The organism is Thalassospira xiamenensis M-5 = DSM 17429 (assembly GCF_000300235.2).
Classification (GTDB): Bacteria; Pseudomonadota; Alphaproteobacteria; order Rhodospirillales; family Thalassospiraceae; genus Thalassospira; species Thalassospira xiamenensis.
Map to the genome: position 1 here is coordinate 2,172,852 of NZ_CP004388.1, position 115,343 is coordinate 2,288,194.

109 protein-coding genes and 3 tRNA genes (2 of these 112 cut by a window edge) are annotated in these 115,343 nt (G+C 54.8%); 23 read left to right on the top strand and 89 right to left on the bottom strand.

From position 1 onward, the window contains the following. The 4 genes from motA to TH3_RS10255 form a co-directional block, all read left to right on the top strand. Positions 1-31: the final stretch of a flagellar motor stator protein MotA gene (gene motA / locus TH3_RS10240; protein WP_007089504.1), read on the top strand. It extends 824 nt beyond the left edge of the window; the window shows 31 of its 855 coding nt (coding positions 825-855); its start codon lies beyond the left edge, outside the window; its stop codon occupies positions 29-31. 42 nt (positions 32-73) lie between these two features. Further along, complete coding sequence (locus tag TH3_RS10245; protein ID WP_007089503.1) at positions 74-1,030, top strand: flagellar motor protein MotB; 957 nt, start codon at positions 74-76, stop codon at positions 1,028-1,030. A gap of 111 nt (positions 1,031-1,141) precedes the next feature. Beyond that, positions 1,142-1,882, top strand: coding sequence for an arginyltransferase (locus TH3_RS10250; protein ID WP_040059830.1), 741 nt, complete (start codon positions 1,142-1,144; stop codon positions 1,880-1,882). A 165-nt stretch (positions 1,883-2,047) separates the two neighbouring features. Continuing rightward, a complete protein-coding gene (locus tag TH3_RS10255; protein ID WP_007089501.1) occupies positions 2,048-3,142 on the top strand; it encodes a TRAP transporter substrate-binding protein in 1,095 nt (364 codons plus the stop codon). A gap of 76 nt (positions 3,143-3,218) precedes the next feature. Here the strand turns inward: TH3_RS10255 and TH3_RS10260 are convergent, their stop codons facing one another. The 15 genes from TH3_RS10260 to folK all read right to left on the bottom strand — a co-directional run bounded on the left by TH3_RS10260 (position 3,219) and on the right by folK (position 16,624). Continuing rightward, entirely contained in the window at positions 3,219-4,595 is a 1,377-nt protein-coding gene (locus tag TH3_RS10260) for a TRAP transporter large permease (protein WP_007089500.1), read from the bottom strand. Then, positions 4,595-5,140, bottom strand: coding sequence for a TRAP transporter small permease subunit (locus TH3_RS10265; protein ID WP_007089499.1), 546 nt, complete (start codon positions 5,138-5,140; stop codon positions 4,595-4,597). Before TH3_RS10265 ends, TH3_RS10260 begins: the two co-directional genes overlap by 1 nt. Before the next feature lie 251 nt (positions 5,141-5,391). Continuing rightward, positions 5,392-7,635 carry a DNA topoisomerase IV subunit A gene (gene parC, locus TH3_RS10270; RefSeq protein WP_007089498.1) on the bottom strand — a complete coding sequence of 748 codons (2,244 nt, stop codon included), beginning with the start codon at positions 7,633-7,635 and terminating at the stop codon, positions 5,392-5,394. A gap of 139 nt (positions 7,636-7,774) precedes the next feature. After that, positions 7,775-8,530, bottom strand: coding sequence for a DNA repair protein RecO (recO, locus tag TH3_RS10275; RefSeq protein ID WP_007089497.1), 756 nt, complete (start codon positions 8,528-8,530; stop codon positions 7,775-7,777). Positions 8,531-8,539: 9 nt separating this feature from the next. Beyond that, complete coding sequence (locus TH3_RS23065) at positions 8,540-8,707, bottom strand: hypothetical protein (RefSeq protein ID WP_167710567.1); 168 nt, start codon at positions 8,705-8,707, stop codon at positions 8,540-8,542. After that, positions 8,707-8,910: a hypothetical protein gene (locus tag TH3_RS10280; RefSeq protein ID WP_007089496.1), complete on the bottom strand. Its 204-nt coding sequence runs from the start codon at positions 8,908-8,910 to the stop codon at positions 8,707-8,709. Before TH3_RS10280 ends, TH3_RS23065 begins: the two co-directional genes overlap by 1 nt. A 77-nt stretch (positions 8,911-8,987) precedes the next feature. Then, the gene (gene era / locus TH3_RS10285) at positions 8,988-9,926 is read right to left on the bottom strand and encodes a GTPase Era (RefSeq protein ID WP_007089495.1); all 939 of its coding nucleotides are present in this window, start codon (positions 9,924-9,926) and stop codon (positions 8,988-8,990) included. Beyond that, a complete protein-coding gene (gene rnc, locus TH3_RS10290) occupies positions 9,919-10,602 on the bottom strand; it encodes a ribonuclease III (RefSeq protein WP_007089494.1) in 684 nt (227 codons plus the stop codon). Before rnc ends, era begins: the two co-directional genes overlap by 8 nt. After that, positions 10,602-11,336 carry a signal peptidase I gene (gene lepB, locus TH3_RS10295; RefSeq protein ID WP_007089493.1) on the bottom strand — a complete coding sequence of 245 codons (735 nt, stop codon included), beginning with the start codon at positions 11,334-11,336 and terminating at the stop codon, positions 10,602-10,604. The genes rnc and lepB overlap by 1 nt, the downstream gene beginning before the upstream one ends. A gap of 42 nt (positions 11,337-11,378) precedes the next feature. Continuing rightward, a complete protein-coding gene (gene acpS / locus TH3_RS10300; protein WP_007089492.1) occupies positions 11,379-11,774 on the bottom strand; it encodes a holo-ACP synthase in 396 nt (131 codons plus the stop codon). Then, positions 11,774-12,520 (bottom strand): pyridoxine 5'-phosphate synthase, encoded by a 747-nt coding sequence (locus tag TH3_RS10305; protein ID WP_007089491.1) that lies wholly within the window; start codon positions 12,518-12,520, stop codon positions 11,774-11,776. Before TH3_RS10305 ends, acpS begins: the two co-directional genes overlap by 1 nt. Then, positions 12,517-13,179 carry a DUF2062 domain-containing protein gene (locus TH3_RS10310; protein WP_223305105.1) on the bottom strand — a complete coding sequence of 221 codons (663 nt, stop codon included), beginning with the start codon at positions 13,177-13,179 and terminating at the stop codon, positions 12,517-12,519. The genes TH3_RS10305 and TH3_RS10310 overlap by 4 nt, the downstream gene beginning before the upstream one ends. Before the next feature lie 179 nt (positions 13,180-13,358). Then, positions 13,359-15,500, bottom strand: a complete 2,142-nt coding sequence (locus TH3_RS10315) for a RelA/SpoT family protein (RefSeq protein ID WP_007089489.1) — start codon at positions 15,498-15,500, stop codon at positions 13,359-13,361. Positions 15,501-15,641: 141 nt separating this feature from the next. Next, a complete protein-coding gene (gene rpoZ, locus TH3_RS10320) occupies positions 15,642-15,980 on the bottom strand; it encodes a DNA-directed RNA polymerase subunit omega (RefSeq protein WP_007089488.1) in 339 nt (112 codons plus the stop codon). Positions 15,981-16,096: 116 nt separating this feature from the next. Continuing rightward, positions 16,097-16,624: a 2-amino-4-hydroxy-6-hydroxymethyldihydropteridine diphosphokinase gene (gene folK, locus TH3_RS10325; protein ID WP_007089487.1), complete on the bottom strand. Its 528-nt coding sequence runs from the start codon at positions 16,622-16,624 to the stop codon at positions 16,097-16,099. A 191-nt stretch (positions 16,625-16,815) separates the two neighbouring features. Between folK and TH3_RS10330 the strand changes: the two genes are divergently transcribed. The 3 genes from TH3_RS10330 to recQ all read left to right on the top strand — a co-directional run bounded on the left by TH3_RS10330 (position 16,816) and on the right by recQ (position 19,983). Continuing rightward, positions 16,816-17,424 (top strand): LabA-like NYN domain-containing protein, encoded by a 609-nt coding sequence (locus TH3_RS10330; RefSeq protein WP_007089486.1) that lies wholly within the window; start codon positions 16,816-16,818, stop codon positions 17,422-17,424. A 65-nt stretch (positions 17,425-17,489) separates the two neighbouring features. After that, on the top strand, positions 17,490-18,131 hold the full coding sequence (locus TH3_RS10335) for a uracil-DNA glycosylase (RefSeq protein WP_007089485.1): 642 nt from the start codon (positions 17,490-17,492) through the stop codon (positions 18,129-18,131). A 1-nt stretch (position 18,132) separates the two neighbouring features. Next, positions 18,133-19,983: a DNA helicase RecQ gene (recQ, locus tag TH3_RS10340; RefSeq protein ID WP_007089484.1), complete on the top strand. Its 1,851-nt coding sequence runs from the start codon at positions 18,133-18,135 to the stop codon at positions 19,981-19,983. A 12-nt stretch (positions 19,984-19,995) separates the two neighbouring features. On the opposite strand, the gene TH3_RS10345 is transcribed toward recQ, so the two are convergent. The 4 genes from TH3_RS10345 to dapA all read right to left on the bottom strand — a co-directional run bounded on the left by TH3_RS10345 (position 19,996) and on the right by dapA (position 22,749). Next, positions 19,996-20,496, bottom strand: coding sequence for a glutathione peroxidase (locus TH3_RS10345; RefSeq protein ID WP_139328143.1), 501 nt, complete (start codon positions 20,494-20,496; stop codon positions 19,996-19,998). A gap of 88 nt (positions 20,497-20,584) precedes the next feature. Next, a complete protein-coding gene (locus TH3_RS10350; RefSeq protein WP_007089482.1) occupies positions 20,585-21,244 on the bottom strand; it encodes a sulfite oxidase-like oxidoreductase in 660 nt (219 codons plus the stop codon). Between the two features lie 119 nt (positions 21,245-21,363). Beyond that, positions 21,364-21,840 (bottom strand): SsrA-binding protein SmpB, encoded by a 477-nt coding sequence (gene smpB / locus TH3_RS10355; RefSeq protein WP_007089481.1) that lies wholly within the window; start codon positions 21,838-21,840, stop codon positions 21,364-21,366. 30 nt (positions 21,841-21,870) lie between these two features. Beyond that, positions 21,871-22,749, bottom strand: coding sequence for a 4-hydroxy-tetrahydrodipicolinate synthase (dapA, locus tag TH3_RS10360; RefSeq protein ID WP_007089480.1), 879 nt, complete (start codon positions 22,747-22,749; stop codon positions 21,871-21,873). A gap of 209 nt (positions 22,750-22,958) precedes the next feature. Between dapA and TH3_RS10365 the strand changes: the two genes are divergently transcribed. Continuing rightward, a complete protein-coding gene (locus TH3_RS10365) occupies positions 22,959-25,001 on the top strand; it encodes a lytic transglycosylase domain-containing protein (protein WP_007089479.1) in 2,043 nt (680 codons plus the stop codon). A 107-nt stretch (positions 25,002-25,108) separates the two neighbouring features. Continuing rightward, the gene (locus TH3_RS10370) at positions 25,109-25,807 is read left to right on the top strand and encodes a haloacid dehalogenase type II (RefSeq protein WP_007089478.1); all 699 of its coding nucleotides are present in this window, start codon (positions 25,109-25,111) and stop codon (positions 25,805-25,807) included. A 128-nt stretch (positions 25,808-25,935) separates the two neighbouring features. Here TH3_RS10370 and TH3_RS10375 read toward each other — a convergent pair whose 3' ends face one another. Both TH3_RS10375 and TH3_RS10380 read right to left on the bottom strand, forming a co-directional pair. Further along, positions 25,936-26,394 (bottom strand): bactofilin family protein, encoded by a 459-nt coding sequence (locus TH3_RS10375; protein ID WP_007089477.1) that lies wholly within the window; start codon positions 26,392-26,394, stop codon positions 25,936-25,938. Beyond that, on the bottom strand, positions 26,354-27,700 hold the full coding sequence (locus tag TH3_RS10380) for a M23 family metallopeptidase (RefSeq protein WP_007089476.1): 1,347 nt from the start codon (positions 27,698-27,700) through the stop codon (positions 26,354-26,356). The genes TH3_RS10375 and TH3_RS10380 overlap by 41 nt, the downstream gene beginning before the upstream one ends. Positions 27,701-27,925: 225 nt before the next feature. Between TH3_RS10380 and TH3_RS10385 the strand changes: the two genes are divergently transcribed. Together TH3_RS10385 and TH3_RS10390 are read left to right on the top strand one after the other, a co-directional pair. Then, complete coding sequence (locus TH3_RS10385) at positions 27,926-28,408, top strand: phosphatidylglycerophosphatase A family protein (RefSeq protein ID WP_007089475.1); 483 nt, start codon at positions 27,926-27,928, stop codon at positions 28,406-28,408. 6 nt (positions 28,409-28,414) lie between these two features. After that, positions 28,415-28,918: a CinA family protein gene (locus tag TH3_RS10390; RefSeq protein ID WP_007089474.1), complete on the top strand. Its 504-nt coding sequence runs from the start codon at positions 28,415-28,417 to the stop codon at positions 28,916-28,918. A 46-nt stretch (positions 28,919-28,964) separates the two neighbouring features. Here TH3_RS10390 and TH3_RS10395 read toward each other — a convergent pair whose 3' ends face one another. The 12 genes from TH3_RS10395 to tpiA all read right to left on the bottom strand — a co-directional run bounded on the left by TH3_RS10395 (position 28,965) and on the right by tpiA (position 42,358). Continuing rightward, the gene (locus TH3_RS10395; protein WP_007089473.1) at positions 28,965-29,423 is read right to left on the bottom strand and encodes a type II toxin-antitoxin system RatA family toxin; all 459 of its coding nucleotides are present in this window, start codon (positions 29,421-29,423) and stop codon (positions 28,965-28,967) included. Positions 29,424-29,470: 47 nt separating this feature from the next. Next, positions 29,471-30,466 (bottom strand): lipoyl synthase, encoded by a 996-nt coding sequence (gene lipA, locus TH3_RS10400; protein WP_007089472.1) that lies wholly within the window; start codon positions 30,464-30,466, stop codon positions 29,471-29,473. 118 nt (positions 30,467-30,584) lie between these two features. Then, positions 30,585-31,982 carry a dihydrolipoyl dehydrogenase gene (gene lpdA / locus TH3_RS10405; protein ID WP_007089471.1) on the bottom strand — a complete coding sequence of 466 codons (1,398 nt, stop codon included), beginning with the start codon at positions 31,980-31,982 and terminating at the stop codon, positions 30,585-30,587. 95 nt (positions 31,983-32,077) lie between these two features. Continuing rightward, the gene (locus tag TH3_RS10410) at positions 32,078-33,409 is read right to left on the bottom strand and encodes a pyruvate dehydrogenase complex dihydrolipoamide acetyltransferase (protein ID WP_007089470.1); all 1,332 of its coding nucleotides are present in this window, start codon (positions 33,407-33,409) and stop codon (positions 32,078-32,080) included. A 63-nt stretch (positions 33,410-33,472) separates the two neighbouring features. Further along, positions 33,473-34,906, bottom strand: coding sequence for a pyruvate dehydrogenase complex E1 component subunit beta (locus TH3_RS10415; RefSeq protein WP_007089469.1), 1,434 nt, complete (start codon positions 34,904-34,906; stop codon positions 33,473-33,475). A 53-nt stretch (positions 34,907-34,959) separates the two neighbouring features. After that, complete coding sequence (pdhA, locus tag TH3_RS10420; protein WP_007089468.1) at positions 34,960-35,970, bottom strand: pyruvate dehydrogenase (acetyl-transferring) E1 component subunit alpha; 1,011 nt, start codon at positions 35,968-35,970, stop codon at positions 34,960-34,962. Positions 35,971-36,514: 544 nt separating this feature from the next. Next, entirely contained in the window at positions 36,515-36,865 is a 351-nt protein-coding gene (locus TH3_RS10425) for an FtsB family cell division protein (RefSeq protein WP_051682326.1), read from the bottom strand. 288 nt (positions 36,866-37,153) lie between these two features. Beyond that, positions 37,154-38,425, bottom strand: coding sequence for a phosphopyruvate hydratase (gene eno, locus TH3_RS10430; protein ID WP_007089466.1), 1,272 nt, complete (start codon positions 38,423-38,425; stop codon positions 37,154-37,156). Positions 38,426-38,529: 104 nt separating this feature from the next. Next, positions 38,530-39,387 carry a 3-deoxy-8-phosphooctulonate synthase gene (gene kdsA, locus TH3_RS10435; RefSeq protein ID WP_040060843.1) on the bottom strand — a complete coding sequence of 286 codons (858 nt, stop codon included), beginning with the start codon at positions 39,385-39,387 and terminating at the stop codon, positions 38,530-38,532. Between the two features lie 28 nt (positions 39,388-39,415). Further along, entirely contained in the window at positions 39,416-41,044 is a 1,629-nt protein-coding gene (locus TH3_RS10440) for a CTP synthase (RefSeq protein ID WP_007089464.1), read from the bottom strand. Between the two features lie 124 nt (positions 41,045-41,168). Next, positions 41,169-41,504, bottom strand: a complete 336-nt coding sequence (gene secG / locus TH3_RS10445; protein WP_007089463.1) for a preprotein translocase subunit SecG — start codon at positions 41,502-41,504, stop codon at positions 41,169-41,171. A 98-nt stretch (positions 41,505-41,602) separates the two neighbouring features. Further along, positions 41,603-42,358, bottom strand: coding sequence for a triose-phosphate isomerase (gene tpiA, locus TH3_RS10450; protein ID WP_007089462.1), 756 nt, complete (start codon positions 42,356-42,358; stop codon positions 41,603-41,605). A 327-nt stretch (positions 42,359-42,685) separates the two neighbouring features. Between tpiA and TH3_RS10455 the strand changes: the two genes are divergently transcribed. Both TH3_RS10455 and trpE read left to right on the top strand, forming a co-directional pair. Then, on the top strand, positions 42,686-44,578 hold the full coding sequence (locus TH3_RS10455; RefSeq protein WP_007089461.1) for a peptidyl-prolyl cis-trans isomerase: 1,893 nt from the start codon (positions 42,686-42,688) through the stop codon (positions 44,576-44,578). A 103-nt stretch (positions 44,579-44,681) separates the two neighbouring features. Then, positions 44,682-46,178 carry an anthranilate synthase component I gene (gene trpE / locus TH3_RS10460; protein ID WP_007089460.1) on the top strand — a complete coding sequence of 499 codons (1,497 nt, stop codon included), beginning with the start codon at positions 44,682-44,684 and terminating at the stop codon, positions 46,176-46,178. Between the two features lie 79 nt (positions 46,179-46,257). Here trpE and TH3_RS10465 read toward each other — a convergent pair whose 3' ends face one another. From TH3_RS10465 to TH3_RS10480, 5 genes are all read right to left on the bottom strand, one after another. Then, positions 46,258-46,677: a hypothetical protein gene (locus tag TH3_RS10465; RefSeq protein WP_040059836.1), complete on the bottom strand. Its 420-nt coding sequence runs from the start codon at positions 46,675-46,677 to the stop codon at positions 46,258-46,260. 49 nt (positions 46,678-46,726) lie between these two features. After that, positions 46,727-47,320 carry a J domain-containing protein gene (locus TH3_RS10470; protein WP_007089458.1) on the bottom strand — a complete coding sequence of 198 codons (594 nt, stop codon included), beginning with the start codon at positions 47,318-47,320 and terminating at the stop codon, positions 46,727-46,729. After that, entirely contained in the window at positions 47,310-48,701 is a 1,392-nt protein-coding gene (locus TH3_RS10475; RefSeq protein ID WP_082242480.1) for an Hsp70 family protein, read from the bottom strand. Before TH3_RS10475 ends, TH3_RS10470 begins: the two co-directional genes overlap by 11 nt. Further along, positions 48,626-49,012, bottom strand: coding sequence for an Hsp70 family protein (locus TH3_RS23440; protein WP_007089456.1), 387 nt, complete (start codon positions 49,010-49,012; stop codon positions 48,626-48,628). The genes TH3_RS10475 and TH3_RS23440 overlap by 76 nt, the downstream gene beginning before the upstream one ends. Before the next feature lie 172 nt (positions 49,013-49,184). After that, entirely contained in the window at positions 49,185-50,363 is a 1,179-nt protein-coding gene (locus TH3_RS10480) for a divergent polysaccharide deacetylase family protein (protein WP_007089455.1), read from the bottom strand. A 229-nt stretch (positions 50,364-50,592) separates the two neighbouring features. Here TH3_RS10480 and TH3_RS10485 point away from each other — a divergent pair, with 229 nt between their 5' ends. The 5 genes from TH3_RS10485 to lexA all read left to right on the top strand — a co-directional run bounded on the left by TH3_RS10485 (position 50,593) and on the right by lexA (position 54,382). Beyond that, positions 50,593-51,165, top strand: coding sequence for an anthranilate synthase component II (locus TH3_RS10485; protein ID WP_007089454.1), 573 nt, complete (start codon positions 50,593-50,595; stop codon positions 51,163-51,165). A 33-nt stretch (positions 51,166-51,198) separates the two neighbouring features. Further along, positions 51,199-52,233 carry an anthranilate phosphoribosyltransferase gene (gene trpD / locus TH3_RS10490; RefSeq protein ID WP_007089453.1) on the top strand — a complete coding sequence of 345 codons (1,035 nt, stop codon included), beginning with the start codon at positions 51,199-51,201 and terminating at the stop codon, positions 52,231-52,233. Continuing rightward, positions 52,230-53,027, top strand: coding sequence for an indole-3-glycerol phosphate synthase TrpC (trpC, locus tag TH3_RS10495; RefSeq protein WP_007089452.1), 798 nt, complete (start codon positions 52,230-52,232; stop codon positions 53,025-53,027). The genes trpD and trpC overlap by 4 nt, the downstream gene beginning before the upstream one ends. Next, positions 53,027-53,527 (top strand): cyclic pyranopterin monophosphate synthase MoaC, encoded by a 501-nt coding sequence (moaC, locus tag TH3_RS10500; RefSeq protein WP_420823192.1) that lies wholly within the window; start codon positions 53,027-53,029, stop codon positions 53,525-53,527. The genes trpC and moaC overlap by 1 nt, the downstream gene beginning before the upstream one ends. A gap of 147 nt (positions 53,528-53,674) precedes the next feature. After that, on the top strand, positions 53,675-54,382 hold the full coding sequence (gene lexA, locus TH3_RS10505; RefSeq protein ID WP_007089450.1) for a transcriptional repressor LexA: 708 nt from the start codon (positions 53,675-53,677) through the stop codon (positions 54,380-54,382). 63 nt (positions 54,383-54,445) lie between these two features. On the opposite strand, the gene TH3_RS10510 is transcribed toward lexA, so the two are convergent. Beyond that, positions 54,446-56,383: a ComEC/Rec2 family competence protein gene (locus TH3_RS10510; RefSeq protein WP_233421872.1), complete on the bottom strand. Its 1,938-nt coding sequence runs from the start codon at positions 56,381-56,383 to the stop codon at positions 54,446-54,448. 321 nt (positions 56,384-56,704) lie between these two features. Between TH3_RS10510 and gltX the strand changes: the two genes are divergently transcribed. Both gltX and TH3_RS10520 read left to right on the top strand, forming a co-directional pair. Then, on the top strand, positions 56,705-58,114 hold the full coding sequence (gene gltX, locus TH3_RS10515; RefSeq protein ID WP_007089448.1) for a glutamate--tRNA ligase: 1,410 nt from the start codon (positions 56,705-56,707) through the stop codon (positions 58,112-58,114). 110 nt (positions 58,115-58,224) lie between these two features. Further along, positions 58,225-59,532 carry a citrate synthase gene (locus TH3_RS10520; RefSeq protein ID WP_007089447.1) on the top strand — a complete coding sequence of 436 codons (1,308 nt, stop codon included), beginning with the start codon at positions 58,225-58,227 and terminating at the stop codon, positions 59,530-59,532. A 75-nt stretch (positions 59,533-59,607) separates the two neighbouring features. On the opposite strand, the gene TH3_RS10525 is transcribed toward TH3_RS10520, so the two are convergent. From TH3_RS10525 to TH3_RS10730, 41 genes are all read right to left on the bottom strand, one after another. Further along, positions 59,608-60,048, bottom strand: coding sequence for a VOC family protein (locus TH3_RS10525; protein ID WP_007089446.1), 441 nt, complete (start codon positions 60,046-60,048; stop codon positions 59,608-59,610). A 46-nt stretch (positions 60,049-60,094) separates the two neighbouring features. After that, positions 60,095-61,288, bottom strand: a complete 1,194-nt coding sequence (gene lpxB, locus TH3_RS10530; RefSeq protein ID WP_007089445.1) for a lipid-A-disaccharide synthase — start codon at positions 61,286-61,288, stop codon at positions 60,095-60,097. After that, entirely contained in the window at positions 61,281-62,138 is an 858-nt protein-coding gene (locus TH3_RS10535; RefSeq protein ID WP_007089444.1) for an LpxI family protein, read from the bottom strand. The genes lpxB and TH3_RS10535 overlap by 8 nt, the downstream gene beginning before the upstream one ends. After that, positions 62,119-62,922, bottom strand: a complete 804-nt coding sequence (gene lpxA / locus TH3_RS10540; protein ID WP_007089443.1) for an acyl-ACP--UDP-N-acetylglucosamine O-acyltransferase — start codon at positions 62,920-62,922, stop codon at positions 62,119-62,121. The genes TH3_RS10535 and lpxA overlap by 20 nt, the downstream gene beginning before the upstream one ends. A 2-nt stretch (positions 62,923-62,924) precedes the next feature. Continuing rightward, positions 62,925-63,374 carry a 3-hydroxyacyl-ACP dehydratase FabZ gene (fabZ, locus tag TH3_RS10545; RefSeq protein ID WP_007089442.1) on the bottom strand — a complete coding sequence of 150 codons (450 nt, stop codon included), beginning with the start codon at positions 63,372-63,374 and terminating at the stop codon, positions 62,925-62,927. Positions 63,375-63,385: 11 nt separating this feature from the next. Continuing rightward, the gene (gene lpxD / locus TH3_RS10550) at positions 63,386-64,405 is read right to left on the bottom strand and encodes a UDP-3-O-(3-hydroxymyristoyl)glucosamine N-acyltransferase (protein ID WP_007089441.1); all 1,020 of its coding nucleotides are present in this window, start codon (positions 64,403-64,405) and stop codon (positions 63,386-63,388) included. Next, on the bottom strand, positions 64,405-64,980 hold the full coding sequence (locus tag TH3_RS10555; protein WP_007089440.1) for an OmpH/Skp family outer membrane protein: 576 nt from the start codon (positions 64,978-64,980) through the stop codon (positions 64,405-64,407). Before TH3_RS10555 ends, lpxD begins: the two co-directional genes overlap by 1 nt. Beyond that, positions 64,980-67,274: an outer membrane protein assembly factor BamA gene (bamA, locus tag TH3_RS10560; protein WP_233421873.1), complete on the bottom strand. Its 2,295-nt coding sequence runs from the start codon at positions 67,272-67,274 to the stop codon at positions 64,980-64,982. The genes TH3_RS10555 and bamA overlap by 1 nt, the downstream gene beginning before the upstream one ends. A gap of 26 nt (positions 67,275-67,300) precedes the next feature. Beyond that, positions 67,301-68,404, bottom strand: a complete 1,104-nt coding sequence (gene rseP / locus TH3_RS10565; RefSeq protein ID WP_007089438.1) for an RIP metalloprotease RseP — start codon at positions 68,402-68,404, stop codon at positions 67,301-67,303. Between the two features lie 43 nt (positions 68,405-68,447). After that, positions 68,448-69,611 carry a 1-deoxy-D-xylulose-5-phosphate reductoisomerase gene (locus TH3_RS10570; protein ID WP_037991289.1) on the bottom strand — a complete coding sequence of 388 codons (1,164 nt, stop codon included), beginning with the start codon at positions 69,609-69,611 and terminating at the stop codon, positions 68,448-68,450. 42 nt (positions 69,612-69,653) lie between these two features. Next, entirely contained in the window at positions 69,654-70,472 is an 819-nt protein-coding gene (locus TH3_RS10575) for a phosphatidate cytidylyltransferase (RefSeq protein WP_233421874.1), read from the bottom strand. Further along, positions 70,459-71,199 (bottom strand): isoprenyl transferase, encoded by a 741-nt coding sequence (locus tag TH3_RS10580; RefSeq protein ID WP_007089435.1) that lies wholly within the window; start codon positions 71,197-71,199, stop codon positions 70,459-70,461. The genes TH3_RS10575 and TH3_RS10580 overlap by 14 nt, the downstream gene beginning before the upstream one ends. A gap of 2 nt (positions 71,200-71,201) precedes the next feature. Next, complete coding sequence (frr, locus tag TH3_RS10585; RefSeq protein ID WP_007089434.1) at positions 71,202-71,765, bottom strand: ribosome recycling factor; 564 nt, start codon at positions 71,763-71,765, stop codon at positions 71,202-71,204. Between the two features lie 2 nt (positions 71,766-71,767). Next, entirely contained in the window at positions 71,768-72,499 is a 732-nt protein-coding gene (pyrH, locus tag TH3_RS10590; protein WP_007089433.1) for a UMP kinase, read from the bottom strand. Positions 72,500-72,665: 166 nt separating this feature from the next. Then, complete coding sequence (gene tsf, locus TH3_RS10595) at positions 72,666-73,589, bottom strand: translation elongation factor Ts (protein WP_007089432.1); 924 nt, start codon at positions 73,587-73,589, stop codon at positions 72,666-72,668. 85 nt (positions 73,590-73,674) lie between these two features. Beyond that, positions 73,675-74,457, bottom strand: coding sequence for a 30S ribosomal protein S2 (rpsB, locus tag TH3_RS10600; protein ID WP_007089431.1), 783 nt, complete (start codon positions 74,455-74,457; stop codon positions 73,675-73,677). 235 nt (positions 74,458-74,692) lie between these two features. Further along, a complete protein-coding gene (dnaE, locus tag TH3_RS10610; protein ID WP_007089429.1) occupies positions 74,693-78,178 on the bottom strand; it encodes a DNA polymerase III subunit alpha in 3,486 nt (1,161 codons plus the stop codon). Positions 78,179-78,277: 99 nt separating this feature from the next. Beyond that, positions 78,278-79,012, bottom strand: a complete 735-nt coding sequence (locus TH3_RS10615; protein WP_007089428.1) for an ABC transporter ATP-binding protein — start codon at positions 79,010-79,012, stop codon at positions 78,278-78,280. Next, positions 79,005-80,255, bottom strand: coding sequence for a lipoprotein-releasing ABC transporter permease subunit (locus tag TH3_RS10620; RefSeq protein WP_007089427.1), 1,251 nt, complete (start codon positions 80,253-80,255; stop codon positions 79,005-79,007). Before TH3_RS10620 ends, TH3_RS10615 begins: the two co-directional genes overlap by 8 nt. A gap of 88 nt (positions 80,256-80,343) precedes the next feature. Further along, entirely contained in the window at positions 80,344-81,663 is a 1,320-nt protein-coding gene (proS, locus tag TH3_RS10625; RefSeq protein WP_007089426.1) for a proline--tRNA ligase, read from the bottom strand. A gap of 176 nt (positions 81,664-81,839) precedes the next feature. Continuing rightward, on the bottom strand, positions 81,840-82,334 hold the full coding sequence (locus TH3_RS10630) for a hypothetical protein (RefSeq protein ID WP_233421884.1): 495 nt from the start codon (positions 82,332-82,334) through the stop codon (positions 81,840-81,842). Between the two features lie 494 nt (positions 82,335-82,828). Then, positions 82,829-83,068 (bottom strand): DUF1467 family protein, encoded by a 240-nt coding sequence (locus TH3_RS10635; protein ID WP_007089424.1) that lies wholly within the window; start codon positions 83,066-83,068, stop codon positions 82,829-82,831. A gap of 54 nt (positions 83,069-83,122) precedes the next feature. Further along, the gene (gene mce / locus TH3_RS10640; protein ID WP_007089423.1) at positions 83,123-83,527 is read right to left on the bottom strand and encodes a methylmalonyl-CoA epimerase; all 405 of its coding nucleotides are present in this window, start codon (positions 83,525-83,527) and stop codon (positions 83,123-83,125) included. 103 nt (positions 83,528-83,630) lie between these two features. Then, positions 83,631-85,307 (bottom strand): ribonuclease J, encoded by a 1,677-nt coding sequence (locus TH3_RS10645; protein ID WP_007089422.1) that lies wholly within the window; start codon positions 85,305-85,307, stop codon positions 83,631-83,633. A gap of 85 nt (positions 85,308-85,392) precedes the next feature. Next, a complete protein-coding gene (locus tag TH3_RS10650) occupies positions 85,393-86,175 on the bottom strand; it encodes a type III pantothenate kinase (protein ID WP_007089421.1) in 783 nt (260 codons plus the stop codon). Positions 86,176-86,209: 34 nt separating this feature from the next. Next, positions 86,210-86,968 (bottom strand): biotin--[acetyl-CoA-carboxylase] ligase, encoded by a 759-nt coding sequence (locus TH3_RS10655; RefSeq protein ID WP_007089420.1) that lies wholly within the window; start codon positions 86,966-86,968, stop codon positions 86,210-86,212. A 2-nt stretch (positions 86,969-86,970) separates the two neighbouring features. Then, positions 86,971-88,410, bottom strand: a complete 1,440-nt coding sequence (gene nuoN / locus TH3_RS10660) for an NADH-quinone oxidoreductase subunit NuoN (protein ID WP_040059846.1) — start codon at positions 88,408-88,410, stop codon at positions 86,971-86,973. Between the two features lie 11 nt (positions 88,411-88,421). Continuing rightward, on the bottom strand, positions 88,422-89,939 hold the full coding sequence (locus TH3_RS10665) for an NADH-quinone oxidoreductase subunit M (RefSeq protein WP_007089418.1): 1,518 nt from the start codon (positions 89,937-89,939) through the stop codon (positions 88,422-88,424). A 6-nt stretch (positions 89,940-89,945) separates the two neighbouring features. Further along, the gene (gene nuoL, locus TH3_RS10670; protein WP_007089417.1) at positions 89,946-91,943 is read right to left on the bottom strand and encodes an NADH-quinone oxidoreductase subunit L; all 1,998 of its coding nucleotides are present in this window, start codon (positions 91,941-91,943) and stop codon (positions 89,946-89,948) included. Positions 91,944-91,950: 7 nt separating this feature from the next. Continuing rightward, entirely contained in the window at positions 91,951-92,259 is a 309-nt protein-coding gene (nuoK, locus tag TH3_RS10675; RefSeq protein WP_007089416.1) for an NADH-quinone oxidoreductase subunit NuoK, read from the bottom strand. Further along, complete coding sequence (locus tag TH3_RS10680; RefSeq protein WP_007089415.1) at positions 92,259-92,867, bottom strand: NADH-quinone oxidoreductase subunit J; 609 nt, start codon at positions 92,865-92,867, stop codon at positions 92,259-92,261. The genes nuoK and TH3_RS10680 overlap by 1 nt, the downstream gene beginning before the upstream one ends. Positions 92,868-92,948: 81 nt before the next feature. Continuing rightward, positions 92,949-93,437 carry an NADH-quinone oxidoreductase subunit NuoI gene (nuoI, locus tag TH3_RS10685; RefSeq protein ID WP_007089414.1) on the bottom strand — a complete coding sequence of 163 codons (489 nt, stop codon included), beginning with the start codon at positions 93,435-93,437 and terminating at the stop codon, positions 92,949-92,951. Positions 93,438-93,468: 31 nt separating this feature from the next. Beyond that, complete coding sequence (gene nuoH, locus TH3_RS10690; RefSeq protein ID WP_007089413.1) at positions 93,469-94,482, bottom strand: NADH-quinone oxidoreductase subunit NuoH; 1,014 nt, start codon at positions 94,480-94,482, stop codon at positions 93,469-93,471. A gap of 87 nt (positions 94,483-94,569) precedes the next feature. Next, a complete protein-coding gene (nuoG, locus tag TH3_RS10695) occupies positions 94,570-96,630 on the bottom strand; it encodes an NADH-quinone oxidoreductase subunit NuoG (RefSeq protein WP_007089412.1) in 2,061 nt (686 codons plus the stop codon). 27 nt (positions 96,631-96,657) lie between these two features. Continuing rightward, positions 96,658-97,938: an NADH-quinone oxidoreductase subunit NuoF gene (gene nuoF / locus TH3_RS10700; protein ID WP_007089411.1), complete on the bottom strand. Its 1,281-nt coding sequence runs from the start codon at positions 97,936-97,938 to the stop codon at positions 96,658-96,660. 1 nt (position 97,939) lies between these two features. Then, positions 97,940-98,602, bottom strand: coding sequence for an NADH-quinone oxidoreductase subunit NuoE (gene nuoE, locus TH3_RS10705; protein ID WP_052268365.1), 663 nt, complete (start codon positions 98,600-98,602; stop codon positions 97,940-97,942). Next, positions 98,599-99,777 carry an NADH-quinone oxidoreductase subunit D gene (locus tag TH3_RS10710; RefSeq protein WP_007089409.1) on the bottom strand — a complete coding sequence of 393 codons (1,179 nt, stop codon included), beginning with the start codon at positions 99,775-99,777 and terminating at the stop codon, positions 98,599-98,601. The genes nuoE and TH3_RS10710 overlap by 4 nt, the downstream gene beginning before the upstream one ends. After that, positions 99,777-100,406, bottom strand: coding sequence for an NADH-quinone oxidoreductase subunit C (locus TH3_RS10715; protein ID WP_007089408.1), 630 nt, complete (start codon positions 100,404-100,406; stop codon positions 99,777-99,779). Before TH3_RS10715 ends, TH3_RS10710 begins: the two co-directional genes overlap by 1 nt. 18 nt (positions 100,407-100,424) lie before the next feature. After that, positions 100,425-100,967, bottom strand: a complete 543-nt coding sequence (locus tag TH3_RS10720; protein ID WP_007089407.1) for a NuoB/complex I 20 kDa subunit family protein — start codon at positions 100,965-100,967, stop codon at positions 100,425-100,427. Continuing rightward, positions 100,958-101,323, bottom strand: coding sequence for an NADH-quinone oxidoreductase subunit A (locus TH3_RS10725; protein WP_007089406.1), 366 nt, complete (start codon positions 101,321-101,323; stop codon positions 100,958-100,960). Before TH3_RS10725 ends, TH3_RS10720 begins: the two co-directional genes overlap by 10 nt. Positions 101,324-101,610: 287 nt before the next feature. Further along, a tRNA-Asp gene (locus TH3_RS10730) sits at positions 101,611-101,687 on the bottom strand. Positions 101,688-102,003: 316 nt separating this feature from the next. On the opposite strand from TH3_RS10730, the gene fliG reads away from it, so the two are divergent. Beyond that, positions 102,004-103,023, top strand: a complete 1,020-nt coding sequence (fliG, locus tag TH3_RS10735) for a flagellar motor switch protein FliG (RefSeq protein WP_007089405.1) — start codon at positions 102,004-102,006, stop codon at positions 103,021-103,023. Positions 103,024-103,781: 758 nt separating this feature from the next. Here the strand turns inward: fliG and TH3_RS10745 are convergent. The 9 genes from TH3_RS10745 to TH3_RS10785 form a co-directional block, all read right to left on the bottom strand. After that, the gene (locus TH3_RS10745; protein ID WP_007089404.1) at positions 103,782-104,450 is read right to left on the bottom strand and encodes a hypothetical protein; all 669 of its coding nucleotides are present in this window, start codon (positions 104,448-104,450) and stop codon (positions 103,782-103,784) included. A 189-nt stretch (positions 104,451-104,639) separates the two neighbouring features. Then, positions 104,640-104,716: transfer RNA gene (locus TH3_RS10750), tRNA-Val, on the bottom strand. Between the two features lie 110 nt (positions 104,717-104,826). Next, entirely contained in the window at positions 104,827-105,099 is a 273-nt protein-coding gene (locus tag TH3_RS10755) for an HU family DNA-binding protein (protein ID WP_007089403.1), read from the bottom strand. A 263-nt stretch (positions 105,100-105,362) separates the two neighbouring features. After that, positions 105,363-107,774 carry an endopeptidase La gene (gene lon / locus TH3_RS10760; protein WP_007089402.1) on the bottom strand — a complete coding sequence of 804 codons (2,412 nt, stop codon included), beginning with the start codon at positions 107,772-107,774 and terminating at the stop codon, positions 105,363-105,365. Positions 107,775-107,904: 130 nt separating this feature from the next. After that, positions 107,905-109,170: an ATP-dependent Clp protease ATP-binding subunit ClpX gene (gene clpX, locus TH3_RS10765; RefSeq protein WP_007089401.1), complete on the bottom strand. Its 1,266-nt coding sequence runs from the start codon at positions 109,168-109,170 to the stop codon at positions 107,905-107,907. Positions 109,171-109,472: 302 nt separating this feature from the next. Further along, positions 109,473-110,102, bottom strand: coding sequence for an ATP-dependent Clp endopeptidase proteolytic subunit ClpP (gene clpP / locus TH3_RS10770; protein ID WP_007089400.1), 630 nt, complete (start codon positions 110,100-110,102; stop codon positions 109,473-109,475). Positions 110,103-110,148: 46 nt separating this feature from the next. Next, the gene (gene tig, locus TH3_RS10775) at positions 110,149-111,606 is read right to left on the bottom strand and encodes a trigger factor (protein WP_007089399.1); all 1,458 of its coding nucleotides are present in this window, start codon (positions 111,604-111,606) and stop codon (positions 110,149-110,151) included. A 114-nt stretch (positions 111,607-111,720) separates the two neighbouring features. Next, a tRNA-Leu gene (locus TH3_RS10780) sits at positions 111,721-111,805 on the bottom strand. Between the two features lie 259 nt (positions 111,806-112,064). Next, positions 112,065-113,525, bottom strand: coding sequence for a bifunctional ADP-dependent NAD(P)H-hydrate dehydratase/NAD(P)H-hydrate epimerase (locus tag TH3_RS10785; RefSeq protein ID WP_040059851.1), 1,461 nt, complete (start codon positions 113,523-113,525; stop codon positions 112,065-112,067). 159 nt (positions 113,526-113,684) lie between these two features. Between TH3_RS10785 and TH3_RS10790 the strand changes: the two genes are divergently transcribed. After that, positions 113,685-114,935 (top strand): D-amino acid dehydrogenase, encoded by a 1,251-nt coding sequence (locus TH3_RS10790; protein ID WP_007089397.1) that lies wholly within the window; start codon positions 113,685-113,687, stop codon positions 114,933-114,935. A 39-nt stretch (positions 114,936-114,974) separates the two neighbouring features. Next, positions 114,975-115,343, top strand: partial view of a PAS domain-containing sensor histidine kinase gene (locus TH3_RS10795; protein ID WP_007089396.1) — the start only. 744 nt of this gene lie beyond the right edge of the window; 369 of the gene's 1,113 nt are visible here — the first part of the coding sequence; its start codon is at positions 114,975-114,977; its stop codon lies off the right edge, out of view.

The following is a 115,343-nucleotide window of genomic DNA, read 5'->3' on the forward strand; positions in this document are numbered from 1 at the left end:
CGAAGCTTTGCAAAATGCACCAACCGCTTGATTTTTGAATAATCCATTTCCGGTTTAGAGAAAAACGCGACGCATGCCTGATATCGTTATAAAGAAAATCAAGAAAGGCGGTCACGGCCACCATGGTGGTGCATGGAAGGTTGCGTATGCCGACTTTGTGACAGCAATGATGGCGTTCTTCCTGCTGCTTTGGCTGCTTAGCAGTGCCACTGAAGAACAGCTACAGGGCGTGTCGAACTATTTCACCCCGGAAACGATTTCTCAAAGCGAGTCCGGTTCCGGCGGCATTCTGGGTGGCCAAAGCCTTGCGGAACAAGGTGCCTTACGCTCCGAGATGGGGGCACCGACGGTCAGCATTGACATTCCCCCGGTGAAAACACCGGAAGAAATGGCCGAGCAACGTCTTGCCGAACAGGAAGACAAGGAATTCAAGGAAGCGGAAGAAGAACTTCGCAAGGCGCTTGAAAGTTCCCCTGATTTGCAGGAACTTGCCAAGAATATCCGGATCGAAGAAACCGACGAAGGTCTTCGCATTCAGATTTTGGATGAAGACGGCACCGCAATGTTCCCAAGCGGTAGTGCCGTCATGGCCGACCACACCAAACTTCTGCTGTCAAAGGTTGTCGAAGCTATCCAGGGTATGCCGCAGGATATTTCGATTGAAGGCCATACCGATGCCGTGCCCTTCTCGACAGTCACTGGTTACAGCAACTGGGAACTGTCCTCGGACCGCGCCCTGGCAACCCGTCGGGAACTTGAAACCCAGGGCCTTGCATCCAGCCGCTTCGCCAAAGTTGCCGGCCTTGCCGATACGGACCCGCTGCTCCCCGAAACGCCGGAAAACGAACGCAACAGACGCATCAGCATCACGCTTCTGCGCGGAACCGGTGATCGCCCGGCAGTTGATGGTGAAACCTCCGCCCCTGCGCAGTCTGGCACCCCATCCACCGAACAGGGATCAGGACAAGAATCGGGCAATTCAGCGCCTTCAAACCGGCGCCCCAGCTTCTCTGTCCCTTCAAACCGCTAGGGAATTTTATGGCGAGTTCAGACAATCGTCGGGTTCGCCCTTTAAACCGTCATGATTCATACCTAATCTCATATTATCAGAAGAACCTCTGAAGCCGGGGCAAAACGGTAAATGACAGTCAATCAAAGGCGACTGACACAGCATTACTTCATGACCGCTCCCATGCCATGCCCCTATCTGCCTGGCAGGTTCGAGCGCAAGCTGGTGACAGAACTGCGCGGTCCCGAAGCAAATAACGTTCACGATCTGCTGTCTCGTGCCGGTTTCCGCCGCAGTCATTCTATTGCCTATTTGCCTGCCTGCAGCGAATGTGACGCGTGTGTTCCCGTCCGGGTACGTTCCGAAGATTTCCGCACGACCAGATCGTTTCGTCGTATCGCGGCAAAAAACAATGATCTGATCCGGGCCGTCTCGCCATCCGTCGCCACACAGGAACAGTTTCAGCTTTTCAGTCAGTATCAGGACGCCCGTCACGGCAATGGGGATATGGCGCGGATGGATGCCCGAGACTATCGGGCCATGATCGAAGACAGCACTGTCGACACCTCCATTTTTGAATATCGGCGCCAGAATGGCAGCCTGATCGCGGTTGCACTGGTCGATAACCTCTCTGATGGCCTGTCTGCCGTATACAGCTTCTTTGATCCCTCCGAACAGCGCCGCGGACTTGGAACCTTTATCATTCTTGATCTGATAAAAGAGTCCCAAGTCATTGGTTTACCCCATGTTTATCTTGGATACTGGATCGGAGAGTGCCGAAAGATGTCCTACAAGATGCGCTTTCAGCCTCTGGAAGGTTTTCGGGGCGGAAACTGGGTTAGCCTTCCGGCCAGTGACGGTATTGACGGTTAATCTTTGGCTCGCGACACCCAGCCACAACTACTAGACCAAAGTAGTAGTTCCCCCATCGATCCCCGGTTGCCACATTCTACAGACGCATATAAGCTTTGCTCCAAAGCCGCATGACGGCTTTGAGTCAATAAATCATGAGCTTGCATCTTTGGGAGGCTGTAATCTATGAAACGTCGCCAATTTCTTTCCGGCGCTGCGGTAGCCGGTGCGACCGCTGCGGTCGCGTCTACCTTTGCCAAACCGGCAATCGCACAGGAAGTCCGTGAGTGGCGCATGGTCACGACCTGGCCAAAAAACTTCCCGGGTCTGGGGACCGGGGCGAACCTTTTGGCTGAATATATAAACAAGGCATCAAACGGCCGCATGAAGGTGTCCGTTTTTGGCGCGGGCGAAATCGTTCCCGCCTTTGAAGCCATTGATGCTGTCGGTAATGGTACCGTCGAAATGGGCCATGGCGCGCCTTATTACTGGAAGGGTAAAGTCGATGCCACCCAGTATATCGCAGCGATGCCATTCGGACTGAACGCCCAGGAACAGAACGCATGGTTCCAGTGGGGCGGCGGTCAGGAACTTGCTGACAAAGTCTATTCCGAACTGAACTGCAAATTCTTCCCGTCCGGCAACACCGGCACCCAGATGGGCGGCTGGTTCAACAAGGAAATGAATACGATTGATGACTATAAAGGTCTGAAAATGCGTATTCCGGGCCTTGGCGGCGAAGTCGTCAAAGCTGCGGGTGGTAACGTCGTGAACCTTCCGGGTGGCGAAATTCCGCCTGCCCTTCAGTCCGGTGCGATTGACGCGACCGAATGGGTTGGCCCGTATAACGACCTGGCGTTTGGTCTCTATAAATCGGCCAAGTTCTATTACTATCCGGGCTGGCATGAACCGGCGACCGTTCTTGACAACTTCATCAACCTTGATGCGTGGAATGCCCTTCCCGACGACCTCAAGGCAATCGTCGAGCAGGCCAACCGTGCTGTGAACCAGATGGTTCTGTCGGAATTCACCGCACGTAACAATCAGGCGCTCCAGACCCTGCGCGACAAGCACAATGTCGATGTTCGCCCGTTCTCGGACGACATTCTGACCAATCTTGGCGCATTGTCGGGCACGGTTCTGCGTGACCTCGTTGCATCAAATCCGCTGTCGCAGGAAGTGTTCGAAAGCCTGATCGCGTTCCGTACCCAGTCGATTGGCTGGTCGAAATTCTCGGAATCGGCTTTTGCCCAGGCACGTATCCTGCCGTTCAAATACTAAGTTTTCAGATATAGAAACCGAAAAGGGTCGGCATTTGCCGACCCTTTTTGCATGACAGGTTTTGGCTGGCCTGCGGTTACTTGAACAGCAAATCCGGAAGCCATGTCGCCAGTGCCGGGAACGCCGCCACAAGCCCCAAGCCCAGGACCTGGATCAGGACAAACGGGACAATCCCCCGATAAATGTCCCAGGTCTTGATTGCCGCCGGAGCCACCCCGCGCAGATAGAACAGCGCAAAGCCGAACGGCGGCGTCAGGAAGCTGGTCTGCAGGTTGATGGCAATCATCACGCCAAGCCAGACCGGATCGATATCCATCTTGAGCAGGATCGGGCCAACGATTGGCACAACCACAAACACGATTTCAATGAAATCAAGGAAGAAGCCCATGACAAACATCAGCAGCATGACGACCAGCATGGCGCTGAAAACACCGCCAGGAAGGTTATGCAGCAGTTCTTCGACAAGGTGATCCCCGCCAAGGCCACGGAAGACCAGCGAGAACACCGATGCGCCCAGCAGGATGACGAAGACCATTGCACTGATCTGAACCGTCTGGCGTGTCACATGGCGTAAAACGTCCCATGACAGGCGTTTATAGAACGCCGCCAGAATGACCGCACCAACACCGCCAAATGCCGCGGACTCAGTCGGTGTTGCGATACCTGTAAGGATCGAGCCCAGCACGGCAACGATGAGCAACCCCGGAGGCATCAGCGCGCGCAGAACTTCACCCCAAAGGCCATCCGGCCGTTTGTCGGTTACCAGCGGCGGTGCCGATTTGGGGTCAATAAAGGCCTGAATGATGATCCAGCAGATATAAAGTCCGACCAGAAGCATGCCGGGAATGAATGCACCGGCAAACAGGTCGATAACCGAAACCGGCTCCGGGGCCCAATTGCCCAGCGAACGTTGTGCTTCGGCGTAAGCGCCTTGCAGGATATCACCGAGCAAAACCAGCACGATCGACGGCGGTATGATCTGCCCCAATGTACCGGATGCACAGATTACCCCGGTCGAAAGACGCGGACTGTATCCGGCCTTTTGCATCGCCGGAAGGCTGAGAAGCCCCATGGTTACAACGGTTGCCCCAACGATACCGGTTGACGCCGCCAGCAGCATCCCGACCAGCACCACCGAAATGCCAAGCCCCGCCCGCATGGTGCCAAACAGAAGCCCCATGGTCGTCAGCAGCTTTTCGGCAATCCGGGCACGTTCGAGCATGACGCCCATGAAAACGAAAAGCGGGATCGCGACATAAAGCTCGTTGGTCATCACACCGAAATAGCGTGACGGCAACGACCCCAGAAGCGGCATGTCAAACACGCCCATCGAGTTGCCGATCAGCGCAAAGGCGAGCCCCGTTCCTGCAAGGGAAAACGCAACCGGGAAACCGAGAAGAAGAACGCCGCAGGCTACTGCGAACATTACAAGGCTAAGAATTTCCCCCGACATCAGACGCCCTCGTGCTCTTCTTCTTTGATTTCAAATTCTTTATGTCCGGCCAGCACAAGAATGCTGCGCGCGGCGAGTGACAGCCCCTGCAAGCCAATCAAGACGCAAAAAACGAGAATGACCGATTTATAAAGGAACAGCCCCGGCAAACCACCGGTTTCGTGCGATCCTTCAAGGCGGTGCCAACTGGTCATCACATAAGGTGCGCTGTAAATGTAGACCATAATGATCACAGGCAGCAAAAGCAGCAGGGACCCGAAAAGGTCGACCCATGCTTTATAACGCGCCGAAGCCGGACGATAAAAAACGTCCACCCGGACATGACCACCATGCAGCAATGTATAACCGGCCCCCACCATGAACACGATGCCATGCAGCCACATATAGCTTTCCTGCATCGAAACCCAGCCAATGGAAAACCCGTAACGCAGCGTTGCCACCAGAAATGTGATAACAACCATCGGGATGACCAACCAGGCTACGCCACGTCCGATCCAGTCATTCAGACCGTCAACGAAACGGACGAAACTCCCTAGAAAATTCACGTTTTCACTCCCACGCCCTTTTGGAACTCACAGGGAAATTGCGGGCTCCCTGCCAATCAGGATGCGAAGTTACATATTTACGCCTTAAAACGCTATATATTTTGCCCGTTTCCCGCCTTGTTCAGCATCCTGAATAAAATCAAACCGCGTTTTCACCCGTGATTGACAAATTTCGCCCGGAAACGAGAAAAGGGATAAGAACATCCCTGCCCTTATCCCTTTGGAATCTCATTAATCCCGTGAAGGATGCGTTATTCGAACCTGTTTGACCGCGGGAACCCGGTTGGCGGCATGCGTCCGGCACCGGCACGCTTGCCAATCCATTCTGCAAGCTCGGTAACGGTACGTGTACGGCCCTCGCTGCCGCCCATGGTCCAGCTCAGTCCTTCTTCAAGATTGAACAGGACCAAATCAGCCATGCCACCCTGACGGTATTTCTGGAGGATAACACCGCGCCCACGGGTCATTTCAGGGACTTCGGAAACCGGATAGATCAGAAGTTTACGGTTTTCGCCCAGAACAGCGACATGATCCTTGTCGACCGGAAGGCAGATTTTTGCCTCTTCATCCTTGCCAAGGTTCAAAATCTGTTTACCGTTCTTGGTCTGCGCCACCACATCGGCTTCGGCCACCTGGAAACCGCGACCGGCAGAACTTGTAACAAGCAGGTTCCGGCCCGGCTTATGGATGACCATCGCAACGATGTCATGTTCCTGGGGCAGATCAATCGTCAAACGGATCGGCTCACCATGACCACGTCCGCCCGGCAGCTTGTCGCACGACATCGTGTAACAGCGGCCTTCGGTGCTCATGATCAGAAGCTTGTCCGTCGTGAACGCCTTCAGCGCAAAACGCCCTTCGTCACCGTCCTTGAATTTCAGGTCGCTGATGTCTGACGTATGCCCCTTAAGGGCTCTGATCCAACCCATTTTCGAACAGATCACCATAATGGGTTCACGTTCAATCAGGGCTTCCAGCGGAACTTCGATTTCTTCCGGTGCATCACCGATTTCGGTACGGCGCTTGCCAAGGGCTGTCTTCTTGCCGAATTTCTCGCGCATTTCCTCGACTTCGTCGCGGATTTTCTCCCAACGCAGGCTTTCGCTGGCAAGAAGTGCTTCGAGACCTTCTTTTTCTTCGGTCAGTTTCGCATGCTCGTTCTTGATTTCCATTTCTTCGAGCTTGCGCAAAGACCGCAGACGCATGTTGAGAATCGCATCTGCCTGAACTTCCGTCAGGTCGAAAGTCGACATCAACGACACCTTCGGCTCATCCTCGAAACGAATGATCCGGATGACCTCGTCAAGGTTCAGATAGGCAACAAGATAACCATCAAGCACTTCAAGGCGATGATTGATCTTGGCCAGTCGATGGTTGGAACGACGGATCAGAACGTCCTGACGATGGGCCAGGAACGCACGCAGCACTTCGCGCAGGTTCATGACGCGCGGCGTATTGTCCCCGTCCAGAACGTTCATGTTCAGACCAAACCGGATTTCCAGTTCGGTATTCTTGAACAGCATCTCCATCAAATGTTCCGGCTCGACCGCACGGGTCCGCGGCTCAAACACCAGACGGATCAGGTCGGTCGATTCATCGCGAACATCGGCCAGAAGCGGAAGTTTTTTCAGAACCATCAGATCGGCAATACGCTCGACCAGTTTGGCTTTCTGAACCTGATAGGGAATTTCGGTCACAACGATCTGGAACAGTCCATGACTGAGCTTCTCGACTTCCCATCTGGCGCGCAGACGGAACGAACCGCGCCCGGTGGCATAGGCCTCAAGAATGTTTTCGCGCGGCTCAACCAGAACCCCACCGGTCGGGAAGTCAGGGCCCGGAACACAGCGGACGAGTTCGGCAATCGAGGTATCAGGATTATCGATCAGCTTGATCAGGCCGGCACATAGTTCGCCAGCATTGTGCGGCGGAATGTTGGTTGCCATACCAACCGCAATACCGGCCGCACCATTGGCCAGCAGGTTCGGAAACGCTGCCGGCATGACAATCGGTTCGTGGTCTTCGCCGTCATATGTCGGGCGGAAATCAACCGCATCTTCGTCAAGGCCATTCATCAGTGCCGCGGCAACGGCTGTCATGCGGGCCTCGGTATAACGCATTGCCGCTGCGTTATCGCCGTCAATGTTGCCAAAGTTCCCTTGCCCGTCGACCAACGGATAACGGACGGCAAAATCCTGTGCCAAACGCACAAGCGCGTCATAGACAGACTGATCACCATGCGGGTGATATTTACCGATCACGTCACCGACAACACGGGCGCATTTCTTGAACCCCTGCGCCGGATCAAGTTTTAGCTGGCGCATGGCATACAGCAGACGCCGATGCACGGGTTTCAGACCATCGCGCACATCGGGAAGAGAACGCGACATGATCGTCGACATGGCATAAGCGAGATAACGTTCGCTCAACGCGTCGGCAAGGCGCGTTTCCCTGATTTGGCCGGCATTGGCCGGATCGGAAGTCTTGGTGCTCATGAACGATTTTTCTTGTTGTTTGGCAGGTTGCAATCAATTCGGCAATTCAGCCCGGTGTCCGGTGCTCAATCACCATTTTGGCAACATACTACGGTGGGTACGGTTATGGTCAACACAAGTCCGCATCAAAGTACGGTATTTATTTTTCATCGGCGTCTACTGCGCGCCAGATATGGCTCACCAGCCGGTCGCGCGCGGCAACGGGCTTCACACCCTTTGCTTCAAAAATATCGCGATGAATGAAAAATCCGGTCAGTTTGATCCCTTGGCGAAACTGTTCATTCAATCCCTGATCGCGGCTGCTTTGTGCGGCCCTGCCTGCGGCAAGGAATGCCGGTAACGGCAACAGGCGATCACGATATGCCGTTCCTGCGGCCTCGGAAACAGCCCGACCGCTTTTGGGGGATACAAAGCAGAGGTCATCGGCAACATCCGTTGCCGCACACCGATCAAGGCTGAGCCCATAGCCAAGCTCGTCAAGCAACCCGACTTCCCATCGGATGTAAGACGCCAGCCATTGCTCCGTCTTAAGGGCGGAAAGCAGTGCAACCGTCCCCTGATACAATGTGGTGTGCGCTTCGCGTTCGGGCAATGTGACTTCCAGCATCGCACAGGCAGAACTCAACGCCATCAAGGGCCCGGGGGATAGCAGCAAATCGGCGACATGCGCGCCCGTCAGTTCGCAACGGAACTGCCCCAGATGTTCTGATAATCTGGCAGACCATCCGACACGAACTTCATTCCCCGGCTCCAGCGTACCGCGCATTGATTTGCTGGTGGCACCGCGCACCATGCCTGCATATCGACCATAGTCGCGCGTCAGCACCGACAAACGGACCGAGTTCTCACCGAGCTTGCGCGTGGAAAGGACGATCGCATCATCACGCCAGTCCATCCTGCACCTCTAGAAAAAACCGCGCGGCACAATCAGACGGGTAACAAGGAAGAAAAGCCCGACAAGGCTGGATGCAAGACAGATGAACGCAACAATAAAAACAATACGTTTCAATGTGTTGCTGCTTGCAACGTGATCAATTGCATCATTAATCGGGTCATTGTCGTGCCTGGTCATTACGACGGTCCATTTCCATTCAAACGCCAAAGCAACCCAAGAACGAAGGTGGCAATAGCCGCCAACAACGCCAGCAGATTAACCGGGCGCGAAAGGAATGATTTGTCGCGCTCGATATTTTTACCATCATGCCGGTAACGAAACGGTCGCCGGGCGACACGTGCAACGATCATCGCGGCAACGGCGCCAACGACGATCAACACTATTCCCCATAAAGATCCGTTTTCCATATCCAAACCTGCAGGCAGGGCAAATGTGCGCGAAATTGACGCGCCATGTATCAAGCGTTGGGATCAAGTCCCCACATCGCAAATCGATTGGGATCATCGCCCCAATTTTCGCGCACCTTGACGAACAGGAACAGATGAACCCGACGTTCGAAAATCGCTTCAAGTTCCTTTCTGGCATCACTGCCAAGGGCCTTGATACGCTTACCACCCTTGCCAAGGATGATGGCTTTCTGGCCTTCGCGCTCGACGAAAATCGTCTGCTCCAGCTTGACGGAACCATCCTTGCGTTCTTCCCACAATTCGGTTTCGACCGTTGCGGAATACGGCAATTCCTGCTGCAGCTGATAGTAAAGTTTTTCGCGCGTTATTTCTGCCGCCAGCAACCGCAACGGCATATCCGAAACGTCGTCTTCGGGGAACATCCACGGACCATCGGGCATCTTGGCCGCAAGGAAATTCACCAGATCCTGCGTACCAGAACCCTTTTTGGCCGAAATCATGAAGACATCGGTGAAAACTTCCTCGGCAAAGAATTCCTGCGACAGACGTAGCAGCTTTTCCTTGTCGGCCACCTTGTCGACTTTGTTCATCGCCAGAATGGCTTTGCGGTTCTGGGATTTGAGCTGATCAATGATCGCGCGCACCTCGTCGGTGATCCCTGCCCCGGCATCAATCACCAGAACAACAAGATCGGCATCATCCGCACCGTTCCAGGCGGCTTTGACCATTGCACGGTCCAGACGGCGCTTCGGCGCAAAGATGCCCGGCGTGTCGATAAACACCAGCTGCGCGTCATCGGTCATGACAATGCCGCGCACGCGCGTGCGTGTTGTCTGCACCTTGGGCGAAACGATGGATACTTTTGTGCCAACAAGCTGATTGAGCAATGTCGATTTTCCGGCGTTTGGCGCCCCGACAAGTGCGACAAAGCCGCAACGCTGCTGATAAGGTAATCTGTCTTCGTTCACCGGAGTGGGAACCTCATTCATGGTTCAGTGTATCCAACATCAATTGAGCAGCCAGTTGTTCTGCCTCGCGTTTCGATTTGCCCTCGGCCTTTACACTTTCACCGTCTCCTGTGCTCAGTTCAATGGTAAAGACAGGTGCATGCGCGGGGCCCTGACGACCGACCATTTCATATTTCGGCAATGGCTTGCCACGTCCCTGCAAAAGTTCCTGCAATCGGGTTTTTGCATCTTGCGGCGGCTTGGGCGCTTCATCGAGAAGCGGCAACCAGAGCCGTTCGATAAATTCTCTTGCCGGTTCCAGACCACCGTCAAGATAGAGTGCGGCAATCACCGCCTCCATGCAATCAGATAAAATGGCGGGATTGGTATCCGCACCGGCGGCACGTTCGCCTTTTGCCATCTGGATATGGCTGCCAAGGCCGATCTGCTGTGCCAGTCTGGCAAGCGTTTCACGACGCACCAGCGCGACAAAACGCTTGGCCATCGCGCCTTCGCGCTCGCGCCCGAAACGCGTATAAAGCATTTCGGCAACAACCAGCCCCAGAACCCTGTCGCCCAGAAACTCCAGCCGTTCATTGCCGCCGCTTAACGCATCCTTGCCTTTTGCGGCACTGCGATGCGTCAACGCAACCCGAAGCAGATCGGGTTGCGCAAACTCGTGATCAATCTCGGCAATCAATGGCACCGTTTCGGCCATCAGTTGACCCCCTGGAACAGCCGGTCAAACCGGATGCTGCCCAAGTCATAGATCGGCTGGGAACTGTCTTTGGAATAGAACAGGAATTCAGCACGTCCCACGAGGTTTTCGATCGGGACAAACCGGAAGCGCGACGGGAAGGCCCGGCTGTCGGCCGAATTGTCGCGGTTATCGCCCATCATGAAGAAATGCCCTTCGGGGACGGTAAACGGTTCGGTGTTATCGCTTGGCCCCTGATCGCCAAAGATCTCGAGGATACGATGAACCTTACCATTCGGAAGTGTTTCGATATATTGCGGAACGGCAATCGCCTGCCCGCTGCCATCGGTCAGGATATAGTCTTCGATCCGGTCACGTTCTACCGTCTGGCCATTAATCAGCAAACGGCCATTGGTGACCTGAACCGTATCGCCCGGCAGGCCGATCACGCGTTTGATATAATCCTGCGACGGATCAGCAGGCAGTTTGAAAACCACCACATCGCCGCGTTCCGGTTCGGACGACATGATGCGACCGGGAATCAGCGGCACGCTGAACGGCAGGCTGTGCTTTGAATATCCATAGGAAAATTTCGACACAAACAAATAGTCACCAACCAGCAAGGTCGGGATCATCGAACCGGATGGAATATTAAACGGTTCGAAGGCGAATGTCCGAACCAGAAGCGCGATCACAATGGCCCAGAAAACGGTTTTGAAGGTGTCCAGAAGTCCACCCGTTTTCTTCTTTTGCACTAGCTTTTCCATTCAGTATTTAAACCAATCACTTTTTGCCAATCAATCGGCCGAAATTACAACGACCGCATTCGCCAGCGGGTATTCGTCTGTCAGCGTTACATAAACTGATGCAACTTTTCCCTCTGGCGTCAATTCTTCAAGTCTTTTCAGCGCCCCGTCAATCAGGACCATGTCGGGTTTGCCGCTCGGCTGGTGCACAACACCCATCGTGCTGTGATACACGCCACGACGAAACCCCGTACCCAGCGCCTTGGAACAGGCTTCCTTTGCCGCAAAGGACATCGCCAGTGACGACGCCGTGCGGTGCGGGCGACGTTTGGCACGCGCGATCTCGACGTCGGTGAAAACACGGTTCATGAAACGCTCGCCATGGCGTTCCAGCGCGGTTTCAATCCGCCGGATATCACACAGATCGGTGCCAATGCCAATAATCATTATTGGTCGCCACTTTCCTGACGTGCCTCGTCCATCAACCGGCGCATTTCCGCGATACTGTTTTCAAGCCCGGTGAAGACGGCCTCGCCGATCAGAAAATGCCCGATATTGAGTTCGGCAATCTCGGGCATCGCCGCAATTGGCGAAACGGTATCAAAGCCAAGCCCATGCCCGGCATGAACTTCAAGGCCGATACTTGCACCATAACGCACGGCATCCCTAATGCGGTCCAGTTCGCGCGCCTGTGCGGCACCGGTTGCTTCGCAATAGGCACCCGTATGGATTTCGACAACAGGCGCGCCAAGATGTCTGGCCGCATCGAGCTGCGCCTTCGATGCTTCGATAAATAGCGATACCCGAATACCGGCAGCCCCCAGTTCGGCAACATACCTTTTCAGGTGATTGTGACCACCCGCCGCATCCAGCCCGCCTTCCGTCGTGCGTTCTTCACGCTTCTCCGGAACAATGCAGGCGGCATGGGGTTTTGCCGCAATCGCAATGGCCAGCATTTCATCGGTTGCCGCCATTTCAAAATTCAGCGGAAGATCAATTTCCGCACGCAACCGCTTGATATCATTATCGGAAATATGGCGACGATCTTCGCGCAAATGGGCCGTAATACCGTCAGCGCCGGCCTTTGCGGCCAGTTTGGCAGCCCGGACCGGATCGGGATGCGCCCCACCCCGTGCGTTACGGATCGTGGCAACGTGATCGATATTCACACCCAGTCTTAATTTCGCACTCATTGCGTTTCGTCCTGCTTTTTGGTGGCACTGGCCGCTGCCGAACCGATTTTCTTTTTGGCACTTTCAAGCATCGGTCCAAGACCGTGGCGTTCGGATGTTTTCATCCGGCGCAGAATGCGATTGTGACGATAGATGACCACAGCCCGACGTACCGGGAAGTAAAACAGCATCCAGACGACAAGTGAAGTGGGAACACACCCGACCATCATCGGCCAGATAATATCGACAATACTGTCCCACAACTGGCCAAGCCGGGCCTGATCGACCGTATCCCAGTGACCGAAAATCAGGCCACCACCGATATAGCTTAATCCCATGACCACAAAATCCCAAAGGACCGCCATGTTGAAATGCACGGTATCCGCGGCACGATCAACGCCAAGGATCCAGTTCCCGCACGTATATAACCACAGCCATATGAAGGGGAATGTCCAGGGATTGCCGACAATGGTGCCAAGCAATGACGCCACCAGATTGCTGCGCGTCAGCATGCTGAACAATGCCGAAAGGACAAAATGGAAGCCGATAAACGGGGTAAAGGATATTGCCGCCCCAATGGCAAAGCCCGAAGCAATGCTATAGGGCGTCCCAGGAAGTCGCGCGACCCGATGGGCGAAATACCGCGAAGACCTACGCCAGCCGCCGCGCGGCCAAAGCACATTTCTTATGCGTTGAAAAGATGTCGGTTTGATACGGCGCCGGAACATGCAGGATCAATTCATAGGCCAAACGGGACAGGCATAAAACAGGTGTGGCATATGCGTAAGTGTTAGCCGCCCGAATGGCAAGGATTTTGCGCCCGATTTGACCAAAAGGCGAACTCCTTCACAATCCTGTTTCATCCGCGTGCACGCTCGACGGTGTTGACCACAGGTGTCGCGCGCAATGCCGCGATAATGTTGGTCAGATGTTTGACGTCAACCACATCAATATCGATCAGCATTTCAAAGAAATCCTGCGTGCGGTTGGTGAAGCGAAGGTTGGTGATGTTGCCATGGTTCTTGGCAATCACACTGGTAATGGAACTTAATGCCCCCTGTTCATGGCCAACCGTAAGGCCAAGGCGGCCGATGAAATGTTCTGGTTCACCGTCATTATCCCAGCCGACATCAAGCCAGCGTTCCGGCTGTTCGGTAAAGGTTTCAAGCGTATCGCAATCAATCGTGTGAATGGTAACGCCCTTGCCGGTCGTGACGATCCCGACAATGCGGTCCCCCGGCAACGGATGGCAGCAACCGGCATAATGCACGGCCATTCCCGGTATCAGCCCCTTAAGCGGTATGGCGTGATCATGCTTGCGGTTTCGCGCACGCTCATGCGGGATCACTTTCCGGGCGGTTTCGACGTCCTTTGAGCCCGGGAACACCGCATGCACGACTTCCCGACCGGTATGATGTCCCGCACCAACAGATGCCAGAAGCGTATCAACACTCGGCATTTTGAAGATCTTCAATACGCCATCAATGGCCTTGTCGGAATAGTCATAACCTTCCTGGCGGAATGCCTTCTGCAGGATGGCTTTCCCAAGGTCCTTGTATTGGTCGTCCTGTTGCTGTCGGATAAAGCGGCGAATACGCGCGCGCGCCTTGCCTGTAACAACGAAGCGCTCCCATGTCGGATTCGGGGTCTGCGCCTTCGAGGTGACAATTTCGATCTGATCGCCATTGTTCAGCGTCGTGCGCAACGGCACCATCGCGCCGTTGACCTTCGCCCCGACACAGGTGTCGCCGATATGGGTGTGGATCATGTATGCGAAATCAACCGGCGTCGCACCAGCAGGCAGGGCAATCACATCGCCCTTGGGGCTGAAACAGAATACCTGATCCTGGAACATCGCCAGCTTGGTATGTTCCAGAAACTCTTCGGGCTCGGATGCGTGTTCAAGGATATCAAGCAGATCGCGCAGCCAGCGATACTGAACGCCTTCCTTGTTTTCATCCCCGCTGCCCTGCTTGTAGGCCCAGTGCGCAGCAACACCGTTCTCGTTGACCTCGTGCATCTGTCGCGTGCGGATTTGCACTTCGATGCGATGGTTTTCAGGGCCAAGGACGGTGGTATGTATCGACCGGTAACCGTTGGGCTTGGGCGTTGATATGTAATCCTTGAACCGGCCCGGAATGACCTTGTAATTGGCATGCAGATAGCCAAGAACCTCATAGCATTGCGGCATGTCATCGACCAGAACGCGGAACGCCATGATGTCTGACAGCTCGCCAAACGTGATGTTCTTGCGCTGCATCTTCTGCCAGATCGAATATGGCCGTTTTTCACGTCCGTAAATATCGACCGACAGCCCCTGGCGGCTGATGACGTCTTTTAGCTCGGTAACGATGCGGTTGACGACATTGTCGTCCTTCTCGCGCAGGAATTCCAGCCGGGCTCGGATCGAATCACGTGCTTCGGGATTGATATGCTGAAAGGCGAGATCTTCAAGTTCTTCCTTGATGTCATGCATACCGATGCGTTCGGCAAGCGGGGCATAAATCTCAAGCGTTTCTGCCGCAATCCGCACCCGTTTTTCCGGCTTCGGGATGTAATGCAGCGTGCGCATATTATGCAACCGGTCCGCAAGCTTCACCAGAAGAACACGGATGTCCTCGGACATCGCCAGCAACAGCTTGCGGAAATTCTCCGCCTGCTTTGAATCGGCAGATTTCAGTTCAATCTGTGTCAGCTTGGTCACACCATCGACCAGCTTCATGATGTTGCTGCCAAACAGCTTGGTAATTTCCTGCGGCGTTGCGTCGGTGTCTTCGATGGTGTCGTGCAGCAGCGCCGTGATGATCGTGTCGCAATCCAGCTTGTAGTTCGTCAGGATACCTGCAACTTCGATCGGATGGGAAAAGTACGGGTCGCCATTGGCACGCTTTTGCGAACCATGTTTCTGGGTCGCATAGACATATGCCCGGTTCAGCGATGTTTCGCATGCATCCGGATCATAGGCCTTAACCCGTTCCACAAGTTCGTATTGGCGCATCATTCAGTGGCTTCTCCGTATTCATCCAAAGGCCGAAATCCGGCCCTTTCATAAGATAGTACGATTTGGATAAAAAAAAGCCACGGAAGATAATCACCGTGGCTTTTCTTTTGAACTTTGCCTCAGAACAAAATTTCTTTGGTCTTATTCGTCTTCGTCAGCAGACGGAATGGTCACACCAACCGAGGCATCCTGAATTGCTTCTGCCATCAGTTTCGGACCAAAATCGTCTTCGGATTCTTCGGGTTCATCGACTTCAACATGCCGCTGCAGGCCGGAAACCATGCCATTGCGCAGATCGTCATAATCAACGGTCTGTTCTGCGATTTCACGCAAAGCGACAACCGGGTTCTTGTCGTTGTCACGATCAATGGTCAGTTCGGCACCGGCCGAGATGTTGCGTGCACGCTGAGCTGCCAGCATCACGAGCTCGAAGCGGTTCGGAATCTTTTCAACGCAATCTTCGACGGTAACGCGCGCCATAAATGTCTCCAGAAATACTTTTGGGGTGTCCAGACCGGACTTTATAGCGTCGCATTTGCTTTGTTGCAACAGCGAAGCCATCGGGATGAACAGGTTTTTAGCGGATTTTTTGCATATCAGGATTGTTTTCGGATTTCCTGATCCGTCGGAAGGTCCGATATCAGATCGTTAATCGACCGATGAAGTTGCGGATGACGCCATTCGGGCACGATATCGCGCAGCGGCAGCAGAACGAACGCCCGTTGGTGCATGCGGGGATGGGGCACCTGAATGCCGCCCTCCTCGATCAGCAGATCATCCCCATAAGCAATCAGATCAAGATCAATCACCCGTGCTTCGTTTCTTTCGCGCCGAACGCGGCCAAATTCCGCCTCGACATGATGAAGACGTGCCAGGAGATCATGCGCACCCAAAGCGGTTTCAAGCCGCGCAACGCCGTTGACATACCAAGGCTGATCCGAAACCGGAACCGGTGCCGTCTCGTAGAACGGGGATACGTTTGCCACAGAAATGTCGCCACCCTCGGTCAATCGTCTAAGGGCTGCTTTCAATGTATCGGCTGGTGCCCCATATTCCTCCGTAGGAAGATTGGCTCCAAAGGCGATCAGAATCACCCTGTCATTACGGGCAGTATCGTTGTTCATGGTCGACTTGCTCACGAAGCTGGCTGTTACACATCATTTGCGGGGATGCTGGCGCATAACTACGGAAGCGATCCCGTTGTGTCCACGATATTTTCGCCCTTTCTTTGTGTGCAGTTGCACGGTAAAAAAGTCGGCGTTTCCCGAATTTTGGAAACGGCATTATTAAAAAGCTATGTTTGAGGAATTTTCAGATGATTTTTTACCCGCAGGAACGCATCGGGCTGTTCATTGACGGCTCGAACCTCTATGCCGCGGCCAGGGCCCTTGGTTTCGACATAGATTACAAACGCTTACTTGATCTTTTTGCACAAAAAGGTCAACTGATCCGGGCCTTTTATTACACCGCACTGATCGAAGATCAGGAATATTCCCCCATCCGTCCGCTCGTCGACTGGCTTGACTATAACGGCTATACCATGGTCACCAAACCGACCAAGGAATTCACCGATGCCGCAGGTCGCCGCAAGATCAAAGGCAACATGGATATCGAGCTGGCAATCGACGTGATGGAAATGGCACAACATCTTGATCATGTTGTCATTTTCTCCGGCGATGGCGATTTCCGCCGCCTTGTTGACGCTGTTCAGCGCAAAGGCGTTCGTGTCACTGTTGTGTCGACCGTGAAATCAAATCCGCCAATGGTTGCCGATGAATTGCGTCGTCAGGCCGACAACTTTATCGAGCTGACGGAACTGGAAGGGACAATCGCCCGCAAGATTCAGCAGCGTCGCGAAGACGATCATCCGGATTTTGATGATCACCCGGAACATCCTGATCTGAATGAAATTGATTTCGATTAATCACCTTTTTCAACTAAACGACCGGGCGCAGCACGCATTGCGCCCGGCAAACTGTCGGACACGTCATGACCACCTATCTGCAACCCGACAGGGACTGCCTACTTTGCCCGCGCCTTGTTGAGTTCCGCCGTGCCAATCAGGCAAAGTTTCCCGATTTTTATAACGGCCCCGTCCGCCCGTTCGGCCCCCTTGACGCACGTCTGCTTGTCGTCGGTCTTGCCCCGGGGTTAAAGGGGGCGAATGCAACCGGCCGTCCTTTCACCGGTGATTATGCCGGTGATCTGCTTTACGGCACGCTCAAGAAATTCGGCTTCGCCACGGGCACCTATGCAAAGCGCCCCGACGACGGGCTTGAACTGGTTGATTGCCGAATCACCAATGCCGTCAAATGCGTACCGCCTGAAAACAAGCCGACAGGCCCCGAAGCCAATACCTGCCGCCCCTTCCTGATCAGTGAATTTGCCGCGATGAAAAACCTTTCGGCCATTCTGTGCCTTGGACAGGTGGCCCATCAGGCAATGCTGCGCACCTTTGGCCTGAAGCTTTCATCCCTGAAATTCGGTCATGGGGCATCCCATCAAATGGAAAACGGGATTACACTGTTTGATAGCTATCACTGTTCGCGCTACAACACCCAGACCTATCGCCTGACGCCAGAGATGTTTGAAAACGTCTTTGTCGATATCCGCGCACATCTGGACCGTTAAATTGCCCGATACAGCACCACTACCCGACCTGCTCGACCGACCTGCGCAACGTCTGCCGATTGACGTCCTGCGGGAAGTTTTTGGCTATGACAGTTTTCGCGGTCAGCAGGCCGAAATCATCGATCATGTGATTGCCGGAAACGATGCACTGGTCCTGATGCCGACCGGTGGCGGCAAATCTTTGTGTTATCAGATCCCTGCCCTTTGTCGTTCGGGAACGGCAATTGTTGTATCGCCCCTGATTGCCTTGATGAAGGATCAGGTCGATGCGCTAAGCCAGCTTGGCGTCAAGGCGGCCTTTATCAATTCAACACTTTCCCCGGACGCGGCGCGCGAAATCGAAACCCGCGCAATTGATGGCGATATCGATCTGCTTTATGTCGCCCCGGAACGGTTTGCGACGGATCGTTTTCTGAACCTGCTTGACCGGATCAGCATATCGCTGTTTGCCATTGACGAAGCACACTGTGTTTCGCAATGGGGGCATGATTTCCGCCCGGAATACCGTCGGCTTGACCTTCTGCCAACGCGTTTCCCGCATGTGCCGCGGGTTGCCTTGACCGCAACTGCGGACACGCCAACCCGCAAGGACATTGCCGAAAACCTGCATCTGACAAATGCGCAATGCTTCCTGACCGGCTTTGACCGCCCGAACATTACCTATCGGATCGAAACAAAGGGCAATTCAAAGCAGCGCCTTCTGTCGTTTCTGAACCGTGAGCATCCCGAAGATGCCGGGATTGTCTATTGCCTGTCGCGTCGCAAGACCGAGGATGTCGCGCAATGGCTTACCGATAACGGTCGCCCGGCCTTGCCTTATCACGCAGGTCTGACACAGGAAACAAGACAGCTTCATCAGGACAGGTTCCTGCGCGAGGACGGTCTGATCATTTGCGCCACGGTCGCCTTTGGCATGGGGATCGACAAGCCGAATGTCCGTTTTGTCGCCCATCTGAACCTGCCCAAGAGCATGGAAGCCTATTATCAGGAAACCGGCCGTGCGGGCCGCGATGGTCTGCCAGCCAATGCATGGATGAATTACGATCTATCCGATATCGTTTCCATTCGTTCCATGCTGGCATCATCCGATGCGCCCGACAGTCAGAAACGCATCGAAAGCCGCAAGCTCGATGCGCTGGTTGGCCTTGCCGAAACCACCAGATGCCGCCGACAGGTGATTTTGTCCTATTTCGGCGAAGAAGACACAAAACCCTGCGGCAATTGCGATACCTGCCTTGAACCGGTCGATACCTGGGATGCGACCGAGGCATCGCGTAAGGCACTTTCGGCGGTCTATCGTACCGGACAGCGGTTCGGTCCAGCCCACATCATCGAAGTTCTGATGGGACGCAAAACCGAAAAAATCCGTCAGAACAGCCATGACGATCTTTCGGTCTATGGTATTGGCAAGGATGTTTCCCAACCGCAATGGCGGTCGGTTTTCCGCCAGTTGCTTGCCATGGGATATCTTCAGGTCGATGTCGAGGGGCACGGTGGCGTTTACCTGACCGAAGAATCCCGCCCCGTCCTGCGCGGTGAAAAAGTCGTCGAAATGCGCAAGGACCCGGGCGAAAGCAAACGCACCATGACCAAGCGGCTGCGTGATTTCGATACCGAGTTCGAGAACGAGGAAGATCGTGATCTGTGGGAGCGCCTGCGCACCCTGCGCCACGAGCTTGCCACCAGCCAGAATGTTCCGCCTTATGTCATTTTCAGTGACAGAACCCTTTGGGAAATGGTCCGCTTCAAACCACGGACATTGCAGGATATGGCATCAATCAACGGGGTTGGCGTCAAGAAACTCGACCAGTACGGTCTTGTTTTCCTTGATGTCATGGATGGTCGGCGCTGATCGGGACCGGCATCAAGACCCTGACAGTGCTTCCTTGATTGCACTCACAACCACATCATCTTCCGGCTTGATCCGGGTGGCAAAACTGGCAACCAGATTGCCGTTCGGATCGACCAGATATTTGTGGAAATTCCATTTCGGGGCCTGATCGCTGCCAAGTTCGGCCTCCGCCCATTTAAAGAACGGATGCGCATCTTCTCCGCGAACCGACTGTTTGGTGGTCATCGGGAAATCGACATCAAAATTGACGGTACAGAAATCCTTGATTTCGCTGTCATCGGCGTATTCCTGCCCGCCGAAATCGCCCGAAGGAACCCCCAGAACAACCAATCCGTCGGCCCGATAGTCCGACCATAGCGCCTGAAGCCCGGTATATTGCGGGGTGTAACCACACATCGACGCCGTATTGACGACCAGAACCGCCTTGCCGCGATAATCCGCAAGGTCGATTTCGCCCCCGTCAATCGACGGGAATGAAAAATCATAGGCGTTGGTCGCTTTATCGCTGGCCATGGCAGAATTTCCAATTATCAGGCAAATGAAGCCGCACAAACCGGTATTCAACAGATTCCGCATTCCGTTTCCGAAAGTTCTGGTTTTCCTAGCCATATCGCTCTTCCGTCCATGGATCGGCATTATTGTGATAGCCACGTACTTCCCAAAATCCGGGTTTGTCGGTTTTGGAAAATGTTATCTGCTTCACCCATTTTGCACTTTTCCAGAAATACAGCTTGGGGATGATCACCCGAACCGGGCCGCCATGTTCCTCGGTCAATGGCGCATCTTCCCAATGATGGGCCAGCAACACGTCATCATCGATAAACTGATCAATCCGCACATTGGTCGTATAGCCGTCATGGGCGGTGAAAAGCACATGACGGGCATCTGATGTCGGCTTTACCAGATCGGCAAGCGATAAGGCTGACACACCCTGCCAGTGATTGTCGTAGCGCGACCAGCTGGTCACGCAATGAATATCGTTTTTGGCCATAAAGGGCGGCAGATCAAGCAACTGCCCGAAATCAAGCGTGACCGGGTTTTCAACTTCGCCGTCAATCGTCAGACGAAAGTCATCCGTTCCGACATGCGGCGTAATGCCAAGATCAAGCACCGGCCAGTCCTTGACCTCGCGCTGGCCGGGTGGCAGGCGATTTTCATGTGCATGATCGGCCTGCCCCGTCAAAAGACGGCCGTTTTCTGCCCATTTCTGTTTCGCTTCGATCAGCTTTTCCTTGATCTTGCCACTGAAACCATCAGCCATTCATCATCCTCCCTGACCACATCATACGAAAAATGGCGCAGTCATGTTCACCATGTCTGCGCCATTTATGCATTCTATCGCCATTGGCAAGCAATACACATGCTTGCGAGGCAGGACTATTATCCGAAATCCCGCATGATCCGGGCCTTGTCACGCTGCCAGTCACGTTCCTTGACCGCTTCACGCTTGTCAGCCTTTTTCTTGCCTTCCGCGATCGCCAGTTCAAGCTTGGCGATGCCTCGATCATTGAAATAAAGCTTCACCGGAACAAGGGTGAACCCCTTTTTGTTTAGGGCGTCACTCATTTTCGTGATTTCGCGTTTATGCAGAAGCAGTTTGCGCGGACGGCGTTCTTCATGGCCGAACGGCATCTTGCTTTGATATTCCGGAATATAGGCATTAATCAGCCAGATCTCGCCGTTCTTTTCTTCGGCATAGGATTCCTGAATGTTCCCCTTGCCGTCACGAAGCGACTTGACCTCGGTCCCGCGCAGGGCGACCCCGGCTTCAAAAGTTTCCGTCAGGAAAAAATCAAACCGGGCCCGCCTGTTTTGCGCGACGACCTTATTATTGCTGTCTTCTTTTTTCGGTGCCATTACAACAACTTGTAGGCCGAAATTAATCCCTTAGGACAAAATTCCGGCAGTGCGCAGCGCGGATTCAACGCGCTGCTTGGATTCTTCGGTAATCTCGACCATCGGCAGACGCATGTGGCTGCCGCAAAGGCCAAGAAGCTCGGCTGCATATTTGACCGGTCCCGGGCTGGTTTCGCAGAACATCGCCTTGTGAACCGGCAGAAGTCGATAATTCAACTCCTGAACCTTGGCAATGTTCCCGGCCGCCCATGCAGCGTGCAATTCCGCGCAAAGCTTCGGCGCGATGTTGGACGTGACCGAAATGCAGCCATGCCCGCCCTGCGCCAGGAACGGAACAATGGTGCCGTCTTCGCCCGACAACTGGCAGAAATCCGCCCCTGCCGCCAAACGCGTCAATGCCGGACGTTCCAGATCGCTGGTCGCGTCCTTCACACCGACGATACGCGGCAGTTTCGAAAGCTGTGCCATCGTATCAACCGACATGTCCACGACCGACCGGCCCGGAATGTTGTAGATCACGATCGGAATATCGGTCGCGTCATGAATAGCCTTGTAATGCGCATACAGGCCACGCTGACCGGGTTTATTGTAATACGGTGTTACAACAAGTGCCGCATCCGCACCGGCATTCTGGGCATGACGGGTCAGCGAAATCGCTTCGGCGGTCGAATTTGAACCGGTTCCGGCGATAACCGGGCCGCGGCCCTTGGCAACTTCAAGTGCCAGTTCGACAACGCGGTGGTGTTCCGCATGGCTCAAAGTCGGCGATTCACCCGTGGTTCCGACCGGCACAACACCGGTCGTGCCCTGTTTAAGTTGCCAATCCACAAACGACTGGAACGCTTTCTCATCGATTGCACCATCCTGTGTGAACGGTGTAATCAAAGCGGTAATCGAACCCTTAAACATCGATATCTCCAAATCTTATCGTGGATTGAAAGCGACGCGAAAATAGCGGCTGTTAAGGCATCCGGCAAGCGTCTGTATACATTAAAGCGCGCCTTGTTTGATCAAGGTTACTCTTTCGTCTTACGACCGATTGGCAATTGGCTGTTTCACTGCCATAATAAGGGTGTCTGGAGCGCATTACCTGCCGTAAGGCAAAAGGGGAATTTTAAATGGCGCATGCGTCTTTCTGCGGTGTTTCGATCTGCGCATTGGCACTCGGTATGTTCACTTTGCTGACGCCGATTGGCGATAAGGCATTGGCCGCAAGTCAGGATAAAAATATCCTGACCGAACTGCCGCCATCACCGGCGTTTTCGTCGGTTAGCCGTGCGCGGCTGAATGTTTTTCTTGATGCGCTGGAAGACGGCCGCACAAAAACATTCGAAAAACTTCTTCCCAACTTTGACGACCCGCTGCTTCAGAAAGCCAGCGAGTGGATGTGGCTGATCAGCCCGAATTCCGGCCGCAGTTTCGAAGAAATCACAAATTTCATTGATGCCAATCCGAAATGGCCCAGTCAGTCACTGCTGCGTCAGCGCGCCGAAGAAGCCATGACTGATGCCGTTCCAGACGATGTCGTACTGGCATGGTTCAAGCGGTCCGCACCGGTTACGGCAGACGGTGCCACCCGCCAGATAAAGGCGCTTCTGGTGACCGGCGAAATCGAAGCCGCAACCACCCTCATACGCAACAGCTGGGTGAATGAAAACTTTGGCACCGGTCAGGAGAAGCGTTTTCTGGATCGATACGGCAAATATATCGATCAGGAAACCCATCAACAGCGCCTTGACCGCCTTCTGTGGGAGGGTCGTCTTGGACCGGCAAGCCGCACTGAAAAATATGTCAGCAACGATTATCTTTTGCTGGCCAAGGCACGCGCAGCCTTGCGGTCGCTCGACCCCGGTGTTGACGGCGCAATCAACCGTGTCCCCAAAAAATACCAGAACGATCCGGGCCTTATCTATGAACGCGTTCGCTGGCGCCGGATAAAGGACCGCGATCAGGAAGCGCGTGACCTGCTGCTCTCGCAGGCCAATGATCTCGCCTATATTTCAATCCGGCCGCAATACTGGTGGATTGAAAAGGCGATTCTTGCGCGCCGCGCCCTTCAGAAGGGGCATATTACCGATGCCTATCGTCTGGTTGCCAATCATGGCCAAAGTGATGCAGGTGATATCGCCGAGGCAGAATGGTTTGCCGGATGGATCGCCCTTGAATTCCTGGGCGATGCCCGCATCGCGCTGACCCATTTCCAGAACCAGTATGACGTCGTGCAATACCCGATCAGCCGTGCACGCGGAGCCTATTGGGCCGGCCGGGCCAACGATGCGATTGGGGACAAGGAAAAGGCGCGCGAATGGTACAGGCTGGCAGCCGATCACGCCCATACCTTCTATGGCCAGCTTGCCATTGATGCACTGGGTGCCAAGCCCACCTACTCTGTTGAACAACCCGTCCCGACGGAACAGCAACGCGCCGATTTCGAATCGCAGGAACTGACACAGGTTACCCGCAAACTTGGCGAGATGGGCCTTGGCAACATCATTCGTCCGTTTGTCATGGCGCTTGTTTATGCGCATGACGAGCCGGAATATCTCGCCATGGCAACCGATCTTGCGCGCGAATATGGCCGTGCCGACCTTGCAATCATTGCCGCCAAACGCAGCATCCGGACCGGTAGCGGATATCTGGATGCCGCCTATCCCATTCATGAACAGGTACCGCTTGGTCACAATCCCGACCCCGCACTGGTCCACGCAATCATGCGTCAGGAAAGCCTGTTTAACCCCGAAGCCGTTTCGTCGGCCGGTGCACGCGGCCTGATGCAGTTGATGCCTGCAACCGCCGAACGCATGGCCAAGGACCTTGATCTTGAATACGAAACCGCGCGTCTGACTGCCGATCCGGGCTTCAATATCTCGCTGGGGCGCGAATATCTTTCGAAACTTCTGGATCGCTGGGATGGTGAAGAAATACTGACCATCGCCAGCTATAACGCCGGTCCAAGCCGCGTAAGACAGTGGATTGCAGAATATGGTGATCCACGAGACGCCGATGTTGACCCGGTCGACTGGATCGAAATGATCCCCTATAGCGAGACACGCAATTACGTCCAGCGGGTTATGGAAGGCACCTATGTCTATCGCCGACGCTTCGCACGCGACGAAATCGCAATGGGTCAGCAGGATGAAACACCCTCAAATTCCCAGTGATTTGATCCAGCAACAGCGATCCGTTAGAGACAGTTGAACCGTTTGCGGTTTGCCAAAGCGAACACCATATTCGATCAAACCAAGTCCGACAGATGAGGCCAGAGCAAATGTCAGAAAATGCACTTACTTCCTGCCGCGCATTCGTTTTCGATGCCTATGGTACCCTGTTCGACGTTGGATCGGCCGTTGACCGGTTCAAGGAAACCATCGGGGATGAAGCAGACCGGCTTTCAAGTATCTGGCGCCAAAAGCAGCTTGAATATACATGGCTGCGCAGTCTGATGGGCGACTTCACTGATTTCTGGAATGTCACCGGTGACGCTCTTGATTACGCCATGGCAGCAACCGGAAAAAAAGACCCCGCCCTTCGCGCAAAACTCATGGAAACCTATCTGTCGCTTGATACTTTCCCCGAAGTTGTTGAAACCCTGAAAACACTTAAATCCCAAGGGCACAAGCTGGCGATCCTCTCGAACGGCGCCAAACATATGCTGATTTCAGCCGCAAAGGCATCCGGGATTCTGTCACTGTTTGACCAGATCATCTGTGTGGATGATATCAAAACGTATAAACCGCACCCCGATGTCTATCAGCTTGCGGTCGACCAGCTAGAATTGACGCCCGCCGAAATATCATTCCAGTCGTCTAACGGATGGGATATTGCCGGTGCCGGGCATTTCGGGTTCCGCACGGCCTGGATCAACCGGACACATCAGCCAACAGAACGCCTGTCTCATAGCGCAGACGTGGTTTTAAAAGGTCTGGACGAGCTGCTGCCGCTGGTCGCGCAGCCGGAAAAAGCCTGAAAACCGGGCCAGTGAAACACGCCAATCCCGATCAGACCGAATAAAGAAAACCCGGAAAAGCGATTTGCCGCTTTTCCGGGTTTTATATTCTTTGCTGGCCTGCGGGAAAGATTGCCAACACAAACCTTTTATTGTTTGTGTTCTTTCTTCACGTTCGCGGCAACGATCTGACCGGCCTGAATGACGGTAAGACCGCCCTCTTCGACGGCACCTTCAATGCGACGGCAATGGCCTTCGATATGGGCACCCGGTTCGATCGACAGGCTTTCATGAAGGATATCGCCCAGCATACGGGCCGTTTCCGCCAGTGAAACGTCCCGGGCGCGAACCTGACCGGTGACAGAACCACAAATGCGAACCTTTTCGGCGACAATCTCGCCGCGGACTTCGCCGTTCTGACCAATTGTCAGGGTGCGCGTGCGAATGTCGCCATTCACAAAACCGTCCACCTGAACATCTGATTCAGAGATCAGATCACCGGTAACCCGAAGATCGGAATTGATAATCGACAGACCGCCTCTTTTTTCGGTCGCCGAATTATGGGAATTAGTCGTTGTCTGCTGTCTCTTGCTCGTTTTTGAAAACATAATGTCCCGCCTCAATAAACTTGATGGGGTCTACCTGCTTATCGTGAACCAGAACTTCATAGTGCACGTGGCTGCCGGTACTACGGCCGGTACTTCCCATCAATGCGATTTTGCCCTTTAAATTCACTTCGTCGCCCTTCTTGACGAGGACCTTGTATAGATGTCCGAAACGGGTTCGAAGGCCGTTACCATGGTCAATTTCAACCATCTTCCCGTATTTTCCGCTCCATCCGGCGAACACCACCTTTCCGGGGGCCGTCGCATAGATTGGTGTTTTCATGGGCCCGGCAAGATCAACGCCGGAATGAAAAGCCCACTTACCGTTGATAGGATCCTTGCGCTTCCCGAAAGAACTGGACAGGTAATAGGAATCCGCAGGCTCCCCCAACGGGGTTCTTTTTATTCTTTCATGCAGACTTACCAGCTGATCCATACGATCACCAACGGCAAGTGCCACATTTACAAACTGTTCGTCCTCGGGGTTCTCGGGCTCGAACGCCACAAACGGTCCCCCCACACCACCGGCAACTTCGCCGCTTCCAGACGCCTGCGGCTTCATGGGCGGCGTAATAACCTCGTCCATCGTAAGACCGGTCATTTCCAGCACCGATTCCAGCTCCAGAATGGTGCTGTCGGCGGTTTCCGCCACGCGCTGCATCGCCTGCTTCTGGATGGTATGCAGATCGGCAATCCGCTGACGTGCTTCACCAAGTTCCGATTGCAGTTTTTTCGAACGCTGCATTGCCTGATCACGTTCACGCATAACCCGCGACATGACGGTTTCGACAGTTTCCAGTTCGTCGCGCAACGCAAGATTGCGGTTGGTAATACCGTCAATCTGGGTCTGTAGCGCGTTCATCTGATTATCCATGGATGTCCGCAAGGCGGAAATCTGGACTTTTTCCTTTTCACTGACTGCCAGTTTCGAGGTGTAATCCTGAACCCGGGCCTGCAGCATCAAATTCTTTTCAGCCATCGACAGAAGATTACGGTGGGTATCTTCCATCTGTGAGGTGATTTCACCAAAACGGCGCTGGCTTTCGGTGACACGTGCGATCAACTGATTGTAGGAAAGCTCGCTGCGAAACAGCTGTTCTTCACGCGCGGCAAGCCGTTGATCAAGATACCAGGAATAACCTGATACCCCGACCGTCCAGGTGATCGCAAGGACCCCGACCGATGCCAATGTCAGTTGAGCGTATTTGCCAATCCGCACTTGAGAAACGGAATCATTGGACCGCACAAGGATGTGCCGGTCCGGAAACCATTTTTCAATCAGGCGACGGCCACGTTCGAACGCCGACATACTCAGTGTCTAACCCCTATTTACCCAACATTGCCCGTTCGATACGAAATCGACGCACAACCGTTTTTTTTCAGACCCCGGCTGAATATCTATTTTCTTTACGCTACCTGTTAGCGCGAAGACAGGCAAGCACGTTAACACATCCTTAAGGGTAAAAAAATCATCTGCTTTGCACTTCAATATGTTACTCAATGATCTCCCGATGAATTCAACAGCGTTCAAAACATGCGTTTATCCCAATTCATGCTGACCTGTGCTGCAACATGGTTTTACAGCGGACGAACCACCAAGGCACCTGGCACGATGGGATCGCTGGCCGCTGTTCCTGTGGGCTGGGCAATTGCCGTTTTGCTGGGATACCCGGCTCTGTTGGCCGGAATTGTCATCGTATTCCTTGTCGGAATTCCGATTTCCCATAAATACAGCGAGATGATCGGGGTTCACGATCCCGGTGAAATCGTCATCGACGAAGTTGCAGGGCAATGGCTTTGCATACTTGTCGTTCCGCTGGGCAACGGGCTTGCCGATCTCGGCTGGCTGGCGGCGGCATTTGTCATGTTCCGGTTTTTCGATATTCTGAAACCCTGGCCGATCCGCTGGATCGACCGCCGGATCAGCGGCGGTTTTGGCATCATGCTTGATGACATCCTTGCGGGCATATTTGGCATGTTTGTATTGATCGCCGCCCGCTACTTTGCAGGAGTTTGACCGCCCATGAACATCGAACCGGATATTCTTGCGCGCGCAGAAAACCTGATTGCCCTATGCAAATCCAAAGGCGAAATGATCGCAACCGCAGAATCCTGTACCGGCGGGCTTATAGCTGGCGGGCTAACGGCCGTTGATGGCAGTTCGTCCGTTGTCGATTGCGGCTTTGTGACTTATTCCAACGAAGCAAAACACGGCCTGATCGGCGTACCGCAGGAATTGCTTGATACCTATGGTGCCGTCTCAGAACCGGTCGCGCGCGCAATGGCCGAAGGCGCACTGATCCGCGCACCACTGGCAACACTGGCTGTCGCGGTTACCGGCATCGCCGGACCGGGCGGCGGATCAGATGAAAAACCGGTTGGTCTTGTCCATCTTGCGTGCGCCGGAAAAGGTCGGCCTATCCTGCACCGTCGCCGGGTCTATGACGGTGATCGCCACGCGGTACGCAAGGCAACCATCATCGACGCCTATGACATGCTTTCGGAAATGGTTGGCAAAACCGGTTAATCAGGTTGGCGCGTCATCGCCCCTGCAGCGTGAATGCAACATGCACTCACCGATCTGACAGGGCCTTGTCCGGCTCGCCATAAACCTGATGGGCGCGGGTTTCAAATGCACCGACCATCAATTTGACGGCCTCGTTGAACACGACCCCGATCATCTTCTGCAACAGGGCAGAACGGAATTCGAAATCGACAAAGAAGTCGAGCCACGTTCCACCGTCTTCCGCCGGTTCAAACACCCAGTGATTGTTAAGGTACTTGAACGGCCCCTGCAGATATTCGACATCGACCCGATCCGGGCGCTGTAGCGTGACTTTTGATGTGTATTTTTCGCGAAACATTTTGAAACCGATCACCAGATCGGCATGCAAAACATCGCCATCGCGCTTGCGCACACGGGATGCCACACACCATGGCAGAAATTCCGAATAGGAATCGATATCCGCGACGAGGTCAAACAGCTGTTCCGGCGTATAGGGCAGTTTCCTGCGCTCCGCATGCGTCGGCACCCTGATCTCCTTTGTCGTCGCGTTTATCGGTTTGAAATGCGGCGCACTTACTGTGCCGCTGTTGTTGCCTGCATTCTGGCTTTGGCTTCGTCAGCAGCCGCAAGCTTTCTTTCGCGTGCCTTGCGCAGTTCCTCGAAATCACGGTCCGCATGATAGCTTGAACGCGTCAGCGGCGTTGCCGACACCATCAGGAAGCCCTTGCCGCGTGCCATCGAGGCGTAATCCTTGAATTCGTCCGGCGTCACAAAGCGGTTCACCGGCTCGTGCTTAAGGGTTGGCTGCAAATACTGGCCAATCGTCAGGAAGTCGACATCCGCAACCCGCAGATCGTCCATGACCTGTGCCAGTTCATGGCGTTCTTCACCAAACCCGACCATCAGGCCCGATTTGGTAAAGATCGTCGGATCAATCTGTTTGACGCGATCAAGAATGCGCAGCGACTGGTAATAGCGCGCGCCCGGCCGGATCGAGGTATAGAGTCTGGGAACGGTTTCAAGGTTATGGTTGAAAACGTCCGGACGTGCACGGGCAACGATTTCAACGGCACCTGGCTTATCGCGGAAATCGGGGGTCAGAATTTCAATCGTGGTTTCCGGCGATTTATGGCGGATCGCCTCGATCACGCGGGCAAAATGTGCAGCCCCACCATCGGCCAGATCATCACGGTCGACCGAGGTGATCACGACATGTTTAAGCGCCATGTCGGCAACCGCCATCGCAAGGTTTTCCGGCTCGAACGGGTCAAGCGCACCGGGCATGCCGGTCTTGACGTTACAGAACGAACAGGCACGCGTGCAGGTATCCCCCATGATCATGAAGGATGCGTGTTTCTTCTGCCAGCATTCACCAATGTTCGGGCACGCCGCTTCTTCGCAGACGGTATGCAAATTAAGGCCGCGCGCAAGTTCGCGCGTTTCCTGATACCCCTTCGAGGTTGGCGCCTTGACGCGAATCCATTCGGGCTTGCGTCCGGACGGACGATCCGGGCGTTTCTGCTTTTCCGGGTGACGAAGTGCCTGTGCTTCGTTGCGCGCCGTCGACATAGAGTTACCTCCGAAGGATTGGACGGGCGGCAATGTGCCGCCACGTCACGCATTTGTCAAACCGACAATCGTCCAAAACGGTCATACCGGGCATGTTTGCCCGGTACAACGCCGTATTCTAGAAGTGGATCGCACGCCCATAGGCGTCAAGGACCGACTCATGCATCATTTCCGAAAGGGTCGGATGCGGGAATACCGTATGCATCAGATCTTCTTCGGTCGTTTCGAGGCCCATGGCCACGACAAAGCCCTGGATCAGCTCGGTCACTTCGGCACCAACCATGTGCGCACCAAGCAATTCACCGGTCTTGGCATCAAACACCGTTTTGACCAGACCTTCGGCCTCGCCCAGTGCAACCGCCTTGCCATTGCCGATGAACGGGAATTTGCCGACCTTGACGTCGTAACCGGCTTCCTTGGCTTTGGCTTCGGTCAGACCGACACTTGCCACCTGCGGATGGCAATAGGTGCACCCCGGAATCTTGCGCGGATCAAGCGGGTGAACCCCTTTGACACCGGCAATCTTTTCAACGCAGATGACGCCTTCATGCTCTGCCTTATGCGCCAGCATCGGCGGGCCTGCGACGTCACCAATGGCATAAATGCCCGGTTCTGCCGTTGCCGAATACTCGTTCGTATCAATGACGTTGCGATCAACCTTGACCTTGGTGGTTTCCAGACCGAGATTTTCGGTATTGCCGATCACACCAACCGCGGAAATCACGCGATCAACAGTCAATTCCTGTTTCTTGCCGTCCTTGGTTTCAATCGTGACAACAACATTGTCGGCGTTGCGCTTAAGGTTCGCGACCTTGGCTTCTGTCAGGATTTTCATCCCGTCCTTGGTCATCATCTTCTGTGCAAGGGCGGCCACTTCCTTGTCTTCGACCGGCATGATCTGCGACATGATTTCGACCACCGTCACTTCCGCACCCATGGTGTGATAGAAGCTGGCAAATTCGATACCAATCGCGCCTGAACCGACAACCACAAGGCTTTTGGGCATCTTGTCAGGCGTCATCGCCTTTTTATAGTCCCAGACCACCTTGCCATCGGCTTCCAGCCCCGGCAGGGACCGCGCCCGTGCACCGGTCGCGATAATGTAATTCTTCGCGGTATAGGTGCCGGCATCCTTGCCTTCGACCTTGATCTTTTTCGGACCGTCGAATTTGGCTTCGCCGTTGATCACGGTGATCTTGTTCTTCTTCAGAAGATGGCCAACACCACCCGAAAGCTGCTTGGAAACACCGCGCGAACGCTGAATGACTGCATCCAGATCAAAGGAAGGCTTTTCGCATGACAGACCGAATGACTTGGCATGCTGCATGTTGCGATAGACTTCTGCCGAACGCAGCAGGGCCTTGGTCGGAATACAGCCCCAGTTCAGGCAGATGCCGCCAAGATGTTCGCGTTCAACAACCGCGGTTTTCAGGCCAAGCTGTGCGGCACGAATGGCCGTGACATAGCCACCAGGGCCCGCGCCAACAACGATTAAGTCGAAATTGTTATCCGCCATCGTAAGATCTCCTTCGCCTGCCCGTCACCGGTCACAGGTCTTGAAATTCAAATGCTTGCGGGGACTATTTAAAGTCCCCGCGCAATTTCCGAACCTCAGAGCAACATGCTCAGCGGATCTTCGATCAGCTTTTTGAATTCAGCCATGAATTCAGCACCGATCGCACCATCGACCACACGATGGTCGACCGAAAGCGTGCAGCTCATGACGGTGGCAATAGCCAAGGCGCCGTCCTTGACAACCGCGCGCTGTTCACCGGCACCAACGGCCAGAATGCAGCCCTGCGGCGGGTTGATGATGGCAGAGAATTCCTTGATGCCAAACATGCCAAGGTTAGAGACAGAGAAAGTCCCGCCCTGGAATTCTTCCGGTTTCAGCTTGCCTTCGCGTGCCTTGCCAGCCAGTGCCTTCATCTCGGTCGAGATTTCGGCAAGCCCCTTGCCACCCGCATTGCGGATAACCGGGGTGATCAGGCCGCCCTCGATGGCAACCGCCACCGAAATGTCCTGCTGCTTGCTCTGCAGGATGGCCGCATCGGTCCAAACCGCATTGGCTGCCGGTACGCGTTTAAGCGCAATGGATGCGGCACGAATGACGAAATCATTGACCGAAACCTTCACACCCTCGCCGGCCTTCTCGTTAAGCTGCTTGCGGGTGGCAAGCAGATTGTCGAGTTCGCAATCGACCGTCAGGTAGAAATGCGGAACCTGCTGTTTGGACTGGGTCAGACGACGGGCAATAACCTTGCGCATCGAGCTGTTCGGGATTTCTTCGTATTCCGGCAAACCGGTCAGATCCGGGTTCCAGCCAGACGCCACCGGTGCCTGCGGGGCTGCCGCCGGTTTCTCGCCAGCAGGAGCCGAAGAAGCAGCAGCAGAAGCAGCTTTATCGGCCGGTTTGGACGACATCGCGGCTTCGACATCGCGTTTCACAACACGACCACGCGGGCCTGAACCCTCGACCTTGCCAAGATCAACGCCTTCATTGGCTGCAATACGACGCGCCAATGGGCTTGCCTTGATACGATCCCCACCGGAAACAGGTGCCGCAGGTGCCAGGCCTTTTGCCGGGGCGGCTTCTGGCTTGGACGCTTCCTGTTTCGGTGCCTCGGCTGCCGGTTCGGCATCGCCGCCGCCAACAGACGCCGAAGACGTATCCGCCCCGTCAAGGGCGCTGGCATCTTCGCCTTCTTCCAGAAGAAGTGCGATAACCTCGTTCACGGCAACGCCTTCGCTGCCTTCGTAAACAAGGATTTTACCGATTTTGCCTTCGTCGACGGCTTCAACTTCCATCGTGGCTTTATCGGTTTCGATTTCGGCAATGACGTCACCTGACTCAACGGTGTCGCCTTCCTTGACAAGCCATTTCGCCAAGGTGCCTTCGGTCATGGTCGGCGACAGAGCCGGCATCAATATCTTAACAGGCATGAACGCAATCTCCCGGTAACGGGGCGGCGCGGGTTTGCCGCGCCCTGCCCCTGTCCGTTTTACTTAGCGATAGCAAACGGCCTTGGCCGCATCGACGATGTGTTGCTCCTGCGGAAGTGCAAGCACTTCGAGGTTGGCAGCATATGGCATCGGAACATCTTCACCGGTAACGCGCGCAACCGGCGCATCAAGGTAATCAAACGCATGTTCCATGATGACCGATGCGATCTCGGCACCGATACCGGCAAAGTGCCAGCCTTCTTCGCAGGTCACGAGACGGTTGGTTTTCATGACCGAGCGAACGATGGTGTTCACATCAAGCGGACGGATGGTCCGAAGGTTGATGACCTCGGCGGAAATGCCCTGCTCAGCAAGCTGTTCTGCCGCTTTCAGCGCCTTGCCGACCATGATTGAAAACGCAACGATGGTAACGTCCGTCCCTTCGCGTTCGATCTTTGCCTGACCAATCGGAAGAACGAAATCTTCGTCGTCCGGCACTTCGAAGCTTTGTCCGTAAAGGATTTCGTTTTCAAGGAAGACAATCGGGTTCGGATCACGAATAGCAGCCTTGAGTAGACCCTTCGCATCGGCCGCCGACCAAGGTGCGACAACCTTAAGCCCCGGGCAATGTGCATACCAGGATGCATAGCACTGCGAATGCTGTGCGCCCACACGCGACGCAGCACCGTTCGGGCCACGGAACACGATCGGGCAACCAAGCTGGCCACCGGACATATACAGGGTTTTCGCAGCAGAGTTGATGATCTGGTCAATCGCCTGCATGGCGAAGTTAAAGGTCATGAACTCAAGAACCGGTTTCAGGCCCATGAATGCCGAACCGGTTGCAAGGCCGGTAAAGCCATGCTCGGTAATCGGGGTATCGACAACACGCTTGTCACCGAATTCATCAAGCAGGCCCTGGGTGACTTTATAAGCCCCCTGATACTGCGCGACTTCTTCCCCCATGACATAAACGTTCTCATCGGCCCGCATTTCTTCGGCCATGGCATCGCGCAGGGCTTCACGAACGGTCTGGGTCTTGAACGAGGTATAGGTTTTCTCGTCCTGGGTCGCGTTCATGACGCTCATGGCACGCGGGTCCTGTTCGGCGCGGTCAATCGCACCGCTTGCAGCAACAGGTGCTGCACTGGACGAACTGGCCGGTGCCTTTTCTTCTTCCTTGGCTTCGGCCGGTGCGGCGTCGGCTTTCGGTGCAGAAGACGCCGAAACATTATCAAGGGCAGAAGCATCCTCGTCTTCTTCGAGGATATAGGCGATCACAGCATTCACCGCGACGTTTTCAGTCCCTTCGGCAATCACGATCTTGCCGATGGTCCCTTCGTCAACGGCCTCGACTTCCATCGTGGCCTTGTCGGTTTCAATTTCTGCAATCACGTCACCGGAGGCAACAGTGTCGCCTTCCTTGACGGTCCATTTGGCAAGAGTGCCTTCTGTCATGGTCGGCGACAGCGCCGGCATCAAAACTTCAATCGGCATTGTTCCCTCTCTCCCGGGAAATATCGGTCAAAAGCGGTTCGCGGGTGTCGCGATCACGCGTCGATCAGAATATCTGTGAACAGTTCGGAAACATCCGGTTCCGGGCTGTTTTGCGCAAACTCCGCCGCTTTGGCGACTTCCGCTTTCACATCCTTGTCGATGTCCTTGAGGCCAGCCTCGTCGATGATATTGCCATCGATCAGCAGCTTTTTGACCATATCGATCGGATCGTGCTCTTTACGCATTTTGTCGAGCTCGTCCTTGGTACGATATTTCGCCGGGTCGGACATGGAATGCCCGCGATAGCGATAGGTCTTGAGCTCAAGGATATAGGGCCCTTTGCCTTCGCGGCAATGCGCAACGGCACGTTCACCGGCATCCTTGACCGCCAGAACGTCCATGCCATCAACCTGTTCACCCGGGATACCATAGGCAGAACCACGCTCGTAAAGGTCCGGGCTGGCCGAATGGCGCTGTGCCGACGTTCCCATGGCATACTGGTTGTTCTCGATGCAATAGATCACCGGAAGCTTCCAGAGCGCTGCCATGTTGAAGGATTCGTATACCTGCCCCTGGTTGACGGCACCGTCCCCAAGATAGGTCAGGCAGACACGGTCCTGACCGCGATATTTGTAATTGAAGGCAATACCGGTGCCGAGCGAAACCTGCCCGCCGACGATACCATGCCCGCCATAGAAGTTCTTTTCCTTGGAGAACATGTGCATCGAGCCGCCCTTGCCGTGCGAATAACCGCCTTCACGGCCGGTCAGCTCTGCCATAACCCCTGCTGGGTCCATGCCACAGGCCAGCATATGGCCGTGGTCGCGGTAACTGGTAATCACACCATCATCGCCGGTAATGGCAGCCTGCATGCCGACAACGACAGCTTCCTGCCCGATGTAAAGATGGCAGAAGCCACCAATAAGCCCCATGCCATAAAGCTGACCGGCTTTTTCTTCAAAGCGACGGATCAGCAGCATTTCACGGTAATATTTGAGGAGATCGTCACTGCTCGCCTGATTGTCGGCGCGCGTCGTGGCGCGTTTGCGTTTTGTGGTCGCCATGTTTCCTCCCGGTGGATGGCTGTCGCTTAAGCATCATGTATGAGCGCTTAATTCGGTACTGGACCACCGAAATGACTACCCAAAACTACGTGTCGAAGCAAGCAATCTAACCACCCGTAAACTGTTGTTTTGCAACGCACAATCACAAATAAACCAAATAATGGTTAATTCATGTTTTTTTGCATATATACATAATTCAAGCGTTTCCAGTGACTTGAGGAACCGGCTTCATTCCCGTTCATTCCATCAGGTCACAAATGCTATGCTTTCCCGAAAAGAATATCACAGATCCGACACGTTTATTTCGCAACTGCCAGAAGAAACAAAAGGTTGCGTTGCCCTGATCACAAACTATTGCAGGTCACAAATCAACCAAAAGACAGTTGAAACAACGCTGTATGAGAGGATGTCAAATTCCCGCCAAGCAGCCCGGGCTGTAAAATCATGGGAAATACAGCCCCGGACGCGCGCATTTTCAATTCTGGAAGTTGATCGCACGCATAAAAAACCTGCCGGATTCTAAGCACAAATTTGCCGCGACCGATTACTGGCTGGCAGCAACCGTTTCGTCGGCCGGGTAGCCATTGTGATGGAAGATAATCAGATCATCCGGGTGCGCGGCATTCAGCATCGCGCGCGCACGTTCATCGAGCAGATCAGGATCAAGATGCTTCGGGCGCATCGCAATCACGCGCTGCTCCAGATGCTTGCGCTTGTCGATGATTTCGTCACGCACTTTTGCGATATCGGCCACGCGGTCCTGCATCGACCAATAAGCCAACAAACCACGATTACCTTCGACACTGTGGAAGATGAAATAGACCATAATGGTAAATGCAATAACCGGTGCAATAGCCTGACCTAGTCGGCGAATAACCGGTGACGTTGAAGACATTTACCCCTGCCCTTTGCGGATACGAGACGAAAAACAGAAAAAACACCATTCCGAAACCGGAACGGAAAAACTGCGTGCGTTATTTCCCTTTGAACGCAAAGGTATAAATCTCGCAGCAGACAGAACTCTCGCAAAAATACTCTCACAGCTAATCACAACAGGGTAAAAATAAGCTTAAAACAGCAATGCTAATACAGGGCAGTTACGCTCAATTAGCTGATCCTGAACAACAAAAAACCGCCCCGGAATGACGGGACGGTTTTTCAGGTTCAGTCCTGCAATCGAACCTTATTTCAGGATCGAACGCCCCGGATAATAGGCACCGGCCCCCAGCATCTCTTCGATGCGGATCAGCTGGTTGTATTTCGCCAGACGGTCGGAACGTGACAGCGAACCGGTTTTGATCTGTCCGCAATTGGTGGCAACCGCAAGATCGGCGATGGTCGAATCTTCGGTTTCGCCCGAACGGTGTGACATAACCGCAGTATAGCCCGCACGATGGGCCATTTCGACGGCCTCAAGCGTTTCGGTCAGCGAACCGATCTGGTTGACCTTCACGAGGATCGAGTTGGCAACGCCCTTTTTGATGCCATCGGCAAGGCGCTTCGGATTGGTTACGAACAGATCGTCCCCGACCAGCTGAACCTTTTTGCCGATTTCCGACGTCAATGCCGCCCAACCGTCCCAGTCATCTTCAGACATGCCGTCTTCGATCGAGAAAATCGGATACTTGCTGACCAGATCGGCCCAGTATTTGACCATGCCGTCTGCATCAAGGGTCTTGTTCTCGCCCGCCAGAACGTATTTGCCACCTTTGTAGAATTCGGTCGATGCCGCATCAAGGGCAAGGACAACGTCTTCTTCCGGACGATAACCGGCAGCTTCGATCGACTTCATGATGTAGCTGATGGCTTCTTCGCTCGACCCGATATTCGGGGCAAAACCACCTTCGTCACCAACAGAAGTGCTCAGACCATCTGCCGACAGGGCCTTTTTCAGGTTATGGAAGATTTCCGCACCCATGCGGATTGCGTCCGATCCGGTTTCTGCCGAAACCGGCATCACCATGAATTCCTGAACGTCAATCGCGTTGTCGGCATGTTCACCGCCATTGATGATGTTCATCATCGGCACCGGCAGGGTGCGGGCGAAAGCCCCACCAACATAACGATAAAGCGGAAGGCCCGCTTCTTCAGCCGCAGCCTTGGCAACCGCCAGCGATACGCCCAGAATGGCGTTCGCGCCAAGACGGCTCTTGTTCGGCGTCCCGTCAAGATCGATCATGATGCCATCGACCTCGACCTGGTCTTCGGCATCCATACCGGCCAGGGCTTCGAAAATCTCGCCATTGACGGCGGCAACCGCTTTGGTCACGCCCTTGCCAAGATAACGGTCTTCCTTGTCACGCAGCTCGACGGCTTCATGCGCACCGGTGGATGCACCCGACGGAACGGCTGCACGACCAAAGGCGCCACTTTCCAGAGTTACATCAACTTCGACAGTCGGGTTGCCACGGCTATCGAGGATTTCGCGGCCGCGGATATCGATAATAGCGGTCATGACGGAAACATTCTCCTCACTGAGATTATCTGCACCCCAATCGGGTGCTTTGGTTACAGCATAAAAGAAATGCCGCCATCATGTCTGATGGCGGCATTTGCATATCAATCCTTGAACATGTCCAGACGAACCGGATTGGCTTTTGCCACTTTGTCCAGTTCCATCAGAACCGACAAAACTTCCGGAAGCTTGTTCAAGGGAATCTGGTTCGGGCCATCGCTGATGGCCGCATCCGGGTTATCGTGGGTTTCGATAAACAGGGCGGCAATGCCGACAGATACAGCCGCACGCGCCAAAACCGGCGCAAATTCGCGCTGTCCACCCGTCGTTGTCCCCTGCCCACCCGGCTGCTGAACAGAATGGGTCGCATCAAATACGACCGGATAGCCCTGACGGGCCATGGTGGGAAGTCCACGGAAATCGGTTACCAGCGTGTTATAGCCAAAGCTGGTCCCGCGATCACAAAGCATGATGTTTTCATTGCCAGTTGACGCAATGTTGTTCGCAACATTCGCCATGTCCCAGGGTGCCAGGAACTGGCCCTTTTTGACATTCACCGCGCGCCCGGTTTTACCCGCGGCCTGCAAAAGATCGGCCTGACGGCACAGGAACGCCGGAATTTGCAGAATATCGGCAACTTCCGCGACCGCCGCACACTGATCGGGCAGATGAACGTCGGTGACAATCGGAAGGCCGGTCTTTTCCTTGACCTCAGCCAGAATGTCGAGACCTTCGACCAGACCAACCCCACGCCTCGACGTGCTGCTGGTGCGGTTTGCCTTGTCAAACGAGCTTTTGTAAACAAGCCCGATCCCGAGCCCCTCGGACAATTCCTTAAGCGCTGCGGACATTTCCAGTGCGTGCTGACGGCTTTCGATCGCGCATGGCCCCGCCAGAAGCGCAAAGGGCCTGTTATTGGCGAATTCGATATTGCCGACTTTGACAGTTTTGATTTCCGTCATTTCGAAGTCTTTCATTCAGGCTGTTTGATCAAACCAGACGGCTGCGCTCTTTGGCGGCCTTGATATAGGACACAAACAGCGGATGCGGATCAAGCGGACGCGAACGCAGTTCCGGGTGGAACTGAACGCCGATGAACCACGGGTGATCGGGGTATTCGACGATTTCCGGCAAACGCCCGTCCGGCGACAGACCCGAGAATTTAAGCCCTTTTTCCTCAAGCTGCGCCATGAAGTTTACGTTAACTTCGTAACGATGGCGATGGCGCTCAAGAACGGTCTCACTGCCATAGATATCACGCGCACGCGTACCGTCGACCAGTTTGCACTCGTAGTTGCCAAGGCGCATGGTGCCACCAAGATCATCTTCGCCGCTACGACGCTCAACCGAGCCACCATCTTTGGCCCATTCGGTCATCAGGCCCACAAGCGGGGTTTTCGTCGGACCGAATTCCGATGAAGACGCATCCTTAAGGCCCGCAAGATTGCGTGCGGCTTCAAGAACCGCCATCTGCATGCCAAAGCAGATACCGAAATACGGCACCTTGTTTTCACGGGCATAGCGCGCAGCGGCAATCTTGCCTTCTGTGCCACGCTCGCCAAATCCGCCCGGCACCATGATCGCGTCCAGTTTGGACAGGATTTCGCTAACATCGCCTTCCTTTTCAAGCGCGTCAGACGCAATCCATTCCAGTTTGACACGGACCTTGTTGGCGATGCCGCCATGGGTCAGTGCTTCGGTGAGCGACTTATAGGCATCGGGCAACTGAATATATTTGCCAACGATCCCGATAGTAACCTCACCTTCCGGATTACGGATGATGTTGCAGATTTCTTCCCACGGTCCCAGATCCGGGTCCTGTGCCTGCAGGCCAAAGTGATGAAGCACTTCGTTATCAAGACCATACTGGTGATAGCTGATCGGCACCTGATAGATATTGTCGACGTCATAGGCCGGAATAACAGCGGCTTCGCGCACGTTACAGAAACGTGCGATCTTGCGGCGCTCATTGACCGGGATTTCACGGTCACAACGGCACAGCAGGATATCGGGCTGAATACCAACGCTTTGCAGTTCCTTGACGGAATGCTGTGTCGGTTTGGTTTTAAGCTCGCCCGCCGACGAAATATAAGGCACCAGCGTCAGATGCATGAACAGCGTGCGGCCATCGCCAAGCTCGTTGCCCATCTGGCGGATCGCTTCAAGGAACGGCAGACTTTCGATATCGCCAACCGTACCGCCGATCTCGACAAGGACAAAATCCTCGGTCGCATCGGACTGAACGAATTCCTTGATCGCATCGGTAATATGCGGGATCACCTGAACGGTCCCGCCCAGATAATCGCCGCGACGTTCGCGCGCAATCACGTTGGAATAGATGCGACCGGTGGTCACGTTGTCGGAACGACGCGACGAAACACCGGTGAAACGTTCATAGTGACCAAGATCAAGGTCGGTCTCCGCCCCGTCTTCGGTCACATAACATTCGCCATGCTGATACGGGCTCATGGTGCCCGGATCAACGTTGATATATGGATCAAGCTTGCGCAGGCGAACAGTGAAACCACGTGCCTGAAGCGAGGCCCCCAAAGCAGCAGATGCCAGGCCCTTGCCCAGCGAAGAAACAACGCCACCGGTGATAAAGATATAACGGGTCATGTCTTTGCCTCATCTCAAAGCAAAACGCCGCAGTTCGATGCCGCTCAGTGCATCACGAACCGGGGAATACAACAATCAAAAATTGAGGCGGCAATTTTGCCGCCTCTGGTCGTCGGTTTGTTTTTTAGCGGGTCGGAGCCGCCGGTCCGGTGTCCTCGGCGGGCTGTTGTTCAGCTGCCGGGGCCGGAGCCTGATCCAGTATGGATGTCGGCTGGGTATGAGTGTTGGACAACAATGCCAGGGCAAGGCTTGTAATCATGAATGCCCCGGCAAGAATAGCGGTCGTACGTGTCAGAAGGTTTGCTGCGCTGCGCGAGCTCATGACGCCGAAATTACCGCCGCCGCCACCGCCGCCGCTTCCGCCGATACCAAGCCCACCGCCCTCGCTGCGCTGTACGAGAATGACGGCAATCATGCCAAGCGCAAGAAGAAGGTGAATTACCAGAATAACAGTTTGCATGGTCTCGAAACTCTTGTCCTAAAACTTCCGATCCGAAATTATTATGGCCGGATCGGGCAAAAATTTGATGCGTATTTAACGTGTTTTATGACAGTTGGCTAGGCGCAACTTTCAATAATTTTCCAAAAATCGTCAACCTTGAGGCTCGCCCCGCCAACCAGTGCACCGTCAACATCGGGCACAGACAGCAATTCAGCCGCATTGGACGGCTTTACCGAACCACCATACAGAATTCTGAATTTGTCACCATCATCAAATCGTGCCGTCAGCCCTGCACGAATTGCAGCATGAACTTCGGCAACTTCATCAACGCTTGCCGTGCGCCCCGAGCCAATCGCCCAGACCGGCTCATAGGCAATGACGGTATTTTCCGCCGTCGCCTCATCAGGAACCGAAACCGCAATCTGGCCATTGACCACCGCAAGCGTCGCACCAAGATCGCGTTCCTGCTCGGTCTCGCCAACACAGACCACCGCAATCAGACCGGCATCATGGGCTGCCATTGTTTTCTGGCGAATAACGGTCGAACTTTCACCGTGGTCGGCCCGACGTTCGGAATGCCCGACAAGAACATGGGTCGCGCCGATATCGGCCAGCATCGGGGCCGCAATATCCCCGGTATGCGCGCCCGAAACGGCAACATGGCAATCCTGACCGCCAACCTTGACGGCACTCTTGGCCGTAACACCGGCAACATCGGAAATCAGGGTTGCCGGCGGACAGACCAGAATATCACATGCCAGATCACCTTTTGCCTTTGCGCGGTCAGACAGTCCGCGCGCAAGTGCAAGCCCGTCGGTGCGCAGGCAATTCATTTTCCAGTTTCCGGCGATCAGGGGACGGCGCTGTGACATATGTATATCTACCTCTTGCTGCGACGGGTTTTGGATCAGGCAATGGCTGGGCCATGCGGGAACCGATCCGACAAGTATTGTTACAAACACGGTTCGATGCGGGTTTTAGCACGCGCTCAGGCCCCGGCCAAGCCCCGGAAAACACTGTCAACCGAACTTCGGGCACGGTCAATGCAATCGGATGTTGCCGCCCTTACCTCTCGCCATTAAGATGCGCGGCAATTGCGCCGGGATTTTCGTTATGTTCCGGCAGATAAAAGAAACGCTGCCGGTACATTGTCATCTGCATTGTCATCGGCACCAACCACGAATTGTTAGGCTTATCATATGCTTGCTGGCATTCGCTCTTTTTCGAAATCAATCTTTGCCAAGATCATCCTCGGCGTGATTGCAATCAGCTTCGTCGGATGGGGCCTGAATGCGTCGATGCTCGATCTTGGAACATCGCGTCAGGTTGCTGAAATCGGCAGCCAAAATATCAGCCCCGCCGAACTGGATCGCGCCTTCCAGCGCAGCATCCAGAACATGCGCAGCGTTTTCGGTCCGAATTTCGACCGTCAGCAAGCCATCCAGATGGGCCTTTTGAACAATACGGTTCAAAATCTGGTTTCCCAGAAAATCCTGCGTGAAAACGCCAAGGAAATGGGCATCGGCATCAGCAACGAAAAAGTGCGCGAGACGATTTTCGCCTCTCCGGGCTTCCAGAATGAAACCACCGGCCAGTTCGACCGCGAACGTTTCCTTCAGGCGCTGTATTCCAGCGGATATACCGAACCGGAATTCATCGAAGGTGTTCGTGGCGACATGATGGGCCAGCAGGTTGTCGGCAGCCTCGCCGGTGCCGTCAGCGTCCCTGACGTCATGGCACAACAGATTGCCGCCTACCGCAACGAACAGCGCAGCGGCAGCTTCTTTGCCCTGAATGCTTCGGAATTCGACACGATCGAAACGCCCGATGACGCGACCCTTCGTAAATATCACGAAGACAACGCACCGCAATTCACCGCCCCCGAAAGCCGCAATGTGACCCTGGTCACCCTTTCGGCGAAGGATCTGGCGGCAAATATGGATGTCACCGAAGAAGAAATTCTCGAGGCATATAACCATCGCCTGCCGGAATTCCAGACTCCGGAAAAACGCGTTGTCGAACAGATCCTGTTTGCCCCCAATGAAAAGGAAAGTGCCCAGGAGGCCTATAAGGCGCTTCAGGGGGGTGCCGATTTCATGCAGGTCGCAACCGACGATGCCGGTATGGATCCGTCGATTGTCAAACTTGGTGAATTCACCGCCGACAACATCCTTCCCGATCTGCGCGATGCGACGTTTGGCCTTGAAGAAGGCGCATTTTCCGAACCGGTCGAAACAGCCCTTGGCTGGCATATCATTCGCGTGACCGGCATTACGCCGGAACAGACCGAAACCCTTGATCAGGTTCGCGACGATGTCGAAGCCGGTGTCCGGCAGTTCAAGGCCGAAGACGCGATCTATGATCTTGCCGCCAAGCTTGATGATGAACTTGGTGCCGGTACCCCGCTTGAAGAAGCCGCAAACGCGGTTGGCGCAAAAACCTATAAACTGAACGACGTTGTGCGTGGCGAAGGTCTGGGTACTGAAATCACCGACAGCGGCGAGATCAATGCCAAGATTTTCGAACTCGGCAAGGGCGAGGAAAGCTTCCTCGAAGAAACCTCGACCGGTGTTCGTTATGTCGCACGCGTTGATGACGTCACCCCGTCGGCACTGCGTCCGTTTGAAGATGTGCGTGATGACGTTGTCACCGCATGGAAAACCGATGAACGCAACCGTCTGATGCTTGAAAAAGCCGATCAGCTTGCCGCGTCGATCAATGACCAGAATGCCGATATCGCAACGCTCGCTACCAGCGACAATGCCGAACTCGAACAAAGCGGCCTGACCAAACGTACCGGTCAGGGCCTCCAAGGCAATGTCAGCCCGGCGGTAGCCGCAGCCCTCTTCACCCTTGAAGAAGGCAAGGCAAAGGCCGTTCAGTCCGGCGACAATGTTCTGGTTCTGAAACTTGATCAGATCAAAGCTGGCACCATTGCCGAAGGCGCTGACGACCCGGTCGTGACCGAACTCAAACAGGGCCTGAACGAAGACATCCTTGCAGAATATCTTGATTACCTGCAGGACGAGATTTCGGTCAGCGTCAATAACAGCGTGATCAACGGTCTTTATCCGCAAACTGCGGCCAACTGATCCCGATCAGAAATGGGGCGGCCTTTCATCGGGCCGCCCTTTTTCGTTAAACTCCGCGCTGCCTCATACCGCCCACCCCTAATCGACCAAAATTGGACAGACCATGGAAATCAAACCGGATTTCAACAGTTTCAAGCAGAACTATAATAACGGCATTTCGCAGGTTCTCTGGACCTCGCTGACCGCTGATCTTGATACGCCCGTCTCGGCGTTTCTCAAGATCGCCGAAGGCATGTCCAATACCTATCTGCTTGAATCTGTCGAAGGCGGTGCCGTGCGCGGACGCTATTCATTCCTTGGCCTGCGCCCCGATCTGATCTGGCGCTGCTTTGGCCAAAAGGTCGAACTGAACCGTCGCGCCCTTGCCGATGCCGATGCGTTCGAAGATGAACCCGATGCACCGCTTGAAAGCCTCAAAAAGCTGATCGCCGAAAGCCACATCGCCCTGCCCGACAATCTTCCGCCCATGAGTGCCGGTCTTGTCGGCTATATGGGTTATGACACCGTGCGCCTTATGGAAAAACTGCCCGATAGCAACCCGGATGAACTCGGCGTCCCTGATGGCATCTTTATCCGCCCGACGGTCACCGCAAGCTTCGATACCATCGCCGATACCGTCACCGTCGTAACCCCGGTCCGCCCCGAAACAGGCATAGATGCCGATGCGGCCTATGATCTTGCCTGTGCGCGCCTCAATGATGTCGTCCAGCAGTTCCAGCGCAACCTGTTCCTTGATCGCCGGTCCAAATCCGCCCCCGATACCCTGCCCGACCCAAAGGTCAGCGTCGACGAGGCCGGTTTTCACAAAATGGTCGATCAGGCCAAGGAATATATCCGTGCTGGCGATATCTTTCAGGTCGTGCTCTCGCAACGCTACACGCTGCCCTATCAATTGCCGCCCTTCGCCTTTTACCGCGCCCTTCGCCGGATCAATCCGTCACCTTTCATGTTTTATCTTGATATCGGCGGGTTTCAGGTTGTCGGCGCCAGCCCGGAAATCCTTGTCCGCCTGCGCGACGGCGAAGTCACCATTCGCCCGATTGCCGGAACGCGTCGGCGCGGCAAGACACCCGATGACGACAAGGTCATGGCCCAGGACCTGCTTGATGATCCCAAGGAACGTTCGGAACATCTGATGCTGCTTGACCTTGGGCGCAATGATGTCGGCCGTGTGTCCAAGCCCGGTACGGTGCGCGTCACCGACCGCGAACAGATCGAATACTATTCCCATGTCATGCATATCGTCTCGAACGTCGTCGGTCAGATCGACGACAAATATGATGCGATGGACGCGCTCAAGGCCGGTTTCCCTGCCGGAACGGTATCGGGCGCGCCAAAGGTCCGCGCCATGGAAATCATCGATGAACTGGAATCGGTCCTGCGCGGCATTTATGCAGGTTGTATCGGCTATATCTCCGCCGATGGCTCCATGGATACCTGCATCGCGCTTCGGACCGCTGTCATCAAGGACGAACAGATCCATATTCAGGCCGGAGCCGGGATCGTCGTAGACAGCAAACCGGAACTCGAACACAAGGAATGCCAGAACAAGGCAGGCGCATTGATGGCCGCCGCCCGCGAAGCCCATCGGTTTGCCTAGACTGTAGAGGTATCAGAAAGCGGGATTGACCAAAACAACAGCCGCGAAAAAATTTGGCGTAAAGATTTCGACAAATTTTCTAAGCAGTTAGGTATCTCACAAGCTGAACAACAATCCCTGCGACAGTTATCCCGACTGAGAATACACAAGTCAGTACATATGCTTGAAATCTTGTCGAAACCAACCTAATCGCAAATCCAATTCCATACTTCTGCATCAAAACAAAGAACCCGCCTCCAACACGAACCAATTTTTTTACAAAAAAATCCGAGAAGAACGCAAAAACTTCAAGAACGCTCCTCACCAATAGATAAACAACGAAGTTGAAAAATAAATACATTGGAAATAGAATCAGCGGTCCGATAATAAAATTTCCTTGTCCCTTGATGCCATCAGTCAAATAAAACATCACCCATCCCTGAAAAAGAGACAATAAAACTAAAAAGTATTTGAATTTTTTACAACTTACTGGCCGACAATGAACTTTATCAAAATCCATTCTGACGAACCTGAAAACACCCTCAACTTCATTCCAGACATCATCAAAATTAAGACGTCCTCCGAATTTTTTTTGAAAATGAATTAAAATCTGAAACCCATTTAAAATAACTCTCGCAGAAATCCAGAACCCTTGCGTACTTTGAGATGTCTTCACCACGATCAAGGGCATCACTCAAAAAACAAAAAGTAGCTTCCTCGACTTGCCTGAATTCTCCTTCATGCCGCGAGAAAAGCTCATTCACATCCCCTGTTGCGTTGAATTTTCTAAAAGCCTCATGGTCCACAACCGGCTCTGAATGGTGTTCGTGTTTCCAATACGATTCTTCGCCATCAAAAACACTGTGCTCCACATTCTTCGAATTTATCTCGTAAAATGTTGGGAATTTGCGTTCATGTTCCGCATAAATACCGCTGTCTCCCTCCTCACCCTGATCTTCTTGGTCAATGCCTCCGAAGACACTCGGACTTTTTGGGTTTGAAGCATTATTGAGTGCTGCGTCATACGCCGAACGCAATTCTTGAAATTGCTGCGGGTCATTGCGATCAATGCGTTTCAAAGTACTTGCATACGCGCGCTTAATCGCTCTCTCATCGCACGCTTCCGAGAGTCCAAGCACATGCCACGGCCATTCAACTGACATAGAAATCATCTATCCTGTTAAGCATCTGCTCAATTTCACCGCGAATACGATCAATCTCGACTGGATCACGTTGATCAAGAACACTCTCAAAGGATGCGATCATATCAAGCACCCGCTGTCGATCCGAACCACGTGTCATCGCATATACACGATCTAGTCTGGCAACAAGCGACTGGTTGACTTCATTTTCCCTTGGAGGCGATTTCAAAGTACGCATTTTTTCAAGGCGTTCAGCCAACTTTTCCGGTGACAGATCCTCTGAAAGGGTCTCGATAATCAATCCGTGCTTTTCGCCGCTACTCCCCAATGTCGCCTCGACTTCAAGCAAGCCCGAAGTATCGTAAACAAGTAAAACCTCAAAGTACTCCTTGTCCTTGCGCTTACGAGGCAGCTTTACGGTGTATTGCCCGAGCTTGATATTGTCGGCGACATATGCAGATTCGCCTTGATAGACACTGATCAAGACCTCCTGCTGCTTGGCGTCAAGAGTCTGAAAAGAACCAACCCTACTGGCAGGAAGAGGCGTGTTGCGTTCAATAATAGGAGAAAACAAGCCCGAAACGCGACGACCGTCAGCAACCTCTCTGCCTATCTCAATACCGACAGAGAAAGGACTAACATCAGTCATCACCACATCATCGAGCGCCCGATCCTCTGCCAACAATGCCGCTTGGACAGAGGCACCCAGAGCCACCGCATGATCCGGATCAATATTAAATTCAGGAAATTTACCAAAGTGCTTTGCCACCATGTGGCGTAACATTGGCATGCGCGTCGCGCCACCAACCAAAAGAATGCGATCCAGATCCTCACTTTTGAGACTCACATCATACATGCATCTCTCAATAGGAATGAGCATACGCTGCAATAAAGGCTTTGCACCCTCGGCAAACTCGTCACGAGTAAGTTTGACTTCGTAAATTTCTTGTTTGTCGAAAACCTTTACGGTACAGGATTCCTCATTCGAAATCTTGACCTTGGCAATCTCTGCGTGTGCACGGAGTTCGGCCTGAAATTGGCCCCCCAACTTATGCCAAGGCCTTTCAATTTTCTCGCAAATCTGCTTTGCTAAAACTTCGGTAAAATCCTCTCCACCAAGGAATGCATCGCCGGACGAAGCTTTTACCTCCATTACGCCGTCAAACATCTCTAAGATGGTTACGTCAAAAGTGCCCCCGCCGAGATCAACAACGAGAAACTGTGTCTCTGCATCCTTTTCGTGAACGCCATACGCAAGTGCCGCAGCGGTCGGCTCATTCACCAATCGCAAAAGATTGAGTCCCGCCAACTTGCAAGCTTCTTGAGTCACTCGTCGCTGTTGCTGATTGAAATAAGCCGGGACCGAAACGACAACGTCACGTATTTCACACCCCAGATACAACTCGGCATCTTGAGCAGTTTGGACAACACAAAAGACGACAACTCAGCAGGAGAATACGCCTCAGCCCCCAGTTTTATCTGCGACTGAGTGCCCATTTTACGCTTAAACAAGCTGATTGTTTTATCTCGGTGCGTGAATAGCCTCTCACGCGCGCCTTTTCCGACGATTAATTCACCATCAGAAATAGAGACCACCGATGGGGTGAGGAATTCCCCCAACGCGTTCGGTATCAGTTGTGGTTTACCATCAACAAACGCCGAAACCAGCGAATTAGTGGTACCGAGATCAATTCCGATTGGCGGCTGTGACATTTACTAAATCCGACGAAACCTTTTGAAGCGATAAGTCTTTGCAATTTTAAGCCGTAAGACAAGAGTTTTAGAACGTGCTCTGGGTGTTTTTGCTTTAAGTACATTGATACTGACGGCGCCCCTGAAAAGTTCTTTGACTTGATCAGGTCGGCTCAAAAAAGCCGAACAGCCTTTACCCTGTCACACTTCGCATGGACCGTCGCAGGATGTCGGTCACCGGCACCAGAACAAATCCCTTGGCCTGAATGGCGGGAATCCATTTTTGCAGGGCTTCCAGCGTAAGGTCGCGCGGATGGCCAATCGCAATCGCAAATCCCTGATTGGTGGCAACTTTTTCAGTCCGGGCCAGCATTTCGGCAATTTTGGTGGCATCATCGGCGTCATCAATGAACACGTCGCGCTCAAGCGCCGGGACATCATATTGGCGTGCCATCGAAAATCCGACCGACTTGGCACTGGTTTTGGAATCAAGGAACAGAAGCCCGCGTGATTTCATCACCTCCATCACCACCTGCATGCGTTCCGGATCGGATGTGAATTTGCTGCCCATGTGATTATTCACACCGACATAGCCATCAAACCGGTCCAGCATCCAGGTCATCTCGCCCAATATCTTGTCGCGGTCAAATCCGGTGCGCAACGCATGCGGACCTGGATCGACCAATGCCGACGACGGCTCCATCGGCATATGAAGCATCACTTCATGCCCCCGCCCGCGCGCATCATTCACCTGACGCTGAAGGTCGCGCGCATAGGGCAGATAGGAAATCGTCACCGGCCCGGGCAGCCCTATAGTGCGCGCCGTGCGCGGCTGATCAAGGCCCGCATCATCAATCACAATCGCGATAACCGGTGCGGTTCCCGTATCGGGGGTAAGGGCTGCGAATTTCTGCCATGGCGGCGGACCATCACTATGCGCGCCCCCGCTGATCCCGCCGGTATCGGGCGACACGGCAGGTTCAGGCGACTTTGTGACCGGTGCCTTCTGCGGTTGTCTGGTTTCGGGCGCAGTTTTTTCACCCGGCACACGTTCACCGACCATATATCCGGTCCGGTCGCGATTGCCGTTGCTTTCGCTGAAATCATAATTGCGGCTTTCCGGTACCGGGGCCGGTGTCGGCGTATATTCCGGTTCGGAATTTGCGGCCCGTTCGCCAAGATCACGCGATGCGCGATCCAGCTCAAGCATACTGCCTGCTGCAATGAATGCCGAAATGGTCCCCGCAACAATCGCACCGCCCAGCATGAAACGGCCAATGCCGCCCGATTTTCTTTTCGGTGCAGCCTTGCTACGGCCTGTTTTTCGCGGTGCCGCTTTTTTCTTTTTGGCGGGTTGTGCCCGGCGTGCCACGCTCTGGTCTCCAGTCTCGTTTGCTGGGTCGTGTTACCCATATGGTGATTATACGCCAATTATCCCGGCTTGTGTTTGGAAGCTTTTAAACCCGATCAGGTTAGCACCCTGTTAAAGCCGCAAACAAAGACCGCAAACAATGGCAGGAAAATGGTTTTTGCAATCGCTTGACGTAGCGGCAATGCCGTTTATTCTCTGCCCGATCTGATATTCACAGCCCGGCGCCACGATGTATCTCCTCATCGATAATTACGACAGCTTCACATTCAATCTGTGGCACTATCTGCGCGAACTCGGTCCCGAGGTCGACGTCCGCCGCAATGATGAAATCTCGGTTGATGATGCGCTGGCTTTAAAGCCCGAAGGCATCGTGATCTCGCCCGGTCCCTGCGATCCGGATCGCGCGGGTATCTGTCTTGATCTGATCAGGGCATCGGCGGGCAAGGTTAAGCTGCTTGGCGTCTGCCTTGGTCATCAGGGCATCGGTCAGGCCTTTGGCGGCAATGTCGTGCGCGCGCCCGAATGCATGCATGGCAAAACCGATGCGATGGTGCACGAAGGCAAAAGCGTGTTTAACGGCCTGCCAAGCCCGTTTGAAGCGACCCGTTACCATTCATTGGTTGTTGATCGCGCAACCCTGCCCGATTGCCTTGAAATCACGGCGGAAAACGGGGATGGTCTGATTATGGGGCTGCGTCACAAACAGCATCAAATTCATGGTGTGCAGTTCCATCCCGAAAGCATCGCATCCGAACATGGCCATGCCCTTTTGAAGAATTTTATAGACTTCCCCGGCGCATGAAACCGCACCGGAACGCTAACCGAGGAAACCCGCATGTCGACTGAATATGACCTGAAGCCGATCCTGGCCAAAGTCGCAAATGGCGAAAAACTGAACGAAGAACAGGCCGAACAGGCCTTCGACGTTCTGATGTCCGGTCAGGCAACGCCGTCGCAGATGGGGGCTTTCCTGATGGCGCTACGCCTGCGCGGCGAAACGGTCGATGAAATCACCGGGGCGGCGCGTGTCATGCGCTCCAAGGCGACCGGCATTATCGCCCCGCCCAATGCGGTTGATACCTGTGGTACTGGTGGCGATGGCAGCGGCACCTTCAATATCTCGACCGGGGCGGCAATCGTTGCGGCGGCCTGCGGCGCCATCGTTGCCAAGCACGGCAACCGCGCGGCGTCGTCAAAATCGGGATCGGCCGATGTTCTGATGGCGCTTGGCGTCAATCTCGATGCCGATATGGCGCTTCTTGAAAAGGCGCTAAAGGAAATCAATCTGTGCTTCATGATGGCAACGCGCCATCACTCGGCCGTGCGTCACGTGATGCCGACCCGCGTTGAAATGGGCACGCGCACGATCTTCAACCTGCTGGGACCGCTGGCCAACCCGGCCAAAACCAAACGCCAGGTCATGGGTGTTTTCGCCCGTGAATGGGTCGAACCGATTGCCCATGTGCTGAACCGCCTTGGTTCCGAACATGCATGGGTTGTCTATGGTCATAGCGGCCTTGATGAAATTTCAACAACCGGCCCGACCTTTGTCGCCGAAGTCAAAAACGGCGCAGTCACGACCTTTGAAATCAACCCCGAAGATTACGGCCTTGAAATCGTCACCCTTGATGCGCTTAAAGGCGGCCACGCCCAGACAAACGCGCAGGCCATTCTCGATCTTCTTGCCGGTAAAAAAAGCGCCTATCGCGATATCGTTCTGCTGAATGCCGCAGCCGCCCTTGTGGTGACCGACATCGCAACCGATCTTGCCGATGGCATCGCAAAGGCCCGCACCGCAATCGATTCCGGCAAAGCCGCAGAAACCTTGCAGGCACTAGTCCGCATTTCCAATCAGGGGACCGCAGCGTGAGCGACGTACTCGAACGTATCTGTAAGGACAAACGCGACCACATCGCCGCCTGCAAGGCGCGAAAGTCACTTGCCGACCTCGAAACCGCAGCCAGATCACAATCCGCACCGCGCGGCTTTATCAGGGCGCTTGAAACATCGGTTGCGGATGGTCGTTACGGCCTGATTGCCGAGATTAAAAAGGCATCCCCGTCCAAGGGCCTGATCCGCCCGGATTTCAATCCGCCCGTTCTGGCGCAAGCCTACAAGGCCGGTGGGGCAAGTTGCCTGTCGGTCCTGACCGACATCCCCTATTTCCAGGGCGATGACAGCTATCTGATCGCGGCACGTAGCGCGGTTGATCTGCCGGTCCTGCGCAAGGATTTCATGCTTGATCCCTATCAGGTGACCGAAGCCCGGGCCCTTGGTGCCGATTGCATCCTTCTGATCATGGCCGCCCTCGAAGACGCCCGGGCCGCCGAGCTTGAAGACGCCGCAAACAGCCTTGGCATGGATGTCCTGATCGAGGTGCACAACGCCCCGGAACTCGAACGCGCCCTGAAACTGAAATCAAAGCTGCTTGGCGTTAACAACCGCAATCTGAAAACGCTGGAAGTCTCCCTGACCACGACCGAAGAACTCGCTGGTATGGTTGATGACAGCCGGATGCTGGTCGCCGAAAGCGGCCTGTTCACGCACGATGACCTCGCCCGCATGGCAAAGGTCGGCGCGCAATGCTTCCTGATCGGCGAAAGCCTGATGCGTCAGGACGACGTCACCGCCGCCACCCGTAATATTCTTGGCCTCGCGGCCTGATAACGGAACAAGACACAGGCATGGCAGACAAACTTTCGCATATCGACGCTGCTGGTAATGCCGTCATGGTCGATATTTCGGCCAAGACCGATACCGCGCGCGTCGCCATCGCAAAGGGCCGTGTCCTGATGTCGGCGGAAACGGCCCGGCTGATTGCCGAACGCGGCCATAAAAAGGGCGACGTTCTTGGTATCGCCCAGCTTGCCGGGATTATGGGGGCCAAGAAAACCGCTGACCTGATCCCGCTTTGCCATCCCCTGCCTCTAACCTCGGCCGAAGTCACGCTGGAACTCGCAACTGACACCGATGCGGTAGATATTGTCGCGACATGCAAAACCACCGGCAAAACCGGGGTGGAAATGGAAGCCCTGACCGCCGTTTCCGTTACCGCACTTACCGTGTTCGATATGTGCAAGGCGGTCGATAAAGCCATGCGGATTACCGATATTCGCGTTGTCCACAAGGAAGGCGGAAAGTCGGGTACTTTCACCGCCGACTGATCCCTGGAAATACCCAAATTTCGTTTCTTGACCGAAAGAATGCCCTTAAACGGTGATTTTTCGGGTTGTGGTGCTTGACGAACAAGCAGAACCAAAGTAGAACATTTATGTATTCGGTTTGTTCTTATTACTGGTTCGGAAAAAATCATGCTGACGCGCAAGCAATACGAATTGCTGGTCTATATCGATAATTACCTTCGCGATCATGGCATCTCGCCCTCTTTTGACGAGATGAAAGAAGCCCTGAGCCTGAAATCCAAATCCGGCATTCATCGCCTGATCACCGGGCTTGAGGAACGCGGTTTTATTCGCCGTCTCGCCCATCGGGCCCGCGCGCTCGAAGTCCTGCGTCTTCCCGATAATAATGATGACGACGCGGCGGAAACGCCCAACAATGTTACCTCTATCGCCTCCGCGCGAAAGGCTGCGCATCGGCCGGCAACCGTGCCTTCGGCCTTTTCGGAATCGGGTGAATCCGTTTCCCTGCCGCTGTTTGGCCGGATTGCGGCGGGTACCCCGATCGAAGCCCTTCGCGATCAGACCACAATGGTGCAGGTCCCGGCAGCGCTTCTGGGAACCGGCGATCACTATGCGCTTGAAGTTTCCGGTGATTCGATGATCGATGCCGGTATTCTCGATGGCGACACCGTCCTGATCCAGCGTTGCGAACAGGCCAATGATGGCTCCATCGTTGTCGCACTGGTCGACGACGCCGAAGCCACTCTGAAACGCCTGAAACGTGGCCGTGGCGAAGTTCTGCTGGAACCGGCCAATGCGCGTTATGAAACACGCGCGCTGTCGCCTGATCGTGTCCGCATTCAGGGACGTCTGATCGGTTTGCTCCGCCAATACTGATAGAATACCGAATAAACCGAACAAACCGAAAGAAACGCCGTCGGCCTTGCCTGGCGGCGTTTTTTATTTGACCACCCTGCCCCCGATGATAATCCACGGCCAGATGCCGGACGTTTCACGCACGGTTTCGATCACCGGGGCGGCATCGGGCCGCAACGCAATCAATACGCCCCCCTGCCACCATAACAGGTCATCATCGATGACAGTCACATCCGGCGCACAGATATCACGCGGCATATCGCGTTTCAGGCTGATGATCATATCGCCATGGCGGCATGCATAGAACGGATTGGCAAGATCATTGGCAATGATCACCTGCCGTCCGGCGATCCTGACGGAACAAACCGTTGCGTCGCATTTTTCGATGACATTGCCGGCATCATGATCGGCGATACCAAATCGCGCCATCCAGACCGACTGCTGAAAATCCGAAATGCCTTCGGGCAGGACAAGTTTGTCGCGCACCCTGTCGCGAATTGCCCAGCTTTCCTGATCCCCCGAAACCAGAATATCCGCCGGGCGATACAGGATTTGCGCCGCAATCGCCACGCATAGCGGAATGACAGCAAACCGGGCAATCGCGTTCCCTCGCCAGACCAGCCACCAGGCCATCGCCATCATGATGCCGATGGCAAATACGGCACTAAACTGCTCGACATGCCAAAGCCCCCAGGCCTGATCGGCGGCAAGGCTTGCGGTTTCAATCAACAATGTCAGTCCCGGCTTCATCAACCACAATGCCAGTCCCCCGGCTCCGAACGGCATCAGAACAAGCGTCGCCACAATCAGCGGCATCACCCAGAACGCCATCACCGGAATGGCAATCAGGTTGGACACGATCCCGATCATCGAAATCCGCCCGAAATGAAACCCGATGATCGGCGCGGTCACCGCCGTAACCAGCAACCCGGTCATCACCAGCCCGGCAAAAAACAGCCAAAGCCGGAATAGCCATGACCGATCCCCCGACTTGTCAAACCATCGCCTGCCCGGACCATCATAAAACGCTACCAGAACCGACACCGCCGCAAAGGAAAGCTGAAAGCTTGGCCCCAAGACCGCATCGGGCCGCAGGATCAGAACAACCAGCGCCGCAAACGCCACCAGCCGCAACGATATCGCCCGCCGATCCAGCAGCAACGCAATCCAGACAATCGTCAACGTCACAAAGGCACGCTGCGTCGGCACACTGGCCCCTGACAGGCCAAGATAGATCCCCGCTGACACCATCGCCCCGATAGCCGCCCATTTCTTGATCGGAAACCGCAGCGCAAGGGCGGGAATGGCCGCCATGCCAAACCGCAGGAAAAAGAAAACCGTCCCGCTTAAAAGCCCCATATGCAGCCCGGAAATCGCCAGAAGATGCGCCAATCCCGATTTGCGAAGATCATCGGCAATTTCCGCACTGACATCGCCCCGTTCGCCGACAATCAATGCCTTGGCAATCCCGGCCTCTGCGCCGGTAAGGCTCTGATCGATTGCCGTCATGATCGTCAGGCGCAGACTTTCGATCCGGTCCGAAACCGGCTGCATCATTCCTGTTTCGGCCTTCTTGGTCACACTATATTTATGGCCGAAAACAAACCCGGTCGCCCCGATCCCGTCCAGATATAATCCGCGTGAAAAATCCGGGTCGCCCGGCACGGACGCCGCGCGCAACGGAAACAGCCGCGCCGTTGCCACGATATGATCCCCGACGGAAAGCTCATCGCCACCTGGAAGGCTCAATCGCACCTTCCAGTCAAATGCCCGGTCCTCAAGCCCCGCGATCCGCATTGGTGCCACGGTCATGCGCATCCGCCCGCCCCGTGGCTCCAGAAGCGTGATGTCGCCCTCGATCTCTGTCATGTAAAGCGTCTTGGTCAGAAGCCCGGATGGCGCCCTTTCAAGATGGATGGATGCAATCAGCAACCCGCCACAAAAAACCGCCAGCAGCAGAATGCCAAAGAATGGCAAAACCCAGCGTCGCGAAATCCACAATCCGGACAGCAAAAGAATCACCGCTAGGCCGCTTTGCTGTACCGTCAGGCGCGCAGGAAGTGAAAAATACGCCGCACATCCCAACCCGAAGAATATAACCGTGCACAGGATCCAGGAATTTCTGCGCGCGGCCAACAACAATCCTGTTTGCGAAAATATTCTCGCAACATATTGATTTTTATTAATTCCATCACGACTTATTCGACGAATGTACAATAGCCTGCCCGACGCACAGTTTCTATCTATCATCGGCTGTGGTGCAACACCGCCGCATATGTGTTATAGCGTGCACGCCAAAAGTCATTACGACAAGCAACAACATCCAGCCAACGGATAGAGTGAATGACGGTTGTTACCCGTTTTGCCCCGTCTCCGACCGGGTTTCTGCATATCGGCGGCGCACGCACCGCCCTTTATAACTGGCTTTATGCCAAACACACCGGCGGCAAATTCCTGCTGCGCATCGAAGACACCGACCGGGAACGGTCCACCCCCGAAGCCGTCGAAGCCATCTTTGATGGGCTAAGCTGGCTTGGCCTGACCGCAGACGAAGAACCGACCTTCCAGTTCGCCCGTCGCGACCGCCACGCCGAAGTCGCCCATGAACTGATCAAGGCTGGAAAAGCCTATTATTGCTATTGCTCGCAGCAAGAACTTCAGGAAATGCGCGAAAAGGCCCGCGCCGAAGGCCGCCCGATGAAATATGACGGCACCTGGCGCGACCGCGATGCATCCGACGCCCCGGCTGGCGTCAAGCCTGTCGTGCGTCTGAAGGCACCGCAGGACGGCGATGCCGTGATTTCCGATCAGGTACAGGGCGATGTCCGAGTTGCCAATGAACAGCTTGACGATTACGTTATTCTGCGTGGCGATGGCACCCCGACCTATATGCTGTCGGTCGTTGTCGATGACCACGATATGGGCATTACTCACGTGATCCGTGGCGATGACCATCTGACCAATGCGTTTCGCCAGAAGGCGCTTTACGACGCTATGGGATGGGATGTCCCGACCTTTGCCCATATTCCGCTGATCCACGGCCCGGACGGCGCCAAGCTGTCCAAACGCCATGGTGCGCTGGGTGTTGATGCCTATCGCGATGAAATGGGTTTCCTGCCCGAAGCCGTGAACAACTACCTGCTGCGTCTTGGCTGGGGTCACGGGGACGAGGAAATCATCTCCCAGGAACAGGCCATTGAATGGTTTGACATCAAAGATGTTGGCAAGGGTGCGGCACGTTTCGACTTTGCCAAATTGACCAACCTGAATGGCGTTTATCTGCGCCAAGCGGATGATACCCGCCTTGCAAACGACATTGCACCGCTGATCGCAAAACAGATTGGCGTCGATGCAATTGACGCAGCGCAAAAAGAAATCTTGATCAAAGGCATGTCAGGGCTTAAAGAAAGAGCCAAGACACTCATCGAGCTCGCCGACTCTTCGGCCTTCTATGTTACGGACGGCGTCATGTCGTTTAACGAGAAAGCTCAGTCCCTGATTGATAGCGCCCCCGAAGGCCTATTTGCCGAACTGGCAAAGGAACTCGACGCGCTTGAAAGCTGGACCGAAGAGAACGTTGACGCAAGCGTTCGCAACATTGCCGAAAAACTCGATCAGAAGCTCGGCAAAGTCGCGCAGCCCTTGCGGGCCGTGCTCACCGGTTCCAACTCATCGCCTGGCATCTTCGAAGTAATGATCGTGCTTGGCAAATCCCAAACGCTGAAACGCATCCGCAAATTCGATGCCCAATAACAGCGTAAAATAAAAAACTTAAACACTGAATTTGCGCTTTGTGCGCCGCAGCACTATGCTGCACACAACTTGAAAACCGTGTTCGTTCAAACAGGGAAGGAAAAATAGTCATGGCTCAGAATTCCAAGACTTCCCACACCGTGACACTGACCGACAATGCCACTGGCAAGTCGATCGAATTGCCGGTGATCGAGGGTAGCGTTGGTCCGTCTGTAATCGACATTCGGAAACTCTACTCCGAAACCGGATATTTCACCTATGACCCGGGCTTCACCTCGACCGGCTCCTGCCAGTCCGAGCTGACCTATATTGACGGCGATGTCGGCATCCTGCGTCACCGCGGCTATGCCATTGATGAGCTTGCCGAACAATCCGATTTCCTCGAAGTTTGCTATTTGCTGATTTACGGCGATCTGCCGAATGCAAAAGACAAGGCGCAATTTGAAAATGACATCACCATGCACACCATGGTGCATGAGCAGATGCGCAATTTCTATAACGGTTTCCGCCGCGACGCCCACCCGATGGCCATTATGTGCGGTGTGGTTGGCGCGATGTCTGCTTTCTATCATGACAGCACCGACATCAACGACCCGAACCAGCGCCTGATCTCGGCCTATCGCCTGATCGCGAAAATGCCGACCATCGCTGCGATGGCGTATAAATACTCGATCGGTCAGCCGTTCCGTTATCCGAACAACAAACTCGGCTATGCAGAAAACTTCCTGCAAATGATGTTCGGCAACCCGTGCGAAGACTATGAAGTCAACCCGGTCCTCGCGCGCGCAATGGATCGTATCCTGATCCTTCATGCCGACCACGAACAGAACGCATCGACCTCGACCGTCCGTCTGGCCGGTTCTTCTGGGGCAAATCCGTTTGCATGTATCGCTGCCGGTATTGCCTCCCTCTGGGGTCCGGCACATGGCGGTGCGAACGAAGCCGTTCTGAAAATGCTCAACGAAATCGGCGATGTGAAAAACATTCCGGAATTCGTCAACAAGGCAAAAGACAAGAACGATCCGTTCCGTCTGATGGGCTTTGGTCACCGGGTTTACAAAAACTACGACCCGCGCGCCAAGGTCATGCAGGAAACCTGCCACGAAGTTCTCAAGGAACTCAATGTACAGGACCCACTGCTTGACGTTGCACAGGAACTCGAACGCATCGCACGCGAAGACGAGTACTTCATCGAGAAGAAACTCTATCCGAACGTCGATTTCTATTCGGGCATCATCTTCAAGGCGATGGGCATCCCGGAAAGCATGTTCACCGTGCTGTTCGCAGTTGCCCGTACCGTCGGCTGGATTGCCCAGTGGAAAGAAATGATCGAAGATCCGTCGCAGAAAATCGGCCGTCCGCGCCAGTTGTTCACCGGTGTTTCCGAACGTCCGTTCGTTCCGGTCAACAAGCGTTAATCTGCGCCACGATTGATACAGAAAAGGCCCGGATCATTCCGGGCCTTTTTGCGTTTTGATCAATTGGGTGCTGCGTTACCAGGAGCCGGTGTTTTCCATGCTGGCCCATGGCTCGGCCGGGGCAAGGCTTTCGCCCTTTTGCAGGAATTCAATCGAAATCCCGTCCGGCGAACGGACAAACGCCATATGGCCATCGCGCGGTGGACGGTTAATGGTGACACCCGCATCCATCAGCTTCTGGCAAAGCGCATAAATATCGTCGACCTCATAGGCAAGATGGCCGAAATTGCGCCCGCCGGAATAGCTTTCCGGGTCCCAGTTATAAGTCAGTTCAAGTTCCGGGGCCTTGTTGGCCTTGGCACTGGCTTCATCGGCAGGCGGCGCAAGGTAAATCAGGGTGAAACGCCCCTTCTCGCTTTCAATGCGCCGGGTTTCTTTCATGCCAAGCAGTTCGCAGTAGAAACGCATGGATGCATCCACATCCTCGACACGCACCATGGTGTGCAAATAACGCATTGGAAATGCCTCCGTCATTGATTGGTCAATGACGCCAAACTATGCGTTATTGCCCGCTAATGCCAGTCTTGGCAGATGAATTTTTCTCTATGATTTCAAGGATGACGTCCGCGGCCTTCTCGCTCGGCGGCCGGTCGCCAAAGCCAAGCATGGTTGTGGCCGCGTCGAACCCGTCCAGTTGCGCCGCCCGACCTTCGCCGTCGGCCATAAGCGATTTCAGAACCGGCACGATACGGTTCGGCGTGCAATCCTGTTGCAGGAATTCCGGCACAAGCTTTTTGCCAAGCACCAGATTGACGATGGTCACCGTATCAATCCGCAACAATCGCCGCGCAATCCATGCCGTAATCGGGCTTAATTTATAGCCTATCACATGCGGCACCCCCGTTATCGCCAGTTCAAGCGACACGGTCCCGGATGCCGCAAGGGCCGCATGGGACGCGGCAAACGCATCGCGCCTGTCCTGATCCCCGGTCACGACAATCGGGCGCAGCGGCCAGTCGGCAACCGCATCACCGACAACCTGTGCAACCTTGCTCACCGTCGGCACAACAATTCTTGCATCGGGGAAATCCTCAGCCAATCGTTCGCAGACATCTCGGAAAACCGGCAACAGACGGGTGACTTCCGAATTGCGACTGCCCGGAAGAACCGTCAGGATTTTGCAGTCCGGTGCGATACCGTGCTGTTCACGGAATCGGTCCGCATCGCCGCCATGCCGTTCCTCGACCGCGGAATGCCCGATAAAGCTGGTCGGAAGCCCAACCCGCTCGAAATAGGGCGGCTCGAACGGCAGCAACGCCAACAAATGATCGAGGAAACCCGCAATCTTCTTTGCCCGCCCCGGCCGCCATGCCCAGACCGACGGCGCAACATAATGCACCAGCGGAATGCCCCTTCCTTTCAGCTTCTTGCCAACGCGAAAACTGAAATCCGGGGCATCAATGGTGATCACCACATCGGGTTGCTGTTCAATCGCATATTCCGCCGTCTGACGGATACGTTTTAACAAATGCGGGATATGCGGAAGGACCTCGGCAAGGCCCATGACCGACATCTCGTCCATCGGAAACAGGCTCTCAAGCCCCTCACCCGTCATGCGCGGGCCACCAACACCGATGAAACGGATTTCGGGATGACGCGCCTTTATGGCCGCCATCAACCGCCCCCCCAACTGATCCCCGGATGCCTCACCGGCCACCAGCATGATTTTTGCGGTCTGGATTTTTGGTTTATTCATCCTGTGCCGGTTCCTGCACCGAAATCCCGATAATGAACAGTCCAAGTTCATCGGCACGTTTGACGGTTTTCTCGCGATCAATGATCATCGTGCCACCCGCAAGCAACGCTATGCCGCGCAATCCGGCATCGTGCGCATTTTCCACGGTCGAAACACCAATCGCCGGAAGGTCAAGACGCCTGTCCTGCTGCGGCTTTGCCGACTTCACCAGAACACCGCCAACACCTTCGCGACGATAGTCGGCAGACCGCCGGATCATTTCATCCGTGCCCTCGATGGCTTCAAGTGCCAGAACAAGCCCCTGCTGCACGACACAGCCCTGCCCGACATCGGCGGCACCCAAAATCCGGGCAACCTTCAGACCGTGCTGTGCATCGGCCATCGCCTGTGCATCGGGCTTCACCTTGCCCAGAACACCTTCCTCAACCGCGAGGTCGCTCAAAATCTCGTGTGCGCCGACCAGACGGAAACCGTCACGTTCAAGCTCACCGGCAACCAGACGCAGCAAACCATCATCGCCAAGCGACTTCATCCCGACTTTCATCAGCAGTTTCGCCGCCCGCCAATCGGGCCGGATCGATGCAAATGATGGACGCGCAACCTTGCCCGCAAGGACAACATCACGGCATTCTTCGGATTTCAGACGATCAAGGATTTTCGCCGCCGCCCCGATGCGAAGCGACGTATGGGGATATGCATCCAATGCCGGATCATCGGCATGGGCATCAAGCTTCACGATAAAAACATCCCGCCCGGCAGCCGTCGCCGCAGCCGCCAAACGGGCGGGAAGCGCACCACCCCCAGCAATGATACCAAGCTTTGCTGCGGGGTTATCCTGCGGAGCTGTCATATTTCGGCGTACATACGGAACGCATGCTTTCCGCTTTCAGGAAGGTGATGATTTCCATGACCGGCCCGACATCCTCGAAATCTTTCGAGACTTCCTCAACCCGCTCGGCAAGCGTACCTTCCTGCGCAAACAAAAGACGATACGCCTTGCGAAGCGCATGAATGGTCTCGCGATCAAATCCGCGGCGCTTCAACCCGACAAGGTTAAGCCCCGAAAGATAAGCACGGTTACCAATCACCGAACCATAAGGAATGATATCGCTTTCAACACCGGTCATGCCGCCGATCATCGCATGTTTGCCAATGCGGACAAACTGATGCACCGCTGAAAGGCCGCCGACAATCGCAAAATCGTCGACCATGACATGGCCAGCAAGGGTCCCGTTATTGACCAGAATGCAATGATTGCCAATATGGCAGTCATGCCCGACATGCGCGCCTGCCATAAACAGGCAGTCATCACCAATCGTGGTCTCCATCCCGCCGCCTTCTGTGCCGGGATTAAGGGTCGCCCCTTCGCGGATCTTGTTGCGTTTGCCAATGATCAGACGCGATGGCTCGTTCTTGAATTTCAAATCCTGCGGCGCATGACCAACTGACGCAAACGGAAAGATCGTACTGTCTTCACCGATTGACGTAATTCCGGCGACCACGACATGGCTGTGCAGCTTGACGCGATCACCCAGAACCGCCTGCGGTCCGACAACACAGTACGGACCGATTTCTACATCCTGGCCAATCTGGGCGCCGTCTTCGACAATGGCGGTTGGATGCACTTTTGACATTATCAGTTGCCCCGGATCATCGCGGCGATGGTGGCTTCTGCAACGACCTGATCGTTAACGCGGACTTCACTTTCAAACTTCCAGACCGGGCCACGGCTCTGTTTTTTCTTCACATGAATATGCATGACGTCACCCGGCACAACCGGCTTGCGGAACCGTGCGTTATCAATACTCATGAAATAAACCAGCTTGCCTTCGGCATCCTCACCAAGGGTCTGAACCACAAGAATGGCCGCCGTCTGCGCCATGCTTTCGATGATCAGAACGCCAGGCATGATCGGCTGTTCCGGGAAATGGCCGGTAAATTGCGGCTCGTTCATCGTCACGTTTTTGATGCCAACGGCGGAATCGTCGACAGCAATATCAACAACCTTGTCGATCAGCAGGAACGGATAACGATGCGGAATCATTTCCAGAATGCGCTGAATATCAACACTTACCAATTCGGTCATAGGTATTGCCCTTACTTCTTTTTCCGTATCAGCCGCGATAAGGCCACGGTCTGTTTATGATATTCCATTACCGGCACAGCGGGGCTGCCGCCAACGGTTTCGCCCGCGCCGATATTTTTCATGACACCGGATTGCGCGGCAATTTTCGCGCCATCACCAATTTCAAGATGTCCGGTAATCCCGGCCTGACCCGCGGCAACAACAAAATTGCCAAGCTTGGTCGATCCTGAAATCCCGACCTGGGAAACGATAACACATCCCATGCCAAGTTCGACGTTATGGCCGATCTGAACAAGGTTGTCGATACGGCAACCATTGCCAATCACCGTATCAGGCCCCGCCCCCCGGTCGATTGTCGAATTGGCCCCGACTTCGACATCATTGCCAATCACGACACGGCCAAGCTGCGGCACTTTAAGGTGCCCCTGTGCGCCCATGGCAAATCCGAAACCATCCTGCCCAATGCGAGCCCCCGGATAAATCAGGCACAGATTGCCAATCAGGCAATGGCTGATTGTCGCCCCGGCACCGATCCTGCTTCCGGCCCCGATCACGACACCTTCACCGATCACCGCATTGCTGGAAATGACGCAACCATCGCCAATCTCGCAATGCTCGCCAATCACGGCCCCGGCGTCGATCTGAACACCTTTGCCGATCATGGCGGTATCGGCGACAATCGCGTGCGGTGAAACAACACCATTGGCGGCGTCAAACGGATAATATGCCGTTGCCGCCTTGGCATATGCCCGGTACGGATCGCTGGTCGTGAACAGCACCATATCGGCAGGCGCACGATCAACGAACTCTGGCCGGACAAAACACCCGCCGGCAGAACTGCTGACAAAGGCATCAAGATATTTGCGATTGTCAAAGAAGCTCAGGATCGATGCATCCGCATTCTGAAGCGGTGACACATCATCAAAGCGGCGTGACGGATCAGGTGCATTCACCAGTTCCGCTCCGGTCAGTTCGGCAATTTCCTGAACGCTGAACGGTCCCTTGCGTTTGAAAAACCGGGAATCAGCCATCAGGAGGCTTCCTTGAACTCGACGGTAAGGGTCGGCATGGCCTTGTTCACAAGGTCAAATACTTCCTTGGACGCATCCATGGCGTTGGCATGCAGGATCACCTGACTTTTGTGCAGTACCAGCGTTGCCTTGCGCTGCTCGGCAACATCGGCAATTACTTCAATCAGCGTTTTCTGGAATTTCACGCGCGATTCATTAAGCGCCTGATCCAGAATACGGTTGCGCCCCTGTGCAAACTTCTGAAAATCGGCAACTTTCTGCTGAAATTCTTTCTGTTTCTGCTGAATGACATCGGCAGACAGAAGGGTTCGCTGCTGGGCGATTTCCTGCTCTTCCTTCCGCAGCCCCTGCTGGCGCTTTTCGATTTCCTGCTGATAGGCTTCCTGACGCGTTTTGATCTGCTTTGTCATATCCTGCATGGCAGATGCTTCACGCATAATGCCTTCAAAATCGACAATCATCACAACGGCCTCTGTATTTCCGGCAGCATTTTCCTGCGCCGACGCCATTGTTACTGATGCGAATGCAAGAACAATCGCAAGTAAGGCGGTCTGGATAGATTTCATCATTTTCATCAGAATCTGGTTCCGAAACTCAGTCGGAACACTTCCTCTTTGTCGAAGTCTTCTTTGAGAACAGCCTGCGAAAGGTCAACACCAATCGGGCCAAACGGAGATTCCCAGCCTACCCCAAAACCAACAGACGCCCTGAGTGAACCTTCGTCATAGATTTCACCAGGCCGTGCGCCATCAACCCCCTCGGAAGCACCGAAATCACTGAATACACGACCTGTAAGTGCAAATTCGGACGGCAACCCTAACGGGAAGTCCATCTGTACGGTACCAGTATAGAAGAATTTGCCGCCAACCGCATCTTTCGTTGCAATATCGCGCGGCCCGACACCGGCCGATTCAAAACCACGAAGGTTTGCACCACCTGTAAAGAAGCGCTGCGAAATACGCGTATCGTCGCCAATACCAAAGATGTAACCGGTCGACGCCTTGGTCGACAGCACCCACGTCTTTTCGCGATCAAGCGGATAGTAGTACCCGCCATTCACGCGTGTACGAAGATAGGTTTCCGAACCGCCGAGCCCGGCGAAATCGTTAGAAACCTGAACGAAATAGCCTTCTTTCGGCGTAAGCGTGCTGTCGCGCTGATCATAGGTAAGCGTCTGACCAATCGTTGACTCGGAAAACTCGGGGTCTTCTTCACGAAGCAGACGCGATGCGTCGCTATCGATGTCGGAATATTCGTTAACCGCATACCCGTAACGCACCGACTGCGACAATGCTTCGGAATAACGGAAACCGGACCGCAAACCGATACCGGTCTGCTTTTCGTCATATGAACTTTCGTCCTGATTGTCTTCTTCGCGGCGATAGATATCAAAGCCCGCACTGACATCCCGATCAAGGAAGTATGGCTCGGTAAAGGACAGATCGACCTGCTGGCTGGATGACCCAATCGTAAAGCCAAGACGCAGGTCCTGCCCTTTGCCAAGCAGGTTGCGTTCGCGGATACCGGCCTGACCGAAGGCACCATCATCCGTGCCGTACCCGGCACCAATCGAAAACTCGCCGGTCGACTTTTCTTCAACATCAACCTCAAGAACCGTCTGGTCGGGCGAACTGCCCGGCAGGGTCTTGACGTCAACCGATTTAAAGAAGTTCAGGTTTTCAACACGCTGGCGCGAACGTTTGAGTTTCGAACTGCTGAACGCGTCACCTTCAACAAGGCGGAATTCACGACGGACAACTTCGTCAAGCGTGCGGACGTTGCCAACCACGTCGATGCGTTCGACATAAACCTTCGGACCTTCGGCGATGGTGAAGGTGATGTTGATAACGCCGGTCTCGCGGTCACGCTCGATATTCGGGCGAATATCGATGAATGCATAACCCTGGTCACCGATGCTGTTGGTCAGGGCATCAATCGCGTCATCAACAAGGTCGGCATTGTACCAGTCGCCTTTTTCAATCTCGATCAGGGGCGTCAATGTCGCCGGATCGATCTTGTCGATCTGCGATACGATATTGATATCGCCAAACTTGTAACGCTGACCTTCGCTGACCGTGTAGGTGATAAAGAAATCAGACCGATCAGGCGTCAGTTCGGCCACGGAAGACAGAACCTGGAAATCGGCATAACCGGCTGAAAGATAGTAACGACGCAAAAGTTCGCGGTCGAACGTGACGCGATCCGGGTCATAGTTGTCGTCAGAAGTCAGGATTTTCCACCAGGCGCTTTCGGTTGTCCGGATAACTTCGGACAATTCACCATCGTCAAATGCCTTGTTTCCAACGAAGTTGACCTTGCGCACCCCGGTGGCCTCGCCCTCGTCAATTTCAAAGACAAGGTCGACACGATTCTGTTCAAGCTGAATGACTTTGGGCTCAACGGTCGCGGCAAACCGGCCGGAGCGACGGTACAGCTCAAGAATACGCTGCACATCAGCCTGAACCTTGGTGCGGGTGTAAACGACACGAGGGCGCAACTGAAGTTCCGTACCAAGCACGTCGTCCTTCAGGCGCGTGTTGCCCTCAAAGGCGATCCGGTTGATGATCGGGTTTTCAACCACATTGATTTTCAGAACGCCCTGATCAAATCCGATCGACACGTCGGCAAACAGGCCGGTTGAAAACAGCGACTTCAGCGATTCGTTGATTTTTTGCGGATCGTAGGGATCGCCCTCTTTTACCGACAGGTATGCGTTAACCGTCTCGCTTTCGATACGGTTATTGCCGTCAACACGGATCTCGCGAATAACGCTTGATCCCTGCGCGTAGGCCACCATCGGAATTATGGTTGGCGCGGTTCCACCAAGCAAGACTGCTGCTAACGCAGCCGCTTTTACATTACGCAGCAAATTCAACCCCCTGATGCCGTATATCATCAGCCTACCAGGCCTTTGAAGAAATTCCAGACGCCCAACTGCGTCAGGTCGTTCCAAGTTGCAAAGATGATTAAGCTGAATACCAAACCTGCCCCAAGACGGAAACCATATTCTTGTGCTTTTGCGCCCAAGGGCTTACCGCGAATGGCCTCAATCGCATAAAACACCAGATGACCACCATCCAGAACCGGAACAGGCATCAGGTTAATCAACCCAAGGCTGATCGAAAGATACGCCATAAAGAACAGAAGCGGTCCAATCCCCCCCTCGGCAACCTCGCCCGACATCTGCGCGATGCGGATCGGACCGCCAAGTTCGGAACTGTCACGTTCGCCCGAAATCATCTCACCCAATGCCGACAATGTCTGCGAAATCAGGTTCCAGGTCGATGAAAACGCCTTGCCGGTCGCATCGATAATTCCATCGCGCTGGGTTTCAAACGCACCGGCGGTCACGCCCAGACGACCGAATGTCTTAACGTCGTCACCTTCGCCTGTCGTTACGGCTTCCGGCGTCACCTGAATGTCGATTTCCTGCCCGTCACGCATCACTGAAAGCGAAACCGGCGCACCGGCATTGCCCCGGATCACTTCCGAAAGCTCGCTGAACCACGCAATCGGCTGTCCATTGATCGCATTGATCCGGTCCTGGGGCTGCAATCCGGCAACCGCCGCCGGGCTGCCGGCAACCGCCTCGCCCACCACCGGCAGGGCGCGCTGCTGGCCAACGGCGGCAAACAGAACGGTGAAAACCACAATCGCAAACAGGAAATTGGCCAACGGACCAGCAAAAACGATGGCCGCACGCGCCATCAGGCCTTTGTGATGAAACGCATGCTGGCGTTCTTCTTCATTAAGGTCGTCGCGCTGCCCCGCACTGGCCGGGTTCATGTCGCCAAACATTTTGACATACCCGCCAAGCGGCAAAAGGCTGACTTTCCAGCGCGTGCCCTTTTTGTCGTACCAGCCAAAAAGCTCCGGACCGAATCCGATTGAAAACGCTTCAACCTTTACACCATTGCGGATCGCAACCCAGTAATGCCCATATTCATGAACAAACACCAGGACCGAAAGAACAAACAGAAAAGCAAGAAGGGTTTCCATGAAAGACGTTCCTTTTTCGGGGCGAACCCCGCATTTTTGGTATTCAAAGACCGGTTTTGATCAGGCCCAGCGTTTCACGACGGATCATATCATCAAGATCAAACATCTGGTCGAGATCTCGTAACGGTGATGCCGCAATCCTGTTCATCATGCGCTCGACCGTTTCGGCAATTTGCAGGAAGGTAAGCTTTCCGCCCAGAAACGCCCCAACGGCAATCTCGTTTGCTGCATTCAATACCGTCGGCACCGTCCCGCCCGCACGCAGCGCTTCGCGCGCCAGACGAAGAGCCGGGAACCGTTTCATATCCGGCGCGGTAAAGTTCAACTGTCCGATCGTGGCAAAATCAAGACGCGCTACATCGACACGTATTCTTTCCGGCCATGAAAGCGCATAGGCAATCGGGGTCCGCATATCGGGCGATCCCAATTGCGCCAGTACCGATCCGTCGGAATATTCCACCATGCTATGCACGACAGATTGCGGATGCACGACAACCTCGATGCGTTCTTCAGGCACCGGAAACAGACGACAGGCCTCGATCAATTCAAGGCCCTTGTTCATCATGGTTGCCGAATCAATGGAAATCTTGGCCCCCATATCCCAGTTGGGATGGGCCAGCGCCTGCTTTGGAGACACCGATTTCATATCGTCAAGCGACCATTCCCGGAATGGCCCGCCAGATGCCGTCAGAAGAATACGGTCAACCTTGTCGACCGACTTCTGTTCAAGCACCTGGAAAATCGCACTATGTTCGGAATCAACCGGGATCAGCGTCGCCTTGTATTTCGCGACTTCCGCCATCATCAGATCACCGGCACAAACCAGCGTTTCCTTGTTGGCAAGGCCAACCCGCGCCCCGCGGCGAATGGCCGCCAGCGTCGCCTTAAGGCCTGCTGCACCAATGATCGCGGCAATGACGATATCAGACGGGCGCGATGCCGCCTCGACCAATGCTTCATCACCGGCCGCAACCAGAATGTCCGTGCCAGACAGGGCGGATTTCAGGTCTTCATAAAGGCTTTCATCGGCGATAACCGCCATCGCAGCACCAAGTTCAATGGCGGCCTTGGCCAACCCTTGAACATTTCGGTGGGCCGTAACGGCATCCACGGCATATTTGTCTGAATGTGCTTTCAGGATGTCTACGGTGCTGCTGCCGACCGATCCGGTCACGCCAAGCACGCAGACTGATTTCTTAATTGTCATCAAACACCAGCTTAGCGGATTTCTGCAACCAGGGACCCTGCCCTAGCGCAACGACAATCCAATGAAATACACAATAACAAACGCGACAGGAAAAACCGATAACATCCCATCAGCACGGTCAAGCACCCCGCCATGCCCCGGTATCAGGTGGCTGCTGTCCTTGACCTTGAAATGGCGCTTAAGCGCTGATTCTCCAAGATCCCCGATCTGTGCCACAATCGCCAGACCCCCGCTTGCCAGCACGATGGAAACCTGAATGGAATTGCCGCTGAAATAGGTGATCAGCCCGCCGATCAGCATCGCACACAACATGCCGCCAATAAGCCCCGCCCAGGTTTTCTTGGGGCTGAAACGCGGCGCCAGTTTCGGGCCGCCAATCGCCTTGCCAAAGGCATAGGCCCCCGTATCGGTCGCCCACACAAGAAAGAACAGCCACATGATCAACAGCAGACCATCCCCATGCATGCTGCGCAGCCAGTGCGCCGCCAGTGCCGCAAGCGAGATATAGATAATACCAAATGCCGCGAGAAACCGATCCTTGCCCGGCCGCAATGCCGCGGTTGCCGCCCCGACCAACACCGCCGGAATGATAAGAAGATATTCCCCGGTCGTCATGAACAGCATCGAAACGGCAAGGGATACCGCGGCAACAACCGAAACCGAATTGACATGCCCCGGAACGCACATCCGCGTCCATTCCCACATCATGCCAACCGAAAACAGAAAAACGAGAATCTCGAAATACGGTGACCCGAACCATACCGCCGCAACCGCGACCGGTGTCATCACCAGCGCGGAAACAACCCGTGGCTTCAATCCTGAATTTGTATCTTCCTGGCGTCGGGCTTCAGATGACTGCACCAAAACGCCGCTCCCGTCCGGCAAAGTTTTCTATCGCTTTTTCAAGATGTTCGCGTCCGAAGTCCGGCCAAAGCACGTCATCGAACACAAACTCGGTATAGGCCGACTGCCAAAGCAGGAAATTGCTGATGCGCTGCTCGCCACTGGTCCGGATCAGCAGATCCGGATCGGGCATCCCGACCGTCATCAGATGCGCTTCAACCACGCTTTCATCGATGGCATCGGCCTGAATTTCTCCAGCCGCGACTTTTTGCGCGATCTGGCGCATGGCATCGGCAATCTCGGCCCGCGCACCATAGCTTAGCGCAATGGTCAGGTTCAAACGGGCATTGCCCTGCGTGCGTTCCTCGGCATTGGCCAGAAGCACGCGAATATCATCGTCAAAACGGGTCCGGTCACCGATGATACGGATACGGACCCCGTTTTTGTGCAGGGTCGCCAGTTCACGCTTGATGAACAGGCGAAGCAACCCCATCAGGTCGCTGACTTCACTTTCCGGCCGTTTCCAGTTCTCGGTCGAAAATCCGTAAAGTGTCAGATACTCGATACCGATTTCGGCTGCGGCTTCGACGGTGCGACGCACGGCCTCTACCCCCGCCCGATGACCCATCGCACGGGGCTTTCCGCGCAACTTTGCCCAGCGCCCGTTGCCATCCATAATGATGGCAACATGACGCGGCACAGCTCGCAGATCTGAAGGGTTGGGTTGAGATGCCAGCACCGTCATGATCAGACTTGCATGATTTCCTGTTCTTTATGGGCAAGCACTTCGTCGATCTCGCTGATAACCTTGTCGGTCAGCTTCTGGATCTCTTTTTCCTCGTTATGGAGGTCATCTTTCGAGATCACGCTGTCTTTTTCCCATTTTTTGATCTGGTCGATACCGTCACGGCGGACGTTACGAACCGAAATCTTGGCCTGCTCGGCATATTTGCCGGCAACCTTGGACAGCTCCGCACGACGTTCCTCGTTCAATGCCGGGATCGGCACCCGAACAAGCGTCCCGTCGGCCGCCGGGTTCAGGCCAAGGCCCGAGTCACGGATCGCTTTCTCGACCGATTTAACCATGCTCTTGTCCCAGACCTGTACCGAAAGCATCCGCGATTCCGGAACACTGACAGACGCAACCTGGTTAAGCGGGGTCGGCACGCCGTAGGCTTCAACCATGACCGGTTCTAGAAGGCTTGCACTGGCACGCCCGGTCCGAAGTCCGGTAAATTCCTTGTGCAAAACTTCAACAGCCCCTTCCATACGGCGGGCAAGGTCCTTTTTTAGGCCAGCAACGTCAGACACCTTTAGTCTCCATTCGAAATAATCGTAAACTTACCTTTTGCACAAACCACATCGGCAAAGGCGCCGGGATTATGCAAAGAAAATACAATAACCGGAATATCATTTTCGCGTGCCAATGAAATAGCCGATGCATCCATGACACGCAAATCTTTGGCAAGAACGTCCATATAGGTCAGGGAATCATAGCGTTCCGCGGTCGGGTCGGTCTTCGGATCGGCGGTGTAAACGCCGTCAACCTGCGTCCCCTTAAGCAACGCGTCACAGCCCATTTCAACCGCGCGAAGTGCTGCTGCCGTATCGGTGGTAAAGAACGGGTTGCCGGTCCCGGCCGCAAAAATCACCACCCGGCCCTTTTCCATGTGGCGCACCGCACGACGGCGGATATAGGGCTCACAGACCGATGACATCGGAATGGCCGACTGCACACGGGTCTGGACCCCGTGCCGCTCAAGCGCGTTCTGAACGGCCAGTGCGTTCATGATGGTGGCCAACATGCCCATATAGTCGGCCGTGGCACGTTCCATGCCCTGGGAGGCACCCTTGACCCCGCGGAAGATGTTCCCTCCGCCAATCACCATGCAAACCTCGGCACCCATGTCATGAACGGCTTTGATTTCGCTTGCGATCCGGTCAACCGTCTCGGGATCAATCCCGTATTGCTGTTTTCCCAGAAGCCCCTCACCCGAAAGTTTCAGAAGGACACGACGAAATTTCAGTTGGCCGTTTTCTGCCATGTTGGATTGCCTCTTACTGCCGATATTTCAAACTGTCCCGAAACCCGGTTCAGCAAAATTCAGATATAAAAAGACCGGCGAGTAACAGGGCGATTATGCGCTGCCGACCTCGCCGGTCTGGGATCATACACGAAATGGCACGCGACGCACCATTTCGATCAGATGTTTATTTCTTAAGCTGCTCAGCAACTTCTGCAGCAAAGTCTTTTTCTTCGCGCTCGATGCCTTCACCAAGTTCGAAGCGCACAAAGCCCTTAAGGGTGATCGGCTTGCCCGCGTCTTTAGCAGCATTTGCAATCACGTCTTTGACTTTGCTTTCGCCGTCAATCACGAAGGTCTGTTCAACCAGAACGACCTGCTCGTAATATTTACGGATACGACCTTCGATCATCTTTTCGATGATTTCAATCGGGCGGCCGGATTCTTTGGCCTGTTCGGTCAGAACGGATTTCTCGCGCTCGACCAGTTCCGGATCCAGATCGTCAACCGTGGCCGAAGCCGGGTTGGTTGCAGCAATATGCATTGCGATCTGTTTGCCAAGGCCTTCAAGAACGCTCGCATCCGCTTCGGATTCAAGCGCAACCAGAACACCGATTTTGCCGAGGTTCGGCGCAATCGCGGAATGGATGTAGGACGCAACAGCGCCCTTCTCGACCGAGATACCAGCCGAACGACGCAGGTTCATGTTTTCGCCGATGGTGGCGATCATGTGGGTAACCTGTTCTTCGACGTTGCGCGACGTACCCGGGAACGGGGTTGCTTTCAGCGCATCGATATCACCATTGGCCGAAACGGCCTGGTTTGCGATTTCTGCGACGAATTTCTGGAAATCTTCGTTACGCGAAACGAAGTCGGTTTCGGAGTTGAGTTCGACAACGGCACCGGAAGTACCGTTAACAGCAACACCCACCAGACCTTCAGCAGCAACACGACCTGCTTTCTTGGCAGCAGCAGCAAGACCTTTGGTACGAAGCCAGTCAACAGCAGCTTCAAGATTACCTTCGGTTTCGGACAGCGCCTTTTTGCAATCCATCATGCCAGCGCCGGTGGTTTCGCGAAGCTCTTTAACCAGAGCAGCGGTAATAGCCATTTTTAAAGCCCCTATTACGCGATCAGTGAACACCTAAAGAAACGGCGGCATGCTAGCCGCCGTTTCATCAGGTACAAAGTGAAACTTATGCGGAAGCTGCTTCCTGTGCGGCTTCTTCAACAGCAGCGGCTTCAGCCGGGACTTCTTCGGATTCACCGAGGTCCGCGCCAGAAGCAGTCATTTCCTGCTGGATGCCGTCCAGAACTGCGCCAACGAACAGGTCGCAATACAGCTGGATCGCACGGATCGCATCGTCGTTACCCGGGATCGGGTATGCAACGTTTGCCGGATCCGAGTTGGTATCCAGAATAGCAACAACCGGAATGTTCAGGTTCTTGGCTTCGTGAACAGCAAGCGCTTCCTTGTTGGTGTCGACCACGACGATGATGTCGGGAAGACCGCCCATATCCTTGATCCCGCCAAGCGCGCGTTCAAGCTTGTCGCGCGAACGGGTCAGGTTCAGGATTTCTTTTTTGGTCAGACCTTCTGCACCGGCAGATAGGATTTCTTCCTGTTCTTTCAGGCGTTTGATCGAGTTGGAAACGGTGTTCCAGTTGGTCAGCATACCGCCGAGCCAGCGATGGTTCACATAGTACTGACCGCAACGCTTTGCAGCTTCTGCGATGACCGGCGAAGCCTGACGCTTGGTACCGACGAACAGAACGCGACCACCACCGGCGGTGACGTCACGAACCGCCTGCATCGCACGATGCAGCATCGGAACGGTTTCCTGAAGGTTCAGGATGTGAATGTCGTTGCGTGCACCAAAGATGAACTGCTTCATCTTCGGGTTCCAACGGCGGGTGTGGTGACCAAAGTGGACGCCAGCTTCCATCAGCTGACGCATGGTAAAGGTTGGCAAAGCCATGATAAATTCCTACCTTTTTCCGGTTAAGACCTCCGCGGAAGGGAATTTCACGCCGTCTTGCGTGAAACACCGGATGGACGAATTTCTGCATAACGCATTATTCGCCACGCTCCCGCGTGCGATGTTCGGGGCGGGTTTTAGCCCCCTCCTGCAAAGAATGCAAGCCTTAAAGTACGCTCAAACCGCGTGAAAGTGAACCCTAAGCACGATCACAATTTCACGGCACACGCACCAATCAGATTTCCTCGGCCAGTTCGACCCCCGGAATGGCCCCGACCGCCCCGATAAGCGACGGTCCGACCTTATAGGTATCTTCAAGCTCGACCTCGGCAATACGGCCATCGGCACAGACAGTCGAAAGACTGACCAGACCGCGCCCTTTCCCCGCTTTTTCAAGCAGTTCTCGGATTTCCACCACCGGATCAGGCCGGTTCAGGCGAATGCGAATGCCCTCGGCTGCCCCGGAAACGGCATGCTCAAGGTCTTCGACCTTCTGCCCCTGAATGCGAAGCTGCCCTTCGCGCATTTCGGCCGCCACCACCAGCAACACCGGACGCCCGGCATTGATGATTTCCTTATAGGCCGCCCATGCCTCGGCCCAGAAGGCGACTTCAAAGCTGCCGGTCGGGTCGGAAAACATCACGAAGGCGAATTTCGATCCGTTTTTCTTCGAAATCATTTCACGCGCATTGATCAGGGTCCCGGCAAGCTTGATCGATCCCTTGTTCTGGGCGCGCATACGGGCCGGAAGCTCCTTGATCGGCGCAATACCGATCCGCTGAAGACTTTTGCCAAAGGTATCAAGCGGATGCGCCGACAGGTAAAAACCAATCGCCGAAAATTCCTCGGTCAGTTTTTCCATCGGCACCCAGTCGCGTTCATCGGGCAACCGTATGGCATCCTTGCCAAATCCGGTATCCTCGCCAAACATCGAAATCTGGTCATTGTTGCGCGCCTGCATTTCGCGCTGGGCAACCGCCATCACCCGGTCGACATGCTCGAACATGACCTTGCGGTTTGTCGTCAGGCAATCAAGCGCGCCTGCCCGCACAAGGTTTTCAAGCAACCGTTTATTGACCGCACGGCTATCGATGCGCGATGCAAAATCGGTCAGGTCCCGGAACGGGCCATTGGCCTCGCGCTCCGCCACAAGGCTTTCCATTGCCGCATCACCAACGTTGCGCACGGCCGCCAGTGCATAACGGATTTTGCGCACCCCATCATGATTTTCGACCGAAAACGCCACTTGCGAATTATTGATGCAGGGCGGCAGGATTTCGATGCCAAGGCGTTCGACCTCCTGCTTGAAAATCGCAAGTTTTTCGGTGTTGTGCATATCAAGCGTCATCAGCGCGGCCATGAATTCGACCGGATAATTCGCCTTGAGATACGCCGTCTGATACGCCACCAGCGCATAGGCCGCCGCGTGCGATTTGTTAAAGCCATAGGATGCGAACTTGGCGACCTGATCAAAGATGTCGGACGCCTGCCCGCGTGGCACCCCGTTCTTTTCCGCCCCGTCAACAAACAGCGACCGCTGCAATTCCATTTCCTCGGCGATCTTTTTACCCATCGCACGACGCAAAAGGTCCGCACCGCCAAGCGAATAGCCCGACATCGTCTGGGCAAGCTGCATGACCTGTTCCTGATAGATCATGATGCCATAGGTTTCTTCAAGGATCGGCTGCAACATCGGGTGCATGTAATCCGGCTCTTCGGTGCCATGCTTACGTGCGATGTAATGCGGGATATTGTCCATCGGCCCCGGACGATACAGCGCCACGACCGCGATAATATCTTCAATCGTATCGGGCTTAAGCCCGCGCAAAACGTCCTGCATGCCCTGGGATTCAAGCTGGAACACACCGACCGTCTCGGCCGCCGAAAGCAACTTGAACGCCACCCGATCATCAAGGGGAATGGCACTGATATCAAAGCCTTGCGGGACGTCTTTACGAAGCCGCATTAGATTGACGGCCTCGATAATCACCGTCAAAGTCTTAAGACCAAGGAAGTCGAACTTCACCAGACCGGCATTTTCAACATATTTCATGTTGAACTGGGTCACCGGCATATCGGACCGCGGATCACGATACAACGGCACAAGTTCGTCAAGGTCACGGTCGCCAATCACAACCCCGGCGGCGTGGGTGGACGAGTTACGATAAAGCCCCTCGATCTGCATCGCGATGGAAAGCAGCCGGTCAATATCCGGGTCTTCGCGCGCAATCCGGCGCAGGTCCGGCTCCATGTCGATGGCTTCCTTAAGCGGGATCGGCTTGGCCGGATCACCCGGGATCATCTTACAGATTTTATCGACATAGCCATACGGGATGCTCAACACGCGGCCAACGTCGCGCACTGCGGCCTTTGCCTGCAACTTACCGAATGTGATGATCTGCGCCACACGGTCATGGCCGTATTTGCGCTGAACATATTCAATCACCTCGCCGCGCCGGTCCTGACAGAAATCGACGTCAAAGTCGGGCATGGAAACACGTTCCGGGTTCAGGAAGCGTTCAAACAGCAACGAGAAATGCAACGGATCAAGATCAGTAATCAGAAGTGCATAGGCAACAAGCGACCCTGCACCCGAACCACGCCCCGGCCCCACCGGGATTTCATGGTCCTTCGCCCACTGGATAAAGTCCGCAACGATCAGGAAGTAGCCCGGAAACCCCATCTGATTGATGATGCCAAGCTCGTATTCAAGGCGCTCCCAATAAGGTTTGGCGATTTCTTCCTTCTGCGCGTCCGTCATGTCCTCGGTAAAGACATATTTCGCAAGGCGGCCTTTAAGGCCCTCCTCGGACATATGGCGCAGCTCATCGACCTCGGTGCGGCCTTCGCCGCAATCAAATGGCGGCAGGATCGGGTCGATCTTTTCGACATGCCACGAACACCGCTTGGCAATCGCCAGCGTATTGTCGCAGGCCTCGGGAATGTCGGCGAAAAGATCGCGCATCTCGGCGGCGGTTTTAAACCGGTGTTCGGGCGTTAAACGCCACCGGTCTTCCTGCCCCACAACCGCGCCCTGCCCGATGCAGATGAACACATCATGGGCTTCATACATTTCCGCCTTGGGGAAAAAGCAGTCATTGGTCGCGACCATCGGGATATTATGCTCATAGGCCAGCCGGATCAGCCCCGGCTCGACCTTTTCTTCGATCGGTTCGCCATGGCGCTGCAATTCGATATAAAGCCGGTTGCCAAATATCCCCGAAAGCTTGTTCAGGCATTCGCTTGCCGCCTCATGTTGCTCCTCGGCAATCAATCGTGCCAACGGCCCGGTCGGCCCGCCGGTCAGGCAGATGATGTCGGAACTGTATTTTTCGATATGATCATAAAGCGCCTTGGGCTCACTTCCCGCTTCACTGGTCATATGCGCGCGCGAAACGATCTTCAGAAGGTTGAAATACCCCCGGTCATTCTTCGCAATCAGCACCAGATTGTCCGGGTCCGGTTCGCGTGAAATCTTGCCGATCACCGGCTGATCGCCAAACCGTTCCACCCCGATCTGCACGCCAAGGATCGGCTGGATACCCGACCCGCTCATCACCCCTGAAAAATCGAGCGCGCCGAACATGTTGTTGGTATCGGTCATCGCAACCGCGGGCTGGCCATCCGCCTCGCACAGCTTTGCCAGTTCCTTCGTCGTGATGGCACCTTCGGCAAGCGAATAGTTGGTGTGAACACGAAGATGGACGAAACCGTTTTCCATTGCAGAAAATCCCGGACGATAAATGGCAAAGGCAGGAAACCGGCCACCCCGGATCACTCCGGGGCGCGGTGCTCTGCCAACTTAAAGAATTTCGACAGATTACGAAAGAGTATCGGGATCAAGTTCGACCAGATGCCCGTCACGCAGGGTCACAACCCGGTCCATCTGGCTCGCCAGTTCCGGGTTATGGGTCGCAATCAGCGACGCCAGACCGGTTTCGCGCACCAACGTCATCAACATCCCGAACACCGTTTCCGCCGTATGCGGATCAAGGTTGCCGGTCGGCTCGTCGGCAAACAGCACGTCGGGCACATTGGCAAGCGCACGCGCAATCGCCACGCGCTGCTGTTCCCCGCCCGAAAGGCGTGCCGGGCGATGTTCGGCCCGTTTTTCCAGCCCAAGACAGCGCAGCAGTTCAAGCCCGCGTTCGGTTGCATCCGCCCGTTTCAGGCCATTGATCATCTGCGGAATGACGACATTTTCAATCGCCGAAAATTCCGGCAGCAGATGATGATACTGATACACGAACCCGATATGCTTGCGGCGCATTTCGGTGCGCACCAGATCGGAAAGATCCGTGCTGCGTTTTCCGCCAATCGAAACCATGCCGCCATCGGGCTTTTCAAGCAGCCCCGCAATCTGAAGCAGGGTTGATTTACCCGCCCCCGACGGCCCGACAAGGGCGACGATCTCGCCCTGATGGATTTCCAGATCGACGGATTTCAGGATTTCAAGCTGATCGGGGCCCTGATTGAACACCCGATCAATCTTTTCAAGCCGCAACACGACTTTCTGCGCCCGCTCCTTGGCGGTTGTCTTGATCATGTCACTCATAACGAAGGGCCTCCACCGGATCGAGGCGCGATGCACGCCATGCCGGATAAACCGTCGCCAGGAACGACAGACTAAGCGACATCACACAAACCAGAACCACTTCGCTGATATCCATGTCGGCCGGAAGCTGCGACAGGAAATAGATTTCCGCATTAAACAGATCGGTCCCCGTCAGGGTCTGGATGAACTGGCGGATATTTTCGATATTCAGGCAGAACAAAACACCAAGGATCAGGCCGCTTAACGTGCCAAGCACCCCGATGGATGCCCCGGCCAGGAAAAAGATGCGCATCACCGATGACCGTGTGGCCCCCATGGTCCGCAGAATCGCGATATCGCGTCCCTTGTCCTTCACCAGCATCACCATGCCCGAAATGATATTGAATGCCGCCACCAGAATAATCAGCGTCAGGATCAGGAACATCACATTACGTTCGACCTGTAATGCATTGAAAAACCCGGAATTTGACTGCTGCCAATTGACCAGCCGCAATTGTTCGCCCGACAGGTTCGACAACAGATCGTTCATGCTTGATGACAGGCGTGACGGGTCTTCAAGCATCACTTCAAAATGGCTGATTTTTTCCGGCAGGCGGAAATAAATCTGTGCGGCCTGAAGCGGCATGAAGATAAAGCCGCTGTCATATTCATACATGCCGATATCAAACAGCCCGACCACCTTATAGGCCCGCACGCGCGGCACGGACCCGAACGCCGTCACATTGCCCTTGGGCGAGATCAGATTGACATTATCCCCCACCCCGACGCCAAGTTTCATGGCAAGACGCGCGCCCATGATCACGCTATCGTCACCCTTGAAATCATCAAGCGATCCGAAAACGATGTTATCGGCAATCGTCTTGCGCTTGGCGATGTCTTCGGCACGGACCCCGCGCACGATGGCCCCGGTTGACCGGCCGTTATTCGATGCCAGCACCTGCCCCTCGACCACCGGGGTCACAAGGGTCACATTGCCGGTTTCAGCGATCTTCTTTTCAATCGCATCATAATTGGGCAGGCCATCGGGACTTTGCGCGTAAACCGATATATGCCCGTTCAGCCCCAGAATACGTCCAAGCAATTCGGCCCGGAACCCGTTCATGACCGACATGACGATAATCAGGGTCGCAACGCCCAGCATGATGCCAAGCAGCGAAAAGATGGCGATGACGGAAACAAAGCCCTCTTGCCGACGGGGACGCAGGTAGCGGAAAGCCACCAGACGTTCGAACGGACTGAACATGCGCAAAAGATCCTCGTGGAAGCGTGTCGGAAAGAATTCCGGAAATCAGGACGGGGCAGCCAAGGCTGCCCCGTTTGCAAAGTCGTAATCAGGCGCCGATCTGGTTAAGTGCCGCCTCAAGCGTGACTTCCGTCCGCTCGCCCGATTTGCGGTTTTTAAGCTCGACCACACCGGCCTTGATGCCTTTCGGGCCAATCACGATCTGCCACGGCAGACCGATCAGGTCCATATCGGCAAACTTGCCGCCCGCGCGAATGTCGCGGTCATCATAAAGCACTTCGATACCGGCATTATGCAGCTTGGCGTAAACATCTTCGCACGCCGCATCGCATTCATCATCCCCGGTCCGAAGGTTGATTAGGCCAACCTTGTAGGGTGCAACCGATTCCGGCCAGATGATGCCGTTTTCGTCGTGCGATGCCTCGATCAGCGCACCAACAAGGCGCGAAACGCCAATGCCGTAGGACCCCATCTGTACCGGTACTTCCTTGCCATCCGGGCCAAGCACAGTCGCGCCCATCGGTTCGGAATATTTGGTCCCGAAATGGAAGATATGGCCAACTTCGATCCCGCGCGTCGCGATCATGTCGTCACCGGAAATCGGGCTGTTGGCCGGATCATGCTTGTCTTCGGTCGCGGCATAATCTTCAAGCGTCGTCTGAACCCAGTTTTCAAGCCCGGTGCGATCATTCAGATCAACCCCCTTGCCCGTCAGGTCCTTGTCCAGCCACTTCTTGTCGCAGAACACTTCGCTTTCGCCGGTTTCCGCCAGAATGATGAATTCATGACTAAGGTCGCCGCCAATCGGGCCGGTATCGGCCACCATCGGGATCGCCTTGACGCCAAGGCGCGCAAAGGTCCGGCAATAAGCCAGGAAAATCTTGTTATAGGCGTGCCGCGAACTTTCGTAATCGATATCGAACGAATACGCATCCTTCATCAGGAATTCGCGCCCCCGCATCACGCCAAAGCGCGGGCGGATCTCGTCGCGGAATTTCCACTGAATGTGATAGAGCATCTGCGGAAGCTGCTTATAGGACCGGACATCCTTGCGGAAGATATCGGTGATCGCTTCCTCGTTGGTCGGCCCGAACAGCATGTTACGATCATGACGGTCGGTAATGCGCAGCATCTCAAGGCCGTAATCCTCATACCGCCCGCTTTCCTGCCAAAGCTCGGCTGGCTGGATGGTCGGCATCAGCAATTCGTTAAAGCCAATCGCGTCCTGCTCTTCGCGCACGATCTGTTCGATCTTTTTAAGCACGCGATAGCCAAGCGGCAGCCAGGAATAAATCCCTGCTGAAAGCTGGCGCACCATACCGGCACGCAGCATCAGTCGATGGGAAGCGATCTGTGCTTCTGCCGGCGTTTCCTTGAGGGTCGGCAGAAAGAACTGGGAAAGACGCATCAATGCCTCGTGATGATCAAAGCTGAAAAATATCAGGTATACAAAAGACCTTGCCCGGAAAATGCGACAGCACAGCCCGAAACGCAAGCCGGAACTTGCTTTATATCGGCAACGGGTGATCTAGCGGCCAATCGTGGCAGGTTTGCGAAGACACACGGGCTTTTTCAGGTACAACCTTAACGGAACCCTGCCGCCCGGCACGCCGCGGCCAATTCATCCTGCCCCGCCTCGTTGCCAAGCGGGATATCATTGAAATACACCCGCCCGTTGCGATAGGTAATCCTGCCGATATTGGACTCGCCGCTGATCCCGTCCGGCACGGAAATACCGGCATATTCAAAGAAATCAATCGTCACCGGAAATTCGATTTCCTTGGGCAGCGCATTCAGGATTGGGCTGCCGCCATCCAGATCGGCCGGGGCGACCTTGCGCCCATAAACATCCACACCAGGCTTATAGGCCACATCGTCATCGGGCACATGGCTGACCAGTTGCTGACAGGCCGACCGCGTGACCGTGATGGTGGGCTTCGCCTTCTCAGCACCAGCAGCACCTTCCCCATCCGGCGCGGCATTTTCCCCTGCCGCCGGCCCCGGCAAGGGGGAGTCGCTTTGTGCCCAAACGCCCCCCGCACCGGTCATGATCACGCCAGCAACAAGCATCGAAACCATGAGATTCACAGGATAATTCCCGATTTTCATAGGGCGGGTCATTACAAAACTCTTCATATCGCCGGTCCATCCTATTTATGTGCGGTGCAGCATCGATTCATCTGTGAATTTTGGTCAAAACATCTTGCACAAAAGTGAAATATGTGGCTTTTTGATCCTCCGCTAACGGCGCAAGATCGTTGCGGAAGACGTATCGCAGCCGCTCATAAAATTGCGGGAGGCTTTGTTGCCAATAAGCATACAAGAAGCAGGCGCGACGTCGAAATAAAACCTGTGCCAAGTGCCCAGGTCTTAGGAGGAAGCAAAAAAAGATTACGGGAAAACAGCTATAAAAATAGCATCTTAGCAAGATCCTTGTGATCTTGCTTTTTTTTTGGCTTTTCCCGATTGATGCCTTTTCCGCCCCCCCCCTTCCCCGACATTTTGTGCAGTCCGGCCAAACAAAAACCCCGCAACAAATTGTGCGGGGTTTGTTTCTGAATTCCGTCGCCCGATCATTGCGGCGGGCGGACTTCGATCATGCCACTGGTAATCACGAAATACGCCACCAGCCACAAAATCGCCGAAATCAGGCTGGTTGCCAGAACCTTCTTCCACATATGCGGCTTTTGCGGCGCGCCACTATCATGGCCGGGCTGAACATTCTCTTCGCGCTTCACGCCGAACGGCAACACCATGAACAGCACCAGCCACCAGATCACGATGTAAACAAGGATCGCGGAAAACCAGTTCATGCTGCACTCTTTTCTTGGTTGCGGGAATAAAGGCCGATACGGCGGGAAAGAAACTTAAACCTGTTCAAGCTCAACAAGCGTCCCGTTAAAATCCTTGGGATGCAGGAACAGAACCGGCTTGCCATGCGCCCCGATCTTCGGCTCCCCCGTGCCCAGCACGCGCGCACCGTTTTTCAGAAGCTGATCACGCGCCGCCAGGATATCCTCAACCTCATAGCAGACATGATGAATGCCGCCCGATGTGTTTTTATCAAGGAACCCCTGTATCGGCGATCCCTCGCCCAGCGGATAGAGCAATTCGATCTTGGTATTGGGCAGTTCAACAAAGACCACAGTCACCCCGTGATCTGGTTCGTCCTGCGGGTCGGAAACCTTCGCACCTAGCACATCACGATAAAGCCGGATGCCTTCCGTAAGGTCCGGCACCGCAATCGCCACATGGTTCAGCCGTCCAATCATGTTCTACTCCTGCAATGTGATCTGCCCGATCACCGACAATCTAGGATGCACATCACGACAAAGACAACCGCCCATTTGGTCGCATGCCGCCTTCCCAAACTGCCTAGCCCTGCTCGTTCACCCGCACAAGATGCACCTCGATCATTGGCCGTTTGCCAAGCCGCTGACGCACCGGACGACGCAGGGATTGCCGGATCGCAAGGATCACCGCCGCATCGTCAAGCACCTCGTCATCATTCAACTGATCAACCCGGTTGCCGATCTCGGCTGCAAAATGATCAAGGCGGACATCATCGCCGACCTCGTCAAACAGGCTGGGTGCCGTAATCATCGGCTCGCCGACCATCTCGCCAAACTGGTTCAGCACCACGGTCACAAACATCACACCGTTCCACACGATGCGATTACGGTTGCGGATGGTTTCGGAATCCCGTTTCAGCAACCGCCCGCCATCAAGGCAAAGCACGCCGCTTTCGGCAACGCCAATCACGTGCGCACTGCCCGGCGACAGGCGAATGACCGTCCCGTCATGCGGGATCACCTGCTCAGGGATCTGGCATTCCGCGCCAAGGGCCGCCTGTTCGCACAGATGGCGGGTTTCGCCATGCACCGGCACAAGGATTTTCGGACGTGTAAGCTGATACATCCGCGCCAGATCCTGCCTGCCCGGATGACCCGAAACATGGATCGGCTCATCACGCGCCGTAATCACGCGGATACCCCGCCTGATCAAAAGGTTCTGGATATAACCGATGGATTTTTCATTGCCCGGAATTTCGCGCGCCGAAAACACCACCGTATCGCCCGGATCAAGCTGCACGGTCGGATGATCGCCCTTGGCAATACGCGACATTGCCGCACGCGGTTCGCCCTGCGACCCGGTACAGATCAGCAATACCTGATCCTTGGGGACCTCCATCGCGTCTTCATCGGTCAGAAGGTTCGGATAGGATGTCAGATAGCCAACCGCTCGTGCGGCTTCGGTCACACGGTTCAATGACCGCCCGGCCAACCCGACACAGCGGTTGTTTTCATGTGCCGCTTCAACAATCGACTGCAACCGCGCAACGTTGGTCGCAAAGCACGCAACCGCAATCCGGCCCTGCGGCGTTTCGGCAAACAGTTTTGACAGGTTCTTGGCTACATCGCCTTCCGATCCGGCTTTGCCTTCGGAAAAGACGTTGGTGGAATCACAAATCAGCGCCATGACCCCTTCATCGCCAAGCGCCTCAAGCTTCTTGACATCCGATGCCTCGCCAATCTGTGGCTCGGGGTCAAATTTCCAGTCGCCGGTATGCACCACAAGCCCCTTGGGGGTGCGGATCGCAAGCGCGTTGGGTTCAAGGATCGAATGGGTCATGGTGACGAATTCGATGTCAAACGGCCCCTTTTTGAACCGTCCGCCAAGCTCGATCACATGGATCGGCACCTGATCGGCAAAATCGGTTTCCGCCAGTTTGGCCTTCAGGAACTCGGCGGCAAACGGGGTGGCATAGATCGGGCATTTCAGCCGCGGCCAAAGATACGGCACCGCGCCAAGGTGATCCTCATGCGCATGGGTCAGGACAAGGCCAAGAAGTTTGTCTTTGCGTTCCTCGATAAAGGACGGATCGGGCATGACAACATCGACACCGGGCAAACCTTCCTCGCCAAAGGAAACGCCCATATCGACCATCAGCCACTGATCGTCATATCCGTACAAATTGAGGTTCATGCCAATTTCGCCAGATCCCCCCAGCGGCACAAACAGCAATTCGTCTTTCGGCAAATACAAATCCACGGATGATCACCCTTGTCTTTCAGCGGTGAGAAATAAGATCACGGGGCGCACCCGCGTCACTTCACAGTCAATGTCGGTTAACAGTCTAGTTCGATTTTTCGCTGTTGCGGCGATAAATCATCAAAAGCCCCAGCATGGTCAGATCGCCATGCAGATGTTCGATCTCGTCAACCGCCTTGGTAAATAACGGTGCCAGACCACCGGTCGCGACAACTTTCATATTATCAACGCCCTGCTGCATGCGAATGCGCGCCAGAAGTCCCTCGATCATCGCAACATAGCCCCAGTAAACCCCGGACTGCATTGCCTCGATCGTGTTCTTGCCGATCACATTGCGCGGGGCCTCGATCGCGACCATCGGCAACTGGGCTGCTGCCATATGCAGCGCCTTGATCGAAAGGTTAACACCTGGCGCAATCACACCGCCAAGATAATTGCCTTCTTCATCGATCACGTCAAACGTGGTCGCCGTCCCGAAATCCAGAACCACAAGCGGCCCGCCAAAAAGCTTGTGCGCTGCAACCGCATTGACAAGCCGGTCGGCCCCGACCTCGCTTGGCCGATCCATGATGATCTTCATATCCAGATCAACCGCCGGGTCGCCCACCACCATCGGCTCGACATTGAAATAACGTCGGCACAGGGTTTTAAGGCTGAATTCCGCCGCCGGAACCACGGTTGCGATGATTGCGCCCGTAATCGCATCTTTCGGCACATCCGACAGGGTAAACAGATGATGCAACCACACGCCAAGTTCATCAGCCGTGCGTTCAACCGTCGTTGAACAGCGCCACTGCCCCTTGATCGTATCGCCGTCAAACACCGCGAAAACGATGTTGGTATTCCCGGCATCAATCGCCAGCAACATGATGTTTCGTCTCCCCGTTATCGTCCCGTGTTATTTATGCTTTAAAAAACACTTCGCCAGCACCGATGCGATGTTCCATCCCGCCCGTTTCTCTTAAAACAAGCGATCCGTCGTCATCAAGCCCGACAAACATGCCCTCAAGCGTCCTTTCGGTCAGGCGCGCAATCACCGGCGCACCAATCCCGTATGCCCGCCGAAGCCAGGCGTCACGCACCGGGGCAAAGCCCTGCGCTTCCCATACGGGCAACCAGTCTGCCACCCTCCCGACATAGGCCGAAATCAGTTCGCCCACCGAAACCGGCGCGCCAAGCGCTGAAAGCGACGTCGCCGGGCGTTCGGCATCATCGGGATAAAACGCAACATTCACCCCGGCTCCGATCACCAGATAATCGGTTTCCGAACCGTTATTCGATGCACTTTCCAGAAGAATACCCGAAATCTTGCGGCCATTGACCATCAGGTCATTGGGCCATTTGCAATCCGGCCTGACCCGATTGCCTGTCACCAGCTCAATCGCCTCGGCCAGGGCAACCGCAATCAGGAATGTCAGTTTTGCCGCTTCAAAAAGCGGGCAATCCGGACGCAGCAAAAGGGAAGAATAAAGATTGCCAACCGGGGATGTCCATGCGCGGCCGCGCCGTCCCCTGCCCGATGTCTGTTGGCGGGCCCAAATAAGGGCGCCACTTGGGGCGCCCTTATCAGCAAGGCGTTTCGCCTCTTCATTCGTACTGTCGATCACTTCCAGTTCATGAAGATAAAAACCTTCAGGAAGCCGGATCGTCGGCTTGGTCATCCTTACTGCCCGAGCAAGGCCGTCGCGGCAACGCCGGCACTATCCATCAACGGGTTCGGGAAGAAGACGAAAGCCAGAAGAATGACCGTCGCAACCGCCATGATCACATTCATCTCGGTGCCGTTCTTGTCGAACGCTTCGACCGGCTCGTCGAAATACATCACCTTGATGATCCGCAGATAGTAATAGGCACTGACGACCGAGGTCACCAGACCGATCACCGCCAGCGTCACAAGACCGGCATCAACCGCCGCCTTGAACACATAGAACTTGCCAAAGAACCCTGCAAGCGGCGGAATACCGGCCATCGAGAACATCAGGATCGCGGTCACCGCCGCCATCAGCGGCTTGGTCTTGGCCAGACCGGCAAGATCGGTGATTTCCTCGACCATGCGGTCATTGCGACGCATCGACAGGATCACGGCAAAGGTTCCAAGGTTCATCACAAGGTAAATCCCAAGATAAACCAGAATACCCTGCACGCCCTCTGCCGTACCGGCCGCAAGGCCAACCAGTGCGAAACCAACGTGACCGATGGATGAATAGGCCATCAGACGTTTGATATTGTCCTGACGAAGGGCTGCGAACGAACCCCATGCCATCGACAGGATCGACACCAGAACGATGATCTGCTGCCAGTCTTCGACAGCACCGGCAAACGGCCCAACCGCAACACGAACGAACAGCGCCAGACCGGCAATCTTCGGCGCGACGGCAAAGAACGCCGTAACCGGGGTCGGTGCCCCTTCATAGACGTCCGGGGTCCACATATGGAACGGAACCGCGGAAACCTTGAAGCACAGACCGGCAAACATGAAGGCCAGACCAACCAGTGTCCCGACCGAAAGGCCGCCATTGCTGATCACATCGCCCAGAACGGCGAAGTTGGTCGAACCGGTAAAGCCATACACCATCGACATGCCATACAGCAGCATACCCGACGCAATCGACCCCAGAACGAAGTATTTCAGGCCCGATTCCGTGGCGCGAACGGTGTCGCGGCGGATCGCCGCGATCACGTAAAGTGCGAGCGACTGAAGCTCAAGACCAAGATACAGCGACAGCATGTCGGTCGCCGATACCATCGCCATCATGCCAAGTGTGGCAAGCAGGATCAGGATCGGGAATTCGAACCGCGACATGTTTTCGCGTTCGGCGTAATTCATCGCCATCACGATACCAATCGACGAACCGATCAGGATCATCACCTTGGTGAATTTGGCAAAGGCATCTGCCGTGAACTGGCCATAGAACGCCACCCCGCCGTCACCCAGAACCACCAGCACAAGGGCGATGATCTGGGCTGCAACCGCAAGCCATGAAACGGTGCGGAAAGCCTTGTCCTTACCGGCAAACACGCCAAGCATCAGAAGGGCAAGGGCCGAAACGGCCATAAAGATTTCGGGCAATGCCGCCCCGAGGTTGAGCATAGAAACTCCCATGTTCATTCCCCTCAATTCGCCGCCAGCTGCGCAGCCTGAGCTGCGGCAGCCTGCGCCGTTTCGACCTGGTTGACGAGGTGTTCAACCGAAACATGCATGATGTCGAGGAAGGAGACCGGATAGACCCCCATCCAAAGAACGATGATCACAAGCGGTGCAAAGATCAGCCATTCACGCGGGCTCATATCAAGGATCGACTTAAGGTTTTCCTTGGTAAGGGCCCCGAACACGATGCGGCGATAGAGATACAGCGCATAAGCCGCACCAAGGATCAGACCGGTTGCGGCAAAGAATGCCACCCAGGTATTGGCTTCGAACGCGCCCAGCAATGCCAGGATTTCGCCAACGAAACCACCCGTCCCCGGAAGACCGACAGACGCCATCGTAAAGAACATGAAGATAACGGCATAACCAGGCATACGATGCACAAGACCGCCATACGCATCGATCTCGCGGGTATGCATGCGGTCATAAACCACACCAACACACAGGAACAACGCGCCCGATACCACACCATGGCTAAGCATCTGGAAGATCGAACCTTCGATACCATGCTGGTTAAAGGTGAAGGCACCAATCGTCACAATCCCCATATGGGCCACCGACGAATAGGCAATCAGCTTTTTCATGTCCTGCTGTGCCAATGCGACCAGCGACGTATAGATGATCGCCACAATCGACAGCGTAAACACCAGCGGGGCAAAGGTTTCCGACGCCAGCGGCATCATCGGCAACGAGAACCGAAGGAACCCGTAACCACCCATTTTCAGAAGCACACCGGCCAGGATCACCGAACCAGCGGTCGGTGCCTCAACGTGGGCATCCGGAAGCCATGTGTGAACCGGCCACATCGGCACCTTGACGGCAAAGGATGCAAAGAACGCCAGCCACAGCCAAAGCTGCATATTATAGCTGAACCCGTGCGCCATCAGTGTCGGGATGTCGGTGGTGCCTGCTTCGAAATACATCGCAAGCAGCGCCACCAGCATCAGAACGGAACCCAGCAGCGTGTAAAGGAACAGCTTGAAGGCTGCATAAACACGACGCTGACCGCCCCAGACACCGATGATGATGAACATCGGGATCAGAACGCCTTCGAAGAACAGATAGAACAGCAGACCGTCAAGCGCGCTGAACATACCGACCATCATCGTTTCCAGGATCAGGAACGCGATCATGTATTCCTTGACACGTTTCTGGATTGCTTCCCATGCCGACAGAATGCAGATCGGCGTCAGGAAGGTCGCCAAAAGCACGAACAGCATCGAAATGCCATCCACGCCCATGTGATAGGAAATGTTCAGGCCCGGCATCCAGTCGGCTTTTTCAACGAACTGGAAATCGGCCGTGGTGCTATCGAAATTCACCCATAGCATCAACGATGCCAGGAAGGTGAAACCCGACGTCCACAAAGCAACCCATCGGGAGTTGCGGGCGACATTCGCCTCTTCCCCGCGGATCAGCAGCACGAACAGTGCGCCGATCAGCGGTAAAAAGGTGACGATCGAAAGAATTGGATAATCGCTCATCGCCCGTTAACCCATCTTCCAAATTGTGTAAGACACCAAGGCGGCAATACCGATCAGCATCGCAAACGCATAGTGATAGACGAAACCGCTCTGAAGGGCGCTGACACGACGTGCAATGTTACGGCATGCTGCGGCGACACCGTCCGGACCGACACCGTCGATCAGCGCGCCATCGCCCGATTTCCAGAAGCCATAGCCAAGATAGAAGGCCGGCTTGACGAAAATCTTGTCGTAAAGCTCGTCGAAGTACCATTTGTTCAGCGCGAAGCGATACAGACCATTGAAGGTATTGGCCAACTGACGCGGCAGCGACGGAACCAGCTTGTACATCACAAGTGCGATGACAAAGCCCGATACCATGGCAACAAACGGTGCCAGCTTGACCCAGCCCGGAACATGGTGTGCATGTTCAAGAGCCTGATGACCTTCGGCCATGAAGATCGCGCCGTTCCAGAACGCCAGCATTTCTTCATAGTCACCACCACCGAACCAGTCCTTGGCGAACCAGCCGGCAAAGATCGCACCGATGGTCAGGAACAGAAGCGGCAGCGTCATGACAGCCGGGCTTTCATGGACATGGGCCATGGTCCGCTCGTCCGCACGCGGGGTGCCAAAGAAGGTCATGAAGATCAGACGCCAGCTATAGAACGACGTCATCAGTGCCGCCAGGATACCGGCCCAGAAGGCATAGGTGCCGACCGCGGTATGTGCCGCAAACGCGCTTTCGATGACAAGGTCCTTGGAATAGAAGCCCGCAAGCCCCGGGAAACCGGTAATCGCAAGCGTACCAACCATCATCACCGCAAAGGTCAGCGGAACCATCTTATAGATGCCGCCCATCTTGCGCATGTCCTGCTCGTCGGACATCGCATGGATCACCGAACCGGCACCAAGGAACAAAAGCGCCTTGAAGAAGCCGTGCGTCATCAGGTGGAACACGCCCGCCGAATAGGCCGACACGCCACACGCAAAGAACATGTAACCAAGCTGCGAACAGGTCGAATAGGCGATCACGCGCTTGATGTCGTTCTGAACGCAACCAATGGTCGCGGCAAAGAACGCGGTCGATGCGCCGACAACGGTAATGATCGCAAGCGTGGTTTCGGCATATTCAAAGATCGGCGACAGGCGCGCAACCATGAACACACCGGCCGTCACCATGGTTGCCGCGTGAATAAGGGCTGAAACCGGTGTTGGGCCTTCCATCGCATCAGGCAGCCACGTATGCAGGCCAAGCTGTGCCGATTTGCCCATCGCTCCGATGAACAGAAGAAAACAGGTGATCTCAAGGGCCGAGAATTCATGACCAAGGAACAAAAGCGTCGTTCCGGCAACTTCCTCGGCATTGGCAAAGATCACGTCGAACTGAACGCTATCGAACAGGACATAAACCGCAAAGATACCCAGCGCGAAGCCAAAGTCACCGACACGGTTAACGACAAACGCTTTGATCGCAGCGGCCGATGCCGACGGCTTGGAATACCAGAAACCGATCAGAAGATAGGACGCAAGCCCCACCCCTTCCCAGCCAAAGAACAGCTGGATCAGGTTGTCGGCAGTCACCAGCATCAGCATGGCAAAGGTAAACAGCGACAGATACGCCATGAAACGCGGCTTGTCGGGATCGTGCGACATGTAACCGATGGAATAGATATGCACCATCGACGACACACCGGTCACAACAATCAGCATGACGCAGGTCAGCGTATCAAAACGAAGCGCCCATTCAGCCGTGAAGTTACCCGAAGAAATCCAGGTAAACAGCTGAACCGTCACCGGGTTGCCGCCAAGCGCGACATCGACAAAGGCGAAAATCGAAATGATGAAGGCCGTAACGACACCGCCCACCGTAATCAGCTGGGAAATGCGATCAGACGTCGAAACACCATGATGATGGCTGCTGTCATGCTCGGCACCGGACGCGGACGACATGGCGCCGGCCAGCGTAATGATGCCGGCAATCGTGGCAGCGATCAGGGGCAGGAATACAATCAGAGGATACATATCTGCCTTACCCCTTCATCATGTTGATGTCTTCAACCGCAATCGTGCCGCGGTTACGGAAATAGACCACCAGGATCGCAAGACCGATCGCTGCCTCGGCGGCGGCAACGGTCAGGACGAAGATGGTGAAGACCTGTCCGACGAGGTCGCCAAGGAACGACGAGAACGCGACAAGGTTGATATTGACTGCCAGCAGCATCAGCTCGATCGACATCATGATGATGATGACGTTCTTGCGGTTCATGAAGATGCCAAAGATCCCGAGTGTGAAAAGGATCGCCGCGACGGTCAAATAATGTGCAAGACCGATTTCCATCAGATCCCCCTACCGACCGGAACTTTTTTGACTTCAAGCGTGTCAGCGCGATCGCGTTTGACCTGCTCGGAGATTTTCTGACGGCGAACACCCTCGCGGGTACGCAGCGTCAGGACAATTGCGCCGATCATCGCAACAAGCAGCACCAGACCGGCAGCCTGGAAGATGTATGCGTAATCGGTGTAGATCAGTTGGCCGAGCGCCTCGACATTGGTCAGTCCGGCGGGCGTCGGATGCGCCAGAACGGCGATCTTGTCATCAGACAAAGCCCAGCCCGCGCCGACAAAGGCCAGTTCCACAAACAGCACCAGCGCGATCAGAACCCCGATCGGCAGATAGTTGAGGAAACCTTCGCGCATCTCGACAAAATTGATGTCGAGCATCATGACGACGAACAGGAACAGAACCGCGACCGCGCCGACATAGACGACGACGAGCAGCATGGCGAGAAACTCAGCACCCAGCAGGACGAAAAGCCCGGCTGCGTTAAAAAATGTCAAAATCAGCAGCAGTACCGAATGCACCGGGTTGCGAACGGTCACAACCGCAGTCGCGGACAGAACCGCGACAGTAGCAAACAGGTAAAAAGCCAAAGCCTGTACGACCATAAGGTACCCCCTTGGCGAGCCGCCCTGCCCCAACAGCAGAAAGCGGCCCATGAACTCTCTTTATACGATCAGACGCGACACTTACCGATAAGGTGCGTCTGCCTCCAATCGTGCAGCAAGCTCGGCTTCCCAACGCTCGCCATTTGCCAGAAGCTTATCCTTGTCATAGAGAAGCTCCTCGCGGTTTTCGGTTGCGAACTCGAAGTTCGGACCTTCAACGATTGCATCCACCGGACAGGCTTCCTCGCAGAAACCGCAATAGATGCATTTCGTCATATCGATATCGTAGCGCGTCGTACGCCGCGAACCGTCGTCGCGCGGCTCAACCTCGATGGTGATGGCCTGCGCGGGACAGATCGCCTCGCAAAGTTTGCACGCAATGCAACGCTCTTCCCCGTTGGGATAACGGCGCAGCGCATGTTCGCCACGGAAACGCGGGCTCAGCGGACCCTTTTCATACGGATAGTTCAGCGTCACCTTGGGCTTGAACATGTATTTCAGGGTGAGCGCCATACCGGAAACGAGTTCCACCAGCAGGAAGCTCCGGGCCGTCCGATCAATAAATGACATCGTTTACCTCTCTCTCTCCGATGCGCGGCGATCAGGCCGGGACCTTGTCAAAAGCAACCAGGAACGTGGCGACCAGCATGACCCAGGCAAATGACAGCGGCAGGAAGACTTTCCAACCCAGACGCATCAGCTGGTCATAGCGGTAACGCGGGAATGTCGCACGCACCCAGAGGAAAATGAACAGGACGAAGCAGATCTTCAGAATGAACCAGATCGCGCCGGGGATGAATTCCAGCACCGGCAGCGGTGCGGTCCAGCCGCCCAGGAACAGAACGGCGCAAAGACCGCTCATCAGGATCATGTTCGCGTATTCACCCAGGAAGAACAGCGCAAAGGTCATTGCCGAATAATCGACGTTATAACCCGACACCAGTTCGGCTTCCGCTTCCGGAAGGTCAAACGGCGCACGGTTCGTTTCGGCCAGGATCGACACGATGAAGACCACAAACATCGGCAGGTGATAGATGAAGTTCCATTCCCAGATGCCGCCAACCTGACCGCGAACGATATCGCTAAGGTTAAGCGACCCGGTGGTCAGCAGAACCGAAATGATGATCAGGCCAATCGAAATCTCGTAGGACACCATCTGTGCGCCGGAACGCAGCGCACCAAGGAAGGCGTATTTCGAGTTCGACGCCCAACCGGCCATCACGATGCCGTAAACACCCAGCGATGAAATCGCGAACAGGTACAGAATGCCGACATTCAGATCCGCCAGAACCATGCCCTCGTCGAACGGGATAACCGCCCAGGCAATGATCGCCAGAATGAAGGTCAGCATCGGGGCAATGATAAACACGCCCTTGTTGGCACTGGTCGGAACAATCGTTTCTTTCAGAAACAGTTTCAGACCATCGGCCAGCGGTTGCAGAAGACCAAACGGCCCCACAACGTTCGGGCCTTTGCGCAACTGCATCGCACCGATGACCTTGCGCTCGGCATAGGTCAGATAGGCGACAGCAACCAGCAGCGGGACAACAATCGCCAAAATCTTGGCGACGATCCAGACCAGCGGTTCAATATATCCGTCCCAAAGAAGTTCCATCGGTTAAACCGTATCTTTTGCGTTTCGTCCCTGAATTGGGACACCCCCTTGCGGGACGGGCGACGATGTCATCGCCGCCCCCCAAACTCAGGCAACCTTCTCGGCAGCCGCATCCTTGACAAAGGCCTCTGTACATTTGGCCATCGTCACCGATGCACGGCTGATCGGGTCGGTCATATAGAAATTGCGAACCGGCGAGATAAAGCCATCAGACTTCATATCGCCTGCCTTGCCGAAATCGGTCCACTCTGCCTTGGTGACAGCATTCAGCGAGGCGAAAGTCGCGCTGAGTTCAACCATGCGCGAACGCACGGCATCAATGTTGTCATACGGCAGGGCCTGACCAAGTGCGCCCGAAAGCGCACGGACAATCGCCCAGTCTTCCTTGGCCTCGCCAACCGGGAAAACAGCGCGCCAGCCCTGCTGGGCGCGGCCTTCGGTATTGACGTAGGTACCGTTCTTTTCGGTATAGGCAGCACCGGGCAGGATCACGTCGGCAGCCTGCGCACCGGCATCGCCCATCGCCCCCTGATAGACCACAAAGGCCTTCTCAAGTTTCGACATGTCGATTTCATCGGCACCCAGAAGGTAAACAACCTCGACATCGCCTTTTGCCGCGGCATCAAGGATGTCATTGGTCGCAAGACCGCCCTCGCCCGGGACAAAGCCCAGATCAAGGCCACCGACGCGCGATGCGGCGGTGTGCAGAACGTTGAAACCGTTCCAGTCGCCCGAAACCATGCCGTATTTTTCGGCAATCGCCCGGACGGTCGCCAGAACCGCATCGCTGTCCTCACGGTTAAGCGCGCCCATGCCAACGATGATCATCGGCTTTTCGGCGGCTTTCAGCACCTTGGCGAAATCGTTTTTGCCATCCAGCACCGCAGAAAGCGTTTCCGCACCGGCACCAAGATAGTCGTGCTTATAGGTCGGGTCCCAGCTTTCGCCGATGATGCCAACCTTGAAATCACCGGCCGTCGCACGCCAGCGCTTGCGCAGACGCGAATTGATGATCGGCGCTTCGGCACGGATATTCGCACCAACGATCAGGCAGGCATCGGCATCATCAATGCCCGAAATCGTGGTGTTAAAGATATAGGACGCACGCGGACCGCCAATTTTCGAACCGTCCTGACGGCAATCAAGGTTCGGCGACCCAAGGGTCCCCATCAGATCCTTTAACGCAGTCATCGATTCACAATCGACCGTATCACCGGCGATTGCGGCAATCTTCTTGCCATCAAGCTCGGAAACCTTTGCCTTGATCGCGGCAAACGCCTCGTCCCAGCTGGCCGCTTTCAGCTTGCCATCAACACGCACATACGGACGATCCAGACGCTGGCGTTTCAGGCCGTCAATCGCATAACGGGTTTTGTCCGAAATCCATTCTTCGTTCACATCGTCATTGGTACGCGGCAGAACGCGCATGACTTCGGCACTGCGGGAATCGATACGGATGTTCGATCCGACCGCATCCATCACGTCGATGCTGTCGGTTTTTTTCAATTCCCACGGACGCGCGGTAAACGCATAGGGTTTCGATGTCAGTGCGCCAACCGGGCAAAGATCGACCAGATTCCCCGAAAGTTCGGAATTGATCGATGCTTCGATATACGGTCCGACCTCGGTATCCTCGCCGCGGTAAACCGCACCCATGGTGCCGACACCGGCGACTTCCTCGGAAAAACGGACGCAACGGGTGCAATGAATGCAACGGGTCATGATCGTTTTGACAATCGGCCCCAGTTCCTTGTCCTTCACCGCACGCTTTTTCTCGGCATAACGCGACGCGTCAAAACCATAGGCCATCGCCTGGTCCTGAAGGTCACATTCACCGCCCTGGTCACAGATCGGGCAATCCAGCGGATGGTTGATCAGCAGGAATTCCATCACGCCATTGCGGGCTTTCTTGACCAGATCGGAATCCGTCTTGATCACCATTCCATCTGCCGCAGGCATGGCACAGGACGCGACCGGCTTGGGTGCGCGTTCCATTTCAACCAGACACATACGGCAGTTGCCGGCGATTGACAGGCGCTCGTGATAGCAGAAACGCGGAATCTCCTTCCCGGCCTCTTCACAGGCCTGAAGGACTGTCGCCCCGGCTTCTACTTCAACTTCAATACCGTCAACTGTCAGTTTCGGCATGTCTCAATCCCTCTCAACAGGCCCCTCTCAGGCCGCGATCCGTGCGCGATATTCCTTGATCCGCCGTTCCATTTCGGGACGGAAGCGACGGATCAGACCCTGGATCGGCCATGCAGCTGCATCGCCAAGCGCACAAATGGTGTGGCCTTCGACCTGTTTGGTCACATCCCACAACAGATCAATTTCATCTAGCGTGGCCTGTCCCCGGACCATGCGCGCCATGATGCGCGCCATCCAGCCCGTGCCTTCACGGCACGGCGTACACTGGCCACAGCTTTCATGCTGATAGAATTCCGACAGACGCGCGATGGCGTAAACGATGTCGGTGGACTTATCCATCACGATCACCGCTGCCGTACCAAGGCCCGATCCCACTTCACGCAGGGCATCGAAATCCATCAGCACATCGTCGCAAATGTCTTTGGTCATCAGCGGAACGGACGAACCGCCCGGAATGACCGCCAAAAGATTGTCCCAGCCGCCACGAACGCCGCCGCAATGCTTTTCGATCAGCTCACGCAGCGGGATGCTCATGGCTTCTTCGACCGTGCACGGCTTTTCGACATGGCCGGAAATCGCAAACAGCTTGGTACCGTGGTTGTTTTCACGGCCAAAGCTGGTGAACCATGAACCGCCACGGCGCAGGATTTCCGGCACCACGGCAATCGATTCGACATTGTTCACCGTCGTCGGGCAGCCATACAGACCGGCATTGGCCGGGAATGGCGGCTTCAGACGCGGCTGGCCTTTCTTGCCCTCAAGGCTTTCGATCAGAGCGGTTTCCTCGCCACAGATATACGCCCCTGCACCAAGATGCAGATAAAGGTCGTAATCCCAGCCGGAACCGCAGGCATTCTTGCCAAGCAGACCCGCTTCATAGGCTTCATCGATTGCACGCTGAAGGTTCGATGCCTCGTGATAGAATTCCCCACGGATATAGATATATCCGGCATGGGCATTCATCGCGAAGCTTGCCAGAAGGCAGCCTTCAATCAGGGTATGCGGATCATTGCGCATGATCTCGCGGTCTTTGCAGGTGCCAGGCTCGCCCTCGTCGGCATTGACCACGAGATAGCTCGGACGACCATCAGATTCCTTGGGCATGAACGACCATTTCAGGCCGGTCGGGAAGCCAGCGCCCCCGCGACCACGCAGACCGGATGCCTTCATCTCGTTGATGATCCAGTCGCGCCCTTTTTCAATCAGGGCCTTGGTGCCGTCCCAGTTGCCACGTGCCTGTGCCGCCTTAAGACCGAAGTCCTGAAAACCGTACAGGTTGGTAAAGATACGATCCTTATCCTGCAACATCTCAGGCCTCCCCTTCGCTTGCATCAGCAGACTGATCGGCAGCGCCGCAGCCACAGAATGCCTTCAGAACCTTGGGTCCACCAATCGGCTCGCAGCCGCGACGACCGATCTGCGGACCGGCTTTCGGCTTTTCACCCTTTTTCAGGGCATCAAGGATCGACTTGGTGCTATCGGCAGTCAGGTCTTCGTAATAATCGTCGTTAATCTGCATCATCGGTGCGTTAACGCACGCGCCAAGGCATTCAACCTCGATCAGGGTAAACTGGCCGTCTTCGGTGGTTTCACCGATTCCAATGCCCAGTTCCTTTTTGCAGGTATCGACAACATCGGCCGAACCGCGCAACCAGCACGGCGTCGTGGTGCATACCTGGATGAAATTCTTACCCACCGGGGCAAGGTTATACATCGTATAGAAGGTCGCCACCTCATAGACGCGAATGGCCGGCATTTCGAGCATGTCGGCAATGTAATCCATTGCAACAGTCGGAACCCAGTTACCATCGGTCTGACGCTGTGCCAGATCAAGCAGCGGCATGACCGCACTTTGCTGGCGGCCTTCCGGATACTTGGCGATAATCTTTTTTGCCCGCTCCATGTTTTCCGGGGAAAACGCAAAGCTGACAGGCTGAAGCTCTCTCGGAGCTGGTCTTCTCAAATGGCTCATCGGTCAATCTCACCGAACACGATATCAAGCGACCCGATATTGGCAACGACGTCGGCCAGCATGTGGCCTTTGGACATGAAGTCGATGCCCTGAAGGTGCGGGAACCCGGGTGCGCGAATTTTGCAGCGATACGGACGGTTCGAGCCATCCGAAATGAGATACACGCCAAACTCGCCCTTCGGGGCCTCGACCGCGGCATAGCATTCGCCAGCCGGAACGTGGAACCCTTCGGTAAAGAGTTTGAAGTGATGGATCAGGGCTTCCATCGAGCGTTTCATTTCTGAACGCGACGGCGGCGCCACTTTGTTATTTTCAACGATAACAGCACCATCAGGCATTTCTTTAATGGCCTGCTTCATGATCCGAAGCGACTGGTTCATTTCTTCGAAACGCACCAGGAAGCGATCATAGCAGTCGCCGTTTTTGCCGATGGGAATATCGAAATCGAAATCTTCGTACGAATCATAGGGCTGCGATTTCCGCAGATCCCACGCCATCCCCGATGCGCGGATGTTCGGCCCGGTAAAGGCCCAGTCCAGCGCCTCTTCGGGCGAAACGATCCCGATATCAACCGTACGCTGCTTGAAGATACGGTTGCCGGTCAGGATGCGGTCGAAATCCTTGACGAATTTCGGGAACTGATCGCACCAGGCATCAATATCGGCCAGCAACCCGGCCGGAAGATCGGCAGCAACGCCGCCCGGACGGAAATAGTTGGCATGAAGACGGGCACCGCACGCACGCTCATAGAATTCCATGAGCTTTTCACGTTCCTCGAAGCCCCACAGCAGCGGGGTCATCGCACCAACGTCAAGCGCAAAGGCGGTCAGGTTCAGAAGATGGTTCAGGATACGACCCATTTCCGCGTACAGGACGCGGATATACTGGGCGCGTTTCGGCACCTCGACACCCATCAGCTTCTCGATGGCCAGGCAATAGGCATGTTCCTGGTTCATCGGCGCGACATAGTCGAGACGGTCGAAATACGGCGTCGCCTGAATATAGGTTTTATATTCGATCAGCTTTTCCGTACCGCGGTGCAGAAGGCCGATATGCGGATCGGCGCGTTCGATAACCTCGCCGTCCATTTCAAGAACCAGACGCAGAACGCCGTGCGCCGCAGGGTGCTGCGGGCCGAAGTTCATGGTCATGTTTTTGATTTTCTGTTCCGACATCAGGCCTTGCCCTCCGCCTTTTCATCGCCGGGGAGAACATGCTGGATGCCTTCCCACGGGCTTTCGAAATCAAAGTTACGGAAATCCTGAACCAGTTTCACCGGCTCGTAGACAACGCGCTTCTGCTCGTCGTCATAGCGAACCTCGACATAACCGGTCAGCGGGAAATCCTTGCGAAGCGGATGACCTTCGAAACCGTAATCCGTCAGGATACGGCGCGGGTCCGGGTGATTATCAAAGAAGATGCCGAACAGATCCCACGTTTCGCGCTCGAACCAGTTGGCGGCGCTGTAAACGGAAACGGCACTTGGCACCGGGGTTTCTTCGTCGGTGCTGACCTTGACGCGCACACGCAGGTTATGCTTGAGCGACAGCAGGTGATACACGACGTCGAAACGCTGGGCGCGTTCGGGATAATCAACCCCGCAAATGTCAACAAGCTGCTTGAACAGACAGCCCGCATCATCGCGAAGGAATGTCAGAACTTTAAGAATAGCATCGCGTTTGACCGCGATGGTCAGTTCGCCATAACGGTACTGGGTTTCCAGAACCTTGTCGGCAAACTGGGACACCACTAGATCTTTAAGATCTTTCAGCGCGGCGCTGTTATCGCTGAGCACTTCGCTCATGCAAGCCCCCTATAAGGATCAGCGTGTCAGGACACCGGTACGGCGGATTTTCTTTTGCAACTGCATCACGCCGTAAATCAGCGCTTCGGCTGTCGGCGGGCACCCGGGAACATATACGTCCACCGGCACAACGCGATCACAACCGCGCACCACCGAATAGGAATAGTGATAATACCCACCACCATTCGCGCACGAGCCCATCGAAATCACCCAGCGCGGCTCGGCCATCTGGTCGTAAACCTTGCGCAATGCGGGGGCCATTTTGTTGGTCAGCGTCCCCGCAACGATCATCACGTCGGACTGACGCGGGCTCGGACGGAACACAAGACCATAACGGTCAAGGTCGTAACGCGATGCGGCGGCATGCATCATTTCCACAGCACAGCAGGCCAGACCGAACGTCATCGGCCACAGCGAACCGGTGCTCGCCCAGCTTGCCAGCTTGTCGAGATTGGCAAGGACAAAGCCCTTGTCATTCATCTCGTCGAACACGCCTTTAAGCAGGGTATCCTGATCCTGACCGGGTGCCAGGGGTGCGCCTGTATTGGTGCTCACTCCCATTCCAAAGCTCCCTTCTTCCATTCATAGACAAATCCGACCGTCAGCACAGCCAGGAAAATCACCATAGAAAAGAAACCGAAGGTGCCAATGTCACCAAGGGTCACAGCCCACGGGAACAGGAACGCAACTTCGAGATCGAAAATGATGAACAAGATGGCGACCAGATAGAACCTGACGTCAAACTTGATGCGCGCGTCCTCAAACGGCGCAAATCCGCATTCGTATGCGGACAGTTTTTCAACATCAGGAGCCTGCTTGGCCAGAACCAGCGACGCGATGACGATAACCGCCGAGAGACCGACGGCGATCCCGATGAAAATCAGGATCGGAAGATATTCCGAAAGAAGCTCTTGCATCTCTCTGACCTCTCAAGAACAGGCCTCTTTTGACCCGACCAGGTCCCCACCCAGCCTATACCGGCGCACCATAACGTATGCACCGCACAAGTTCCAGCCCCGTAAGCAGTTTTAACACCGCCTAAGGCCGGAAACTTCCTAATCTTTTTGCCATTCCCTGCTCTCCGATATCGGACTGCGCAACGCCATGATCAAGTCCCTTTCCTGCAAAGCAACATCGGCTGTGCAGGAAAAAGCGATCGCGGAAAGGACGAAACGCCCGACGAAAGACAACAGATAGGTGATCATGGCGGGAGCGACGGGACTTGAACCCGCGGCCTCCGGCGTGACAGGCCGGCGCTCTAACCAACTGAGCTACGCCCCCAAATGACCAGCTATTGGCGCGCCTTTGTTAGACCAGCACCTATGCCAAGTCAAGCTGATACCAGCGTTTTCAACCATCTCGTCAATTGCGCCAGAGATCATCACCCTGTGAAACATGTCACAGCCCCCGGATTCTCGACAAATATCGTTTTTCCAATCACTTCCATGCATGGTTTCGCCGGTTACCTTTGCATCCTGTGCACGGGTTTTATAGAATTGTTGATAATTAGAATATATTCTCGACCGCTAGGGGCAGTACCCTGGGGACAGGCATGTTCACGTAAAACGAATAAACGCAGTGACGGAGAAGACCACCAGTGGGGCGCGTTAAAGAAGAATACAGGTCATTGTCCGGACCGGAAAAAGCCGCGATTCTGATGCTGGCACTTGGTGAAGAACACGCCACGAAAATGTTCAGCATGATGGATGACGAGGAAATCAAAGAGATTTCCCAGACCATGTCGGGCCTTGGCACCATCAGTTCGAACATCGTTGAACGTCTGTTTGTCGAATTTGCTGATCAGCTTTCCTCAACCGGCTCGCTTGTCGGGTCGTTTGATACGACCGAACGCCTGCTGTCCAAAGTCCTGCCCGAAGACCGTGTCAACGGCATCATGGAAGAGATTCGCGGCCCCGCCGGTCGCACCATGTGGGACAAGCTCAACAACGTGAACGAAGCCGTTCTCGCCAACTATCTGAAAAACGAATATCCGCAGACCGTTGGCGTGGTGCTCTCGAAACTAAAATCGTCCCACTCTGCTGCCGTTTTGTCGCTATTGCCGGAAAACTTCTCAATGGAGGTCATCATGCGTATGCTGCGCATGGAGGCCGTCCAGAAAGAGGTCCTCGACAATATCGAGAAAACCCTGCGTACAGAGTTCATGTCGAACCTTGCGCGCGGCTCGCGCGGCGACAACCACGAACTGATGGCTGATATCTTCAACAGCCTGGATCGCCAAAGCCAGGATCGCTTCCTCACCGCACTCGAGGAACGCAACCGCGACTCTGCGGAAAAGATCAAGGCACTCATGTTCACCTTCGAAGACCTGGCCCGTCTCGACAACAACGGTGTTCAGACGCTGCTGCGTCAGGTCGAAAAAGACAAACTCGCACTGGCCCTCAAAGGCTCGACCGATGCGATGCGCGACCTGTTCTTCAAAAACATGTCCGAACGTGCCGGCAAGATGATGCGCGAAGACATGGAGGCACTCGGCCCCGTCCGCCTGTCGGATGTCGAGGAATCCCAGATGATGATTGTCCAGCTCGCCAAGGAACTCGCCGCACAGGGACAGATCGTCATCTCCGAAGGTAGTGGTGAAGACGAAATGGTCTTCTGACCCGAGAGACCTCCGGAGCCCCGGCATTTGGTCCGGGCTCCGAACCAAATTCGCCCCCAAAACGGGATGGCAGATTGCCGTCCCGTTTTTTTGTCTTTCATTTTATGAATTTGACAAACTACTTGCGTAATGACTTTTGCCATTTTCGGGCTTGCGGCCCCTGTTTCGGATGCCTTGAATGACGGCTGGCATCGCGCCGTGACTTTATCTTCCTCCGCTCACATGACAGTCCAATATACCGCTGCATGAAATCTTCATGCCCGCCGGATTCGTAACGCAAGTTCAACAGGCATCCCGCCTGCCCCGCGCCTCGGCCAGTGCCCTGACGGCATTACGGCCCTTCGTCATCGACATTCGTGATCATGGCCCTCTTTCCTTTTGGAACAACACATGCGCCATCCGTTCCGTTTGCACTGCAAACATCCTGTGACGGCGTCATGCCGGAATTGTCTGGGAAATTATTCAGAAGCCTGAAATCAGATAATTCCGCCCCCTCTCTCCCGCGATGTAGGCGCAATTATCAAGTTGATAAAATATCTTTACCACAACAAAAGGAACAAATCAAGAACAAAATTGAGAAGCAATGACAAAGGCAGGATACAAATCCATTGTAGTGTGCAGGTGCGATGATCGATTTCTATCAGGAAAACAGGGCCATTGAAAAATGTAGTCGCTGCATCCCAGCCGATGAAAATTTCCGGCCTTTCGGATCCGATCAACCTGCCTGACTACTCTGCCCGATACTCTACTCGGCAGCCCTATCCGATGATCACATTCGGCACCGGATCAGTAATCGATCTGATTTCCCAGCGCAGCCTGTTCTGCCCGCCTGTCTCAATGAACTCGGCGGCGTTATGGCTGCGAATGCCGGCCGTGGTGCGCAGTTCGATCTTGCCGGTCATCTGGTAGCCCAGTGCGGTCAGACGTTCTTCATACTGATCGGGAACAAAGCCGCCGCGTATTTCAACAGTGTTCGAATCTGCGCGGAAAAACATTTCAAGGATTCGCGAATTGCGCCGAACAAACACAAAGCTTTTATCGCGCATGATGTTGCTGCGCCGTTCATAGACAATGTTGAAGATGCCATTGCCCTGATAGGTCAGCTGCTTGACTCCGGAATCGCGTTTCAGATCGGCAAGCACCTTATCGACGCGTACTTTTTCTTCGTCCGCATCAATTTCTTTGTTCAGAAGGGCCTCGGTAATGGTCGGCTGCACCAGCAGTCCGCGATAGCTGAAGCGGAAATCGCCATTCTGCTCAACATTAAGATCAATAGTAAAGGCTTCGGGCAGATAACAGCTAACCAGCATCAGGGGCGCTATAGCCGCCACCAGAGCCCCACGGGCAATTGACCGACCCCGATGGGTAGCAAACGTACACAATGACGCCACAAGCGCGGAAAACGGGATTTTAGAAATCATGGTCATCGCGGCGTCTTCCTGACTGGTGTTGCCTGATCAAGCTTGCCTGTCAAGCGTTATGGCGTCAACCACTGCATCGCGGTTCGATTCCTGAAAACGATTCGCGGTGCACTGCAATAGCGCGCTGATTCGCAAAAAGAAAATCAAATGGTCCAGAAACGCAAAAAGCCGGCACGAAGCCGACTTTTGCAAGAATGGTGGGTGATGAGAGATTCGAACTCCCGACCCTCTCGGTGTAAACGAGATGCTCTAACCAGCTGAGCTAATCACCCGTATTTTGATGCCCCGTTTTGCGGAAGCGGGCGGAACATAACATGCTTTTTTGAAAAAGCAATGCCGGTGACGCTTGTCACCGGCATTTTTTTTCAGAACATCGTCAAACTTAGTTGACGGCGTCCTTAAGACCCTTGCCAGCCTTGAATTTAGGCTGTTTCGATGCCGGAATGTCGATTTCTTCACCGGTGCGCGGGTTGCGACCTTTTGAAGCAGCGCGAGCAGCGACAGCGAAGGTACCGAAACCGACGAGACGAACTTCGTCACCGCCTTTGAGAGATTCGGTAATGGAATCGAAAACAGCGTCAACGGCTTTAGCAGCGTCTGCTTTGGACAGATCGGCTTTAGCAGCTACACTTCCAACGAGATCGTTTTTATTCACTTCCTGGCCCCCTTATTGGACGTTCGGAGTTATGAGGAAATTTGGTTTGCCCCAAACCTGTTGCATCGGCAGTGTAAGCAGGTAGCCAACATCCCGTCAATGCGACAGTCGCAGTTTTCTGCGGTTTCGAACGTTTTTTTGATTTTTTTCGCCTTTACAGCAACACGGCTGTGGATCATTGCCGATTCTGGGCCAAAGTTATCCACAGAAAAGGGGGGATGACAGCGCCATCCCCCCTTGAATTCAGACCTTTTTGACGTCAATCAGTGCGTGGTAACACCACCGACTTCCGATTCTTCGCCGTCCTTGGTTTTGACAGCGACGTCATCCACTTCTTCTTCCCACTCGATGGGAACCAGCGGATTGACCAGCGCATGGCTGAGAACCTCGTCAACATGGGAAACCGGAATGATTTCCATGCCACGTTTGACGTTGTCCGGAATGTCTTCCAGGTCCTTTTCGTTTTCCTGCGGGATCAGGACGGTTTTGACACCGCCGCGCAATGCCGCAAGAAGCTTTTCTTTCAAACCACCAATCGCAAGCACACGACCGCGAAGCGTGATTTCGCCCGTCATCGCGACATCCCGGCGAACCGGATTTCCAGTCAGAACCGAAACCACCGACGTCACCATGCCAACACCAGCCGACGGACCGTCTTTTGGTGTCGCCCCTTCCGGAACGTGAACGTGAATGTCACGTTTCTGGAACAGGGTCGGCTTGATCCCGAACTGGGTGGCGCGCGACCGGACAAACGAGGTTGCCGCCTGAATCGATTCTGTCATGACTTCACCGAGCTTGCCGGTGGTTTTCATGTTGCCCTTGCCCGGTACGGTGACCGATTCAATCTGCAACAGATCGCCGCCGAATTCGGTATAGGCCAGACCAGTAACAACACCGACCTGATCTTCGCCTTCAGTTTCGCCATAACGGAACTTGCGAATCCCGGCATATTTGCCAAGCGTGCGCGGCGTTACGCGAACGGTTTTCAGGTTCTCAAGCATGATGCGCTTGGTCGCCTTACGGGCAAGCTTCGCCAGCTCGCGCTCAAGGCTACGCACACCGGCCTCTCGGGTGTAGTACCGGATCAGATCCCGCAATGCGTCGTCCGAAATGCTCCACTCGCCTTTTCTCAGGCCGCTTTCCTTGACCTGTTTCGGGATCAGGTGGCGCTTGGCGATCTCAACCTTTTCATCTTCGGTGTAACCCGAAATCCGGATGATCTCCATACGGTCGAGCAACGGCTGCTGCATGCGCAGGCTGTTGGCAGTCGTCACGAACATCACATCCGAAAGATCGTAATCGACCTCAAGATAGTGGTCGTTAAAGGTCGAATTCTGTTCCGGATCAAGAACTTCAAGCAACGCCGAAGCCGGATCGCCGCGGAAATCCGAACCCATTTTTTCAATCTCGTCGAGAAGGAAAAGCGGGTTGGAGTATTTCGCCTTTTTCATGCCCTGGATGATTTTTCCTGGCATGGAACCGATATAGGTCCGGCGATGACCGCGAATTTCAGACTCGTCACGCACCCCGCCAAGCGACATGCGCACGAACGTACGACCGGTCGCATTCGCAATCGATTTCCCAAGCGAGGTTTTACCAACGCCCGGAGGACCGACAAGGCACAGAATCGGGCCTTTGACTTTTTTGACGCGCGCCTGAACGGCAAGATATTCAAGGATGTGTTCCTTGACCTTTTCAAGACCGTAATGCTCCTTGTCGAGCACCTTCTTGGCCTTTTTCAGATCAAGCGAAACCCGCGAACGTTTGTTCCACGGAATAGACACCATCCAGTCAAGATAATTGCGCACCACGGTGGCCTCGGCGGACATCGGGCTCATATTGCGCAGTTTCTTAAGCTCGGCCTGGGCTTTTTCCTTGGCTTCCTTCGGCATCTTGGCCTTGTTCAGCTTCTCTTCGATTTCAGAAGCTTCATCCTTGCCATCTTCGCCCTCGCCCAGCTCCTTCTGAATGGCTTTAAGCTGCTCGTTCAGATAGTACTCGCGCTGGGTTTTTTCCATCTGGCGCTTGACGCGGTTGCGGATTTTTTTCTCGACCTGCAAGACGCCGATTTCCGATTCCATGAAACCGAAAATGCGTTCCAAACGGTCCCCGACGAGGGTGGTTTCCAGAAGTTCCTGTTTCTCGGAAATCTTGAGCGACAGATGCGACGCCACCGTATCGGCAAGCTTCGCAGGCTCTTCGATCTGATTAACCGACACCAGAACTTCCGGCGGTATCTTCTTGTTCAGCTTGATATACTGTTCGAACTGGGTCACGACGGAACGCGCAAGCGCTTCAAGCTCGCTATCGTCCTCATCCGCTTCCTCACGAACAGCGGCATAAGCCTGGAAAAATTCAGGATTGTCGACGAAACCGGAAATCTCTGCACGCTTGCCACCTTCGACAAGCACCTTGACCGTCCCGTCGGGCAGCTTCAGAAGCTGCAACACGGTTGCGACAGTACCGATTTCGTACAGATCCTTGACCGACGGATCATCAAGACCCGCGTCTTTCTGGGTAACAAGCAGAATCTGCTTGTCTTCGCGCATCACATCTTCAAGTGCGCGCACTGATTTTTCACGTCCGACAAACAGCGGAACAATCATGTGCGGGAACACTACGATGTCGCGCAACGGCAGTACCGGGTAAATTTCGCCACGCGCCAATTCAACCATTATGTTCTATTCCCTATTCTGAGCCAAAACGTTGCTGGGGTCCTGCCATAGGCCCCGCCAGTAACGCGAACATTCAAAAGATAATCTGAAATCCCCGCACCGCAATAGGATGCCGGTGCGGGATCAGAAATCAGGCACTGTGTTCGACACCTTCACGTCGTTCGGCATGGATCAGCAACGGTTTTGCCTTTCCTTCGACGACATCACGGTTGATCACGATTTCCTCGACGCTTTCAAGGGTCGGCAGATCAAACATGGTATCAAGCAGGATACCTTCCATGATTGACCGCAGGCCACGCGCACCGGTTTTACGCTCGATCGCCTTTTTGGCGATTCCCACCAGCGCATCAGGCTGGAAGGTCAGTTTCACGTCTTCCATATCGAACAGACGCTGATACTGCTTGATAAGCGCGTTTTTCGGCTCGGTCAGAATCTTGACCAGCGCATCCTCGTCGAGGTCTTCAAGCGTTGCCAGAACCGGCAGACGACCGATGAATTCCGGAATAAGGCCGAATTTCAACAGATCCTCGGGCTCGACTTCGCGCAGGACTTCGCCGGTACGACGGTCTTCGGGGCTGCGGACATCCGCACCAAACCCGATCGCACTGCCCTTGCCACGCTGCGAAATCACCTTATCCAGACCAGCGAAGGCACCGCCCACGATGAACAGGATATTGGTAGTGTCGACCTGCAGGAATTCCTGCTGCGGGTGTTTACGGCCGCCCTGCGGCGGAACCGATGCAACCGTACCTTCCATGATCTTCAGAAGGGCCTGCTGCACACCCTCGCCCGACACGTCACGCGTGATCGACGGGTTGTCGGACTTGCGTGAAATCTTGTCGACCTCGTCGATATAGACGATGCCACGCTGTGCACGCTCGACATTGTAGTCAGCCGCCTGAAGCAGCTTGAGGATAATATTCTCGACGTCCTCACCGACATAACCTGCTTCGGTAAGGGTCGTGGCATCAGCCATGGTGAAAGGCACATCAAGGATGCGCGCAAGCGTCTGCGCCAGAAGCGTCTTACCACAACCGGTCGGACCGACCAGCATGATGTTCGACTTGGCAAGTTCGATATCCTCGTTCTTGCTGGCATGATGCAGGCGTTTGTAGTGGTTGTGAACCGCGACAGAGAGAACTTTCTTCGCATGGCCCTGACCGATCACATAATCGTCAAGAACCTTGCAAATCTCTTGCGGAGAAGGCACCCCGTCAGCCGATTTGACGAGATGGGTTTTGTGCTCTTCGCGGATGATGTCCATGCAAAGCTCTACGCATTCATCACAGATGAATACGGTTGGACCGGCGATGAGCTTGCGAACCTCGTGCTGGCTCTTTCCACAGAAAGAACAATACAGAGTGTTCTTGGAGTCCCCGCTATTCGATTTGCTCATACAAACCCCAATTACGTTTGACGTTATCTTTTATCGCCATGTTAGCCGGTAAACGATACCGATCTCAACGTTTAATCTGCGCTTATCGGCCATATGGCCACATGTTTGATATGGGAGCGCACCCAAGGATGCGAAACCCCTGTTCATTATCACCTGAACGTTATGGAATTTCGCATGTTCCAAACAATGTCACAGAACCTACTTATACGTCCTGTCTATGACCAGAGGATGAATGTGCGCAAGCCATAAAAAAACGCCCCGGCAAAACACCGGGGCGTTTTCATCGGATCGTTATGCAACGATCAATCTTTTTTCGCATCAGACTCCGGCTTCGGACGCGACGTTACCACCTCGTCAATCAGGCCGAATTCCTTGGCCTGATCCGGGGTAAGGAAGTTATCACGCTCCATCGCGTCTTCAATCGTCTTGAGATCACGGCCGGTATGTTCGACATAAATCTCGTTAAGACGCTGACGCAATGCCAGAATTTCGCGGGCATGGATTTCGATATCCGATGCCTGCCCCTGGAACCCGCCGGACGGCTGGTGAATCATGACGCGCGCATTCGGCAGGCAGTAACGCTTGCCCTTTGCACCGGCCATCAGCAACAGCGACCCCATGGAAGCCGCCTGCCCCATGCACACCGTGGAAACATCGCAACGGATGTATTGCATGGTGTCATAGATCGCCAGACCCGACGTCACAACCCCGCCCGGGGAGTTGATATAAAGCGAGATATCCTTGTCCGGGTTTTCCGATTCGAGATGTAGCAACTGCGCGCAGATCAGTGACGACATGCCGTCATGGACCTGGCCGTTGATGAAGACGATCCGCTCCTTGAGAAGACGGGAAAAGATGTCATAGGCCCGTTCACCACGACTGGTCTGTTCAACCACCATCGGCACGAGCGAGTTCATCTGTGCTTCAATCATCGACTGCAATCTCCTTGCTGCATCCTAAACCGGTATGTCGGACGGATTACTTCTCTTCCGATTTATCGGCTTTTTTCTTGGCAGCCGGCTTCTTGTCAGCAGATTTCTTGGCCGGAGCCTCTTTGTCTGCGTCTTTTTTAGCCGATGCCTTCTTGGCAGCCGATTTCTTCTTCGGAGCTTCGTCTTCCTCTTCCGGTTTCAGAAGGTCTTCGACCGAAACGGTCTTGTCTTCTACCTTGGCGAGTTCGACGATGTAATCCACGACCTTGTCTTCATATACAGGGCCCTGAAGCGCCTGCAAGGCCTGCGGGTTATTTTTGTAGAATTCAATAACCTGCTGTTCCTGACCCGGATATTTCTGGGCCTCGGCAACAAGGACCTTGTTCACGTCTTCCTGAGTAACCTGGATTTCGTTTTTACGGCCGACTTCTGCCAGAAGCAGACCAAGAAGAACACGGCGTTCTGCGATTTCGCGGAACTCGTCGGTCAGTTCTTCTTCGGACTTGCCTTTAGTCTCGTCATCTTCCTGCCCCGCATCACGTGCCTGTTTGATCTGGGCAATGATGCCTTCCAGCTCGTTCTCAACCAGGCTGGTCGGCAGTTCGAAGCTGTGGTTTTCGGCCAATGCATCAAGCAGCTGGCGTTTCAGTTTCTGACGGGCAACCGATTCGTACTCGCGACCGAAATCCTTGCGGATTGCGTCTTTGAGGGCGTCAAAGCTTTCCTGACCGAGTTTCTTGGCGAGTTCATCGTCAAGAGCAGCCGGTTTCTTTTCCTTGATTTCCTTGACGGTTACGTCGAACTCGGCATCTTTGCCTGCAAGTTCAGCCGCACCATAGGCTTCCGGGAATTTCACTTTGACGACAACTTCGTCACCGGCATTAACGCCGGTAAGCTGGTCTTCAAAACCTTCGATGAACGAACCCGAACCAAGTTCAAGTTCGTAATCTTCGGCTTTACCGCCTTCGAAAGCTTCGCCGCCGATTTTGCCAAGGAAATCGATGACGACAACGTCACCGGCTTTCGACTTGCGCTTGCGTGCGAGCGGCTCGGTGGTGCCCTGCGCTGCAGCAATACGGTCAAGCGTTTCGTTGACCTTCACATCGTCAAGTTCAACGACTTCGCGGGTCAGCTTCAGCTTTTTGAAGTCCATCGGTTCGATGGCCGGAATGACTTCGACAGCAATGGCGAACTCAAGGTCCTTGCCTTCGTCAAACGAGGTCACTTCGATTTTCGGCTGAACGGCCGGACGCAGGTCATTGTCGTTAAGAACCTTGCCGGTGTTTTCGTTTACAGCGGCTTCGAGAACTTCGCCCATGACAGCCTGGCCATAGCGCTGGCGCAGCAGTTTCGCCGGAATCTTGCCCGGACGGAAGCCCGGCAGGCGAACCTGGTCTTTGATCTCGTCGAGTTTGGCGACGACTTTTTCTTCGATCTGAGCGGCGGGCACAACGACTTTGAACTCGCGCGCCAGGCCTTCGTTTTTGGTTTCAGTAACCTGCATAGATAACTCTTTTGCTTGGTTCGAATAATGTCCGTTACGCGACGCAGTCCGGACCTCAGAAAGTCAATATGACTAAACGAATATGCATCCTGGTCTTAATTTATGGTCAGCTTATGGTACGGGCGAAGGGACTCGAACCCCCACGGATTGCTCCACTGGAACCTAAATCCAGCGCGTCTACCAGTTCCGCCACGCCCGCACACAAGCATACCAAACACACCGGAAGTACCGGTGTGGGTGCGCCTTAATACAAACTTCGATCATGTCATGCAAGCATCGCCTTTTAGACAGATGCATTCAGGTGGAAAATTAATTTGAAACGGGCCGGTTTTCTGCGTTTCACAAGATTGTTGGAAGGTTCAAAAAACTGCCAGAAAAAGCATTTTCGCCCATCAAACATCGGCTTCAGGGGCCCAAACGCAGCCGATTTGCGATAAAACCAGCGCCTCATTCAGACATCACCACTTAGGCACGGCACGCCAAAGCTGCCCCAGCAGAACCGGCAGATGATGCGGAATATCCTCGGCAATCAGACCGGGACCAATATCCCCCCCGGCACGCGCATGAAGCCACGCCCCCATGCAGGCAGCATCAAACATTTCCATCCCCTGTGCCATTAACCCGCCGATAATCCCGGCCAGGACATCCCCCGATCCGGCTGTTGCCAGCCACGGCGCATCGATCGTGTTGATTGCCGCCCGGCCATCTGGGGCGGCAACAATCGTATCCGTCCCCTTGATCAGGACGGTCGCACCGCTTCGCTTGGCTGCGGCCCTTGCCCGGCTTAGCTTGTCGCCTTCGATATCAGGAAACAGACGGGCAAATTCGCCTTCATGCGGCGTTAACACCGTTGGCCCCTGAATGGCAAAAAACAGCGTGCTGGGCTGTTCGGCGAAACTGGTCAGCGCATCGGCATCCAGAACCGTGCACCGACAATAATGCAGCAACGTAATGATCCGGCTGCATGTTTCATCCCCAACGCCGAATCCCGGCCCGATCACCAACGCGTTGTGACGACAATCCTTTAACAGGTCATCAAGGGTCGCAATCGGTGCCGTCATGATGCCGGGGCTATCCGCGGCATAAACCGAAAGGCTTGCGGGTTCTGCCACAACTGTAAGCAACCCTGCCCCGGCACGGCGCGCCGCCCTTGCCACCAGTCGGCCTGCCCCGGTCATGGTAGCCCCGCCAATCACCAGCAAATGCCCCCGATGATATTTATGCCCATCCACACCGGGCCAGTTGATACCCGCCCGCCACACACCGGGCTCATTACATACAAGCATCGGACGGATATCGCGGATCGTCTGATCGGCGATACCGATGTCACGCACAATCACCTGACCGCACAGAATGCGACCGGGCAAAAGATAGTGCCCCGGTTTCGGACGGCAGAATGTCACGGTGACGTTCGCCTTGACCGAAATACCGCGAACCTCGCCGGAATTGCCATCGACCCCGCTTGGCACATCTACCGCAACAACCGGCACGCCGGAATCGTTTACAGCCTGCACCAGACTGGCAAGATCACCCTCAATTGGCCGCGCAAGCCCCGCGCCAAACAGACAATCAACCACCAGATCGGCCCCGACCAGCAATGCAGGCGAAAGCCGCTCGACCGCCCCATCCCAGCGTCCCGCATTCAGGGCGGCATCCCCGGTCAGCTTTTCAACATCGCCAAGCAACCCCAACCGTACCGACCACCCCGCATTGCGTAAAAGGCGGGCAATGACAAAGCCATCGCCGCCATTGTTCCCCGGCCCGCATAACACCGTTGCGGCACGCGCAGTCCACCGCGACACGATTTCGGCAACAACAGACGCACCGGCATTTTCCATCAAGACATCGCCAGATGTGCCAGCTTCAATGGTTCTGCGGTCGGCTTCGTACATCTGTTCAGTAGTGAGGACTTCGAACATTTTCACCTGTCAAATTCGGTACATTGGCGTGCTTGCCGGATCATCCGGAAAACGAACAGACACCGGTAGCTATTTGTTTTCCCGATCAGTATATTGCAAACGCAATCGCGAGTCAGAGACTAACGCGTACTTAACGATCCGTAACGAGGCTTTTCCGGTATGCATGTTGTCGTGATGGGCGCTGGCGTCATTGGGACGACGGCGGCCTGGTATCTTTTGGAAAACGGCCATCAGGTTACGGTCATTGACCGACAGCACGCCGCAGGTCAGGAAACCAGCTTTGCCAATGGCGGCCAGATTTCCGCCTGCCATGCCACACCGTGGGCAAATGAACATACCCCCGCACAGATACTGAAATGGCTTGGCCGCGAAGAAGCGCCGCTGTTGTTCCGGATGCGCTGGGATCCGCAACTGTTTTCATGGGGCCTCCGGTTCCTGCGCAACTGCACCGATAAACGGGCACGCGTGAACCTTGAAAAGGCACTGCGCGTTGCGACATACAGCCGCGCCTGCCTAAAAGACCTGCGCAGCAGCCTTGGGCTTGAATATGACCATCTCGAACAGGGTATTCTTCACGTCTGTCGAAACGAAGACGAACTGGCAACGGTCGAAAAGGCAACCCGCCAGATGCAGGAATTTGGCCTGAACCGTCGCATGGTCAGTGCCACCGAATGCCTTGAAATCGAACCAGCCTTGCGCGACAGCAATGCCAAAATCATCGGCGGCAGCTTTACCCCCGACGATGAAAGCGGGGATGCGCGAAAATTTACCGAACTTCTGGCAGACCGCTGCCGTGCACGCGGTGCCATCTTCAGGCTCGACACCACCATCACCGGACTTAAACAGGATCAGGGCCGCATTGCCGCCGTCAGCACCGATCAGGGCGATATTTCCGGTGATCGTTATCTGATGTGTCTGGGCAGTTACAGCCCGCTTCTGTTAAAGCCGCTTGGCATCCATTTGCCGGTTTACCCGTGCAAGGGATATTCGATCAGCATCGATACCACTGGCCATAACGGCGCCCCCCGGGTGGCCCTGATTGATGACAGTGTGAAGATGGTCTATTCGCGGCTTGGAAACCGGCTCCGCGTCGCGGGAACGGCGGAACTGGACGGCTATAATCTTAGAATGTCGGAACGACGCCAAAAAATGATTGCCGACAAGGCATTCGAATTGTTTCCAAATTCCGGTGATCGTTCAACAATCGAGTTCTGGTCGGGACTTCGTCCTGTAACACCTGATTCTGCCCCTGTTATTAGTGATACCAAATATGATAATCTGTATCTTAATACGGGGCACGGGACTTTGGGGTGGACGATGAGTTGTGGTTCTGGAAAGGCTGTTGCCGATCTCATTGACGGACGCAAACCCGATATCTCGCTTCTTGGACTGGGTATCGACCGTTTTTAAACGATTGATTGCTGGATAACGATGGGACCAGGGGCCGACATGACCACAGACTCCCCGATTGACGCGGAAACCGCGCCATTGGCAGATCAAGTTGTTCTGAACGCACTGCCCTATGCCGCCGTCATCTGCGAGCGTAGCGGCAAGGTTTTGCAGTGCAATGACGCCATGGCGAACCTGATCGGTGTTGCCCGCGACCGAATGATAGGGCGCAAGGCGGGCTTTCTGTCTGCCGGACTTCTCAATGACATTGATGATGTCTTTGCATCCGGTAGGACATGGCGCGGCGATATCGTGCTGGTCAATGCCAGCGATGAAAGCCACATGTGCGATCTGTCCATCGCCCCGCTGGAATATTTCCGCGAAAACGAAACACGCACAGCTGTCCTGATGACGCTGCTTGAAAATGAC

Coding starts and splice junctions, on each gene's coding strand:
- TH3_RS10710 (WP_007089409.1), bottom strand. CDS start 99,777: ATGTCGGAACAGAAAATCAAAAACATGACCATGAACTTCGGCCCGCAG.
- folK (WP_007089487.1), bottom strand. CDS start 16,624: ATGAACAACGATACTGCCCGTAATGACAGGGTGATTCTGATCGCCTTT.
- rseP (WP_007089438.1), bottom strand. CDS start 68,404: ATGGAAACCCTTCTTGCTTTTCTGTTTGTTCTTTCGGTCCTGGTGTTT.
- nuoN (WP_040059846.1), bottom strand. CDS start 88,410: ATGGGAGTTTCTATGCTCAACCTCGGGGCGGCATTGCCCGAAATCTTT.
- TH3_RS10350 (WP_007089482.1), bottom strand. CDS start 21,244: ATGGCTGATGGTTTCAGTGGCAAGATCAAGGAAAAGCTGATCGAAGCG.
- secG (WP_007089463.1), bottom strand. CDS start 41,504: ATGCAAACTGTTATTCTGGTAATTCACCTTCTTCTTGCGCTTGGCATG.
- TH3_RS10410 (WP_007089470.1), bottom strand. CDS start 33,409: ATGCCTGTTAAGATATTGATGCCGGCTCTGTCGCCGACCATGACCGAA.
- TH3_RS10335 (WP_007089485.1), top strand. CDS start 17,490: ATGACCACCTATCTGCAACCCGACAGGGACTGCCTACTTTGCCCGCGC.
- clpX (WP_007089401.1), bottom strand. CDS start 109,170: ATGAGCAAATCGAATAGCGGGGACTCCAAGAACACTCTGTATTGTTCT.
- clpP (WP_007089400.1), bottom strand. CDS start 110,102: ATGATTGAAGCACAGATGAACTCGCTCGTGCCGATGGTGGTTGAACAG.
- pdhA (WP_007089468.1), bottom strand. CDS start 35,970: ATGGCGACCACAAAACGCAAACGCGCCACGACGCGCGCCGACAATCAG.
- TH3_RS10305 (WP_007089491.1), bottom strand. CDS start 12,520: ATGAGTGCGAAATTAAGACTGGGTGTGAATATCGATCACGTTGCCACG.
- rpsB (WP_007089431.1), bottom strand. CDS start 74,457: ATGGCTTTGCCAACCTTTACCATGCGTCAGCTGATGGAAGCTGGCGTC.
- TH3_RS10555 (WP_007089440.1), bottom strand. CDS start 64,980: ATGAAAATGATGAAATCTATCCAGACCGCCTTACTTGCGATTGTTCTT.
- lpxD (WP_007089441.1), bottom strand. CDS start 64,405: ATGGCTGATTCCCGGTTTTTCAAACGCAAGGGACCGTTCAGCGTTCAG.
- TH3_RS10425 (WP_051682326.1), bottom strand. CDS start 36,865: ATGTCTTCAACGTCACCGGTTATTCGCCGACTAGGTCAGGCTATTGCA.
- trpD (WP_007089453.1), top strand. CDS start 51,199: ATGTCGACTGAATATGACCTGAAGCCGATCCTGGCCAAAGTCGCAAAT.
- proS (WP_007089426.1), bottom strand. CDS start 81,663: ATGCGTCTTTCCCAGTTCTTTCTGCCGACCCTCAAGGAAACGCCGGCA.
- TH3_RS10580 (WP_007089435.1), bottom strand. CDS start 71,199: ATGACGGTGCTGGCATCTCAACCCAACCCTTCAGATCTGCGAGCTGTG.
- TH3_RS10725 (WP_007089406.1), bottom strand. CDS start 101,323: ATGCAAGAGCTTCTTTCGGAATATCTTCCGATCCTGATTTTCATCGGG.
- lpdA (WP_007089471.1), bottom strand. CDS start 31,982: ATGGCGGATAACAATTTCGACTTAATCGTTGTTGGCGCGGGCCCTGGT.
- tpiA (WP_007089462.1), bottom strand. CDS start 42,358: ATGTCACAGCGCCGTCCCCTGATCGCCGGAAACTGGAAAATGAATTGC.
- TH3_RS10330 (WP_007089486.1), top strand. CDS start 16,816: ATGATTTTTTACCCGCAGGAACGCATCGGGCTGTTCATTGACGGCTCG.
- TH3_RS23440 (WP_007089456.1), bottom strand. CDS start 49,012: ATGTCACAGCCGCCAATCGGAATTGATCTCGGTACCACTAATTCGCTG.
- TH3_RS10485 (WP_007089454.1), top strand. CDS start 50,593: ATGTATCTCCTCATCGATAATTACGACAGCTTCACATTCAATCTGTGG.
- TH3_RS10655 (WP_007089420.1), bottom strand. CDS start 86,968: ATGACCAAGCCGACGATCCGGCTTCCTGAAGGTTTTTATCTTCATGAA.
- TH3_RS23065 (WP_167710567.1), bottom strand. CDS start 8,707: ATGACCAGGCACGACAATGACCCGATTAATGATGCAATTGATCACGTT.
- TH3_RS10255 (WP_007089501.1), top strand. CDS start 2,048: ATGAAACGTCGCCAATTTCTTTCCGGCGCTGCGGTAGCCGGTGCGACC.
- TH3_RS10470 (WP_007089458.1), bottom strand. CDS start 47,320: ATGTCAGTTGAATGGCCGTGGCATGTGCTTGGACTCTCGGAAGCGTGC.
- TH3_RS10260 (WP_007089500.1), bottom strand. CDS start 4,595: ATGTCGGGGGAAATTCTTAGCCTTGTAATGTTCGCAGTAGCCTGCGGC.
- TH3_RS10785 (WP_040059851.1), bottom strand. CDS start 113,525: ATGTTCGAAGTCCTCACTACTGAACAGATGTACGAAGCCGACCGCAGA.
- TH3_RS10465 (WP_040059836.1), bottom strand. CDS start 46,677: ATGGATTTTGATAAAGTTCATTGTCGGCCAGTAAGTTGTAAAAAATTC.
- TH3_RS10370 (WP_007089478.1), top strand. CDS start 25,109: ATGTCAGAAAATGCACTTACTTCCTGCCGCGCATTCGTTTTCGATGCC.
- nuoE (WP_052268365.1), bottom strand. CDS start 98,602: ATGAGCCATTTGAGAAGACCAGCTCCGAGAGAGCTTCAGCCTGTCAGC.
- TH3_RS10570 (WP_037991289.1), bottom strand. CDS start 69,611: ATGACAATTAAGAAATCAGTCTGCGTGCTTGGCGTGACCGGATCGGTC.
- nuoF (WP_007089411.1), bottom strand. CDS start 97,938: ATGTTGCAGGATAAGGATCGTATCTTTACCAACCTGTACGGTTTTCAG.
- era (WP_007089495.1), bottom strand. CDS start 9,926: ATGAATGAGGTTCCCACTCCGGTGAACGAAGACAGATTACCTTATCAG.
- trpE (WP_007089460.1), top strand. CDS start 44,682: ATGGAAATCAAACCGGATTTCAACAGTTTCAAGCAGAACTATAATAAC.
- pyrH (WP_007089433.1), bottom strand. CDS start 72,499: ATGGCAGAAAACGGCCAACTGAAATTTCGTCGTGTCCTTCTGAAACTT.
- lexA (WP_007089450.1), top strand. CDS start 53,675: ATGCTGACGCGCAAGCAATACGAATTGCTGGTCTATATCGATAATTAC.
- TH3_RS10365 (WP_007089479.1), top strand. CDS start 22,959: ATGGCGCATGCGTCTTTCTGCGGTGTTTCGATCTGCGCATTGGCACTC.
- TH3_RS10535 (WP_007089444.1), bottom strand. CDS start 62,138: ATGACAGCTCCGCAGGATAACCCCGCAGCAAAGCTTGGTATCATTGCT.
- TH3_RS10615 (WP_007089428.1), bottom strand. CDS start 79,012: ATGAGTGACATGATCAAGACAACCGCCAAGGAGCGGGCGCAGAAAGTC.
- mce (WP_007089423.1), bottom strand. CDS start 83,527: ATGATTGGACGGCTGAACCATGTGGCGATTGCGGTGCCGGACCTTACG.
- lon (WP_007089402.1), bottom strand. CDS start 107,774: ATGGTTGAATTGGCGCGTGGCGAAATTTACCCGGTACTGCCGTTGCGC.
- TH3_RS10345 (WP_139328143.1), bottom strand. CDS start 20,496: ATGGCCAGCGATAAAGCGACCAACGCCTATGATTTTTCATTCCCGTCG.
- TH3_RS10630 (WP_233421884.1), bottom strand. CDS start 82,334: ATGGTTTCGATGCTTGTTGCTGGCGTGATCATGACCGGTGCGGGGGGC.
- kdsA (WP_040060843.1), bottom strand. CDS start 39,387: ATGACGGAAATCAAAACTGTCAAAGTCGGCAATATCGAATTCGCCAAT.
- eno (WP_007089466.1), bottom strand. CDS start 38,425: ATGACCGCTATTATCGATATCCGCGGCCGCGAAATCCTCGATAGCCGT.
- TH3_RS10315 (WP_007089489.1), bottom strand. CDS start 15,500: ATGATGCGCCAATACGAACTTGTGGAACGGGTTAAGGCCTATGATCCG.
- TH3_RS10635 (WP_007089424.1), bottom strand. CDS start 83,068: ATGAACTGGTTTTCCGCGATCCTTGTTTACATCGTGATCTGGTGGCTG.
- TH3_RS10665 (WP_007089418.1), bottom strand. CDS start 89,939: ATGAGCGATTATCCAATTCTTTCGATCGTCACCTTTTTACCGCTGATC.
- fabZ (WP_007089442.1), bottom strand. CDS start 63,374: ATGACCGAATTGGTAAGTGTTGATATTCAGCGCATTCTGGAAATGATT.
- TH3_RS10525 (WP_007089446.1), bottom strand. CDS start 60,048: ATGCGTTATTTGCACACCATGGTGCGTGTCGAGGATGTGGATGCATCC.
- dnaE (WP_007089429.1), bottom strand. CDS start 78,178: ATGGAAAACGGTTTCGTCCATCTTCGTGTTCACACCAACTATTCGCTT.
- rpoZ (WP_007089488.1), bottom strand. CDS start 15,980: ATGGCGCGCGTTACCGTCGAAGATTGCGTTGAAAAGATTCCGAACCGC.
- nuoL (WP_007089417.1), bottom strand. CDS start 91,943: ATGTATCCTCTGATTGTATTCCTGCCCCTGATCGCTGCCACGATTGCC.
- smpB (WP_007089481.1), bottom strand. CDS start 21,840: ATGGCACCGAAAAAAGAAGACAGCAATAATAAGGTCGTCGCGCAAAAC.
- parC (WP_007089498.1), bottom strand. CDS start 7,635: ATGAGCACCAAGACTTCCGATCCGGCCAATGCCGGCCAAATCAGGGAA.
- nuoH (WP_007089413.1), bottom strand. CDS start 94,482: ATGGAACTTCTTTGGGACGGATATATTGAACCGCTGGTCTGGATCGTC.
- TH3_RS10790 (WP_007089397.1), top strand. CDS start 113,685: ATGCATGTTGTCGTGATGGGCGCTGGCGTCATTGGGACGACGGCGGCC.
- TH3_RS10455 (WP_007089461.1), top strand. CDS start 42,686: ATGCTTGCTGGCATTCGCTCTTTTTCGAAATCAATCTTTGCCAAGATC.
- TH3_RS10650 (WP_007089421.1), bottom strand. CDS start 86,175: ATGTTGCTGGCGATTGATGCCGGGAATACCAACATCGTTTTCGCGGTG.
- TH3_RS10375 (WP_007089477.1), bottom strand. CDS start 26,394: ATGTTTTCAAAAACGAGCAAGAGACAGCAGACAACGACTAATTCCCAT.
- lpxB (WP_007089445.1), bottom strand. CDS start 61,288: ATGAATAAACCAAAAATCCAGACCGCAAAAATCATGCTGGTGGCCGGT.
- nuoK (WP_007089416.1), bottom strand. CDS start 92,259: ATGGAAATCGGTCTTGCACATTATTTGACCGTCGCGGCGATCCTTTTC.
- TH3_RS10520 (WP_007089447.1), top strand. CDS start 58,225: ATGGCTCAGAATTCCAAGACTTCCCACACCGTGACACTGACCGACAAT.
- tig (WP_007089399.1), bottom strand. CDS start 111,606: ATGCAGGTTACTGAAACCAAAAACGAAGGCCTGGCGCGCGAGTTCAAA.
- acpS (WP_007089492.1), bottom strand. CDS start 11,774: ATGATTATTGGCATTGGCACCGATCTGTGTGATATCCGGCGGATTGAA.
- TH3_RS10380 (WP_007089476.1), bottom strand. CDS start 27,700: ATGTCGGCGTTCGAACGTGGCCGTCGCCTGATTGAAAAATGGTTTCCG.
- TH3_RS10390 (WP_007089474.1), top strand. CDS start 28,415: ATGAACATCGAACCGGATATTCTTGCGCGCGCAGAAAACCTGATTGCC.
- dapA (WP_007089480.1), bottom strand. CDS start 22,749: ATGTTTAAGGGTTCGATTACCGCTTTGATTACACCGTTCACACAGGAT.
- recO (WP_007089497.1), bottom strand. CDS start 8,530: ATGGACTGGCGTGATGATGCGATCGTCCTTTCCACGCGCAAGCTCGGT.
- TH3_RS10415 (WP_007089469.1), bottom strand. CDS start 34,906: ATGCCGATTGAAGTTTTGATGCCGGCGCTGTCGCCGACCATGACAGAA.
- lipA (WP_007089472.1), bottom strand. CDS start 30,466: ATGTCGACGGCGCGCAACGAAGCACAGGCACTTCGTCACCCGGAAAAG.
- nuoG (WP_007089412.1), bottom strand. CDS start 96,630: ATGCCGAAACTGACAGTTGACGGTATTGAAGTTGAAGTAGAAGCCGGG.
- gltX (WP_007089448.1), top strand. CDS start 56,705: ATGACGGTTGTTACCCGTTTTGCCCCGTCTCCGACCGGGTTTCTGCAT.
- nuoI (WP_007089414.1), bottom strand. CDS start 93,437: ATGTCATTTATTGATCGGACGGCCCGGAGCTTCCTGCTGGTGGAACTC.
- TH3_RS10385 (WP_007089475.1), top strand. CDS start 27,926: ATGCGTTTATCCCAATTCATGCTGACCTGTGCTGCAACATGGTTTTAC.
- TH3_RS10715 (WP_007089408.1), bottom strand. CDS start 100,406: ATGAGCGAAGTGCTCAGCGATAACAGCGCCGCGCTGAAAGATCTTAAA.
- tsf (WP_007089432.1), bottom strand. CDS start 73,589: ATGGCTATTACCGCTGCTCTGGTTAAAGAGCTTCGCGAAACCACCGGC.
- rnc (WP_007089494.1), bottom strand. CDS start 10,602: ATGGCCGAAACGGTGCCATTGATTGCCGAGATTGATCACGAGTTTGCG.
- TH3_RS10720 (WP_007089407.1), bottom strand. CDS start 100,967: ATGGGAGTGAGCACCAATACAGGCGCACCCCTGGCACCCGGTCAGGAT.
- lpxA (WP_007089443.1), bottom strand. CDS start 62,922: ATGTCAAAAGTGCATCCAACCGCCATTGTCGAAGACGGCGCCCAGATT.
- TH3_RS10680 (WP_007089415.1), bottom strand. CDS start 92,867: ATGGTCGTACAGGCTTTGGCTTTTTACCTGTTTGCTACTGTCGCGGTT.
- TH3_RS10250 (WP_040059830.1), top strand. CDS start 1,142: ATGACAGTCAATCAAAGGCGACTGACACAGCATTACTTCATGACCGCT.
- TH3_RS10245 (WP_007089503.1), top strand. CDS start 74: ATGCCTGATATCGTTATAAAGAAAATCAAGAAAGGCGGTCACGGCCAC.
- TH3_RS10620 (WP_007089427.1), bottom strand. CDS start 80,255: ATGTTCAGTCCGTTCGAACGTCTGGTGGCTTTCCGCTACCTGCGTCCC.
- TH3_RS10440 (WP_007089464.1), bottom strand. CDS start 41,044: ATGACCCGTTATATCTTTATCACCGGTGGCGTTGTTTCTTCGCTGGGC.
- TH3_RS10745 (WP_007089404.1), bottom strand. CDS start 104,450: ATGACCATGATTTCTAAAATCCCGTTTTCCGCGCTTGTGGCGTCATTG.